This is a genomic window from Mesorhizobium sp. B3-1-8 (assembly GCF_006439495.1).
In the GTDB taxonomy this organism is placed as follows: Bacteria; Pseudomonadota; Alphaproteobacteria; order Rhizobiales; family Rhizobiaceae; genus Mesorhizobium.
This window is the reverse complement of record NZ_VFTK01000013.1, coordinates 54,730-163,626: the sequence shown is the minus strand read 5'-3', so window position 1 is coordinate 163,626 and position 108,897 is coordinate 54,730. Positions and strand designations below refer to the sequence as shown.

Sequence of the window (108,897 nt, the reverse complement as noted above, 5' to 3'; positions counted from 1 at the left end):
GACAGGAAGAACGACGTCGTCATGATGTCGAACTTCCAGCCCTGCTTGCGGCAGATCGCCAGCGCGCGCGGGATGTTGGGCTGTTCCATGTAGCCGAAGGTCAGCGTCACCCGCATGAACAGCTCGTTGACCGTCTCCATCTTGACTCGCTCGCTGTCCGGCACCACCGGTTGCGGCGCCGTCACCACCGAGAGGATGACGTTTTTCTCGTGCAGCACCTTGTAGTGCTTCAGGCTGTGCATCAGCGCCGTCGGAGCGCTCAGCGGATCGCTGGTCAGAAATACGGCGGTGCCCGAGACCAGCTGCGGTTTTTTCTTCAGCAGATTTGCCGCCAGGAAGTCGAGCGGGATCTCGTTGCGGCGCGTCTTGTCGAAAAGGTAGCGGGTTCCGCGGATCCAGGTCCACATGATCAGGCCCATAAGGCAGGCGACGGTGATCGACACCCAGCCGCCTTCGACGATCTTGACGACATTGGCCGAGAAGAAGCCGAGATCGATGACGCCGAACAGCATTGCCAGCGCCAAAGCAGCAGCAACCTGCCATTTCCACAGCCAGCGCATCACCACGAACAAAAGGATCGTCGTCATCAGCATCTCGCCCGTCACCGAAATGCCGTAGGCCGAGGCCAGCGCGCTCGAGCTGCCGAAACCGACGACCAGGAGCATCACGCCGAGCGCGACCAGGAGATTGACCCTGGGCATATAGATCTGGCCGCTCTGCATCTCGGAGGTGTGCTGCACCTCGATGCGCGGCAGAAGGTTGAGCTGCACGGCCTGTCTTGTCAGCGAGAAGGCGCCGGAAATGACGGCCTGGCTGGCGATGACGGTGGCCGCCGTCGCCAGGCCGACCATCGGCATCAGCGCCCATTCGGGCAGCATCTGGAAGAACGGGTTGGTGGGCTTGCCGCCATGCGAAAGCACGAAGGCGCCTTGCCCGAAGTAATTCAGCAGCAGGCAAGGGAAAACGATTGCGAACCAGGCCATCACGATCGGCTTGCGGCCGAAATGACCAAGGTCGACATAAAGCGCCTCGGCGCCGGTAACCGCCAGGAACACCGCGCCGACGGTGACGAAGGCGCCTGTCGGCGTGGTGGCCAGATAGTAGATCGCGTAATACGGGTTGATCGCCAGGAAGACGGATGGGTCGTCGACGATGTGATAGAGGCCGGCCGCGCCGATCGCTACGAACCATGTCGCCGTCACGGGTCCGAACACCGCCGCCACTTTGCCCGTGCCGAAGCGCTGCACGGAGAAAAGCACGGCCAGGATGACCAGCGTGATCGGGACCACATAGGCATCGAGCGCCGGCGTGACCACTTCCAGGCCTTCGACCGCGGACAGCACGGAGATCGCCGGCGTGATGATCGAATCGCCGAAGAACAGCGCCGCGCCGCAAAGGCCGATCACCAGGATGAGCTTGGAACCTGGTGGGTAGGCGCTGCGCGCCAGCGACATCAGCGACAGCGTGCCGCCCTCGCCCTTGTTGTCGGCCCTGAGCACAAAGGCGACATATTTGATCGTGACGATGATGGTGAGCGCCCAGACGATCAGCGAAAGCACGCCGAGCACGTCATGGCGGGCAACCGAGCTCGACGAAGCATGCAGCGCCTCGCGGAAGGCGTAGATTGGACTCGTGCCGATATCGCCATAGACGACGCCGAGCGCGCCAAGCATGAGAACCTTGGTGCTGTGCTGCCGCTCGGTTTCGGCATGGCCCGAACGTTCGAGGGATTCCGTCTCGCTGGTGTTGGCTAGCACCGTGAACCCCACTTCACCGGATTCGCCATGCTCCGGGGTCGCCGCATCGCGCGGGACACACAAAGACTGCCGAAACTACGCAAGGCGCCCTACCATCCGCAGGCCTTCAAGAACCGTCCGATCGTGCCGGCCATGCCATACTCCAGCGCATCGGCTGTCAACCCATGTCCGATCGATACTTCGGCCAATGCCGGAATACGCTTGGCCAATGCCGGCAGGTTCTTCACGGTCAGATCGTGGCCGGCGTTGACGCCAAGCCCGGCCGCGAATGCGGCGTCAGCGGTTTTTCCCAATCTTTCCAGCTCCTTGGCCGCCTTTGCGGAATCGGAATGGAAGCCGCCATAGGGACCGGTATAGAGTTCGATGCGGTCGGCGCCGGTATCGCGAGCCGCGTTCACCCCATCCGGATCGGCGTCGGAAAACAGCGACACGCGGAACCCGCCCTTCTTCAGCCGCTTGACGATCGGTGTGAGGAACGCCGCCTGGGCGGCGAAGTTCCAGCCATGGTCCGAGGTTGCCTGCGCCGGGTCGTCGGGCACCAGCGTCACCTGCTCGGGCTGATGCTTCTCGACAAGCGCCAGGAAGTCCTCGGTCGGATAGCCCTCTATGTTGAATTCCGCGCCAGGAAATTCGTCGTCGATCAGCGCCCTGATCTCCGGCAGGTCGGAATGCCTGGTGTGCCGCTCATCGGGCCTCGGATGCACCGTCAGCCCATGCGCGCCGGCGGCAAGTGCGATGCGGCCAAGTCCGGTCACGCTCGGCCATGGCAGGTCGCGGCGGTTGCGCAGCATGGCGACGGCGTTGAGGTTGACCGAAAGCTTGGCGGGCATGAACTGGGTCCAGTGGATCGGCGGGCATCTATAACGCCTTTAAGGGGAACAGATAGAGGGTTTCGGGTGTTCCAGGGGATAGATGGAGGCTAACACAAGGATTTGCCATTGAATTTCCTCGAAGCCGTGCCGGCGATCCGCCGCATCGAAACCAACCGCGACGCGCTTTTCGCCATCGACGTCGTCGGCGATGTCTCGCCGGCCGATGCGGAAAATCTGTTCGGCCTGCTGGAGGCCGCCTACGCGCTGCATCCGAGGATCGACGTGCTGGTCAGGCTGACCGACGAGGAAAGCGTGGACTGGGCCAATATCTCGCAGGACACGCTTCGCCAGGGCGTTGCCGACGCAATGCAACATGTCGTGCGCTGCGCGGCCATCGGCGAGCCGAGCTGGGCTTCTCTCGTCACGGGCATTTTCCCCAAGGCGCTGCCCTTCGAATTCAGGCGCTTCGATGTCGACGATGAGGAAGCCGCCTGGCAATGGCTTGGCGCGCGGCCGACATGACATTTACAGGCGTCAGCGCACCACCGTCAGCCGCTCGGCGGCGCGGGTGATGGCGGTATAGAGCCAGCGCTGCCGGGTCTCCTTGAAGGCCCAGCTCTCGTCGAACAGCACGACGTCGTTCCACTGCGAGCCCTGCGCCTTATGCACGGTCAGCGCGTAACCGTAGTCGAAATCGTCGAAACGCTTCTTCTGCTGCCAGGGAATCTCGGCATCCGGGTCCTCGAACGCCGCCTTGAGCAGCTTGATCTTGGCGACGCCGCGATCGGGATCGTCCTCCTCCGGCGAAACCAGAAGGTTGATGCCGGGCTTCACCGTCTCGCGCGATGAGGTCATCACCTTCCACAGCGAACCATTGAGCAATCCCTTGGCCGGATCGTTGCGCAGGCAGACCAGCTTGTCGCCCGCCTGCGGGAAGTCGGCGTTGAATCCCTTCAGTTCGCGCAGCCTTTGATTGTAGCGCCGGCGCGTGCGGTTGGTGCCGACCAGCACCTGGTCGGCCTTGAGCACCAGCTCTTGGTTGACGCCTTCCCTGCCGATCACCTGCGCCGTGCCGTAGTCGCCATGCATGAATTCCCGGCCCTCGCGCACGTCGAGCGCCAGCCGGATGATGGGATTGTCGCGCGCCTGGCGGTGGATCTCGGTCAACAGCACGTCCGGTTCGTGTTCGGTGAAGAATCCGCCGCCCGAGATCGGCGGCAGCTGCGCCGGATCGCCCAGCACCAGGATCGGCGTGCCAAAACTCTGCAGGTCGCGGCCGAGCTGCTCGTCGACCATCGAGCATTCGTCGATGACGACGAGCTTGGCGCGCGAAATCGGGCTTTGCCGGTTGAGCGAAAAGGTCGGCGACATCGATGTCTTGCCGGTCACCTCGTCCTCGACCGATTCCTCGCCCTTCGGCCTATAGATCAGCGAATGGATGGTGCGGGCGTTGGTCGCGCCCTTGGAACGCAGCACCTGCGCCGCCTTACCCGTGAAGGCGGCGAACTGCACCTGCCCGTCGACATGCTCGGCGAAATAGCGCGCCAGCGTCGTCTTGCCGGTGCCGGCATAGCCGAACAGGCGAAAGACCTGCGGCCGGCCCTCCTTGAGCCAGCGCCCGACCGCTTTCAAAGCCTCGTCCTGTTGGGGAGAAAATTCCATCAGCGCGAGAGACCGGATTCGCAAGCGAAAGACAAGACAGCCGCTCCATCACTCGTATCGCCGGTGATGGCCTCATTTGCCACACCCCGCCACGCTAGCAGGCGCAAACGAGAACGTAAAGGGAACAAGCCTGTTTGAGTTTGGCTTACCTTACAGATCCCGGATCGTTCTCCAGCAGGATCGGCTTGCCGTGCGGCGTGGCGTGGGCGGCGCGTTCCCAAGCGGCGGCGAGTTCGTCCACCTCGCCCTTGCCGGCGATCCCCTTTCGCGACAAAAGCTTCTCCAAGGCCGCCAGCCAATGCTCGTAATAGTCATGCCCGTCGCTCGCGGCGCCCGGCTGCTTCACCTCGGCGGACAAGGCCTCCGCCCACTCGCTCCACGAGAACAGGCCTCTTCCGTGTAGCGCGACAGTCAGCGCGAAGGCTTCAGCCTGCCACGGCTCGGCGAAGACCGGCTCGTCGAAACCCGCAGGCAATGCGCCGTCATGCCGGCTCAAGATAGCTCTCCCAGGCGTCGATCGAGACGCTCAGCGTCGGATCGGCGCCCTCGCCCCAGATTTCGACCCCGTCGAACACCACCGTATAGACCCATTGCGGGTTCTCGCCCTTGCCATGCGCATTGCTGTCGGGGAAGACGAAGCCACCGCGAACGGCATCGATCGTCCCGCTTTTGCCGCGCGCATAACGTGGGAGGCGCGTATGGCCGGTCGGGTTGAAATTCTTCGTCCGCACTTGGTCGCCCGCCTGGAACCGAGCCGGCGTGGCGACCGGCCGGTCGCACGGCCCGCCCTTGGCGAGCACGGCCGGCACATCCGCCGCCTTCAGCACCCGTTTCGGCGTCGCGGCCGGATCGACCGCCTTGCCGGCGGCAATGTCGCGCTCGGTAACGAAGCCGTGGCGTTTCAGGAGCGTTTCCAGCGCCTTGATCCAGATCTGGTAGTAGCTCGATGAGTAATAGTCGGCGGGATGCAGCGATTCCCGCGCATGCCGGCTCTCGTCGATGTTCCAGGCGCCCATGCCGCCTGCGGTGAGCGTGACGCCGAGCGCCCGCCTTTCCCATGCGGCGTGGAAATAAGGCTCGTCCGTTTCGGGCGCGACCGGTCCGAACCCCATCTGCCCACCAAGATCCTGCGGCCCGTTCATGCGGGTTCCTTCGCGACCGCCGTGCCGATCATCGCATCGCGGCTTACCAGCCCGGCGAGCTGTTCCTCGCTCCAGCCTTCCGTGTCCTTGGGCCGCATCGGCACCACGAGGTAGCGAAGCTCGGCCGTCGAATCCCAGACACGGATCTTCTTCTGCGCCGGCAGCGTCAGTCCGAACTCCTCCAGCACGCCGCGCGGATCGATCACCGCCCGCGAGCGGTAAGGCGGCGCCTTGTACCAGACCGGCGGCAGGCCGAGTACCGACCACGGATAGCAGGAGCAGAGCGTGCAGACGACGAGGTTATGCGTCTCATCGGTGTTGAACACGGCCTGCATGTGCTCGCCCTGGCGGCCGGTATAGGAGAGCGATCCGATCGCCGCGGTCGCGTCGCGCTTCAGCCAATCGGCGTAAGCCGGATCGCTCCAGGCCTTTGCCACCACCCGCGCGCCGTTGCGCGGACCGATCTTGGTCTCATAGGTGTCGACGATGACGTCGATGGCCGCGGGATCGATCAGGCCCTTTTGCGTCAGGATCGTCTCCAGCGCGCGCACGCGCGCCGCGAACGGATCGAGCTCGTTGTCGTGGTCATGATCATGGGCCATGTCACGAGGTTACGATTGCCCACACCGCGCCGCAAGCATGACGGCTTGGGCCAGAGCCGCCGCCTACTCGGCGGCGGTCTTTTGCGGGATATCGTCGTTGGTGTCGAACAGCGAGGCTTGCTCGCCGCTTTCCACCACATGCAGCGCCGGACTGCTCTTCTTCGAGAAGAAGCCGAGCAGCCAGCCGGAGAAATTCTCGAAATAGACGTAGATCACCGGCGTGACGAACAGCGTCAGCGCCTGCGAGGCGAGCAGGCCGCCGACCACCGCGACGCCGAGCGGCTGGCGAAGCTCGGCGCTGGCGCCGGTGCCGAGCGCGATCGGGAACGTGCCCATCAACGCGGCAAGCGTCGTCATCATGATCGGCCGGAAACGCATCAGGCAGGCCTTGTGGATGGACTCCTTCGCCGACATGCCTTGACGCCTCAGCTCCAGCGCGACGTCGACCATCATGATGCCGTTCTTCTTGACGATGCCGATCAGCATCAGGATGCCGATCACCGCGATCACCGACAGGTCCATGCCGGCGAAGCGCAGCGCCACCACCGCGCCAAGCACCGCCGACGGCAGGCCGGTGAGGATGGTGAGCGGGTGGATGAAGCTCTCATAGAGCATGCCGAGCACGATATAGATCGTCAGGATCGCGCCGCCGATCAGGAAGCCCTGGTTGGCAAGCGAATCCTGGAAGGTCTTGGCCGTACCGGCAAAGCTCGTCGAGATCTCCTTCGGCATGCCGATCTGTTCTTTGAGCTGCTCGATGCGGGTCACTGTGTCGCCGAGCGACACGCCCTGCGGCAGATTGTAGGAAACCGTCACCGCCGGAAGCTGGCCGAGCTGGTTGACCGTCAGCGCGCCGGCCGTGCGATCGACATGCGCGAAAGCGCCGAGAGGCACCAGGCTGCCGCTCGCCGTCCGCATCTGGATGGCGAGCATCCGCTCGGGCGACCATTCGATCTTGGGATCGAGCTCGGTGATCACCTCATAGCTGTCGGCAGAACCGAAGATCGTCGAAACCTGATCGGTGCCGAAGCCGCCATAGAGGGCCGAACGCAGCGTGTCGGTATCGATGCCGAGCTGGGCGGCCTTGTCGCGATCTATCACCAGCGATGCCTGCAATGCGTTGTTCTGCAGGTCGCTGGTGACGTCGGTGAAGGTCGTGTGGTCCGCGGCCATCGCGTCGTCCAGCTTCTGCGCCCAGATGTCGGTCTGGCCGGTATCCAGGCCCTGCACCACGAGCTGATAGGCGCTGGCCGACGACCGTGAGCCCAGCCTGAGATTCTGCACCGGCTGCATATAGGCTTCGATGCCAGCCACATTCGAAAGTTGCCGCCTCAGGTCGGACTGGACCTTCTCGATGTCGGGGCGCTGGCTCTTGTCCTTCAGCTGCACATAGAGCCGGCCCTGGTTGAGCGCGCTTTGGCTGCCGCCCACCGACCACGCGACATGCGTCACATAGGGAGAATGGGAGAATACATCGGCGACCTTGCCCTGCAGCTTGACCATGGCGTCGAAGGAGATGTCCTGGCGCGCAAGCGTGGTCACCGAGATCTGGCTGATATCCTCCTGCGGAAAGAAGCCCTTCGGCGAAACCTGGATCAGCCACACCGACGCTGCCGCCGTTGCGACGAAGACGAGGAACACCAGGAAGGTGTTTCGCAGGCAGAAGCCCAGTATCCGGTCGTAGCCCCGCGTGATGAAGTCCGGCTTGTGGCCGGGGGCATGCTTTTCGCGATCGGCCTTGCTCACCGACAGCAGGCGCGAGCAGAGCATTGGCGTCAGCGTCAGCGACACGAACATCGAGGCCAGGATGGCGACGGTCACCACGACGGCGAATTCGTTGAAGATGCGGCCGATGACGCCGCCCATCAGCAGCACCGGAATGAACACCGCCACCAGCGAGATCGAGATCGAGATGATGGTGAAGCCGATTTCGCGCGCGCCCTTCAGCGAGGCGTCGAAGGCCGACAACCCATCTTCTTCCATGTGGCGGAAGATGTTTTCCAGCATGACGATGGCGTCGTCGACGACAAGACCGACGGCAAGCGTCAATCCCATCAGCGAGATGTTGTCGATCGAGAAGCCGAACAGGAACATCGCGCCAAGCGTGGCGATCAGCGAGATCGGCACCGCCACGGCCGGAATGATCGTCGCCGTCACCCGCCGCAGGAACACGAAGATCACCATCACCACCAGGGCGATGGTCAGAAGCAGCGTGAACTGGACGTCGTCGACGGCTTGCCGGATCGAGGTCGAGCGGTCGTTGAGCAGCTTGATGCTGGCCGCCCCCGGCATCTGGTCCTGGAAGGACGGCAGCATCGCCTTGACCTTGTCGACCACCTCGACGGTGTTGGCGTCGGGCTGGCGCTGGACCGCGAGGATGATGGCGCGCGTGCCGTCATACCAGCTTGCCGTCGTTGTGGTCTCGACCGAGTCGACGACGCGCGTCACCTCGCCCAGCCGCACCGGGTGACCATTCTTGGTGGCGATGATCAGGTTGGAGAAGCCGGCGGCGTTGTCGAGCTGTGTGTTGGCGGTGATGGTCAGCTGCTGCTTGTTGTTCTGCAGGACGCCGAGCGGCGTGTTGCTGTTGGCCGAAGCGATCGCAGCCTGCAGCTGATCGATCGAGATGCCGCGCGCGGCCAGCGCGGTTGGATCGATCTGGATGCGCACGGCATATTTCTGCTGGCCGTAAATCGAGACCTGGGCCACACCGTCGATGGTCGACAGAGACGGTGAAATGACGTTTTCGGCGAAGGCGTCGAGATCGGTCAGCGGAACCGTGTCGCTGACCAGCGACATCAGAAGGATCGGCGCGTCGGCCGGATTGACCTTGCGATAGCTCGGCGGCGCCGTCATTTCCGGCGGCAGCGATTTTTGCGTGCGCGCGATCGCCGCCTGGACATCCGCGGCCGCCGCGTCGATGTCGCGGTTGAGCACGAACTGGATGGCGATCGAGGTCTGGCCAAGCGAATTGGTGGTCGAAATCGAATCGATGCCGGCGATCGTCGCGAATTGCTTGATCAGCGGCGTCGCCACCGATGTCGCCATCGTCTCCGGCGAGGCGCCGGGCAGGCTGGCCGAAACGTTGACCACGGGAAATTCGGCGCTGGGCAGCGCCGCCACCGGCAGGAACTTGTAGGCAAAGATGCCCCCCAGAATGAGGGCGAACGACATCAAGAGGGTGGCGACAGGCTTGCGGATACAGAATTCGGAGATCATTGGCTCGCCCCGCCGGCCTTGTCGGCCTCCGCGACCTTGGGCGATGCCTGATCAGTGGATCCGGCCACGGCTTTGCCTTCGTGCACCGCCGCGCCGTTCTTCAATCGCGTCTGGCCTTCGACGACGACCTTCTCGCCGCTCTTGAGACCATCGCTGATGGCGCTTTTCTGGCCCTCGGTCAGCGCCACCTGCACCGGCCGCATCTCGACGGTGTTGTCCGGCTTGACCACATAGACGAACGGCCCCTTCTGGCTGGGCTGCACCGCGACCGTCGGAACCGAGGTCATCTGCGGCATCGTGCCGGCCTCGAGCACCACGTTCACATATTGCCCGGGCCACAGCGAAAGATCCGGATTGGGTATGCTCGCCCGCGTGGCGATGGTGCCGGAGGCAGTATCGACGCTGGAATCGACGAAATCGAGCGTGCCCTTGCCGATCGGCGTGGGATCGCCGTCCTTGGTCAGCGTCACGTCGCCTTGCTGCGGGTCGGCGAGCGCCTTGTGCAACAAGGCCAGGTTGCTCTCGGGCAGTGTGAAGTTCACCTGCAGCGGGTCCATCTGCGTGATGGTGACGAGCGGCGTCGAGCTGCTCGAGTTGCCGTTGCTGGTGGTGACGAGATCGCCCACCGAGACGTTGACGGCGCCGAGCCGGCCCGCGATCGGCGCCGTAATCGTCGCGTAGCTCAATTGCACGGTGTCGGCATCGATGGTCGCCTTGTCGGCGTCGATGGTGGCGGCCGCGGCCTTCTGCGCCGCCAGCGCCTGATCGTAGGTCTGCTGCGTGCCGGCCTGCTTGGCGACGAGGTCCTTGGCGCGCTGTAGGTCGGCCTGGGCGCTCACCAGCATTGCCTGGTCCTTGGTGAGCGTCGCCTGGTCCTTGGCGAGTTGCGCCTTCAGCGCGCGGTCGTCGAGCGAGATGAGAAGATCACCGGCCTTGACCATCTGCCCGTCCTTGACCGCGATCGACACGATCTGGCTGGAAACACGGGCATTGATGCTGACCACCGCCGGCGACGAGACGAAGCCGATGGCATAGCGGCGTATCGGGAAATCGGCGGTCGTCGCGGTCGCCGAAACGATCGAGGCCGAACGCCCGCTGCCGCCTTTCGCATTATCCGATGCGCTGGCTGTCTTGTCACTGCCGGCCGTCTTGTCCGCTGCGGCAGCGCCAGCCTGCTTGCCCGAAATGAGCTCCTGGACCTTGGCCAACGTCGTGGGCGAAAAATAGAGCCCGGCGCCCGCCAGACAGGCGACCGCTACAACTGCAAAGGCGATTTTTCCGCGCATCGACAAAATAAGCCCTCTACCCGACACGCCGATCCCGGTGGTCCATCTTAGCTCGATTCACGGCCCTTTGCCGCGATTTTCGCCGAATAGATAGGACAAGGCTCTGGCGGAAAAGGGCCAAAACGCGGGATTACGAAGATTTAATGTGCAGTGCACAAATGTTGGGCAGCCGGCAAATGAGCAGGATCAGGCGCCCTCATCCGATCGAAAGTAGGCCGAAAATCAGGCCAAACATGCCCCTTCCGGGAACGGGGCGAGCGTATTCAATACAGGTGAGACGGGAAGCCATGGATCGGCATCACCTGAGTATCAACACATCTTTACTAGCGCAGCATCGGCCACAGCGTCGCCGCCAGCAGCACGCCCATGGCAATGTTGAACCATTTCAGCCGCACCGGATCCGACAGGAAGCCGCGCAGCGCCGTGCCAAAGCCGGCCCACACCGAAACGCTGGGCAGGTTGACGATGGTGAAGGCGATCGAGATCAGCGCCACCGAGACGAACGGGTGATCGGAATTGGTGTAGACGGCCATGGCGGTGATGGCCATCACCCATGCCTTGGGGTTGACCCACTGGAATGCAGCGGCGTCGATGAAGCGCATCGGCCGCCCTTCCGCCCCTTTTCCGTCGCTTATCGAGCGCGACATGGCGATCTTCCAGGCGAGGTAGAGCAGATAGGCGGCGCCCGCGATCTTCAGCGCCGTATGCAGCGCCGGAAACGCCGTCAGCACCGCGCCGAGCCCGAAGCCGACGGCCAAAAGCAGGACCAGAAAGCCGATGCTGATGCCCAGCATGTGCGGAACCGTTCTGGCGATACCGAAATTGACGCCGGAAGCGAGCAGCATGAGGTTGTTCGGCCCCGGCGTGATCGACGTCACGAAGGCGTAGACCAGCAGGGCAAGGAATGCGTCGAGCGACATGTTATCCTCCCCGATATGTCAGCCTTACTGTCCTTTTAGCACATGCGCAAAAGCCAGAAACAGGCAACCGCCGGGCCAAAGCTGAAAACAGGATGGTCGTCCTGTTCACATCCCCTGCGGGCCGCGGTTCATCGCCGCGACGCCGGTGCGGCAGATCTCGACCAGGCCGAGCGGCTTCATGATGGCGATGAACTGGTCGAGCTTGGACCCCTTGCCGGTGATCTCGAAGATGAAATGCTCGGTGTTGGCGTCGATGACCGAGGCGCGGAAAGCATCCGCAAGGCGAAGCGCCTCGACCCGGGCGTCGCCGGTGCCGGCGACCTTGACCAACGCGAGTTCGCGCTCCAGCGGCCGTTCCTGCCCAAGCTCATGCGAGCGCACGGTCAGGTCGACCACCCTGTGCACCGGCACGATGCGTTCGAGCTGGTGCTTGATCTGCTCCATCACATGCGGCGTGCCGCGCGTCACGATGGTGATGCGCGACAGATGCTTCTCATGCTCGGTCTCGGAAACGGTAAGGCTCTCGATGTTGTAGCCGCGGCCGGAAAACAGGCCGATGACGCGGGCAAGCACGCCCGGCTCGTTGTCGACCAGCACGGAAAGCGTGTGCGTTTCCGGCTTCTCGGTTTCCTTGGCGATGAAATAGGCGGAGCCGGTCGGTTGAAGGTGCTGTGCGTTCATAAGGTGAATCTCGATTTCAGACTTTTGAGCTAATTCTCTGTTTGCGCACGGCTTTCTCGCGACAGCCCCGCCTTTGTGGCTGCCTACACCAGTTCCCTGCCCTTGGCGTCGATGGCGTTGGCCACCGCCTCGTCGGTCGCCTCGTCCGGCAGGAGCATCTCGTTATGCGCCTTGCCCGACGGGATCATCGGGAAGCAGTTGGCCAAGGTCGCCACGCGGCAGTCGAACAGCACCGGCTTCTTCACCGAGATCATCTCCTTGATCGCGTCGTCGAGCTCGTCCGGCTTGTCGCAGCGTATGCCGTGGCCGCCATAGGCCTCCGCCAGCTTGACGAAGTCCGGCATCGCCTCGGTATAGGAATGCGACAGCCGGTTGCCGTGCAGGAGCTGCTGCCACTGCCGCACCATGCCCATATACTGGTTGTTCAGGATGAAGATCTTGATCGGCGCATTGTACTGCACCGCCGTGCTCATCTCCTGCATCGTCATCTGCACCGAGGCGTCGCCGGCGATATCGACGACCAGCGCATCCGGATGCGCGATCTGCACGCCGAGCGCCGCCGGCAGGCCGTAGCCCATCGTGCCCAGGCCGCCGGAGGTCATCCAGCGATTCGGCTTGTCGAAATGATAGTGCTGCGCCGCCCACATCTGGTGCTGGCCGACTTCGGTGGTGATGTAGGTGTCCTTGTCCTTGGTCAGCTCGTAGAGCCGCTGGATCGCGTATTGCGGCATGATGACGTCGTTGTTCATCTTGTAGGCGAGCGAGTCCCGCGCGCGCCATTTCGCGATCTGCTCCCACCATGGATAGAGCGCCTTCTTGTCGGTCTTGGCGGTTGCGCGCCACAGCCGCACCAGGTCCTCCAGCACCCGGCCGACGTCGCCGATGATCGGCACGTCGGTGTGAACGTTCTTGTTGATCGAGGACGGATCGATGTCGATGTGGATCTTCTTCGAGCTCGGCGAGAACGCGTTGAGACGGCCGGTGATGCGGTCGTCGAAGCGCGCGCCGATGCAGATCATCACGTCGCAGTCATGCATGGCCATGTTGGCTTCATAGGTGCCGTGCATGCCGAGCATGCCGACCCAGTTCTTGCCCGACGCCGGATAGGCGCCGAGCCCCATCAGCGTCGAGGTGATCGGGAAACCGGTGAGGTCGACCAGCTCGCGCAGCAAGTGGCTCGCTTCCGGACCGGAATTGATGACGCCGCCGCCCGAATAGATGATGGGCTTCTTGGCGGCTGCCATCAACTCGACGGCGGCCTTCACCTTCTCCAGGTCGCCCTGGACCTTGGGTTGATAGCTGGTGCGCGGCGCCGTCTGCGGCGGCACATAAATGCCCTTGGCGAACTGCACGTCCTTGGGAATGTCGACCACGACCGGGCCGGGACGGCCGGTGGTCGCGACATGGAAAGCCTCATGGATGGTGGCGGCGAGTTGGTTGACATCCTTCACCAGCCAGTTGTGCTTGGTGCAGGGCCGCGTGATGCCGACGGTGTCGCATTCCTGGAACGCGTCGGAGCCGATCAGCGATGTCGGCACCTGGCCGGTGAGGCAGACCAGCGGAATGGAATCCATCAGCGCGTCCTGCAGCGGCGTCACCGCGTTGGTGGCGCCGGGACCGGACGTCACCAGCATGACGCCCGCCTTGCCGGTCGAACGGGCATAGCCTTCGGCGGCATGGCCGGCGCCCTGCTCGTGCCGGACCAGGATGTGCTCGACATCGTCTTGTTGAAAAATTTCATCATAAATTGGGAGAACGGCGCCGCCCGGATAGCCGAAGACATGCTTGACGCCGTTGTCCTTCAGCGCTTGCACCACCATTTCGGCGCCTGTCATTTCGCGCCGCTCGTTCTGTCCGTTGCTCATCGGTCTGGTCCCGTACTGTCCGCCATCTGGCGATTTGCTGGTCGTTTAGTCGTGTTTCAGGCAATAAAAAAGGCCCCCGAGGGAGCCTGTGTGATGCGCATGGGAGGTTTTCGCCCGGCGGTTACACCGCCTTGCCCACACGCCTGCCTACGAGAATGAGTGCCGTTTTCATGGGCGCGGACAATAAAGGCGAAAACGCGGGCTCGTCAATGGGGTCCAGCGCGAATTCACCCGCCTGTGAGAACGACACGCCCGCGCGCTCTCACGGTACAGCTACCATAGTACAGTTGAGCGTGCTTCTCCGACGCACCACTATGGACTGGCAGAGGACGTGCGAGGAGGACGCATGGCTGGCGAGCGGGAGCGTATCCGCGAAATCGAACAGGTGCTGTCCGGCGCGCGATCGGCCCGCGACGACATCGTCGTTCAATCCTGGATGCGCTGCATCGACACGCATCGGCTCGGTCCGGCGCGGCCGATCGAAATCTACATTGTCATAACGGATTGATTTCATTGTAATTCTTGATGAACGTCACGATTGGCACGCCGCTTGCTGCTCATGACGGACTCTAGCAAGTGGAGGAGAACAAATGCTCGAGAGAACACCCACCACCAAGGCGCAGGCGCTGCTCGACAAGTTCGGCAAGGCATTGGAAGCCAGCGACATCGACAGTGCCGTCAACTGCTTCCAGGCCGATTGCTACTGGCGCGACCTCGTCACCTTCACCTGGAACCTGAAGACGATGGAAGGCCGCGACCAGATCCGCGACATGCTGCAGGCGACGCTGGCCAGCACCAAGCCGACCGGTTGGGCGGTGGCCAAGGGCGAGGAAGCGAACGAGGACGGCGGCGTCATCACCGCCTGGATCACTTTCGAGACCAGCGTGGCGCGCGGCTTTGGCCTCGTGCGGTTCAAGGGCGACCTGATCTGGACCCTGCTCACGACGATGGCGGAGTTGAAAGACCATGAGGAGAAGGCGGGCTTCACCCGCCCCCTCGGCGCCAAGCATGGCCACGGCAAGGACCGCAAGACGTGGCGTGAAGAGCGCGACGACGAGCTCGCCGAGCTCGGCCACTCCCGACAGCCCTATGCCGTCATCATCGGCGGCGGCCAGGGCGGAATTGCTCTTGGAGCTAGGCTGAAACAACTCGGCGTGCCGGCCATCATCATCGAGAAGAACGAACGCCCAGGCGATTCCTGGCGCAGGCGCTACAAGTCGCTCTGCCTGCACGACCCGGTCTGGTACGATCACCTGCCCTATATCGACTTTCCGAAGAACTGGCCGGTCTTCGCGCCGAAGGACAAGATCGGCGACTGGCTGGAGATGTACACCAAGGTGATGGAGCTCAACTATTGGAGCTCCACGACGGCGAAATCCGCCAAATACGACGACAAGGCCAAGGAATGGACGATCGTCGTCGAGCGCGACGGCAAGGAGATCACGCTCAAGCCCAAGCAGCTTGTGCTGGCGACCGGCATGTCGGGCAAGGCCAACTGGCCGAAATACAAGGGCCAGGACATCTTCAAGGGCGAGCAGCAGCATTCATCGAACCATCCCGGCCCGGACAAATACCGCGGCAAGAAGGTGGTGGTCATCGGCTCCAACAATTCGGCGCACGACATCTGCGCGGCGCTGTGGGAAGGCGGCGCCGACGTGACCATGGTGCAGCGGTCCTCCACGCACATCGTGAAATCCGACACGCTGATGGATATCGGCCTTGGCGCACTCTACTCCGAGCAGGCGGTCGAGAACGGCATGACGACGCGCAAGGCGGACATGATCTTCGCCTCGCTCCCCTACCGCATCCTGCACGAGTTCCAGATCCCGCTCTACGAGCAGATGAAGGAGCGCGACGCGAAGTTCTACGCGGACCTGGAAAAGGCCGGCTTCATGCTCGACTGGGGCGACGACGGCTCGGGCCTGTTCATGAAATACCTGCGACGCGGCTCCGGCTATTACATCGATGTCGGCGCCTGCGACCTCGTCATCGACGGGTCGATCAAGCTGAAGAGCGGACCGGGCGCCGCGGTGCAGGAACTCACCGAAACCGGCGTGAAATTCGTCGACGGCACGGAATTGCCGGCCGACCTGGTGATCTATGCGACCGGCTACGGCTCGATGAACGGCTGGGCCGCGGACCTCATCTCACAGGACGTCGCCGACAAGGTCGGCAAGGTCTGGGGTTTGGGTTCCAGCACCACCAAGGACCCCGGCCCTTGGGAAGGCGAGCAGCGCAACATGTGGAAGCCGACGCAGCAGCAAGCGCTGTGGTTCCACGGCGGCAACCTGCACCAGTCTCGGCACTATTCGCAGTATCTGTCCCTGCAGCTCAAAGCCAGGCAGGTCGGCTTGCCGACGCCTGTCTATGGGCTGCAGGAGGTCTATCACAAGGGATAGACGACTTCCGAACCTTTCCCAGCAAAGGCGTCGCCTTGGCGGCGTCTTTGCTGAACCGTCGACAACACTTTGCCTTCGGCCGGCCGCGATGCGGCTGCGCGCTCGGCTGGCTTGGCTTCCCTGCATTCATCCGGCTGATATGCCACCAATGCGTGTTCGCCGTCGAAGCAGAAACACATGGCTTTCTCCCCCAGACTTTCGCCTCTAAGCCGCCTTCTCCGCCGCGAACTTTTTCACGACGCGCTCGAGCAGCGGCACGTAATCGCGAAAGGCGCGCGTCTTCATATTGGCGACCTTGCCCCCCTCGTCCCAGATGCGTACCCGCACCGCTTCGTCGTGGAAGGGGTTGCTGCGAAACTCGGCCACTTCCTCGGCATTCATCGGCCCGCCCTGCAGCGACAGCGTATGCACCGAGGCCGCCGACAGCTTGCCGAAATAGGTCGGATCGGTGGCGCACAGATAGCGCTTGGCCGAGACATGCAGCCTGACGCACTCGACGATGACCGGCGGAAAGAAGGGCGCCAGCACCTCGCCGCCCGCCTCGTCATGGTGCTTGTCCTCGACGTCGTCGGGCGAATAGGTGCCGAACTCGCTGGTATAGTGGCCGATATCGTGCAGCAGCGCCGCAGCTACCAGTTCCTCCGGTGCGCCGTCCTGCTCGGCCAGCCACGCGCCCTGCAGCATATGTTCCGACATGGTGACAGGCTCGCCGAGATAGGATTCGGCGCCGCGACGCTCGAAGATATCGGCGATGAATTCGACGATGTTGCCCGTGTTCAATTCATTCGGGTTCATTCCGCCGCCTCCTTGAAACCATGCTCGATCGCCGCCAGCGTCGACAACAGGCCGTCCTTGTCGGCGTAGCAGCCCTGCAGCCAGCGCTTGCCGCTGCCGGAAAACGCCTTGCGCGCGTGCATGACGCGGGTGTTGTCGACGATGAAGGATTCTCCCGCCTCGAGCTTGAAGGTCACCTCGAAGGAAGGATCCTCGATCAGTTCGGCGAAACGGCGATAGGCCGCGTAGTATTTCTCCATCTCGGCGAAGGGCACGTCGACCGCCGGCGCCAGCGAGCGGTTGTTGAAGCGGATGCAGATGAGCTCGCCATCGGGTCCGAGCTCGATCATCGGTCGCTTGGACTGGAGCCGCACGCCCGATGAACCGGCATATTCGAAGCGTGCCGGGTAGGCAGAGAGCAGCCGGAAGCCGTCGGGGTTTTCCGCCTGAAGTGCCGCCGCCACTGCAAACCCGTCGACGACGCTGGATTCGCCGCCTTCGACCGTGTTCTCGATGCAGGCCAGGATCTGCAGCGTCGGCACCGGGTCGCGGTAGGGATTGTCGGTATGCGCCTGCAGGCCGAGATTGGTGTAGGCGAGATTGTTCGGATTGACCTCGGCGCGCACCTCGAACCAGCGCCCGTAATTGGTTTCCCTGATATAGCCGAAGAGGTCGGCCACCTTGCACAGCGCGCCGGATTCCGTCGGCAGACCGTCCATGACGGCAAAGCCGTAGCTGCGAACCGCGGCCAGCCATTGCCGCAGCACATCGCTGTCGCGGCTGGCGTCGGCATAGGCCGCACGCGGCACGGAGTTCTGCATCGTGGCTTTCGTCCAGCGCTCTGTGTCGCCTCCCGTCCAGCCGGGCTCGCGAACCTCCTGGCGATCATAGGCATGGCTGCGCAGCCAGCCGGCGGGAAAGCCGACGGTCTTGCCTTCGGGAGCGAACGTGACTTCGAGCAACTCGCCCTCGATCGAGGCTGAGCCGATCCGCGTCCCGGCCGGAATGTCGAGAATGGTGATCAGCCGTTGGCCGTTGCCGGCGCTGCGCGTCTTGTCGTCCAGCGCATTGTCGCGCAGCCACATGGCGTGGAAGCGGCTCACCGCTCCGTCATCCCAGCCAAGCTCGATCGTTCGTCCGTCGTCGCCCAGCGTTACCGTCGTCAACATATCCTGAAAGCTCCCATCCTCTAACCGCCACCGCAGGCACGGATTGCATGGTGGCTTCATCGAAGGCATAATTCAAATTATCGTTTTGTGGGTATTGGCACTAAATTTGCGATGGCTGGAAAAGCGTTCGACACGATGCCTCCGCTCGACTGGCTGCGCAGTTTCGAGGCCGCCGCCCGCCTGTCGAATTTCACCGCTGCGGCCGTCGAGCTCGGGCTCACCCAGGCCGCGGTCAGCCAGCACATCCGTTTCCTGGAAGAGCGGCTGAAGACGCGATTGTTCGCGCGCCTGGCGCGCGGCGTGGCGCTGTCGCCGGAAGGCGCGGCCTATCTCCCCCACATCCAGTCGGCATTCGCGACCATCGGCAACAGCACGAAAGAGCTGTTCGAGCCGCGCGCCGTGCAGACCGTCAGCATACGTGTTCCCATTTCCTTCGCCCTGCTGGTGCTGGTACCGGCTCTTCCCGACCTGGCAAAGGCGCTGCCGCGCGTCAGGCTCGATCTTGTGACCATCCATCGGCCGACCGACTACGACCAGCCGGGCTCGGCGCTCGACATACGCTTCGGCAACGGGTCCTTTCCCGGTCGCGAGGCCGACCGGCTGACCGTCGAGCGGCTCGTTCCGGTCGCGGCTCCGCCGCTCGCCCTCGGTGGCGATTGGACATTGTTGCCGCTGCTCCTGGTGGCAGGAGCGCGCGAAATGTGGGCGGAATGGTTTGCCGCCGCGGGGCTTGCCGGCCATTCCCGGCGCTCGCATCGCTTCGACAGTTTCGTCGCCGCCTTGGAAGCGGCCAAGACCGGCGCCGGAGCGCTGCTCGGCTCCCGGCCTTTGGTCGACGCCGCGCTCAGGGACGGTACTCTCGTCAGGCTTTCGGATTTCGAGCTTTCGAGCCCATCGGGCCATTTCCTGACAAGACCGTCATCGTCACGGCTGTCCGGCGCCGAGCAGGATTTTCGCCGCTGGCTTCTGTCGCGCATCGCCAGGATTTCAGGATAGCGCGTCGGCCGCTCTCCCTATCCGTTTCCAGTAGATAAGGGTGCCGGTCAGCCCGCCATGCGGCTTGAGCGCGAAATCGGGGATCTCACCGCACAAGGTGAAACCAAGTTTCTCATAAAGCCCGGCCGCGCCCTCTTCGCTCGCCGTGTCCAGCACCAGCAGCGTACGACCTTTCTCGACGGCCAATTTCTCCGCTGCCTGCATCAGCCCGGTCGCGACGCCTTTGCCGCGATGGTCCCGGCCGGTCATCAGCTTCGCGATCTCGGCGCGGTGCGGTTGATTGGATGGGAAATCGAGCAACAGGGTGACGGTGCCGGCAAGCGCCTCGCCCCGCCATGCGCCGAGCACCGCCCGTTCGCCGCGCGCGGCCCCGGCAAGCGACTTGCGCCAGAAGTCCCGTGCCGCTTCCAGCGACAGCGGATGCATGAAGCTCACCGATCCGCCGGTGGCGACCGTCTCGATCAAGAGAGCGGACAGTTGGGCTACGGTCGCCGCGTCGTGGATCAACGCCCGGATTTCAAGGGAGTTCATTCTGGTGCTCTCCAGAGGTCTCGGGAACGAGGTCATTCGAAATGGCTGGTTCGCTTGCGTCGGCGCGCCCGCCTGATTTCGGCGATACGGTCGGCGTCGTCCTCGCTGAGATGGCGCCCGCGCTCCAGGATCTCGAGCGTATATTCCTCATAGGTCAGCCCGAGCCGCTCGGCCCGTTCCAGCCGCATCAGCATGACGGCCTGGCTTGGCGCCTTCCAGGCCTTGTCGTGAGCGGCGCGCCAGGCGAGGAAGATATAGGCGTCGCCCTTGCCCCAGGGCGGGCCGTCATAGTCGTCGAGCGGCGGCCCGCCATTATGCGAGCGCTTTGGCCGGCGAGACATCGCAATCAGTCCCTGACCAGCGCCACGAGATACTCCGCCGCATCCGGTCCGGGAGCATGAAAGACACAATCCGAGGGCGCCCCCAGCGCCAGGCAGTCGCCGGGCTCGAGCCTGTGCACCAAATCGCCCTCGGTGAAGTCCAGCCTTCCGTCGATCAGCCATACCTGCTGCTTGATGAAGGTGTAGGATGCGGCGGGAAGGCTGACCTTGGCGCCCGCCGGCAGGCTGACCCTGATCAGTTCGAGCGGCATCCGCGATGCCGGCGACAGATGACGTCTGATGTAACCGGTTGCCGGGTCCTGCCAGACCGGCTGCTCGTCCTTGCGCGAAACGCCGCCGCCCTGCATCTCGGCTCGTGCGATCAGCGTCGACAGCGTTATGCCGAAGGCCGCCGCGATGCGCACTAGGAGCGCCGCGGTCGGACTGGTCGTACCGCGTTCGATGGCGCTCAGCATCGCCTTCGAAACGTCCGAGCGCTCGGCCAATTCGGCCAGCGACCAGCCCCTCACCGTCCTTTCGGAGCGTATTCGTCTGCCGATAGTGGCGCTGATGTCGTTCGATATACCATCCATTCGTCCAATATATCGGAATTCCGCACGCTGGGAAGAGGTTGTTCGATCGAATTGTCGCGGCTGGCTTAACGCTGCCTACACCATTCGACCTCACCTGACTTTAACCCCGATTGGATAGGGTTGCCGCTCCAGGGGAATGGGACCACGGCATTATGTTTGTTGAACGCGAAGCCTCCGTTGGCGAACCGACTTCGCAGGAGCGCCGCAACATCCAGCAGAACGACAAGCGGATTCTGGGCAATGTCGTGCAATGCGACGGCGCGCGCGCCACCATCAGCGCCCATGCGGAAGACACCGAAGGCGCGGTCACCGGCCTCTGGACCGTCGGCAAGATGATCTCCATCAATCTCGGTTCGACACGAACGGTCGGCCTTGTCTATGCCATCGGCAAATCGGACCTTGCCTGGAACCACGAAGGGCAGAACCCGATCGAGGTCAGCGTCGAACTGGTCGGCGAGGTACGCGACGGCGCCGAGCCCGGCGCCAAGCCGGTGTTCGACCGCGGCATCACCACTTATCCGCATATCGGCGCCATTGCCCACAGCATCCGCAGCCGCGACCTGCAGGCGGTCTACGATCTGGCCGGGCGCCATTCGGTGACCATCGGCACGCTGTCGCAGGATGAGTCGATCGATGCCCACATCGCCATCGACGACACGCTGGCGCGTCATTTCGCCATCGTCGGCACCACCGGCGTCGGCAAATCGACGGCGGTGTCGCTGCTGTTGCGCAAAACGATCGAGGCGCGTCCCGACCTGCGCGTGCTCATCCTCGACCCGCACAACGAGTTCGCCGGCTCACTGCCGGAATATTGCGTCAAGGTCGATTCCAAGACACTCGACCTGCCGTTCTGGATGTTCAGGCTGGAGGAATTCGCCGAAGTGCTGTTTCGCGGCCGCGAGACGGTGCCCGAGGAAGTGGATGTCCTGCGCGACCTGATCCCGGCCGCCAAGAACCTTTATCGCAACCCGAATTCCGGCACCTATGTCAGGCGCGGCAGCGACGCGCTGACGGCGGACACGCCGGTGCCCTACCGCATGGCCGATCTCATCAAGCAGATCGACGAGCGCATGGGCCTGCTCGAAAGCAAGAATGACCGCCCGATCTTGAAGTCGCTGAAAACGCGCATCGAGTCGGCGGCGGCCGACCCGCGCTACCGCTTCATGTTCAATTCGCGGCTGATCGAGGACACCATCCACGAAACGATCGGCAACATTTTCCGCGTCCCCAGCCATGGCCGCCCGGTCACCTGCTTCGAGATGGCGGGCATGCCTTCGGAAGTCGTCAATTCGGTCTGCTCGGTGCTGGCGCGCCTGGCCTTCGACCTGGCCTTGTGGAGCGAGGGCCGGCTGAGGCTGCTCCTGCTTTGCGAGGAAGCCCACCGCTATATGCCGGCCGATCCGCGTCTCGGCTTCGCGCCGACCCGCCACGCGCTGTCGCGTATCGCCAAGGAAGGCCGCAAATATGGCTGTTATCTCGGTGTCGTCACCCAGCGCCCGGGCGAGCTCGACCCGACCATCCTGTCGCAATGCTCTACCTTTTTCGCCATGCGCCTCGCAAACGAGCAGGACCAGGCGATCATCCGCTCGGCGATCGCCGACTCCTCGGCCTCGACGCTGGCTTTCCTGTCCTCGATGGGGCAACGCGAAGCCATCGCTTTCGGCGAAGGCGTGGCGACGACCATGCGGCTGAAATTCGAGAAGCTGCCGCAACAATTCATCCCCGGCACCGCGAAAGGCGAGCAGGTCGAGCCCTCCGTGGATGGCAGCGACGTCGATCTGGCCATGATCGTCGAGCGGCTTCGCAACGTGCCGAAGCCGCAGCAGTCCATGGCTTTCGCCGAGACCGTGGATTCGACCCGCCAGGCCGGCGACCCGGACTACAAGAAGCCGGCCACCGGCGCTTCCCGCGTCCAGCCCGACGACGACTTCGACACTCGCTACGGCCTGAAGCCCTCGACCTTCGGCATGCGCCAGCTCAACGACTGAGTTTCCGCTCTGCCTGAAGCCCCGCTTGAATGGGTAAATCTCGTCAGGAAATTCGTCAGGCTGAGTCGGCTGGAGCCGTTTTCGAGAACCGGAGCGGAGCGGACATTTGGGTCCGTGAGCACCGGAAGCGCAGAAAGCGCCTCCAGACGGCCAGCCTCACGAATTTGATGATGAGATTTTAGGCGCAGACGCGGTTGCGGCCTTGCTTCTTCGCCTCATAGAGCTGGCGGTCGGCGCGGCGGTAGAAATCCTCCGCGCTCTCCTTGTGGTCCCAGACGGCAAGGCCGACGCTGGTGGTGACCTTCAGCCGCACATTGCCCGACATGATCGACATGTTGGCGATCGCCTTGCGGATGCGTTCGGCGAACCTGGCGAGCAATTCGACATCCATATTGGGGGTGACGACGGCAAACTCCTCGCCGCCCAGCCGCGCCACCACATCGTGATAACGCGTCATGCCCCTCAGACACGCGGCGACGGCCCTCAACACCTCGTCGCCGACGTCATGGCCATGCGTGTCGTTGACCTGTTTGAAATGATCGAGATCGAGGATCATCAGTCCGACCGGCCTGTCGATGCGGCGAAACTCGTGGAGATATTCGCGCAGCGCATCATCGAAATAGCGACGGTTCTGCATTCCGGTAAGACCATCGGTGAGCGCCGCCTGCTCGAGCGTCTGCGAACGGGCGCTGAGCGAAACCGTCATGGCCCTGAGCTTGCCCTCTTCCCGCACCTGGCCGCGGATCAGCGGGTAGATGAAGAAGGTGCCGAAGAACAGCGCGGTCGCCAGCAGCGCCCCGGTGACGAACAGCAGTTTGTTGAGATAGACGATTTTGTCGACGCGCGATGCGGTATCGAGGTCGGCGGCGATGTCCTGCAATTGGCCATAGGCGTGGAAGGTCACCAGGCCTGCGGCCAGGATCACGAAAATAAAGACAAAAAATGCGGATTCCGCCTTATGGAAACGCATCTACTCCCCGCGGCACTACAAGCCTTGAGGTTATGGCATGGTGGACCTTACGGACAGTTAACCCGGACAACCTTGGCGAGAATTAGAGCCAGGGATTTTAAGGTGCTGATTGAAAAAGCTTTTCGTCAGTCCGGGAGCGCCGGTTCGTCGCCCGGCCGCAGCCTGCGCCACTCCGCGCCCAGCTGGTGTCTGAACCAGGTCGACTGGCGCTTGGCATACTGCCGGGTCGCGATCTTTGCGCGTTCGATCGCTTCGGGAAAACCCGACTGTCCGGCCATTGCCGCTTGCAGCTCGCGCACGCCAATCGCTTTCATCGCCGGCAGATCCGCGTCGAGGCCGAGCGCGATGAGCCGGCGCACTTCGTCGAGCGCGCCTTTGTCGAGCATCTGGTCGAAACGCGCCTCGATGCGCCGCACCAGTTGCTGCCGGTCCGGCTCGATGACCAGGAAACGCGCGCTGTCGCGATCGATCAGCGGCCGGCCGCGCGCCGCCTGCCATTCCAGGATCGAGCGCCCCGAAGCGTCGAGCACCTCGAGTGCCCGCACGATACGCTGGCCATCGGTCGGCCTGAGCTGCATGGCGACGGTCGAATCCTCACGCATCAGCAGGCGATGCAGCCTTTCGGCCCCTTGTTCCTTGAGCTCGTAGCGCCAGCGCTCGCGGACGGAGGCCGGAATATCCGGCATGTCCGAGATGCCTTCGGCCAGCGCGCGGAAATAGAGCCCGGTGCCGCCGACGAAAACGACCGGTCGGCCCGACAGCACGCCGTCTTCTATCAGCTTCGTGACGTCGCGCAGCCAGGCGCCAGTGGAATAGGCCGTGGAGGGATGGACATGGCCGTAAAGGAAATGCGGCGCGCGTGCCATTTCGGCGGCGCTCGGCCGCGCCGTCAGGACATCGAGCACCGAATAGCCCTGCATGGAATCGGTGTTGACGATGACGCCGCCGTCGCGTTCGGCGAGATCGAGCGCCAGCGCCGACTTGCCGCTGGCTGTCGGCCCGGCTATCAGGATCGCGTTCTTGACGCGGCCTTCGCCCGCCTGCCTGCCGGAATGTTCGATGCCGCTGATCGCCACTTTAGTATCCCGTCCAGAAGCCCGCGCCGTGCCGGCCTCGCTTGCGAATATGGCCTTGCGGGCCGCCGGCGCAAGCGCCGTTGATTGGCTGGCCGAGGACATCGCCTGCGATCTCGTTTTGCCGCGGACGCCGGATATCGGCGAAATGACCGCCAATCTGCGCGCCGCATTGGCTTCCGAGCCGGTCGATGTCATCGTCCAGCCCGCCGAAGGCAGGCGCAAGAAGATCCTGCTTGCCGATATGGATTCGACCATGATCGACCAGGAATGCATCGACGAGCTTGCCGACGAGATCGGCGTCAAGGATCATGTGGCGGCGATCACCGCGCGCTCGATGAATGGCGAGATCGCGTTTGAGCCCGCCTTGCGCGAACGCGTCGCCTTGCTGAAAGGCCTCGACACAGCCGTGGTCGACCGCATCATCGGCAACCGGCTGACGCTCGCGGCCGGCGGCCGCGCCCTGGTGCAAACGATGCGCGCCAACGGGGCTTGGACGGCGCTGGTCTCCGGCGGCTTCGACGTCTTCACCAGCCGCATCGCCGCCATGCTGGGTTTCCAGGAAAACCGGGCCAACCGACTGATCGAGAAAGACGGCACATTCACCGGCATGGTGGCCGAGCCGATCCTCGGCCGCGCCGCCAAGGCCGAAGCGCTGCTCGATATCGCGGCGCGGCTCGGACTGACGACCGAGGATGCCATCGCCGTCGGCGACGGCGCCAACGACCTCGATATGATCCGCCTTGCCGGCACCGGCGTCGCGCTCCACGCCAAGCCGGCGGTGGCGGAGCAGGCCCGGATCCGCATCGATCATGGCGATCTGACGGCGCTGCTCTATCTCCAGGGCTACCGCCGGGATGAATTCGTCTTGTGAGGTCTCCAATGACGCCGATACGCACCGAGCGTCTCATCCTGCGCAATTGGGAAGAGCGCGACCGCGCGCTTTTCCATCGCATCAACTCCGACGAGCGCGTGATGGAATTCTTCCCGTTCCGCCGCGACCGTGCCGCGGCGGATGCCAAGATGGACGAGGTCCGCGCCTGGATCGATGAGGATGGCTACGGCTTCGCCGCGGCCGAGATTGCCGCGACCGGCGAATGCATCGGCTTTGTCGGTTTGTCCGGAACGGAAGACATCGACGTGCTGGCGCCCGGCACCATCGAGATCGGCTGGCGGCTGGCACCCGAATTCTGGGGCAAGGGCTACGTCACCGAGGCGTCGGAAGCTTGGCTCGCCTATGGCTTCGGAACGCTTGGCGTCGGCGAAATCGTGTCGTTCGCGGTTGCTGACAATCATCGCTCCATCGCTGTCATGAAGCGGCTCGGCATGCGAGTCGATCCCGCCGCCGATTTCGACCATCCCGCCGTCCCCGATAGCCATCCGCATCTCAAGCGGCATGTCATGTACAGGCTGTCGCGCGAGGATTGGCAGGCACGGCGTATCTGATCAATGCCTCTCAGAAGGACGTTCGTCTCCGGACTGTGGCGGACCATCCGGGACCTGATCGAGAATCCTGGCAAAATCCGCGCCGGATGCATTGCCCGCCCGTCGGCGTAGGAAATCGGCCGCAGTCTCCATAGCACCGATCTTTTCTGCCACGGCCGAGGCGATCCACTGATTGAGCGAGACACCGTCCGCTTTTGCCAGGCGCGCCGCCGCTTCCTTGACCGAGAGGGGCAGCTTCAAAGGATATGTTGCCTTGCTCATGTTCGTGTTCCTTCCAGCAACTCGGCCGGGCTAGCAAGCCGGACTCAATCCATCCGGATCGTCACGAAGCGCAGTTCGCCGGTCTTCGAAGCCAGCATCAAGAGCGCGTTCTTGCGGCCTTGCTCCTTCAGCGCGCCGATCCGGTCCATCACGTCCTTCGGCGTGCCGACCGATTCCTGCGCGATCTCGGTGATCACCTCGCCAGGCTGGATGCCGCGCTCGGCCGCCGCCGAATTCTTGGCGACATCGGTGATGACCACGCCGGACACGTCGGCCGCGATGCCGAACTTCTGCCGCGTCTGGTCATTGAGCTCGCCGACCGTCATGCCGAGCACCGAAGCCGTCGATACCGGAGGCGTCGCCTTGTCGCCCTTGTCCTGGTCGGTGTTGCCGTTCTCGCCGCTGGCCAGCTTCTCACTGTCCTCGAGCCGTCCGAGCGTCACCTTGACGGTCTGCTCGACGCCCTTGCGCACGATGACGACGTCGACCGCCTTGCCGACCGGGCTTTCGGCCACGACACGCGGCAGGTCGCGCATTTCGTGGATGTCCTTGCCGTCGAACTTGATGATGACGTCGCCGGCCTGCACCGAACCGTTGTCGACCGGCCCGCCCTTGATGACGCCGGCCACCAGCGCACCCTTGGCGGTTGCCATGCCGAGGCTTTCGGCGATGTCGTCCGTCACCGGCTGGATGCGCACGCCGAGCCAGCCGCGCCGCGTCTCGCCATACTGGCGAAGCTGGTCGACGACGCCGGCGGCAAGCTGCGAGGGGATGGAGAAACCGATGCCGATCGACCCGCCCGACGGCGAGATGATCGCCGTGTTGATGCCGATGACTTCGCCCTCGGCGTCGAACAGCGGGCCGCCGGAATTGCCGCGGTTGATGGCGGCGTCGGTCTGGATGAAATCGTCATAGGGGCCGGAATTGATGTCGCGGTTGCGCGCCGAGACGATGCCGACCGTGACCGTGCCGCCCAGGCCGAACGGATTGCCGATCGCCATCACCCAGTCGCCGACGCGCATCTTGGTGGAATCGCCGAATTTCACCGCCGTCAGCTTGTGGCCCTTGGGGTCGACCTTCAGCACCGCGACATCGGTCTTGGTGTCGGTGCCGACCAGCGTCGCCTTCAGCGTGATGCCGTCGGAGAAATTGACCTCGATATCGTCGGCATCGGCGATGACATGGTTGTTGGTCACGACGATGCCCTGCTCGGCGTCGATGACGAAGCCGGAGCCGAGCGACTGCACTTTCTGCGCGGCACCGCCCTTGTCGCCGCCACGGTTCTTGAAGAAATCGTCGAAGAAGTCCTGGAACGGCGAGCCCTCTGGCAGCTGCGGCATCGGCACCGCGCCCGGCCCTTCCGTGCCTTTCACCGTTTGCGAAGTCGAGATGTTGACCACCGCGCCAAGCAGGCGCTCGGCCAGATCGGCGACCGAAGGCGGACCGTCGGAGGCGATCGTCGGCGTGACGAAGGACGGAACGGCAACGATGCCGACTGCGAATGCCGTGGCGCCGGCGAAGAAGGTGCGCCGCGCCGCGCGCAACAGGGTGTCGGATATCATCGTGGCCTCCCGGTGTTTCAGAAAAGGAACGACGCATCCGCAAAGGCGCCTGTCCGATTCATGTTGGCAAGAAATAAGGCACGTTTGCGGCTATAGCTATCGGCGGAAGATAAATCGTCAATCGCTTCGGCACCAAGGAATTTCATCAACCGCGGACCAGCCAGACGATGCCGACGCCGATGGCGATCGCCGCCAGCCCGCCGATCCGCAGCACATTTTCCGGCACCGACAGCACTTCAGTAGCGAGTTTCCGGGCCAAAGCCGGAAACCCTCCATAGACCAGCCCTTCGATCACGAGGACCAGGCCGATTGCCGCCAGAAAATCCTGCACCGCCCGCTACTGGGCGGTGCCAGGTTGCGTTGCAGGTGGTGTCGCAGGCGCGGCAGGTGCCGGCCCGGGCTTGCTGTCCGGATCGCGGAAGTAGCGGAAGAACTCGGATTCGGGCGAGAGCACCATCGTCGTTCCGGTGTTGTCCAACGCCGTGCCGTAGGCGTTCATCGAGCGATAGAAGTCGAAGAAGGCCGGATCGCGCTTGTAGGCGTCGGCGAAGGTCGCGCTGCGCTGCGCCTCGCCCTCGCCGCGCAGGATTTCCGATTCCTTCTGCGCCTCGGCGATGATCTCGACGACCTCGCGGTCGGCTCGCGCCCTGATGCGCTGCGCCGCCTCGTTGCCGCGAGCCCTCAGGCGCTCGGCTTCCGCCAGGCGCTCGGCCTTCATGCGGTCATAGGTCTGCTGCGAGACCTCCGCCGTCAGATCGGTCCGGCGGATGCGCACGTCCTCGATGTCGAGGCCGAGCGAGGTCGCGTCGGGACGAAGCTGATCGCGCACCTCGCGCATCATGTTGCCGCGCTCTTCCGAAAGAGCGGCTTCGAAGTCGCGCAGGCCGTAGACACGGCGCAGCGCCGCGTCGAGACGCGTCCTCAGGCGGGCTTCGGCCAGTTCGACCTGACCGGACACCGCCGCGCGGAAGGTGCGCGGATCCGAGATGCGGTAGGCGATGAAAGCATCGACCTCGTAGAACTTGCCGCCCGAGACCTGGACGCGGATGTTGTCGAGGTCGAAGCGCATCACCCGCTTCTCGACCATTTGCACGCTGTCGGCATCGAAGAAGGCGAACGGCGCCTTGAAGTAGATGCCGGGCTCGCTCTTGACGTCGATGATCTCGCCGAACCTGAGCACGATGGCTTGCTGGCCGGCATTGACCACGAACACCGACGAATAGAGCAGGAACAGAAGGACGGCCGCGATCACGGCGATGATGGGAAGACGGTTGGCCATCACTGGTTACCTCCCGTCGTGACGCCGCCCATAGGGGCCGGCGCCGGCTGTGCTTTCGGCTGCAATGCCGGCAGCGGCAGGTAAGGCAGCACGCCCTGACCGTTGCCCTGTTCGACGACGACCTTGTTCGAGTCCTTCAGGATCTTCTCCATGGTTTCGAGATAAAGGCGCTTGCGCGTGACGTCGGGCGCCTTGGCGTACTCGTTGTAGACGGAGATAAAGCGCTGCGCCTCGCCTTCCGCCTCCTGCACGACGCGGTTCTTGTAGGCGGCGGCGTCCTCGCGGACCTGCGCCGCCTGGCCGCGCGCCTGGCCGAGCTTCTGGTTGGAATACTGGTTGGCCTGCTCGACGAACTTGTCCTCGTCCTGCTCGGCGCGCTGCACCTCGTCGAACGCGTCGGCCACCTCACGCGGTGGTGCCGCGTCCTCGATCGAGACTGCGTTGACCTGGAGACCGGTCTTGTAGCCGTCGAGCGTGCCCTGGATGATCTCGCGCACCCCGGTTGCGATACCCTGGCGGTCGTCGCGGAAGATGTCCTGCGCCGGCCGCCGGCCGACGACTTCGCGCATGGCGCTCTCGGCGACCTGGGTCAGCATGCCGTCGGGATCGGAGACATCGAACAGATAGGCTTTGGGATCGGAGACTTGGTAGGCGACCGAGAACTGCACGTTGACGATGTTCTGGTCGCCCGAGAGCATCAGCCCGGAGCCGCTGCTCGAGCCGCCGCCGATGCTGACGAGCTGCTCGGAGATCTTGGCGGTCTCGACCGTTTCGATCGGCCACCAGTGGAAATGCAGGCCTGGCTGCGAAAGCTCGGTCTTCGGCTGGCCGAAGCGCAGTTCGACCGCAACTTCGTCGGGCTGCACGGTGTAGATCGCCTTGAAGGCCCACAGCACGATGAGGGCCAGCGCGATCAGCCCAAGCACGGCCGGGCTAGCGCCGCCGCCTCCCGGAAGCGCGCGCCGCAGCCTGTCCTGGCCGCGGCGGATGATATCCTCAAGATCGGGGGGCGAACCCTGCGGGCCGCTTGGCCCTTTCGGTCCCTGCCCCCAGGGCCCCTGATTGCCGCCGCCGCCCCATGGGCCGCCGCCACCGCTCTTGTCGTTCCAGGGCATGAATGTCCTTTCGCTCCGGTTCCCTCAGGCCTTGCGGCGCAATCCTAACGCATGACCCGGAAAACCCATATCGGTTTTCGAAAAGGAATCATGCGCCAAAATCAAAGTATTACGTCGGCCTCTTGCGCGTATGGTTGGACGCTGTACCGCTGCAACATCGTTCTTCTATAGGGACGCCTTGACCCGCTTTCAACGCGATGTGTCATCGTCTCCGTGCGATTTGGATCGGTAGCGACCCTTTGTCGTCGTCAACGATCGTCGCGTCGGCGCTCGTAAACCGTGTAACGCGTGGCGTGGCTGTCCTTCTCGCCGGCGGGAAAATCCTCGGCGCTGACGACTTGCCAGACATTTGGGTCGATCGGCGGGAAATGCGCGTCGCCATCGACGCTGGCCAGCACATGCGTCACATGCAGCCGGTCGGCGAGCGGCAAAGCCTGGGCGTAGATCTCGCCGCCACCGACCACGCAGATCTCCTGCGCGCCCGCCATGCAGCGGCCGCGCACCCCGGCCAGCGCGATCGCGTCATCCAGCGAGTGGGCCACCTCGATGCCCTCGGCCCGCCAGGTTTTGTCGCGCGTCACCACGATGTTGAGACGGCCGGGCAGCGGCCGGCCGATGCCTTCATAGGTCTTGCGGCCCATGATGATCGGCTTGCCCATCGTGTCGGCCTTGAACCGCTTGAGATCGGTGGAAAGCCGCCACGGCAGGCCGCCTTCGCGGCCGATCACGCCGTTTTCGGCGATGGCGACATAGATCGCGATGTCCATCAGCCGCCATTCCCGCCATTATCCGACGGCTCCAGCAGCAGGATGTCGATGTCGTGCTCGGGATAGAAATCCTTCGCGGTGATCTCGAACGTCGTCGGTCCGACCTTTTTGACATTGTCGCCGCAGAAGGAGACGAGGTTTTTGGGGCTGCCCTTGTCGATCGTCAGCTTGAAGTTACCGATATTGCCGGAGGCCCAATTACCCCCCGTGGTCAGGATGTAGGCGATGCGGCTCTCGTAATATTTCGGATAACCATCCGGATTTGCCTTGGCCGCCTTGCGCACCGCATTCTCGAATGCGCCGTCCATGCAATAGCGGGTCTTGTAGGCCGCATACTGGCCCTGGAACTGGCCGTCGGAGAAGAAACTGACCGAGGAAGTGCCGCCGACGCTGGGCTTATAGCGATGCGAAACATGGACTTCCTTGTTGGCCGGGAAGGTCGAGCGCCACCAATAGGTCGAGCGCAATTGCCAGAACGGCGCATAGGCGGTTTTCATGCCCGAGCCGTCATCGGCGGTATCCTCGATGACGATGCCACGGTTTTCCCAATCCTCGGCGACATCCTTGGGCAGCTTCGCCAGCGCCGCCTTGGCGGCGTCGCCGAACGGATAGAGCGGTACGTTCTGCGCCTTGAGGTCCGCGGTGATGTCGATGCCGAGCGCAAACGCCCTTTGCTCGAGCTGCGGCTTCGCGTCGACGCCGTCGATCGTCACCTCGAAGCCGAGGAAATTGTCGCTCTCTGCTTCCGGGATCGCCGGCATCTCGTTCGGATCGCCCTCGATGTCGGGCATCGGGAACGCGACGATGGAGCTGACATCCTTGTCGGTGTTGTTGCGGAACACATAGTCGACCGCCACCTTCTCCGGCGAGATGAAAAGATCCTCGCTCTGCATGGCGACGGCGTCGCTGCGCGACAGGATCAGGCCGCCGGTGCCGAGCTCGGCGACGGAATCATTGGCGAAGGCCGGAGCGGCCATGATTGCCAGCGCTGCGGTCAGTACGGTGCGTAACATGGACCCCTCCTCGACGGCGATACCGGGCGTCTTTTCATCTACCGTTTCAGTGCGCCGTTTCAAAGCCCTTCGTCATCGGGCATCGGGACTTCTGGACACCGCGCCATCGATCGGGCAGGAGAGCGCCATGCGCAAGCTTCTCGTCATCGGCATCGGCGCCGGCAATCCCGACCACATGACTGTACAGGCCATCAACGGCCTGAACCGCGCCGACGCGCTGTTCATTCCCGACAAGGGAACGAAGAAGAACGATCTTGCTGATTTGCGTCGGCAGATATGCGACCGCTTCGTCACCAATCCGAAATCGCGCCGGGTCGAGTTCGATGTACCGGTCCGGGCCGAACCGACATCGTCTTACCGGGCAACCGTCGACGACTGGCACGAGGCGATCGCCGAGATCTATGAGGCGTTGATCCGCGACGAGCTTGCCGACGACGGTTGCGGTGCGTTCCTGATCTGGGGCGATCCGTCGCTCTATGACAGCGCGCTGCGTATCCTCGAACGCGTTCGCCTCAGAGGCAATGTCGGTTTCGAGCTCGAAGTCATCCCCGGCATCACCGCGATCCAGGCGCTGGCCGCCGCCCACGCGACCGCGCTCAATCGCATCGGCGATTCGATCCTGGTCACCACCGGCCGGCGGCTGACCGAGGAAGGCCTGGCCGCCAATGCCGGCTCGACCGTGGTCATGCTCGACGGCAAATGCGCCTTCAACACGCTGGCGGACCGAGACGTCCTCATCCAGTGGGGCGCCTACCTCGGCACGCCGGACGAGATCGTCATTTCCGGCCGGCTGGGCGATGTCAGCGCCGAAATCGAAAGGGTTCGCGAGGAAGCCCGGCGAAAGAAGGGCTGGATCATGGACACCTACCTGCTGAGGAAGCCAGGGGATTAGGCAGTAGGCAGTAGGCAGTAGGCAGTAGGGAATAGGCAGTAAGATAATGGAGGCGATAGGGGCCTCGATTTCGAGCATCCAGGACACCATACCCCTACTGCCTACTGCCTACTGCCTACTGCCTACTGCCTACTGCCTACTGCCTACTGCCTACTGCCTACTGCCTTGCCTTATCCCGCATCGATCTCCGCCTGCAGGGCCTGCATATGGACTGCGGCGGCCGATGAAGCGGCTCGCTCTATGGCGCGAAACCGGCTGACGACCGCCAAACCCACCGACGTCAGTTGCGCGCCGCCGCCTTTGCGGCCGCCGGTCTGCGCCGCGACCAGCGGCTTGCCGAACACGCGGTTCATGTCTTCGACCAGATCCCAGGCATGCTTGTAGGACATCTCCATGCCGCGTGCCGCGGCCGAGATCGAGCCGAAGGCGGCGATCTGCTCCAGAAGTTCGATCTTGCCCGGGCCGATTCGGCCGTCGGGGTCGAGATTTATCCGCAGGCTGAGCGACGGCATTTCATCTCCTCGGCTTCCACGGCACGACAATAGTCTCTATGCGAAGCAAGCGCTATTCCAAATATACATAGCGACATGATCGAGATCCTCAAACGTCGGCTTCGGCCGGCAGGCCGGCGCCGGTGTTTGCGCGATCGAAGCTCACCGTTTTGATGACCGCGAAGACCTCGCTTCCCAGCTTGAGACCAAGCGCCTGCCGCGATTGTTCCGTGATCCGCGCGATCACAACCGCGCCGTGGCAATCGATGCCGATTTCGACCTCTGGCCCCTCGCCGGGCTTCATGCTGACGATTGTTCCCTCCAGGATATTGAGCGCGCTGAGTCCGGCGGGTTTCTCGATGGCGACCATCACGTCGCGGGCGCGGACGCGTATGCGAACCGAAGCACCGGCCGGCCGCGCCAGTTTCGGCACGCGGATCTCGCCGGCCTGCGAGGCAAGCACCGTCATGCCGAAAGCCTCGTCGTGGCGCAGGACCTTGGTATCGAGCACGGCACCACCCTCGCCGCGTTCCTCCGCCGGCAACAGGTCGAGCCGCCGCATGATCGCCTCTGTCGGGCCCGCGGCCGCAACCTTGCCCTGCGAAAGCACCATGACGTCGCTCGCCAGCCGCGCCACCTCGGCGACGGAATGGCTGACATAGACGATCGGGATCTTCGTCTCGTCGCGCAACCGCTCGATATAGGGAAGGATCTCGGCCTTGCGCGCCTCGTCGAGCGAGGCGAGCGGTTCGTCCATCAGAAGCATTTTCGGGCTGGTAAGCAGCGCGCGGCCGATCGCGATCCGCTGCCTTTCGCCGCCCGACAGTTTCGCCGGCCGCCGGTCGAGCAGGCGACCGATGCCGAGCAGGTCGACCACCGCATCCATCTTGGCGTAGCGCTCGGAAGCCGGCGTGAACCAGCGGCCGTAGCGCAGATTGCCGGCGACGCTCATATGCGGGAACAGCCGCGCGTCCTGGAACACCATGCCGATCCGCCGCTTGTGCATCGGCACGAAGATGCGCGCGGCGGTGTCGACCAGCACCTTGCCGTCGACCGAGATACGGCCTTTGTCCGGACGGATCAGGCCCGCGATCAGATTGATCAGCGTCGACTTGCCCGAACCGGACGGCCCGAACAGCGCCGTCAGCCGGCCGGCGCTCTCGAAACGCGCCTCCACGGCGAAATCGCCGAGGCGATGCTGGATATCGACGGAGAGCGTCATTCGATGTCCATTCGCCGGCCGACCCGCCGCGCCAACACTTCCGAAGCGACCAGCGCGACCATCGAGATGACGATCGAGATCAGCGTCAGCCTGAGCGCCCCTTCATCGCCGCCCGGCACCTGTGTGAAGGTGTAGATCGCCGAGGGCAGCGTCTGCGTTTCGTTGGGGATGTTGGAGACGAAGGTGATGGTGGCGCCGAATTCGCCCATCGCCTTGGCGAAGGAAAGGACCGCACCTGCGATCAGGCCGGGCAGGATCAGCGGCAGCGTGATGGTGGCGAACACCCAGAACGGATTGGCGCCGAGCGTGCCGGCCGCCGCCTCGATTCTGCGGTCGACAGCCTCGATCGAGAGCCGGATGGCCCGCACCATCAGCGGAAAGCCCATCACCCCGCAGGCCAATGCCGCGCCCGTCCAGCGGAACGAGAAGACGATGCCGAAATGCTCGGCAAGGAAGGCGCCGGCCGGGCCACGCCGGCCGAAGGTGAGCAAGAGCAGATAGCCGGTCACCACCGGCGGCAGGATCAGCGGCAGATGCACCAGCCCGTTGAGCAGGGTCTTGCCCCAGAAACGCCCCCGCGCGAGCAGGAGCGCGAGCAGGATGCCGGGCGGCAGGCTGGCGAGCATCGCCACCGTAGCCACCTTGATCGACAGCCGGACCGCATTCCATTCGTCGGGAGTGAGGTCCAACAGCCAATTCATAGCTATGTCTGCGAGGTCTTTCTCAGTTGCTCGGCGCGAGCACCGTAAAACCCTGCTCCTTGAAGAGCTCGGCGGCCTTGGCCGACTCGACGCATTTCAGGAAGGCAGCCGTATCCTTGTCCTTCGAATCCGCGGTCTGGGCAATCGGGTAGACGATCGGCGGATGCGAATCTTCCGGGAAGTTACCGACGACCTTGACGCCCTTTTCGGCATGCGCGTCGGTGGCATAGACGATGCCCAGCGCCGCCTCGCCCGTCGACACCAGCTTCAGCGCGGCGCGCACATTCTCGGCCTGCGCGACCTTGCCTTCGACCGACGACCAGACGCCCAGCGATTCCAGCGCCGCCTTGCCGTATTTGCCGGCGGGCACGGCCTTGAAATCGCCCATGGCAAGCTTGCCGTCGCCGATCAGCTTGGCAAGGTCAAAGCCCTTCTCGACCTTGGTCTCGACCGTGGAATCCTTCGGCGCCACCAGCACGATCTGGTTGCCGAGCAGCTTCACTTCGGTATCCGGCTTGGTCAGCTTCTTGTCGGAGAGATACTTCATCCAGTCGAGGTCGGCCGAGACGAAAACGTCGGCCGGCGCGCCGCCTTCGATCTGCTTGGCCAAGGCCGAGCTCGCCGCGTAGGAAATGGTGGCGGCTTCGCCGACTTCCGGCTCGCAGGCCTTGTCGACCGCGTCGAGCGCGTCCTTGAGGCTAGCCGCGGCAAATACGATCACCTTGTCGTCGGCATGGGCCGCCGGTACCGCCGCCATCAGCATTGTCGCCAGACCGCCAATAGCTGCCGCCTTCAACCCAAAACCCTTGCCCGTCATGGAATCTCTCCCTGGTTTCAAAATCCGTACAGCGCAAAGCCTCGCATCGATATATCCGCATGAACATAACAAGGGAAGGCTTTTCGCCTGCCATGATGTTGTGCGCCGGCGTGGTCTCGGCCTGCGATGAATGCGAAACGGAACGGCGAAGCTTTAAGGAGAGACGCATGAAGATCAGCGCCCGCAACATCCTCAAGGGTAAGGTCACCGAGATCGTCAAGGGAGCCACCACCTCGCATGTCAGGATCGACATCGGCGGCGGCGTCATCGTCACCGCCTCGATCACCAACGAAGAGGTCGCCGACCTCGCGCTCGAAAAAGGCAAGCAGGCCTATGCGGTGATCAAGGCCTCGGACGTCATGGTCGGCATCGACTGAGCCGAAGGCTGGCTCATACGGCGATCGGCGCCTTGATGCTCGCATCCGCGAAATAGTTCTCGAGCCGGAAATCCTCGAAGCGGAAGGCGAAGAGGTCTTTCACCTCCGGATTGATCCACATCGTTGGTAAGGCCTTGGGCGTGCGCAGCATCTGCTCCTGCGCCTGCTCGAAATGGTTCGAATAAAGATGCGCGTCGCCCAGTGTGTGGACGAAATCGCCGGGCTTCAGCCCGGTCACCTGCGCCACCATCATGGTGAGCAAGGCATAGGAAGCGATGTTGAATGGCACGCCGAGGAAGATATCGGCCGAGCGTTGGTAAAGCTGGCACGAGAGCCGGCCCTCTGAGACATAGAACTGGAACAGGCAGTGGCAGGGCGGCAGCGCCATCGCCTCGACTTCGGCCGGGTTCCAGGCCGAGACGATCAGCCGGCGCGAGTTAGGATTCTTGCGCATCTCCTTCAAAAGGCCCGCGATCTGGTCGATCTCGCCGCCATGCCCGTCCGGCCATGAGCGCCATTGCTTGCCGTAGACCGGTCCAAGATCGCCGTTCTCATCGGCCCATTCGTCCCAGATGGTGACGCCATGGTCGTTGAGATATTTGATGTTGGTGTCGCCGGCCAGGAACCACAAAAGCTCGTGGATGATCGACTTCAGATGCAGCTTCTTCGTGGTCGTGACCGGAAAGCCGCGCGAAAGGTCGAAGCGCATCTGGTAGCCGAATACCGAGCGCGTGCCTGTTCCGGTGCGGTCGCCGCGGTCGGCGCCGTTCTCCAGCACATGCTTCAAGAGGTCGAGATATTGGCGCATCGGCTCCGCCTCGATTCGGGTAACAGGCAATCATACCCGACCGACAGCCGATCGAACACCGCAAAGCAGGCTACGGATGTGGGTCGCGCCAAAAAACCAACGGCGCCGGCACGGGTTCGTGCCGGCCGCCGGATGGCAGTGCCTTACAGAGAGCCGAGTTTGCCGAGGTCCTTGGCAACCAGATAATAGAAGGTCACGCGGCTCTTGGTGTTGTCGGCGTGCATTGCCTTGCAGGTCTTCTCGATCGACGCATTCGCCTTTGCGGCATCCGCGATGCCGAGCTTCTTGCCGATCCAGTTCTCCCGCACGCGGTCGAGTTCCTTCGGGTCGGTGCAGGACACCAGCGAGGAATCGCGGTTCCTGAGCGCAATGCCCAGATGCTTGACGATCTTATCGACCGCGTCGGCGCTGGCGCCGGCGTCGTATTTCTTCACATCCGCAAGATAGTCGGCCATCAAACTTCCCCTCGTCGGCGCCACCGATCCGATCGGTGAGGGTTGTGGCGCGCTACGCAACCTGTGCGTTAGGTCAGAGACTCCTCACCGGCAGCGAGATTTGATTGAGTGGGCGCGCAAGTCAACCCTTGGCTGCGCAGTTTGGCATAACCGGATAAGCGCCGGTTTGGCCTTTCTTTTTCCGTTATCGATCCCTATATTCGTTTCGTCGGCTTGACCGACTATGGCGATAAACAGGCGATGAAATAAGCCGTTCGGACCCGGGGGCGGTACCCGGCGCCTCCACCAAAAACCGCTCTGGCTGACGGAGCGGCTTTTGCTGGGGGCGAAATAGGATCGACGAAGGTGTAAAGATCGTACTTTTGCCCGGCATTGTACCACCGTCATCGGGCTAAACTTATAGTTGCCAACGACAACTATGCGGAAGCTCGTCTCGCTGCTTAATGCGGCGCGAACGCTTCAAATCAAGCCCTAGCGGTTCGCACTTCTAGGCGGGGTTCGGAGGTACCTGGCAACAGAAACCTCCACCTTCCCCTCTTTTGCTTCTTCCCACCAACCGAACGGCCAAGGCTCGTCCGGCGCTTGATGCGCGGCGTACAGCCTTGCCGCCCATCCTCAATGGACAAGCGATGCGAAACGATTGCGGCCGATTCTTCGTGCTGACCGGCGGTCCAGGTTCCGGCAAGACCACCTTGATCGAAGCGCTGCGGGCCCAGGGCTTCGCGACGGCGCCTGAGGCCGGGCGCGGCATCATCCGCGACCAGATGGCCATCGGCGGCCCTGCCCTACCCTGGCAGGATCGCGCGCTCTTTGCCGAGCTGATGCTGTCGTGGGAGCTGCGCTCCTGGCAGGCCGCGCATGCCGAACCTCCTGGCCCGGTCTTCTTCGACCGCGGCGCGCCCGACACCATTGGCTATCTCAGACTCTGCGGCCTGCCGGTGCCGGACCACCTCACAAGCGCTGCGAGGAAATTCCGCTACGCGCGCCGCGTCTTCGTCGCGCCACTCTGGCCGGAGATCTTCACCCAGGACGAGGAGCGCAAGCAGACGCTCGACGAGGCCGAGCGCACATTCCGCTCGGTGACCGGCGTCTATGTGGAACTCGGTTACGAACTGGTGCCGTTGCCTCTCGCTCCGGTCGAGGAACGGTTGCGCTTCGTCATCGATCAGGCCGGCTTGCAACAGACATGAAAAAGGCCGGGCAAGCCCGGCCTTTTTCTGTCTTGTCTATGATTGCCTACTCCGCCGGCGCCTCGACCGCTTCGCGCTCGCGGCCGAGCGTCAGCTTGGCCAGCGTGAAGGAAATCACCGCGCAGAGCGTGATGCCCGCCACCATCGGCAGCGGCGTGCCGTCGAAGAAGATGCCGGCGACGCCCATCGCCAGTGCGCCGATGGCGAAATGCAGCGTGCCCATCAGCGCCGAGGCCGTGCCGGCGATCTCGCCATGCTCTTCCATCGCCAGCACCGAGGTTGTCGGGATGACGAGGCCAAGGAAGCCGTAGCCGACGAAGAGCAGCGCGGCCATCACGTCGAGCCGGTCGACACCCGAGGCCATGATGGCGAACAGCGCCACCATGACCGTGGCATAGCCGGTGACCGCCACCCAGACGACGCGCTTCAGCCCGAAGCGATCGGCCAGCATCCCGGTCAACTGCGACATGCCGATGAAGGCCACCGCGTTGATCGAGAAGAACACGCTGTAGACCGACGGCGACAGGCCGTAATGGTCGATCAGGATGAAGGACGAGCTCGACAGATAGACGAAGAAGCTCGCAATGCCGAAGCCCGCGATCGCCACAAGGCCGAGGAAGTTGCGGTCGCCCATCAGGTAGCGGTAGCCGGCAAGCGCCGTACCGAAGGACGAGCCGGCGCGCTCTTCGACCGGCCGCGTCTCCTTGAGCGAGGTGGCAAGCAGGATGGTGGCCAAAGCAGCGGCACCCGTCACCGTCCAGAACACGGCGCGCCAACCAAAACTCTCGATGATCTGGCTGCCGGTCAGCGGCGCCAGGATCGGCGACACCGAGAACACCAGCATCAGAAGCGACATCAGCTTGGCGGCCTCGTTGCCGGTGTGCAGGTCGCGCACGATGGCGCGCGGCACCGCCATGCCGGCGCTGGCGCCAAGACCCTGAAGGAAGCGGAAGGCGATCAGCCACTCGATGGTCGGCGCCATCGCCGAGCCGACGCCGCCGACCATGAACAGCGCAAGGCCGGCATAAAGCGGAGCCTTGCGGCCGACCATGTCGGAGATCGGTCCGACGACGATCTGCCCGAAGCCCATCGACAGGAAGAAGATCAGAAGGCTCATCTGCACGGCGGCTGTGCCGGCATGCAGATCCTGGCCGATCGAAGGCAGCGCGGGGAGATACATATCGATCGCAAACGGGCCGATCGCGGACAACAAGCCGAGCACGACCGCGATGCGGAGGAATTTTGGACTCATGATAAGGCTCTTTTCGGATCTGGTTGCCGCCGCGAATATCGGCGTCTGAACCCAGTACGTTCCATCCCGCGGAAATCCGACACCTGAGAGCGAATTCATTCGTCACTAGAGCGAACTTGTTCGTCTCGGTAGCGCAGACTTCCCGTTATTGTGTCCACAAATTTAGACAGGCTTGTCCAATTCGTCAATCACCGCTATATAGATTTTCATGAAGCACGGCATTTCTCCTGACACTTTCCCGCCACGCAGCCATGAGGCCAAGCGGGTGTCGGTGGTGGAGGCTGCTGCTTCGGTTTTTTGTCGGGAAGGCTATGCCGGCGCCAATATCGACCTGATCGCGGCCGAGGCCGGCGTTTCACGCCAGACCGTCTACAACCATCACGGCGATAAGGAAAAGCTCTTCGTCGCCGTCGTGCGCGACCTGACGGAGCGCTGTAATGCCGGCATCTTCGCCACCATCGCCACCTTTCCCGACCAGCCTACGGACCTGGAAGCCGACCTGGTCGCCTTTGCGGTGCGCATGAACCGCAACTGCATCTGCAACCGCGACGGCCGTTTCCTGCGCAAGCTGATCCAGGCCGAAGGCGAGCGCTATCCGGAATTGTTTGCCGAATGGCGCGAACAAGGCCCGGGCCGCACTTGGTCGGCGCTTGCCGCGCGCTTCGCCCGGCTTGCCTTCGCCGGTCACCTGTCGATCGGCGACCCCGACGTCGCGGCGCGTCAGTTCCTCGCCCTCGTCAACGCCGAGCTTCAGATCACTTTCATGCTGGGCGGCTTACCAACCGAGGAAGAGGTGCTGCGCTCCGCCGCCAACGGTGTGCGGACCTTTCTCGGCGCCTTCGCCAGGAAGAAATTGCCGGCCGGCAAACAGGCGGCGCTCGTTCACGCCTGAGCGATCAAATCGCCGACGCCCCTCTTGGCCTCACGGCTTTGCGCCTATATGCGGTTTACGCCGCGCTCAAGCTTGATTACAGCTATGCGGACGATTCAACGGAACCCGACCATCAGATGGCCGACGACCACATCCGCTACGACATTCTGGCCCAGGAGGCTCTGCGCGGCGTCATGCGCAAGGTCCTGGCCGAAGTCGCGCGCACTGGCCTTCCGGGCAATCATCATTTCTTCATCACCTTCCTGACCGGCGCGCCGGGCGTGCGCATCTCGTCCAGGCTGCGCGAGCGCTATCCGGAGCAGATGACCATCGTCATCCAGTTCCAGTATTGGGACCTGAAGGTGACGGATGCCGGCTTCGAGGTCGGACTTTCCTTCTCCGACGTGCCGGAGAAGCTCGAAATCCCCTTCTCGGCCGTGCGCGGCTTCTACGATCCGTCGGTCAATTTCGAGCTCGAATTCGACGTCAAGACGGAGAGCGCCGAAGACGAGGCCGCCGCTCCGGCGCCCGAGCCGGTCGCCGTCGTCCCCGAGAAGAAGCCGGAATCCAAAAAGAAGGCCGCCGAGGCCGAGAAGAAGCCGGCGGTCGCCGAGACCGGCGGCAAGGGCGCCGACGTCGTTTCGCTCGACGCGTTCCGCAAGAAGTAGCCAGCGCCATGGGCGAGGTCGTCAATCTCCGCCAGGCCCGCAAGCAGAAAGCGCGCATCGAGAAAGAACGCCAGTCCGGCGAGAACCGGGCGCTGCACGGCCGCTCGAAGACGGAGCGCGAGCGTGACCGGCTGGCATCGGAAAAGGCCGGGAAATTCGTGGCCGGCCATCGCCGGGAAAAACCCGACGACCCCGGCGAGCGCTGAGTCCCTGCAATGGCCGCGGTCGAAAAACGTTCGGTAACGATCCGCGGTCACCGCACCAGCTTTTCCCTGGAACAGCCTTTTTATGACGATCTCATCGCCATCGCCGGGCAACGCTCGCTGTCGCTCGCGGCCCTGGTCGCGGAGATCGACGAGACGCGCACCCGCGACGCCAACCTGTCGTCCGCGCTGAGGCTCTATGTGCTGGCCTGGGCGAAACGCGGCGGCGCGGCGCCGTGATGCCTAAGCCGGATCGCCCACGCTTTGCCCTGCCTTGCGCTTGGCGCCGAAGCTGAGCAGGGCCGACCGGTCGCGCTCCTCCGCCTGCTTTTTCGACCTTACCCGCATCATGTCTTTCCAGCCGATATAGCCGACAAGCCGTTCATCGTCGCGTGAGACGACCGGCAGATGCGAGACGTTGGCGAGCAGAAGCTTGTCGGAAAGCGCCTCCAGATATTCGTCCGGATAAGCCAGCGTGATCTTGCTGCCGGCGAGCAATTCGCCGAGCGTCGTGCTGCGATGCTTGCCGGCGCGCCGCCAGCGCAGGATCGCGGGCGGATCGATGACGCCGAGCACATGCCCCTCCCCGTTGACCACCGGGAAGCTCGGGTGCCGCGTGTCCGGCGCGGTCAGGAACGTTGCCGCGCCGTGCAGCGTCATCGTCGCCGGCACGCTCTCGACCTTCGTCGTCATCACTTCCTTGACCCTTGTCAAAGCGAAAGGGTCGACGCGGTATTCGCGCACGAGGTGATGCCCGCGTCGCGCCACTTTTTCGGTCAGGATCGAGCGCTTCATCAACAGCACGGTGACCGCGTGGGCGGTGGCGCAGGCCGCGATCAGCGGCACCAGGACATGCGTGTTGCCGGTGAGCTCGGTAGCGAAGAAAGTCGCGGTCAACGGCGCGCGCATGGTGCCGCCCATGGTCGCGGCCATCGCCAGCAGCGGCCAGAAGCCGGGGCTTGCCTCGGGCAGGATGCCCGAGAGCACCGCACCCATCGCTCCGCCCATGATGAGCAGCGGCGCCAGCACGCCGCCCGAGGTCCCGGACCCCAGAGCCACCGACCAGATGACGGCCTTCACCACCAGCAGCAGCAGCGCGGCGGTGGCGACGGTGCGGCCGTCGAGCATATTGGCGATGTTGTCGTAGCCGACGCCAAGCGCGTGCGGCTCGATCAGGCCGCCGATGCCGACCACCAGGCCGCCGATCATCGGCCACCACATCCAGTGTATCGGCAGCTTCAGGAAGGCGTCCTCGCAGGCATAGACCAGTTGCGTCAGCAGGCCCGAAAGCAGCCCGGCGGCAATGCCCACCAGCACCCAGCCGCCCAATCCTGCAATCGAGACCTCCATGCTGCCCGAGAACGGAAAGATCGGGCTCGGCAGGTGAAGCAAGCTGCGTTCGACTTCCGCGACGATCGCGGCGACGGCGACAGGGATGAAGCTGCGCGGCGTCCACTCGAACAGGAGCAATTCGACGGCGAGCATGATGGCGGCGATCGGCGTGCCGAAAACCGTCGTCATGCCGGCCGCCGCACCCGCCACCAGCAGCGTCTTGCGCTCATTGTCGCTGACCGGCAGCATCTGCGCGATCAGCGAGCCGATGGCGCCGCCGGTCATGATGATCGGGCCTTCGGCGCCGAACGGTCCGCCCGACCCGATCGAGATCGCCGAAGACAGCGGTTTCAGCACCGCGACCTTGGCGTCGAGCCGCGAGCGCCCGAGCAGGATCGCCTCGATGGCCTCGGGAATGCCGTGGCCGCGGATCTTCTCGCTGCCGAAGCGCGCCATCAGGCCGATGATCAGGGCGCCGATCACCGGGACGATCACAGCGGCATAGCCCAGCGGCGAGTCCTCGAGCTTGAGTTCGGCCAGCGAGAACTGGCCGAAATAGGCGATGTTGGTGGCAAGACGGATGAGCTGCATAAGTACGATGCCGGCGAAGAGCGCAGCGGTCGCCACCACGACGGCAATGGCCGCGATCAGCAGAACACGCGGATCGGTCGTGAAGTCGCGGAGATTGCCGTTGCCGGCGTGAGCAGGTTTCATCTTGGGAGCCTGAACTTTCTGGCGGCGAAGGCCGTCCGGTTTCAGGCGGCCTCATATCGTAATACGATATAAATCTGCAAGGCTGTTTTCAATCGCCGCACCGCGTCATTTTGGACAGGGATCGCGACGGCCAGTTGAGCTTTTGCGGGAAAAGACCATAAGTCGGGAAATGACGTCGCCGAAACCACGCCCCGCCATCAGCCAGGCCGACTACCAGCGGCTGTCGCAGTTCCGTTATCTGATCCGCCGCTTTCTCGAATTCAGCCAGGTCCAGGCCAATGAGGCGGGCCTCACGCCGCGCCAGCACCAGGCGCTGCTGGCGATCAAGGGATTTCCCGGCGGCGGACCGGTGACGGTGGGCGAGCTTGCCGAGCGGCTGCGTATCCGCCACCACAGCGCGGTGGAACTGGTGAACCGCCTTGCCGAGGCGGGCCTGGTGATACGCGATCAGGACAAGAGCGATCACCGCCGCGTCTTGCTGCAGCTGACCCCTTTGGCCGACGATCGCCTGGCCGACTTGTCGGCCGCGCATCTCGACGAGCTTTCGCGCATCGAGCCGATGCTGCGGCGCCTGCTCTCGCGCCAGGAACAGTCCTAGGCGCGGTGGCTAATTCGCTACGTGTGCGACGCGAAGCTCAACCGCCGTCGAGCGACTTCAGCAGATTGTCGATCGTGAACGGGTTGGCCTTCGGCTTCGCCGGCGCTGAAGTCGAACCATCATTGACGCCGGGCAGCGCCCCCTCGGCCTTTGGCGTTTGCGCGGCCGCCTTGCGTGCTGCTTCCAGCTTCGCCTGCTCGGCCTTCTTGCGCTCGGCCTGTGCCTTGGCCGCCTCGTCCGCGGCCCGCTGCTCGGCCTCGGCCTTCGCCTGTGCATCGGCCTTGGCCTTGGCGTCCGCTTCGGCCTGCGCCTTGGCGTCGGCTTCCGCCTTCACCCTGGCCTCTTCGTCGGCCTTGGCTTTTGCTTCAGCTTCAGCCTTTGCCTGCGCTTCAGCCTGTGCCTGTGCCTGCGCTTCCGCTTCGGCTTTCGCCCTGGCTTCCGCCTCGGCCTTCTGCCGCGCCTCTTCCTCTTGCCGGCGCAACTCTTCGGCCGCGTTGTCGCGCTCCGTCTGCAGCGAGGCGTAATAGCGCACCTCGCGCCGCAGCCGCTGCTTCTCCAGCAGCGCCGCCTGCATCGCCTCGACGCGCTGCTGTTCCTTCTCCAGCGCGCGCTGCGTCAGGAACTGCGCCAGAGGGCCGCTGTCGAACTGGGGCGCGGTCGCCCCGAGCGGACCGGCCAGGCTGAAATTGACGGCCGGTTCGGAGCCGACCAGCGCCTCGTCGCCGGGATGATAGGTCAGCGCCCCCTTTGCCGTGACGGTGCTCGTGTTGAGATCGGCCGTCACGTCGGCGGACAAGGTCGCGCCGGGATTGTCGAGGCTGATCGGCGGCACCCGCAACGTGCCGTTGGCGACGGTGAAGGCCACATCGGTATCAACGGCGGCGAAGCTGCCCTCCCCGGCGATCTGGGGCGCGAACTCCGCGGTCTTGGCCGTGTCGATGTCGCGTCCGATCGCGTCGGCCTTGGCGATCATGGCGGCAAAGCCTTCCGGATTGATGCCGTCCACTTTCAATCCCTTCAGCGCCGCCGTGCCGGATCCGGACAGGGCCGCAATCATGGCGTCGACGGATTTGCCGCTGGTCGACAGCGCCGTCGAAAGATCGCCGCTGCCGCCGATACCGGCGCCGGGCAGAACCGCGGAAAGATCGCTGCCGGCCAGCCTCATCTGGCCCGAGAACAGGCCGGTGCCCTCCGTGTTCTTCAGGTCGAACAGGCCGGTCAGGTCACCGCCGTAGAGCTTCGCCTTGAGGTCGGAGACGTGGATGCCTTCGCGGTCGAGCTTCAGCGAGAATGAAGCGTCATGCGCCGTGGCGAAGGGCCCGACGGCGAGCGCCGACGTGTTGAGATCGAGATCCGCGTTGAACGGCAGCGTCGACTTCTGGCTGAACGGCGTCGTCGGCCAGCCGCCCTTGGCGGGGGCGAAAGACTGGTCCCCGAACAGCGAGACCGCCAGCGGATCGAGGTCGAGCTCGTCGAGCACCAGCGCCCCGGCAAGATGCGGCAGCCCATCCTTGGCGTCGTCGATGTTGACGTCGCCGGAAACCGCCGCCTTGTTGATCGAACCGGTAAGACCGCTCAGCACCAGGAGCCCATTGCCGAAATCGGCATCGGCCGCCAGCGACGTTGCCGTCCCGGTTCCCATGCCGGGCAGGCCTACACCCGTCGTCATCAGCCACGGCTCGATATCGGCGGCATCGAGACTGACCTTGCCCTTGGCGGTCGGGCCTTGCGCCGTCGAGGCGACTGTTCCGTCGAAGCCTGCCCTGAAATCATCGGCCGTCAGGTTGAAGCTGGTCGCGAGACCGCCAGCAACCGAGCCCTTCGCCGAGACGTCGGTGTTGGCGTGGCCGAGCATGCCGAGCGGCAGCGCAGGCAGGCCGTAAAGCGCAAGCAGCGTGGTGGCGTTGTCGTTGCGGGCGTTGAAGGTGATCGACACCGGCGCCTCGGAGAGCTTGTCCACGGTCCCCTTGCCGGAAAGCGACGCCGAGAAGGCCGAGCCGCCGGCCTTGCCCTGGGCCGAGAGCGCCAAGCCCGTGGTGCCGTCGCCATTGTCGGCGGCACTGGTCAAGAGATCGATGCGCGCGTCCTGGAACAGTTCGGGATAGGCCGCCGCGCGGCTGGCCAGGCCTTTGAGCACGCCATTGTCGGGATAGTGCTGTGCGGCGACATCGATCAGCGGCTTGAGGTCCACCGCCACCACGGAAGCGTTGAGCTTGCCGGTCGGGCTCTGCGGGAAATCCTTGACCCGGCCCGTGGCGCTGATCGAGGCGCCAGCCAGGCCGCCGATCGAAAGCCGATCGATCTCGAGCAGGCCCTCGCGCAGCCGCAGCGCCGTGTCGACGGTGTCGGCGCTGAGCCCGGCAGCGCTGACTGGACCCGCCTTGATCTGGAAATCGAGATCGCGATCCGAAAACCGGTTGGCGCCCTTGTCGCTGATGAAGATCGAGGCGAAGGCGGCGAGCCCGTCCAGGTCCATCTCGCCGCCCGTCAGCCGCATCAGCACCGACGGCCTGGCGCCATCCTGCTGGCTGGAATCGATGCTGCCCGCAAACTTCGCCTTGCCGAGGATGAGCTCGAGATCGCTGAAGGACTGCCGGCTCTCGCTGAGATCGACCTTGGCCTTGAAGCCTGCCGCGGGCAGCCGGCGGATCGCCTCGTCGACATCCTTCGATAGCCAGGCGGCAAAGCCGGACGGCTGCCCGACGGCGAGCAGCAACGAGCCGGTGAAGCCGAAGTGGTCTTCCACGCTCAACATGCCGTCGGCTTCGAGCGTCGTGCGGCCCGGCAGCGTCGCGGCGAGCGACTTGACCGACCAGCCCCCTTCGACCGGCTCGGCCGACAGCCGCACGTCGCGCACCGTCGTGTCGCCCGCCACCACCGCCGGCAGCCTGACCTCGACCGTGCCCGGTATGGTCGGCTTCGGCATGTGCTGCAGCGTCCGCTCGAATGCCGCGATGCGCTGGTCGAGCGTGAAGCCGGCGCCAGCGGTCCCGCCGCCGACGGCCTCGTCGAACTGCACCTGCGCGCCGCTGGCCTCGACCGAGAAATGCGGCTTCAGGCCGAGATCGACCGATGCCTTGCCGTCGGCGGTATAGGGATTGTCGAGCGGGCCGGTCTCGAAGCGGAACTCGTCGAAATTGAGCTTCTGGTGGTCGAGCGCGAACTTGCCGTTCAGCCGGAAGCCTGGGTCGGGCTTGCTGGTGCTGATCTTGACCGGCTGGCCCTCGTTGCCGCGCAGCTCGGCCGAATTCCTGTCGTCACCCGAAATCTTGAACTGGCCGGAATAGACCGCGGCGCCCTTGACGATGCCGGCATTGCCGTCGGTTTCGATGATCAGCGGATAGGCATCGGGATCCGCTTTCAACCTGAGCCGCATCTGGCCGTCCGGCTCCACCTTGCCGGTCGAAGCCGAGACGTCGGCGCGCAGGCCGTCGAAGCGCAGCGTTCCATCCATGCGCCATGGGCCGGTGAGCGCCTTGGCCGAAATGGTCGAGTTGATCTCCGAGATCAGATGGCTGCGTCCACCGGCGGCGTGGCGCAATTCGATCTGCCCTTCGGTTACCGACAGCTTCTCGATCGCGATCTGGCCTGGGTCGAAGGGCGTCGAGGGCCGGAGTGTCCAGTCGACGGTGCCGTCGCCGGCGACATTGATGGTGGCTTTCGGATGCACCAGCCGCATGTCGAAGATCAGCACCTCGCCGCGCAGGAATGGCGCGAGCTCGGCATCCATGGAGAAGGTCTCGACCGTCATCGCCGGCTGGCCTTCCGGCCCCCCCGCGACCTCGACATTGGAGAAGGTCACCGACGGAAACGGCAACAGCCGCGCCGTCGCGTCGCCCTTCACCGTCACCTTGCGGCCGAGGATGGCGCTCGCCTCGCGCTCGAAATCGCCCCGGTAACCCGTCCAGTCGATGAAATACGGCACCACCAGCGCCGCGCACAGCACCAGCACGAACAGGCCACCGAAGATCACGAACAGGCGGGCGAGCATCTGTTTCCCGGGTTGAAAGTCAGCCGCACTCTACCTGCATCCGCGTGTCGATAAAGAGGCAATTCAGCGTGCGACAGCCGCCAATGTCTCCAGTTGCGTGACCGCTCGCGGTCGCGATATCTCTTTTGCAAATCCCTGCCCTTCCGGCCGCGTCCTTGGCCGCCATGAATCTGAACCCAACATGGAGCGTCCCCGATGTCAGGCAAGAACTGGGATAGAGTGCCGATCGACGCGCAGAGCGTCGACGCGCCGCTGTCGCAAGCCGCGATTTTCCTGGTCGTCACGGTCGGCGGCGACAAGGCGGCGCTTTCGGCCGTCGCTTCAGTGCTGGGCGAGCTCGACGACCTCGTCAAGAATGTCGGCTTCCGCGACCTGTCGGGCCGGCTGTCCTGCATCGCCGGCATCGGCGCAGGGCTCTGGAACCGACTGTCGCCCAACCGCCGGCCGCGCGAGCTGAAACCCTTCGCGCCGATCGAGGGTTCGGCGCATTCGGCGCCCTCGACCCCCGGCGATCTGCTCTTCCACATCCGCGCCGAGCGGCCCGACATGTGCTTCGAGTTCGAGCGCATCCTGCTGAACAGTCTTGGCGCCAGCGTGACCGTCGCCGACGAGGTGTCCGGCTTTCGCTATTTCGACGCGCGCGATCTTCTGGGCTTCGTCGACGGCACAGCCAATCCGACCGGCCTCGACCTGCCCGCCTCCGCTTTGGTCGGCGACGAGGACGGCGACTTTGGCGGCGGCAGCTATGTCGTCGTGCAGAAATACCTGCACGACATGGCCGCCTGGGGCAAAACGCCGACGCATGTCCAGGAAGAAATCATCGGCCGCACCAAGATCGACAACATCGAGATCGATGACGACGACAAGCCGCGCAAGTCGCACAAGTCGCTGGCTACCATCGAGGACGACGCCGGCAACGAATACGACATCCTGCGCGACAACATGCCGTTCGGCCGCCCCGGCCAGAACGAGTTCGGCACCTATTTCATCGGTTATACGCGCTATCTGTGGGTGATCGAAAAAATGCTGCAGCGCATGTATGTCGGCGAACCGCCAGGCGCTTACGACCGGCTGCTCGACTTCTCGACGCCGCATACCGGCACGACCTTCTTCGCGCCGACGCGGCCCATGCTGCAGAAGCTGGTCGAGGGCGTTCAGGAATAGCCTCGGGTCGGCGGTTACCCCGCCGCCGGCAATATCTTTCCGGGATTCATGATGTTGAGCGGATCGAGCGCCTGCTTTATCGTGCGCATGACATCGACGCCATGGCCGAGTTCGTGGCGCAGGAAGCCGACCTTGCCCTGGCCGATGCCGTGCTCGCCGGTGCAGGTGCCTTCCATGGCGATCGCGCGCATGTTGAGCCGGGCGACGAATTTCTCGGCGAGCGCGATCTCTTCAGGATTGTCGACATCCATCAGCACCAGCACATGGAAATTGCCGTCGCCGGCATGGCCGACGATCGGCGCGACAAGCCCCATCTCGGCAATGTCGGCCTCGGTTTCCGTGACGCATTCGGCAAGCCGCGAGATCGGCACGCAGACGTCGGTCGACAGCCCCTTGGCGCCGGGGCGCAGCGTCAGCGACGACCAGTAGGCGTCGTGCCGCGCCTTCCAGAGTTTTGTCCGCTCCTCCGCGACGCTGGTCCACAGGAACGGCCCCCCGCCATTCTCCTCGGCGATCATGCCAAACATCTCGGCCTGCTCGGCAACACCGGCGTCGCTGCCATGGAACTCGACGAACAGGCACGGGCTCTCCGGATAGTCGAGCTTGGAATAGTTCTTCATCGCCCGCATCTGCAGCGCGTTGACCAGTTCGATGCGCGCCACCGGGATGCCCATCTGGATCGTCGCGATCACCGTGTTGCAGGCCGCCTCCAGGCTTGGAAACGGGCAGACGCCGCCTGAGATCGCCTGCGGAATGCCCTGCAGCCTCAGCGTCAGCGAGGTGATGACGCCGAGCGTGCCTTCCGAACCGACCAAAAGCCGCGTCAGGTCGTAGCCGGCCGAGCTCTTCTTCGCCCGCTTGCCGGTCGTCACCGTCTCGCCGTCGGCCATGACGGCGGTCAGCGACAGCACGTTTTCGCGCATGGTGCCGTAGCGCACCGCGTTGGTGCCGGAAGCCCTCGTTGCCGCCATGCCGCCCAGCGACGCGTTGGCGCCGGGATCGATCGGGAAGAACAGGCCGGTGTCGCGCAGGTGCCTGTTGAGGTCCTCGCGCGTCACCCCGGGCTCGACGCTGCAGTCGAGATCCTGCGGATTGACGGCCAGGATCCGGTTCATGCGCGAGGTGTCGATGGAAATGCCGCCGCCCGGCGCGTTGGTGTGGCCCTCGAGCGAGGAGCCGACGCCGAAGGCGATGACCGGCACGCGGTGGGCGGCGCAGGCGCGTACGATCTCCTGCACGTCCGCGGCTGTCTCGACGAAAGCGACGCCGTCGGGCGCCTGGGTCGGGATATAGGTGGTGGTGTGCGCGTGCTGGCCGCGAATCGCCTCGCCGGTCTGGAAGCGCTCGCCGAAGCGCTGCTTGAGGATGCCGAGCACCGCGGCGATGCCTTCCTCGTTGCGTTCGACGGGGTTGAGGTCGCTCAAAGCCATGAATTCCTCCGCGAATGGACCAGCGGCCACCCTTGTTATGCAGCTATGGATGATGCCTAAAGCAATTCCGGGAAAAGTGTGAAGCGGTTTTCCGTCCGGAATTGCGCCACATGAACAGAACCTCACCAACCACGCTCTGTCCAGCGACGATCAAGGAAACCATATGACGATCCCCGCGCCCATCATTTCCCGCCCATTGGCGATCGAGAAGGACTGGATCGACTATAACGGCCATCTCAACATGGCCTTTTACAACGTGCTGTTCGATCGCGGCACCGACGAAGCGTTCGCAATGATGGGAGTGGACTCGAGCTATACCAAGGAGCGCCGCCTCAGCGTCTACACCGCGGAAGTCCATGTCTGCTACGTACGCGAGTTGCATCTCCACGACACGGTCAAGGTATCGTTCCAGCTCATCGATCATGACGACAAGCGGTTGAGAACCTATCAGGAAATCCGCCATGTCGACGGCTGGCTTGCCGCCACGTCCGAAACGCTGTCGCTGCATGTCGACATGGAAGGACCGAAGGTCGCCCCCTTCCCCGCCGACGTGATGGCCAAGTTGGAGGCCGTGCGCGCCGCCCATGCGGCGCTGCCGATGCCCGAGCGCGCCGGCCGCTCGATCGGCATCAAGCGCAAGGGCGCTTGAAAACCCGCGCGCCCGCGTTAACCTTACCAAGGTTTTAACGTGAACAAGTCGGTTGAGTCCGTTGAACGACTCACCGGTGCGTTCGAAAACCGCCCTACCGGGTTTACGCGCGGGCGGCTGGCGGAATGCGGTGCGAGGACAGTGCATGAAAACCGACATCAAGGTCGAAGTGGAACGGTTGGCGGCCGATCCACGCATCACCGACTATGATTTCTGGCGATCGCTGAAGAACGTCAACAACGAGATCTTCCACATCGCCAACAACAACGAACCTATCCCGTTCGACATGATCCGCTGGCGCGCGATTCTGAAGCAGGCGCGCATGAAGCGCGGCCACGCTTGATCCATGGTCGCTGCCCTGCCCAGTCATCTCTGCCCAGTCATAGCTGCTTGAACCCGCCCAGCGGCGAGCGCGGCTCGACCGGCGACGACTGGATGATGGCGGTGTTGGTCATCGCATAGGGAATGATCCGGTCGATCACCCGCTCGAGCTCGCTCACAGAGCCGACATGGGCAAGCGCGATGAAGCAGTCCTCGCCGGTGACCCGGTCGCATTGCGCGATTTCCGGCAGCTCGCGGATGATGTCCGCTACCACCGAAAGCTGTCCCGGCACGGGCCTTATTCTCAGCCATGCCGACAGCTTCATGCCGAGAGCGGCCGGATTGATCCTGACCGTATAGGCCTCGATCACGCCGTTCTCCTGCAGCTTGCGGATGCGCTCCGCCACGCTCGGCGCCGACAGCCCGACCGCGCGCGCCAGTTCCGCCGTGCTGATGCGCGCGTCCTTTTCCAGCAGACGCAGGACCTTCAGATCGATCGCGTCAATGTCGACATTTTCACTTCGAAGGTTTTTCAAACCAAATCTCTTCCATCAGAAAGCCAAACTAGCACTCAGCCGTTCATTGCGCATATATTCCGTGAATTTTGCCTGCGATAATGCTCCTATGAAAGCTCAAACGCAAATTCCGGCTGCAAAGCAGGCCAGCGGTGATATCGATGCCCGCGCCGCCCTCGCCGGCCCCACCACACTTGCTGGAATGGCCAACGCGTTGCCGCCGCATGTCTGGTTCTGCGTCAGCGCCGTGTTCCATTATCTAGGCCCGGCCTTCGCGGTGCTGCTTTTCGCTCAGGTCGGCGTCCTCGGCATGGCTTGGCTACGCATCGCCACCGCCGCCGTCATCTTCGCCCCGCTGACAAGGCCCTGGCGCGTCTTCGCCCGCGCGGATCGCGCTCAGCGGCAGCTGCTGCTGGCCTTCGGCATCTGCCTGGCGGTGATGAACTGCTCGTTCTATCTGGCGCTCGACCGCCTGCCGATCTCGCTGGTGGCGGCGATCGAATTCGTCGGCACGATCGCGGTCGCGTTGGTCGGCCTGCGCAGCCCGCGCAACTTTGCTGCGCTCGCCATTGCCGTTGTCGGCACCTTGCTGCTCATCGACGTGAAATGGTCCAGCGATCCGGTCGGCTTGTTCTGGGCCTTTTTGAATGGTGCGCTCTTCGTCGGCTACATCGTGATCGGTCACCGCGTCGCCCAGGCAGGCATCGGCATCGCCGGCCTCGGCACCGCCATGGCAGTCGCTTTCCTCATCGTGTTGCCCATCGGCTTTCGCGAGGCGCTGCCTGCCTTCTCGTCGCCGCAACTCCTCGTCGCCGCGATCGGCGTCGGCGTCTGCTCCTCGGTCATCCCCTACATCTGCGACCAGTTCGCCATGGCGCGGTTGCCGCGCGCGAGCTTCGCATTGATGCTCTCGCTCCTGCCGCTCACGGCAACGCTGATCGGCGTCGTCGTGCTGCGCCAGGTGCCCAGCGTCACCGACTGCATCGGCATTGCGCTGGTCATCGCCGGCGTCGCCTTCCACAAGCCGGCGGCAAACGCCTAGTGGCACTGCGCAGGGATTTTGACCGGTCGGCTCTGTTTGCGTTGTCGGCAGGCGACATGCCTCGGAGATTGGCCGAAACGCCCATCACGATCGTCATTCTAGGGCGGAGCAGGAGCGAAGCGACGCGGCGCAGACCATAGAATGACGAGGTTGGGCGGCTTCAACCAATCCCTGGCGCCGTTTCCGTGAGACAGTGAAACGCCCTGGTTCCCCGACACAGGGATTTTGAAAGGTTGCCATTTGTCACTCTTCCTGGAAATTGCTCTGGACCGCTCGGCTAGGCCAGCTTCTCCTTCAGGAAAGCGATCGTCCTCCCCCAGGCGAGATCGGCGGCTTTCTTGTCGTAGCGCGCGGCCGAGGTGTCGTTGTTGAAGGCGTGATTGGCGCCGTCATAGACATAGACGGTGTATTCGACATGCGCGGCGTCGAGCGCCTTCTTGTAGGCGTCGATGCCGGCATTGGTCCTGCTGTCCAGCCCGGCATAATGCAGAAGCAAGGGCGCCTTGATCTTCGCGGCGTCCTCGGCCTTGGGCTGCATGCCGTAATAGGCGACGCCGGCGCCGAGGTCCGGCGCATGGACGGCAAGTTGGTTGACCGCGCCGCCGCCCCAGCAGAAGCCGACCGCCCCGACCTTGCCGTTGCCGTCCTTGAGGCCCTTGAGGTAGGCGATCGTCGCCACGCCGTCGGCCGCGACCTGGGCAGCGTCGAGCTTGGTGAACATGTCGCGCGCTTTGTCCTCGTCGGACGGCGTACCGCCGAGCGGCGACAGAAAGTCCGGCGCCAACGCGACGAACCCTTCCAGCGCCACGCGCCGGGCGACGTCGCGGATATGCGCGTTGAGACCCCTGTTCTCATGGATGACGATGACGGTGCCGAGCTTGCCCGACTGATCCGCCGGCTTGACCAGATAGGCTTTCATCTCGCCGCTTGAGCCGGGATAGGTGATGTCCTCGCCCTGAACGCGGCTGTCGTCCTCGGCGACGATCGCGGCCTGGGCGGAATTGGCCGCCAGCATCGGCGCGATCGCAGCCGCCGCGGCGCCCGAGCCCGCCAGCTTGGTCAACTGCTCCATGAAGCGGCGGCGGTCGAGCGTCAGATGCGTGTATTCGTCATAGGCATCGATCATCGCCTGACTGATGACAGGCTGAGTGATGACGGGCTTGGCAACGGGTTCGGTCATGGCTGTCCTCGACGATTGGCGGGTGATCCGCAACATAGGGTCGAGAATTGCACGGTCCAGTCACGCCCGGGTGATGATCCCTTGGGGAATCTTAGTAGAGCCGCTGCGCCGACAAGCAGCTTGATTCATCACATTTTGGTCATTTCCGAAAGTCTTGATGGTGCTGTCACATTAGGACACGAAGTTGGCCGAGCCGCCTCGCCGATACGAATGACGAAAAGGGGAATGCCATGAACGCCCAGGACATCATCAACACCGTTTCCTCGAAGGCCGGCCTCGACGAGCCGACCACCGAGAAGGTTGTCGGCACCATCTTTTCCGTGCTGGAGCACGAAGCGGACGGCACCAGCGTTTCGTCCTTCTTCGACCAGATACCCGGCGCCGGTGCGCTGGCGCAGAGATACGACGTGATGGCCGCCGGCGCGACGGCCAATTCGGGCGGCGGACTTCTGTCGTCGCTGCAGGGCGCGCTTGGCGGCGTGCTCGGCGAAAAAGCCGGTGCGCTGATCAACGGCGTCGCCGTGCTGAAGGCGTCCGGCCTCGACATGGCGCAGATCCGGCAGGCCGGCGAAACCTTGATCAAGCAGGCCGAAGCCGCCGCCGGCCCGGACCTGACCAACCAGGTGCTGGACCAGGTGCCGAGCCTGAGGGGCCATCTCGGGCTTTGAAGCGTTCCGAACAGGTCTTGAGCGGCTCGGCCATTCGACGGCGGGGCCGATCCGCTTTCTGACGACCGAAGGCGTCCCACCAGCGAAGCCGCCTAGTCCGCCTCATGGGGAACAAGATAGTTCGTAGTTTTTGTGCCTCGGGTGATTGTTAGGGCGGAATATCCAGGCGGCAGCGAATCGGTGAACGTGGCGTCAACCTCCCTGCACTGGCCAATAATTTCGCCGACAGGGGACTTGGCCAAACGATCCGCCAAGGCCGCTCTGCATTTATCGACGGAGTAGATTTGACGCGCGATTTCGAGCGGCCGACAAGCCCACTCCGGACTGCACGAAAGCAAAACCATTATCGCTGACGCCTCCGGTCCCATTTAGCATTTTCCTGAGCACTCATCCGACGTGACAAAGGACAGTGCGATCAGGTCATCAACGTCGATGCCGCCGCGACCATTGTCCAAAATGTGGGCGACCTTCTGAAATGCGACCATATCATCCACGCTGACGTTGGCCGTCCGCATCCTCTCATGCAGACCCGCCACCTTGGTTTCCAGGGATCTGGAAGTTTCGATCATGGTTTGCCTCCGTTAGTATGTGTGCCAGACGTCAATTTGGTCTTGCAGTCATCGCAGCTGAAGATGCTTACCGCCTTGACCCATGAACCGGTTTTGATGGTCGGCGAGTGGCGGCTAGGGCGCTCGTAACGGATGCTCACGTCTCGCAACTCATTGGAAATCGACACCGTCCACCTCTTGCCCGCCCCTCAACGGATGCCCGCCATCCTGCTGGGGTGACGGGCATCCATAAACTGGCGATGAAGGGACTCATGGCCGCCAGTCGGGGACACAATGAGATAGCGGGCTATATGTTTCGTCCTTGGGACCAATGCTTGTGATGTGCGACTTCAGTCGGAACCGATAGCCGACTGGGGACTTGCGCCGGGAACGAACCAACCGACCCTCCGTTGACCGACTGCCGGAAGCTCCCGCGACGGCGGTTGAGCACGAAGCAGAGGCTCCAGCGCTGGCGGGTTACGCGCTGGAGCCGTCTTAAAAGGTTGGAGCGAGAAAATGGAAGACTATCGGAACAGTGTCCTGGAGGCTCGTTGGCTTCTCGCCGTACCCGTGTCGCTTCTCCTGACCGTCCTGCTGGCGGGCTTCCTGCTTTCGTAGCAGACCGGCCTCACCCGCACCTATTTCGGCAGCGTATAGGCCATCACGTAATCGCCCGGTTTGGTGCCGACCGAGCCGTGACCGCCGGCAACGATGACGACGAACTGGCGGCCGTCGGCCACCGTATAGGTCATCGGCGTCGACTGGCCGCCGGCCGGCAGCCTCGCCTGCCAGAGCTGCCTGCCTGTGGTGAGATCATAGGCGCGCAGATAATCGTCGACCGCGGCGCCCAGGAAAGCGACGCCGCCCGCCGTGATCATCGGTCCGCCTATGCCTGGAACGCCGACCTTGAAGGGCAAGGGCAGCGGCGTCATGTCGTAGACGGTGCCGTTGCGGTGCTTGTAGGCGATGTTTCCAGTCTTGAGGTCGACGCCGGCGACATAGCCCCAGGGCGGCGCCTGGCAGGGAATGCTGAGCGGCGACAGGAACGGTCCCATCACCACCGCGTAAGGCGCGCCTTCGTTGCGGTTCAGCCCCTGCTCGCTGCCCTTGGTGTTGTCGCCCGGCGCCGGCACGTCCGCGCGCGGAATGAGCTTCGAGGTGAAGGCGAGGTAGGTCGGCATGCCGAACATCACCTGCCGCACCGGATCGACCGCGACGCCGCCCCAGTTGAAGACGCCGAAATTGCCGGGATAGATCAGCGAGCCCTGCAGCGAGGGCGGCGTGTAGCGTCCCTCATAGCGCAGCTTCTTCAACTCGATCCGGCACGCCAGCTGGTCAAACATGGTGATACCCCACATGTCGGCGCCGGTCAGCGGCTTCGGATTGAATGAAAGGTCCGACGCTGGCTGCGTCGGCGAGGCATGATCGCCCTCGATCGCGCCGCCGGGCGCGGGCACTTCCTTAACTGGAATGATCGGCTCGCCCGTGCGCCGGTCGAGCACGTAGAGATCGCCCTGCTTGGTCGGCCCGACCAGCGCCGGCACCACGCCGTTCGCCGTGGTGATGTCGACCAGCGACGGCTGTGCCGGCACGTCCATGTCCCACAGATCGTGATGCACGGTCTGCCGCACCCAGCGCAATTGTCCGGTGTTGAGGTCGAGCGCGGTGATCGAGGACGAGAATTTCTCGACATTGGCGCTGCGGCCCATGCCGAGCTGGTCCGGCGTCTGGTTGCCGAGCGGCACGTAGAGCAGCCCGAGCTTCTCGTCGGCGCTCGCGGTCGACCACATGTTGGGAGAGTTGTGGGTGTAGGTTTGCCCGGCGGGCAGCGGCGTCGTCACATCCGGATTGCCGGAATCCCAGTTCCACAGCAGCGCGCCGGTATCGACGTCGAAGGCGCGGATGACACCGGACGGCTCCTCGGTCGAGTAATTGTCGTTGACCGCGCCGCCGACGATGATCTTTCCGGCGACGATCAGCGGCGCCGACGTCGAATAGTAATAGCCCGACTTCGGATAGGGCATGTTGGCCATCAGGTTCAACGTGCCCCCCTCGGCGAAGGACGGACACACCTGCCCGTTGGCGGCGTCCAGCGCGATCAGCCTCGCGTCGGAAGTCGGCAGATAGATGCGCGCGGCGCAAGGCTGGCCGGCGGCGATCTTGGCGTCGGCATAATAGGACACGCCGCGGCATGTCTGGTGCTGGCGGTCGGGGTCGAGCTTGATCTTCGGGTCGTAGCGCCACTTCTCCTTGCCGCTCGCGGCATCGATGGCGATGGCGAAATTATGCGGCGTGCAGATGAACAGCGCGTCGCCGATCTTCAGCGGCGTCACCTGGTAGGTCGTCTCGCCGATATCGTCGGGGCCTTTCACGTCGCCGGTTCGATAGGTCCAGGCCGGCCGCAATTTCGCGACATTGTCAGGCGTGATCTGGTCGAGCGGCGAATAGCGCTGGCCGAAGGGCGTGCGGCCGTAGAAGCGCCACTCGCCGGCCGGCATGTCGCCGCCGAGATTGGCCGCCGCCGCCACCTTCTCGGTGCCCAGCGTGCCGCCGATATCCTTGGGGTCGGCGGTCATCGAATAACCGGCGACCGCGAGCGAGGCGAGCACGGCCAGGATCAGCGGCGCGCGTCCGTCCGGCCCCCGCAGGCCTCGCCTTGCCCATGGCGTCAGCAGCCACAGGGCGATGAGCACGATGACACCGCCGCGCGGACCGAGCTGCCACCAGTCGAAGCCGATTTCCCAGACCGCCCAGCACAAAGTGGCGAGCACGAACAGCGCGTAGAGCCAGAGCGAGGCCGACCTGCGCCTGAACAACAGCCAGGCGGCGATCAGGAAGACCAGGCCGGCGATCAGGTAGTACCAGCTGCCGCCCAGCACCGCGAGCCAGATGCCGCCGCCGCCGAGAATGAGACCGATGAGGAAAAGGACGAGGGAGGTGATGGTGGTGGCCACGAAAGACTCCCGCAGTTATGCGCAGCAGAAAGATCCTCGCTACAAACCTGGAACCAGTATGCTTCCGATTCTCTTCTGCAGCGGCAGTTTCGGTTGGCCCGTGCGCCGTGTCAATTCATGGCGCCGGTCCTCCCACTGCGCAGTCGGCGTTTCGATCCCGCTGGCCGGTGCGTGAGCGAGTGCGCATGCCGGACGGTCTTTCGGAAATCCGTCGGCCGGTGCTATGTCTTGTCGATGGACAGCGTTGCCACAATGCTCCGACGCGCCCGCGACGCCTATGAGAAGCGGGCTTGGGCGGACGCGCTGGGGTTGTTGCGGGCCGCGGACGAAGTCACCGCTTTGGGAACAGACGATCTGGAGCGCATGTTCTGGTCGGCTGGAATGCTTGATCGCGATCCCGATATCGTTGCCGCAGCCGAACGCCTGGTCAAAGCGCACAGCGATGCGGGCCGTGACGATAGAGCGGCATATTGGGCCTGCTTCCATGGCTCCCGGCTTCTGGCATTGGGCGAGCATGGCCGCGCAACCGCATGGCTGCAGCGAGCGCAGCGCCTTGTGGAGAGCTTTGGTCGCGAATGCTCGACACAAGGCTATCTGGCTTTGCTGGCGGCACAGAAAGATCTCAGGGCAGGCAGTGATGAAACATCCGCTGCACATGCAAGGCAGGCGCTTGCGATAGGCGAGCGCTGTCGCGATATCGACCTGGTCGCTTTCGCCAGATGCGTTCTCGGTCGCGCCCTGGTACGGCAAGGGCGCGTCGAGGAAGGCATCGCCTCTCTGGATGAAGCCATGTTGCCCGTCATCGGAGGCGAGCTCTCGCCGGTAGTCACCGGGCTGGTCTATTGCAATCTCATCGCCGAGTGCCGCCAGGTCTATGCGCTCGATCGCTCCCGCGAATGGACGGATGCGCTGTCGGCCTGGTGCGGAGCGCAGCCGCAACTGGTTCAATTCAACGGTGCCTGCATGCTGCACCGGGCAGAGATCATGGAAATGAACGGCAATTGGCCGGAGGCGATCGCGGAGTCGCGCCGTGCGGCATCTTCTCCTGTTGCCAAGGCGGCTCGCGACAACACGATCGCGGGCGCCGCCTATCAAGAAGCCGAAATCCACCGCCTGCGCGGCGAATTCGCCGCCGCCGAGGAGATGTACCGGAATGCCAGCCGGCTAGGACTCGAGCCGCAGCCGGGCATGGCCTTGCTGCGCCTGATGCAAGGTCGCACGGAGCAGGCGGCCGCGACCCTGCGCCGTGTGCTCGCCACCACCGAAGCACCGCTCAGCCGTGCCCGCCTGCTTCCGGCGATGATCGAAATTGCAATCGCCGCCGGGGCGATCGAGGAGGCCCGCAACGCCTGCCGTGAGCTGGAAGCGACCGCCAGCCGGTTCGCGACCGAGATACTGGGTGCGATCGCATCTCAGGCAAGAGGCGAAATCGAAATGCACGACGGCAACGCCGCGGCTGCGCTCGGTCACTTCCGCGCGGCGCTCGCGATCTGGCAACGTGCCGGCGCTCCCTATCTGGAGGCGCGGCTGCGCGTGCTGGCCGGCCAGGCCTGCCGTACGCTCGCGGACGAGGATGGCGCGGGACTCGAATTCGACGCCGCGCGTTCGGTTTTTGTGGAACTCGGCGCCGCGCCTGATCTCGATCGCCTTAACGCATTGGCCAGGCCCGTCACCTCATCGGCGCACGGCCTGACGCGGCGCGAGATAGAGGTGCTGACCCATATCACCACCGGCAAGACAAACAGGACGATAGCGGTCGAACTTGGCCTCAGCGAAAAGACCGTCGACCGTCACGTTTCCAACATCTTCGACAAGCTCGCGGTCAACTCGCGCGCCGCAGCGACCGCCTACGCCTTCCAGCACGGCCTGCTCTAACGCATATCGTCCAAATTGCGCAGCGTTTTGGGGCAACGACAAGTATCGAAACAAAGACTTGGAGCGTCGCCCGAATCCGTTCGTCGCGGCGCGCTTTAGGCACTGCTAGCCCCATGGGGAGAAATCCCCATCATCTTTCCTTTGCCGCATGGGGCCTATCCCCGAAGCGTGTCGACGGGCTGGTTCGCTACTCTTCTCCCATGGCTCACCAAGCCGATGGAGACAGAGATGAACGGACGAACGGAAGTGATTTCAATTCAACAGGCAAATCCGCAAGGCACGGGCGCAATCGGCATAGCGGAGACGAAGGCGCGTGCCGGCGCGCTGCTCGAACTCGGGACAGCCTTCATGAAACTTCAGGCTGACACCGCGCAGACGCAGCTGGGCGACGCGAACATCGACAGCGAGCCGCGCCCCGCGCCGCGAGAGGAGCATTTCGACGTCGTCATCGTCGGCGCAGGCCAGAGCGGCCTTTCCGTCGGTTACTATCTGGCCCGCAAGGGGATAAAGTTCGTCATCCTGGAAGCTCGCCAGCGCGTCGGGGATATTTGGCGCGCGCGATGGGATTCGCTGCGCCTTTTCACGCCGGCGCGCTTCGACGGACTGGCGGGCATGCGTTTCCCGGCCCCGGCCCATTCCTTCCCGACCAAGGATGAAATGGCCGATTATCTGGAAGCCTATGCCGAGAAATTCGCCTTGCCGGTACGCACGGGCGCCAAGGTTGACGAGGTTAATCGCCACGGCGGGCGTTATGTCGTCACCGCCGGCGCGAGCCGTTTCACCGCCGATCATGTCGTCATTGCCGCCGCGAGCTACCAGAAGCCGAAGCTTCCGGATTTCGCCGCGCTGCTTGATCCCGCGATACGGCAATTCCACTCATCCGCCTACCAAAACCCGTCGCAGCTCAGGCCGGGCGGGGTACTTCTGGTCGGGGCCAGCAATTCAGGTGCGGAGATTGCCATGGACCTGGCCGGCACGCACCGCGTCTGGCTGGCCGGCCGGCATCCAGGCCACATTCCCGTGGCCTACAACGGCACCATCGCTCTCCGTGTGGTGATACCGTTCGTTTTCCGCGTCCTTCTCCACCGTCTGCTTTCCGTGGATACGCCGATCGGGCGCAGGGTAAGACCAGCACATCTCGTCCATGGCCTTCCGCTGATCCGGGTAAAGCCGCAACACATGGACGCGGCCGGGATAAACCGGGTTGCGCGCGTCGCCACCGTCAAGGACGGTAAGCCGGTGCTCGAGACCGGCGAGGCTCTCGAGGTCGAGAACGTAATCTGGTGCACCGGCTTCCGGCCCGGACTGGATTGGATCAAGCTGCCGATTTTTGATGAAAGCGGCCGGCCGGGGCAATATCGCGGGTCCGTTACCGGCGAACCTGGGCTCTATGTCTGCGGCCTGCCATTCCAGCACTCCCCCTCCTCGACAATGATCCACGGCGCGGAAAGGGACGCCGGCTACGTGGCGGATGCGATAAGCGAGCTGATGCGGATCGCCAAAAACTAGAACAAAACGTAGACAGTTCTGGTCTTTCGCTGCCGAATCACTACATTCGGGGGCGATGTCGGGCTTTTCCGAGGACATGCCTTTTTTCGATGAACCGAATGCGCGGCCGGCAGCGGCTCCATCCGGCATAGCCGCGCGCGCCATGGCGGCGCGCAGCGGCCAGACCGGCGCGCCCGATTATCTGAAGGGCCTCAACCCGGAGCAGCGCCTCGCCGTCGAGACGACCGAGGGCCCTGTTCTGGTGCTGGCCGGCGCGGGCACCGGCAAGACGCGGGTGCTCACCACCCGCATCGCGCACATCCTTGCCACCGGCAGGGCCTTTCCCTCGCAGATCCTGGCCGTCACCTTCACCAACAAGGCCGCGCGCGAGATGAAGCAGCGCATCGGCCACCTGATCGGCGAAGGCAATGTCGAGGGCATGCCGTGGCTCGGCACCTTCCACTCGATCGGCGTGAAGCTGCTTCGCCGCCACGCCGAGCTTGCCGGGCTGAAATCGGATTTCACCATCCTCGACACCGACGACGTGGTGCGGCTGATCAAGCAACTGATCCAGGCCGAAGGGCTGGACGACAAGCGTTGGCCGGCCAAGACCTTCGCCCAGATGCTCGACAACTGGAAGAACAAGGGTCTCGGACCCGACGAAATCGCGGAAGGCGATGCGCGCAGTTTCGGCAACGGCAAGGGCCGCCAACTCTACAAGGCCTATCAGGAACGGCTGCAGACGCTGAATTCCTGCGACTTCGGCGACCTGCTCTATCACCCGATCCGCATCTTCCGCGCCTATCCGGACGTGCTGAAGGAATACCACCGCAGGTTCAAATACATACTCGTCGACGAGTACCAGGACACCAACACCGCGCAATATATGTGGTTGCGCCTGTTGGCGCAAAGACCTCAGTCAGGGCGCGCGCCATCGGCCGAAGGCCGCAAGCCCGACCGGGCGCCGGCCGGTCAGGCCGCCCACGCGGAGGCCAGCGAGCGGAGCGAGCGCGCGGCCGTGAGCGAGAACAAAGTCAACATCTGCTGCGTCGGCGACGACGACCAGTCGATTTATGGCTGGCGCGGCGCCGAGGTCGACAACATCCTGCGCTTCGACAAGGATTTTCCGGGCGCCACCATCATCCGGCTGGAGCGCAACTACCGGTCCACCGCGCATATTCTGGGCGCGGCCTCGCATCTCATCGCCCATAATGAAGGCCGCTTCGGCAAGACGCTGTTCACCGACCGCGACGACCCCGAGGACGACAAGGTGCATGTCCACGCCGCCTGGGATTCGGAGGAAGAGGCGCGCGCCATCGGCGACACCATCGAGACCTATCAGCGGCAAAAGCACAACCTCAACGACATGGCGATCCTGGTGCGCGCCTCGTTCCAGATGCGCGCCTTCGAAGACCGTTTCATCACGCTGGGCTTGAACTACCGCGTCATCGGCGGCCCGCGCTTCTACGAGCGCTTGGAAATCCGCGACGCACTTGCCTTCTTCCGCGTCGTCGCCAACGGCGGCGACGACCTCGCCTTCGAGCGCATCGTCAACGTGCCGAAGCGCGGGCTGGGCGAAGCCACCATCCGCCAGATCCATGACACGGCGCGCGCCATGCGCGTCCCGATGCTGGAGGCTGCCGCGACGCTCGCCGAAAGCGACGAGCTGAAGCCGAAGCCGCGCGCGGCGCTGCGCGAGGTCGCAGCCAATTTCGAGCGCTGGCAGAAGGCGCTGGAAACCACCCCGCACACCGAGCTCGCCGAGACCATCCTGGAGGAAAGCGGCTACACCGACATGTGGAAGAACGACCGTTCGGCGGATTCGCCCGGACGGCTGGAAAACCTCAAGGAGCTGATCCGCTCCATGGAGGAATATGAATCGCTGCGTTCCTTCCTCGAGCATGTCGCGCTGGTGATGGAGGCCGAGCAGGGCGAGTCGCAAGATGCGGTCTCGATCATGACGCTGCATTCGGCCAAGGGCCTCGAATTCGAGACCGTCTTCCTGCCCGGCTGGGAGGAAGGCCTGTTCCCGCATCAGCGCGCGCTGGATGAAGGCGGACGCTCCGGCCTCGAGGAAGAGCGCCGGCTTGCCTATGTCGGCCTGACGCGCGCTAAGAAGAACCTGCACATCTGGTTCGTCTCCAACCGCCAGATCCACGGCCTGTGGCAATCGACGATCCCGTCGCGCTTTGTCGACGAATTGCCCGAAACCCATATCGATATCGCCGACAGCGGCAACAGCTATGGCGGCTACGGCAATCCCTATGGCGGCGGCGCCTTCGCTTCCGGGCGCGGTGGCGGTCGGCAGAATCCCTACGGCGCCTCGCGCTTCGACAATATCGGCGCCAAGGACCAAGGCAGCTTCTCCAACACCTATGCCACGCCCGGCTGGCAGCGCGCGCAGGCGAACCGCACCGAGGCGACCGACCGCAACTGGGGCACCCGCTCCGGCCATCAGGTGGAACGCATCGGCTATGGCGAGACAGACTCCGGCTACGGCGCCGGCCGCACCTCGGTGAAAGGCCGCACCATCGAGGGCGAGCTGGTCGCCAAATCCGTCGCCGACACGCCATCCGCCTTCAATGTCGGCGACCGCGTCTTCCACCAGAAATTCGGCAACGGCAACATCGCGGCCATCGACGGCAACAAGCTCACCATCGACTTCGACAAGGCCGGCCAGAAACGCGTGCTGGACGGGTTTGTCGCGCCGGTGTGACCGGCCTTCCTACCGATACCGCGCCTGGTTCCACTTATGGCCGAGCAGCGACAGGATGATGATTAGCCCGTTGAAGAACTGGACGTAGAAGCCGCTCAAGCCCGCCGCCACCACGCCGGTCTGGATGAACGACACGGTGACCGCGCCGATCGCGCCGCCAACCACAGTGCCGATGCCGCCCCAGGTCGGCGTGCCGCCGACGAACACCGAGGCGAGCACCGGCAACAGATAGCCGTCGCCCGCCGTCGGCCACCAGGTGAAGTTGATCATCACCGAAAACGTGCCGGCGATCGCAGCGCCGATCCCGACGAAAACGAACACTTTCACCCGAACCCATTTGACGTCGATGCCCATCTGCCTGGCGCTGTCGGGATTGTCGCCGACCACCTTGACCTGCGCGCCGAAGCGATGGCGGTTGTAGAGCAGCGCCGAAAACACAACGAAGGCGATGGCCCAGAATATCTGCACAGGGATGCCCCAGACCTGGCTGGAGAAGATCCTGTAGGCCGAGCTGTCGGCAAGGCCGGTCAGCGCCATCGACTTGCCCTCGTTGATGATCTGGATCAGCCCGCGCAGCAGGAAATTCATGCCGAGCGTGGCGATCAGCGACGACAGCCCGCCATAGACGACCAGCGATCCGACCAGGAAGCCGAGCAGCGTGCCGGTGACGAGCGCCGCCGCGATGCCGAGGAACGGGTCGTAGCCGGCCTGCACGACCAGCGCGAAGACCCAGGAGGCGAAGCCCATCGTCGCCGGGAACGACAGGTCGATCTCCCCGCAGGTGACGACGAAGACCAGCGGCACCACCACGAACAGCGCCACCGGGAGCGTCGTCAGCACCGAGCTGTAAAGGTACCAGGTGGAGAACACGGTCGGGTTGGCGATGATGAACACCGCCATCATGACGACGAAGACGGCGAGCGTGCCGAGCGATGCACGGTTATCGAGGACGAAGCCGCGCAGCCAGTGATCGGAGGGATGGTTCCATTCCTTGCCAACCGCCGCGCCGCGCGCGCTTGCAAGGGGCTTCTGCAGATCGGGTTCCATGGCCTTGCTCATCGCGCTCCGTGCTCCGCTTCGCCGGCTTCCTGCAGTCCGGGCAGCCCGCCCGGATGCGCGACGTCTTCCATGAAATTGATGAGGTCGTCGGCCGACTTGACGTCGCTACGGTCAGCGCTGAGCGCCACCTTGCCGCGGTCGAGCACGACGAAACGGTCGGCGATATCGAAGACATGGTGGATGTTGTGGCCGATGAACAGGATCGAGCGGCCGCTCGCCCGCACCTGGCGCACGAAGTGGAAGACCTTGGCGGTCTCGGTCAGCGACAGCGCCGTCGTCGGCTCGTCGAGGATGATCAGCTCCGCCTGCTTGTAGATGGCGCGCGCGATCGCCACGCCCTGGCGCTCGCCGCCGGAAAGCTGGCCGACGATCGACTGCGGCGTGAACACTTTCGAGGTGAAGCCGATCTCGCGCATCAGCCGGCTCGCTTCCTCGATCTCCTTGTTGACCTTCAGCCAGCCCATGAAGCTGGTGAGCTCGCGGCCCATGAAGATGTTGCGCACGATCGTCTGCTGCACGGCCAAAGCCCGGTCCTGGAACACCGTCTCGATGCCGGCGTCGCGCGAGCGCGCCGCGCTCCATCCGCTGACCGGCTTGCCGCGCACCAGGATCTCGCCGCTGGTCGGCTTGACCACGCCGGACAGGATCTTGATCAGCGTCGACTTGCCGGCGCCATTGTCGCCGATCAGGCCGACCACCTCGCCGCGGTCGACGCTGAGATTGACGCCGCCCAGCGCATAGACCTGGCCATAGGATTTCTTGATGTCGCGCAGTTCGATGATGCGTTCGCCCATGCGATCCTCGCTTGAATTGTCCATCTGCCGGCCTTTGCGCCGGCGATCCGGCCGGCCGGGCCTAATCCCGGCCGGCGGCTTGGGAGGTCAACGCAGCGCCTGCTTGGCGAGCTCGGCGACGATCTCATAATTCTGCGGCGTGACGAAACCCGCGCCGGTATCGACATTCATCGGCGCCAGTCCCAGCACGACCTGCTGGCAAAGGCTGAGGATAGGCAGGTAACCTTGCAGGAACGGCTGCTGGTCGGCCGTCAGCTGCACCCAGCCGCCCTTGAAGGCTTCGACGATCTGCGGGCTGGTGTCGAAGCCGAAATTGAAGATGTCGCCTGGCTTTCGCCCCGCCGCCTGCATGTAGGTGGCGACATTGCCGAGCATCTGTCCGCCGGGATAGCCGACCGCCTTGACGTCGGGATGGTTGAGAAGTGCTGCCGTGATCACCGGAATGGCGAGATTGGGATCGGAAGCCCATTCGCCGCTCGGCGGCGAGGAGAGCTGGATCACCTCGACGCCCGCCTCCTTCAAGGCAGCTACCGTGCCGCGTTCGCGGGCACCGCGGTTTTCATTCTCGAACGGCCCGATCATGATTGCCTTGTCGCCGGCTTTCAGCTTGCCAAGCTTGAACGCCTCGGCGCCGAGCGCGCGGCCCTGCTGCTCCTGCTGCGCGCCGACATAGCCGCCGCCGAACGCTTCCACCACCTTCGGCACCGGCACGTTCTGGTACATCATCTTGATGCCGTCCTTATGCGCCTGCTCGGCCAGCGGCATGATCGCGGCATCGCCCGGATGGCCCATCATGGCGATGCCCTGCGGCTTGACAGCGACCGCCTCGCGCAATTGCTGCACCATTTTCTCGACGTCCCATTGCGAGAAGATGTAGTCGACCTTCGGCCCGAGATCGGCGGCCGCCTGCTTGGCGCCATTGTAGACGATGGTGCCGAAGGCGTCGCCCTCGGCGCCGCCGACGAAGAAGCGGATGTGCACGTCCTTGCACCATTGCGCGTCCAGCGCCTGTGCCGGCAAAGTGGAGATTGAGGCGCAGAGCGCCGTGGCGGCCGCCACGACGGTCGAGCGCAGAACAGTCCTTCTGGTCGTCATGCTCATGCACGTTCCTCCCTTTTGATCCCTCGCATCGGAGGGTTTTCGACAATCGCTCGGCGCGGCGCGCCGCAGTGCCGGCCGGCTCCTCCCGCCGACCAATCCTGACATCAAATTTGGCCTCAAGCCGGATTGGGCAGGTAGCTGGACCCTCCCCTGCATTGCTTCAGATAGTCGAGCGCGCGCGCCTGGCCGGTGATTTCGAGGTCGCCGCGATAGACCGGATCGTGCCAGCCCTCGATGTCGATGGCGCCCTTGTAACCGGCAAGACGCAACTCGCTGATCACCCGCGCCCAGTCGCTGTCGCCAAAACCCGGCGTACGCATCTGCACGAACGGCAGCCGGCCGAACACGCCGTGCTCGCGGATGACGTCCCAGCGCACGGTGGCGTCCTTGCCGTGGACGTGGAAGATGCGCGGCGCCCATTTGCGGATCTGCGGGATCGGGTCGATCAGATAGACGAGCTGATGGCACGGCTCCCATTCGAGGCCGAGATTGTCGTTGGGCAACTCGTTGAACATCAGCTCCCAGGCGTCCGGGTTATGCGCGATATTCCAGTCGCCGCTCGCCCAATTGCCGTCCATCGCGCAATTCTCGAAGGCGATGCGCACGCCCTTGTCGGCGGCGCGTTTCGCCAACGGCCCCCAGACCTCGCGAAAACGCGGGAGGCTGTCGGTCAGCTTCTTGCCGCGGATGCGGCCGGTGAAGCCGCTGACCATGGATGTCCCGAACAGATGCGCATTGTCGATGACGGTCTCCCAGGCCGCGAGCACGCCGCGATCGACCTCGCCGCCTTCCAGCGGGTTGCCGAACACGCCGATCGACGACACGGTAACGTCGGCATCGCCGATCGCTTCGCGGATTTCGCCCGCCAGGCGCTTCAGGTCCTTGCCGCCCAGCGTCTGCCAGAAGAAAGGCTGGATGCTCTCGAAGCCGAGCGGCAGGATCTGCCCGACATAGGCGCCCGGGTCGTCGAGATTGGCCCGCACCATGGTGCCGATCCTGATGTCGAGAAGCGGATTTGCCATCATTGTGCTTCCTTGACGATTGCCACGCGCCGCCCACTCTCCGCGCTCTCGATCGCGCCGAAGACCATGGCCAGGCTTTTGATGTTGTCGGCGCCGCGCGTCTCCGGCTCGGCGCCGGTCTCGATCGCGTGCATGAAATCCTTGATGATGCCGAGATGGCCGTCGACGCGGTCGGTCGGATCGAGCGGCGGTACTTCGATCGGCTGGGTCTTGTCGATGATACCGTCGCGGCCAGACGCAACCACCTCCGCCTTGAGCCCGTCATGGCCGTCCCACAGCACGCTGCCGCGCTCGGCGACGATGCGCCAGCTGCCTTCCCAGCTGGTGCGGAAGCCGTCCGCGCACCAGGAGCCGGCATAGGTGAACACCTTGCCGCCGCCGAGATCGAAGACGGCGCTCGCCGATGAGCCCTGCCGGTACCAGGAATTGGCCGGCTCCCATTCCTGGCAGTAGACGCTGGCCGGTTCGCCGGCGACCATGTAGCGCGCGGCGTCGAAAGTGTGGATCGCCATGTCGAGCAGCAGCACGTGGCGCATCTCCTCGCGAAAGCCGCCGAAATGCGGCGCGACGAAGAAATCGGCGTGGATGCTGGTCGGCGCGCCGATGGCGCCGGAGTCTAGGAAGCGCCTGATGCGCCTGACATTGGCGACATAGCGGCGGTTCTGGACGACGGCATGGACGCGCCTGGCCTTGCGCGCCGCCTTGATGATGGCGCGCGCATTGTCCGGGCTGTCGGCCAGCGGCTTTTCGGTGAGCAAATGGCAATGATGGGCGAAGGCCGAAAGCGCGACTTCGCGGCGGGCAGCCGGGACCACGACATCGAATACGGCGTCGGGCTTGGTCTCATCGAGAACGGCGTCGAGGCTTGTGCTGACCACTGCATTGGAGAGCCCGTATTCGCGCGCCGTCGCTTGCGCCCGTTCGGCATCGAGATCGACAAGGCCGGCAATGGCGAGCCCGTCGATCCGCCTTGCGGCATCGAGCCAGTGCTTGCTCATGGCTCCGCACCCGACCAGGACGACCTTCATCATCCAGCACTCCTCCTCGGCTCGGCCCCTCCAGGCCGAGTGTCACGGCATCCGCGGCATCAACCGTAAACGTTTTTCCGTAAACGTTTACGAGAACACACCCGATGGCGTAGAATGTCAATCGGCTGCTTGTCGAAAATTGTCCCGAAGCCTTGGCCTGAGCGGCAGCCGGTGCTAGCCAAGGCAGGGGGAGAACCGTCCTTGGCGTCCAGCATCCACGACCTTGCGCGTCACCTGAACATTTCGATCGGCACCGTGTCGCGGGCGCTGAACGGCCGCGCCGACGTCAATGCCGACACCCGCCGGCGCGTGCTGGAAGCCGCCAAGCTGCTGAACTACGCGCCCAACCAGTCCGGCCGCAGCTTGCGGCAAGGCGCCACCCATTCCGTCGCCTTCATGCTGCAGCCGCATCCCGGTGACCAGCAATATGGCGAGCCGTTCTTCATCCCGTTCCTGACCGGCCTGCAGGCGCGGCTGGCCGAAAGCGGGCTCGACCTGATCGTGGTGATGGGCGCGCCTGGTGACTACCAGCAGGAGCGCCTGCGCCGCGTCGTCGAGACCCGCCGCGCCGACGCGGTGGTGCTGGCCTGGACCCGGCGCGAGGACGAACGCATCGACTATCTGACCGAGCGAGGCTTTCCCTTCGCAACGCTCGGCCGCAGCCGCTCGGGCGGCAAGTCCTACCCTTCGCTCGATCTCGATTTCGAGAAGGCGGGCAGCGACGCGGTCGACCGGCTGGTCGCGCGCGGCCATCGTCGCATCGCCGCCATCCGCCCGGCGCTCAACCTCAATTTCGGATATCTCTTCCTCGACGGCTATCGCAAGGCGCTGAAGCGGCACGGCATCGAGGTCGATCCCGGCCTGATCGCCGACGGCTTCATCAACGAGGCCGGCGGCTACCAAGTGACGCCGCGCGTCATGCTCTCCAAGGACCGACCGACGGCAATCATCTTCAACAACGACGCCATGGCGCTCGGCGGCTGCAAGGCACTGGCCGAGATGGGCATCCGGCCGGGCCACGACATCGCCGTGACCGTCATCGTCGACACGCCGCTCTGCCGCTATTTCTCGCCGACTCTGACAGCCTTCCGTCCATCGCTTGAGCCGATGGGCCGGAGACTGGCCGAGATGCTGCTCGCCTCGCTTCCCGCCTTCGCCGCCCCCGAAGGCACACGCATCATCCGCGAGGTTTGGCCGCTGGAGCTGGTCGTTCGGGAGAGCGATTGAGCGGAAGCGCTTTCCTTCTCCCCCTGTGGAAGAAGGAAAGAACCTCCGCCTGTCACGCAACCATCACGTTCACGTCCTAGACCGCTTGGCGGCCAGGGCTGGCCGCATCGTCGATGCCGCGCCTTTTTGAGCCACTGGCCGCTCTGCTCGTCAAAAGGGGATATCGATGAAACACCTTAACCGAACCGTCGCGCTCGGCGCGGCGCTTGCCCTGTTCACCGCCCTCACCCCGGCGCTCGCCGATGGCGTCGCCTATGTCAACAAGGGGCTGGTCGGCATCGGCCGCATCCCGGCCAGCCAGAAGGACAAGTTCGGCGAGACCTTCGGTTCAGGGTCCGGCATGGCGATCGACACCAAGTCCTGGGCGCGTGACGGCGCCGGCTACAAGGGCTCGCTCTGGCTGCTGCCGGACCGCGGTTACAATGTCGTCGGCACCACCGATTATCGCCCGCGCCTCAACACCATCTCGATCGAGCTGGCCCCGACTGCCCCCGGCGCGGCGCCCGCCGCCGGACAGGAACAGTCTGGCGTGAAAGCGACGCTCGCCGACACGATGCTGTTGACCGACGACAAGGGCGCCGACGCCACCGGCCTCGATCCGTTGAACGGCGTGCGCGAAGCCGCCAGCGACATGCCGATCCTGCCGCAGGCCGACAACGGCAAGCTGGCGTTGGATAACGAAGCGATCACACGGCTGGCGGACGGCACGATGTTCATCTCCGACGAATATGGCCCCAACATCTACCGTTTTTCGGCCGACGGCCACCTGATGTCGGCGACGCAACCGCCCGCGGCCCTTGTGCCGATGCGCCACGGCAAGCCGAATTTCGCCTCCGACAACCCTGGCCCGGGCGCCGCCGAGCCCGATCCGAAGGACCCGGAGACCGGCCGCCAGAACAACCAGGGGCTCGAAGGCATGTCGATGACGCCCGACGGCAAGTTCCTGATCGCCGTGCTGCAGTCGGCGGCCCGCCAGGACGGCGGCGATTCCGGCTCGACCCGCCAGAACACCCGCGCGCTGGTCTATGATGCTTCCGACCTCGCCCACCTCAAGCTGGCGCACGAATATGTCGTGCCGCTGCCGGTGTTCAAGGATCCCAAAGGCAAGACCAAGGTGGCCGCGCAGAGCGAGATCGTCGCGCTCTCCGACAAGAGCTTCCTGATGCTGGCGCGCGACTCGGGCAACGGCCAGGGTCTCAAGGGCGACGAGTCGCTCTATCGCAAGATCGAGATCGTCGACCTTTCCGCCGCCACCGATATCGCCAACGGTCCGTTCGACGCGGCCGACAAGCCGGTCGCGCCGAAGGGCGTGCTCGACCCGTCGGTGACGCCGGCCAAGCTTACCTCGTTCATCGACATCAACGACAAGGGCGAGCTCGGCCGCTTCGGCCTGCACAATGGCGCTCCGAACGACAAGGACAACCTTTCGGAGAAGTGGGAGGCGATGTCGCTGGTCTCCGTGCTCGATCCAAAGCTGCCCGACGACTATTTCCTGTTCGTCGCCAACGACAACGACTTCCTCACTCAGGACGGCTTCCAGGTCGGCGCTTCGTACAAGGCCGAGGATGGAGCCGACGTCGACACCACCTTCCTCGTCTATCAGGTGACGCTCCCCGGCCTGTCTGGGAACACTGTCGCCGGCCAGTAGGCGCTGACGGGCGATTGCCCGTCATCCCACTGATCCTGAAAAGGATGCATGACCATCAGGCCTGCGATACCATCGCGGGCCTGATTCATTTTCGGTGCTGCCATGGATGACAAGAAGCCCACCCGCCGGCGGACCGGCGACCTGACCAGCGGCCCCATTCCGCGCACGCTGCTTCTGTTCGCCCTGCCGGTGCTGGGCTCCAACGTGCTGCAGTCGCTGAACGGCTCGATCAATGCCGTCTGGGTGGGGCGCTTCCTTGGCGAGGCGGCGCTGACGGCGACATCCAACGCCAATCTGGTGCTGTTCCTGATCCTTGGCACGGTGTTCGGTATCGGCATGGCGGCGACCATTCTGGTCGCGCAGTCCGTCGGCGCCCGCGATCTGCCGGAAGCCAAGCGCATCGTCGGCACCAGCGCCACCTTCTTCTTCCTGGTTTCCGTGGTGTTCGCGGTCTGCGGCTGGGTCTGGGTCGACGCCATCCTCACCGGGCTCGGCACGCCGGCGGATGCCTTGCCGCTGGCGCGCGCCTACCTGCGCATCATCTTTGTCGCCGTGCCGATGATGAACCTTTTGTCCTTCGTCATGACCGTGCTGCGCGGCGCCGGCGATTCGCGCACGCCGTTTGTCTTCATGGCGCTGGCGGTCGTGCTCGACGTCGTGCTCAATCCCCTGCTGATCCGCGGCATCGGCCCCTTCCCCGAGCTCGGCATCGCCGGCTCGGCGACTTCCACGCTCATAGGCCAGACGGTCAGCGTGATCGCCATCCTGATCGTGCTCTATGCCCGCAAACACCCGCTGCGGTTGGCGGGCGCCGATCTCGCCTTGCTCAGGCCCGACCCGGCGCTGCTGCGCATCGTCGTCTTCAAGGGCATTCCGATGGGCCTGCAGATGATCGTCATCTCGGCCGCGGCATTGACCGTGATGGGCATCGTCAATTCCTATGGCTCGCAGGTCGCTGCCGCCTACGGCATCGCAGCCCAACTCTGGACCTATATCCAGATGCCGGCTCTGGCGATCGGCGCCGCCGTCTCCTCGATGGCGGCGCAGAATGTCGGCGCCGGGCGCTGGGACCGCATCGGCAAGGTCGCGGCGTCCGGCGTCGGCTTCAACCTGGTGCTGACCGGCGCGCTGGTGGCGCTGCTTTTCGTCTTCGACCGCGCGGTGCTCAGCCTCTTCCTCAGCAACGACAGCGCCGCGATCGACATCGCCGCCCACATCAACAGGATAGCGTCCTGGTCGTTCATCCTGTTCGGCATCACGATCGTGCTGTTCGCCACGGTGCGCGCCACCGGCGCCGTCATGCCGCCGCTCATCATCCTGATCATTTCGGTGTTGATCATTCGCACCGGCTTTGCCTATTCCATGCGCAGCGTCATCGGCCAGGAGGCGCTGTGGTGGAGCTTTCCGGCGGGCTCGATCGCTTCGCTGGTGCTGGCCGCCGCCTATTATCGCTTCGGCCGCTGGCGCACGATGCATATGATCGAGGATCGGCCGGCGGCGGGCGAGCCGCCCGACACCGGCCTTGGCGTGCCGCGCCAACGCGCGCAGCTCCTGCCGGAGACCGAATAGCCAAGACCTACCGTGCGTATCTGACGCCAAAGCCGAGCGCGACCAGCGAGAAGACGATGATCATGCCGGCAAAGGCCAGGCTTGCCACGGTGGCGCTCGCCAGGCTGGACAGGATGCCGATGCCGATCACCGGCAGCGCGTTGCCGCAGAAGCAGCAGATGAAGAAGGCCGACACCACCTCGGCGCGGCGGTCGGCCGGCGCGATCTGATTGACCACTTGCAGGCCGCCGCGATAGCCAAGCGCCGCCGCCACGCCGCAGACCGCCGTCGCGGCGATCATGAGCGCCATCGAGGCGTAGACCTGCGCCGCCACGATCAGCGCCACGGCGGGGATCATCAGCGCCAGCGCCGCGAGCATGGTGGAGCGGCTGGAGAACCAGGCGGTGCCGACGATGGTGATGGCCGCCACGCTCGACAGCTCGAAGAAAAGCCCGCCGGCTTCGGCATGATTGGTCACGTGCAGCTGCTGCGCGAGAATGCTCGGCGCCAGCGCGGCATAGAAGCCGACCAGCGCCATGGCGCCGAAACCGGTCACCGCCGGCGCCACGAACTGCGCGCGGATATCGTCAGGCACCGAAAGCCGCGGCCGCAGCGGGACGTCGGAGAACCGTCCAGGCCTGGAGACGGTTTCCCGCGTGCGCCAGATCAGCAGGGTGACGAGCCCAAGCAGGACGAGATAGACGGCAAATGTCAGCCTGAGCGGCCATGGCGCGAATTGGGCGAGCACCCCCGCCACGAGCGCGCCGGCCCCGAGGCCGACAAAGTTGGTGCTGGTGGCGATGACGGCGGCGCGCGACTTGTCCTTGCCTTCGATCAGTTCGGCCAGCCACGCGGTGCCGGCGCCTGCGCCGACGCCGATGCCGAGCCCGCTCAGGATGCGGGCGATGTCGAGCCAGGCGAGGTCTTCGGCGAAGAGGAACGACAACGCGCTGACCACCGCAACAGCCATCGCGGCAAGTGCGGCGGGGCGGCGGCCGACGGCATCCGAGAGACGGCCGAAAAACAGCAGCGCCGCCAGATTGCCGACCACATAGACGGCATAGACCAGCGTCAGCGTGATCTGCGAAAAGCCGAATTCCTGCTTGTAGATCACGTAGAGCGGGGTCAGCGCGGTGCTGCCGGCAAAGAGCGCGGCGATCATGGCGGCGACGGCGGCCTTTGCGGCGGCCCCGTCAAGTTCATTCTCACGCGTCATGGTTTGAGCGTCGCTGGCCATCGGCACCTCCGGCGTTGCAAGCCCAACGCCTATGCAATGACGGCTGTTCCGGTTGCCGAACGCCCTCCTGACAATTCTGGCAGGATGGTCAGGCGCAAAATCCTCTCGTAACGTCCGTCAGCCACCGAGGGAGGAATCATGGGCAAGGGACGGGTCGAGGCATTTACCGATGGCGTCGTCGCCATCATCATCACCATCATGGTGCTGGACCTGAAAGTGCCGCACGGCGAGGATTTTTCAACACTTCTGCCGCAGTGGCCGATCTTCTTCTGCTACGTGCTCTCCTTCATCAATGTCGGCATCTACTGGAACAACCTGCACAACATGTTCCACACCGTGCAGCGCGTCGACGGACGCGTGCTATGGGCCAATCTCAACCTTCTGTTCTGGCTGTCGCTGATCCCGGTGACCACGGCGTTCATGGGAGAGAACCATTTCGCGGCTGCGCCGGTCGCCGTTTATGGCATCGACCTCGCGCTCTGCGCCGTCGCCTACACCATCCTGGTCATCAAACTTCGCCATCTGCATGGCGCCGACACGACCTTCGCCAAGGCCGTCGGCCACGACAAAAAAGGCAAGATCTCGCTGGCGCTCTATATCGTTGCCGTGCTGCTAAGCTTCTTCAACCAGTGGATCAGCGTGGCGATCTATGTGCTGGTGGCGACCGTCTGGTTCGCGCCGGACAAGCGCTTCGAGCGGTTGGTGGAGAAATAACGGCTATTTCCGCATCACTTTCAGCTTTTCCGCCACAGAGGCGGCAAGATCGGCATAGCGTTCCTCCAGCCTTTCTGCCGCCTTGATGATCGGGAAGTCATGGCCGAACTTCTCCAGCGCCAGCCGCAGCTTTTCGGCGAAATCCGCCTGCTTCTCCAGCGCCGCGAACAGCGTTTTCACCTGCGCCTCGCTGATGTCGGGATTGGCGAGCATCTTCGGCACCTCGCGACCCATCTGATCGCCGTTGACGGTTTGCTCTTTCAGGATTCCGATCCAGTCGGTCAAATGCCGAACTCCTTTTTGGGACACCATGCGCGGCGGGCGCCGCCATGGTCAACCCGTTGCGGCCATCGCCGTCAACCCGTTGCGGCCATCGCCGTCAACCCGTTGCGGCTGTTGCCGTCAACCCGTTGCGGCTGTTGTTGCGGTCACATGCGGGACGAACCGGGCTTGCCTCGGCGACGTCCGGCGTTAAGTTCGGCCCGACCCTCATAAGGATGGAAACCATGACCAGCGACGCCCAGATCCAGATCGCCCTGCCCGCTTTCGCTTCCGGCAACGTCGCCGTCATCACTGGCGGCGCCAGCGGCATCGGCCTTGCCGCCGCAAAACGGTTCGCGGCGATGGGCATGAAGGTGGTGCTGGCCGATATCGGCGGCGTGCGCCTCGATCAGGCAAGAGAGGCGGTCGCGGCGATCGCCGGCGACGACGCCGTGCTCCCAATCCCCACCGACGTCTCCAGGGCGGAGGAGGTAGACCGGTTGGCGGATCTCGCCAACGGCGCCTTCGGCGCGGTGTCGGTGCTGATGAACAATGCCGGCGTCGGCAACAATCCGGGCAAGCCCTGGGAGAACCGCGACGCCTGGAAGCGGCTGCTCGACATCAATTTCTGGGGTGTCGTGCATGGCGTCGAGGCCTTCGCGCCGCGCATGCTCGCGGCGGGCAGGCCGGGCACGATCATCAACACCGGATCGAAGCAAGGCATCACCACGCCACCCGGCAACCTCGCCTACAACGTCTCCAAGGCCGGCGTGAAGACTTTTACCGAAGGGCTGGCGCACGCGCTGCGCAACGAGCCGGGAGCCAAGATGTCGGCGCATCTGCTGATCCCCGGCTTCACCTATACCGGCCTGACCGAAGGCGCGACGGAAAAGCCCGCCGGCGCCTGGACTGGCGAGCAGGTGATCGACTTCATGCTGGCATCGCTGATGGACGGCGACTTCTACATCCTGTGCCCAGACAACGAGGTGGCGCGGCCGACGGATGAAAAGCGCATGGCCTGGGCGATCGGCGACATCATCGAGAACCGCCCTGCTCTGTCGCGCTGGCATCCCGATCACAAGGACGCCTTCGCGGCCTTCATGGGCCGCTAAGCAATTCCAGGAAAAGTGCGTAGCGGTTTTCCGTCCGGAATTGCGCAAAAGCAAATATCTAGAGCGGTTCGATGTTTCTGCGAAACGCTCGAGCCGACCAGGCTCAGGCGGCTGCTTTCTTCTTGGAACCAGCCTTGCCCGCCACAGCCTTCTTCGCCGCCATCTCGGCAATCTTGCGGTCGTGCCGCTTGGCCGCCGCTTCGCATTTGTCGCGGATCTCCTCGACCTCCGATTCCGTCAGATGCTCGATGCCGATGAAGTGGTTTTGGGCGCGGCCGACCCGGATCAGCTCGTCGAGCTTGGCCTGGATCGCCGCGCCGTCGCGGTTCTGCGTGTTCTGGATCAGGAACACCATCAGGAAGGTGACGATGGTGGTGCCGGTGTTGATGACCAGTTGCCAGGTGTCCGAAAAGCCGAACAGCGGGCCGGTTGCCGCCCAGACCACCACGATCAACACGCAGACGGCGAAAGTCGGCGGCATGCCGGCGAGATGTGCCACCCAATTGGCAACCCTTGTGAATAGTTTCTCTATCATCTGGATCCCACAACAGGCCGCATCGGCGCGGCGCTCACAGGAAACAGACAGCCGCGGCTTCCGGTTCCAAGTCGTTGGATTTTCTCGCATGCGCGCGTCCACAATCGGCTGCACGCGAAAGGCGCGAACAGGGGAAAACACACCTTATTTGTTTGTTTGCGATAGTGCTGGTGCAGGCCGAAAGCCTGTTCCTTCCGCTTCACGGCGGTTTACCTCCAGCCCCTTCCGCTGCGCCACCCCCGCATGGCGGAAGGGGCAACTATTCCCGAGAGCGAAGCGTAATATCCAAGTAGCGCCCCTCAGCGCCCTCTGGCGCTCCGCCGCTGGTTCGCCTTTAGAGGGTGCCGTCTTCCCAACGATCGAGAAAGGCCTCGATCGGCACGGCCTGCATGTCGGGGATTGCGCTCGCCAATTTCTCGGGCGTCCAGTCCCACCAGGCGAGCGCCTCGATGCGCGCCGCGACGGCGGCCGCGAACCGCCGGCGCAGCGGCTTGGCCGGAACGCCGGCGACGATCGTGTAAGGCGCGACGTCATGCGTCACCACGGCATTGGCGCCGATGACGGCGCCGTTGCCGATCGCGACGCCCGGCATGATGACCGCGCCGTGACCGATCCAGACATCATGGCCGATGCTCACCGATTTTGCCTGGCGCCGCGCGCGGAATTCGGTGTCGACGCCCAGCCAGCGGAAATATTCGTTGGGCCGGTAGCTGATCTTGTGCTGCGTCAGCCGCTCGATCGGATGCTCGAGCGCGTTGATGCGGCTGTTGGCGGCGATCGAGCAGAACTTGCCGATCGTCGTGTAGATCGCCTCGGAATGGCGTTCGAAATAGGAAAAGTCGCCGACGCTCACTTCGCGCAGGATCACCCGCTCGCCGATCGAGGCATAGCGGCCGAGCTTGCACGCCTTCAACTCCGCGGTCGGATGGATGCGCGGCTCGGGATCCTTGAGGACGAGGTTTTCAGGGCGGTCCATGACGCGGCTTTACGCCGGCAGGGACGCTCCCGCAAGCGCGGCCTGTCCTCGGCGAGGCCTATCGGGACGCTATTGCGGCTTGCCCTTGGTCCAGACCACGTTCTGGCCGTAAAGCGGCACGGTCGTGACCGACATCTTCGCCGAGCCGTTCTGCACCTGGCGCGAATGCGACAGATAGATCAGCGTCTCGTTCTTCTTGTCGTAGATGCGGTTCACCACCTGCTTCTTCCAGATCAGGCTGAGGCCCTGCTTGAACACCTCTTCGCCGCCCTCGCTCATGTCGATGTCGCCGATGGTGATCGGCCCGGTCTGGCGGCAGGAGATCGAGGAATCGGAAGGATCCTCGAACCAGTTGCCCTTATGCAGCCGGTCGATGATGCTGCGGTCGAAATAGGCGACATGGCAGGTGACGCCGTCGACCTTCGGGTCCTTGATCGCGTCGATCATGATGTCGTTGCCGATCCAGTCGACGCCGACTTTACCCACTTCGTCAGCCATGGCCGCGCTGGCGCTCAGGGCAAGACAGGCGGCGAACAAGCCGATCAATTTTCGCAAGGAGGCCTCCTCGGTTCGGTTTTTGCCGATGTCAGGTGGGGCAGGATCGTGGCGTTTACAAGCCGATCGGCCTGTCCGGCCGCTTGCGGCAACGCGACATCTTTGCGCGCCCGGCGCCGACCCGCTAAGACTGTCGCCGAACCTGGCTTCCAGCCAAAGCAATGGACATTCACTGATGATGCGTTCAATCCTGGTCGGCATTCTCGTCCTGATGGCGGCGGGTATCGGCTGGCTGACATTCGACTGGTACCGGGGCCATTATGGCGGCGAGCCCTTTGGCGCGCCCTTCACGCTGGTCGACCAGAAAGGCGCGCCGATCACCGAAGCGGCGTTCAGAGGGCACCCGAGCGTCGTGTTCTTCGGCTTCACCCATTGCCCGGAAGTCTGCCCGACGACCCTGTTCGAGCTGGCCGGCTGGCTGAAGACGATGGGCGACAGCGGCAAGAACCTCAACGCCTATTTCGTCACCGTCGATCCGGAGCGTGACACGCCGCAGACGATGAACACCTATGTCAGCAACTTCTCCGACCGCATCACCGGCATCACCGGCGATCCGGACAAGGTGCATGCCATGGCCAAGGCCTTCGGCATCTACTGGAAGAAGGTCGACACAGGCGACGGCGACTACACGATGGACCATACGGCTTCGGTGCTGCTGCTCAATGCCAAGGGCGATTTCGCCGGCACCATCGCCTATGGCGAGAGCGCCGACACTGCTGTCGCCAAGCTGAAGCGGCTGGCAGCGGGCGGGCAAACATGATGAGCCAGACCCGGCTCCATCTCACTGCCAACAAGGTCGAGGCCGACCGTATCTTCGCGGCGCTCGACGCCGCTTTCGAGGATGACGGCCTGCCGATCGCCGTGCTGGAGCTCGACGAGGAAAAAGACATCCACGAAGTGTCGCTCTATGCCGATGGCGACGTCGATCCCGTCGAAGCGCGGGTCAAGGATCTCCTCGCCGGTCTCGGACTGCCGAAGCCCGTCGCGCGCGAGGTCCTTCCCGACGTGGACTGGGTGTCGCGCTCGCTGGAAGGCTTGAAGCCGGTGTGCGCCGGCCGCTTCCTGGTCCACGGCTCGCACGACCGCGCCAAGCGCCACGCCGGCGACCTCGCCATCGAGATCGAGGCCGGCCTTGCCTTCGGCACCGGCCATCACGGCACCACCGCCGGCTGCCTAGAAATGCTGGAGCAGGTGGTGCTGCGCGAGCGGCCGCGCAACGCGCTCGACCTTGGCACCGGCAGCGCGGTGCTCGCCATCGCGCTCGCCAAGCTCGCGCATATCCCGGTGCTGGCGACCGACATCGATCCGGTCGCCATCCGCGTCGCCGCCGCCAATGCCCGCCTCAACCATGTCAAGGCGCTGGTCGAGACGGTGACGGCGCCCGGCTTCCACAATCCGATCTTCGCCAGGCGCGCGCCTTTCGACCTCATCGTCGCAAACATCCTGGCCCGGCCGCTGATGCGGCTGGCGCCGGAGATGGCCAAGCATATCAGGCTCGGCGGTTCGCTCGTGCTCTCCGGCATCCTCGACCGGCAGCGCGACGCGGTGATCTCGGCCTATGTCGGCCAAGCCTTCCGCCACGTCCGCACGCTACATCGCGAGGGCTGGGTGACCATCCACCTCAAGCGCTGAGCCTGGCAAAATCCAGCCTGTCTGGCCCTGCCGAAATCGATTCCGGTTTGAGGGTCTATGCGCTACGCTCTCGGCTCGCATTCGAGGGAGACGCCAAAAATGTTCCAGACCTTTGATTCCGCTGGCGATCCGGCCGTCGGCAAGCCGCGCGTGGCGCTGCTGCGGCGATGGCTGTCCGAGAATGGCCTCGACGGCTTCATGGTCCCCCGCGCCGACGAGCATCAGGGCGAATATGTCGCCGACCGCTCGGCGCGGCTGAAATGGCTGACCGGTTTTTCCGGTTCGGCCGGTGTCGCCATAATCCTGCGCGACCGCGCCTTCATCTTCGTCGACGGCCGCTACACGCTGCAGGTGCGCAACGAGGTCGACCTTTCGATCTTCACCATCGAGAGCCTAATCGACAATCCGCCGGCCGCCTGGATCAAGGACAATCTCGGCAAGGGCGCAAGGCTCGGCTTCGACCCCTGGCTGCACACGATCGGCGAGATCAAGGCGCTCAAGGCATCGGCCGAGCAGTCCGGCGCCACTTTGGTGCCGCTCGACAAGAATCCCATCGACATCATCTGGAAGGACCAGCCGGAGCCGCCGCGCGCGCCTATCGAAATCCATCCGCAAAACCTCGCCGGCGAGCTCGCCAAGGACAAGCTGGCTCGGCTGGCGGGCGCGATCGGAAAGGACGGCGCCACCCACGCAGTGCTGACCGATCCCTCTTCGATAGCCTGGGCCTTCAACATCCGTGGCGGCGACGTGCCGCATACGCCGCTGGCACTCGGCTTCGCAATCCTGGCCGCCGACGGCAAGCATCAGATCTTCATGGACCAGCGTAAATTCCCGCGCCAGGTCGCGGCCTACCTCACGCAGTTGGCTGACCTGCACGATCCAGGCGAATTCGAAGCCGCAATCATCGAGCTCGCCAAGGGCGGCGCGAAAATCGCGCTCGATGCTGTGCTGGCGGCGGACAAGCTGAGGATGCTGGTCGAGGACAATGGCGGCACCGTCGTGTTGGCCGCCGACCCGGCGCGCATACCGCGTGCCACCAAGAACCAGGCCGAGATCGCCGGCAGCCGCGCCGCGCATCGCCGCGACGGCGCCGCGGTCGCCAAGCTGCTCTGCTGGCTGGATCGCCAGAAGCCCGGCTCGCTGGACGAAATCGCCGTCGTCACCAAGCTCGAGGAAGTGCGCCGCCAGACCGGCGAGGAAACGCAGATGCCGCTGCGCGACGTCTCCTTCGACACGATTTCCGGCGCCGGCCCGAACGGCGCGATCATGCATTACCGCGTCTCGCGCGCCACCAGCCGCAAGCTTGAAAGCGGCGAGCTGTTCCTGCTCGATTCCGGCGGCCAGTACCAGGACGGCACCACCGACATCACCCGCACCGTGCCGATCGGCCAGCCGACCGAGGAAATGCGTGAACGCTTCACCCTCGTGCTGAAGGGCATGATCGGCATCTCGACGCTGCGTTTCCCTGCCGGCACCCGCGGCTCGGAGATCGACGCCGTCGCCCGCGTGGCGCTGTGGAAGCATGGCTGCGATTTCGCCCACGGCACCGGCCACGGCGTCGGCTCCTACCTTGCCGTGCATGAAGGGCCGCAGCGCATCGCCCGCACCGGCACCGAAAAACTGCTGGCCGGCATGATGCTGTCCAACGAGCCGGGCTATTACAAGGAAGGCGCCTACGGCATCCGCATCGAGAACCTGATCCTGGTCACGCCTGCGGAGCAGATCGAAGGCGGCGACATCGCCATGCACGGCTTCGAGACGCTGACCCTGGCGCCGATCGACAAGCGGCTCATCCGCAGCGACCTGCTGCATCGGGACGAGCTGCAATGGCTCGACCGGTATCACGCCTGGGTTCTGGCCGAGATCGGCCCGATGGTCGACGGCGAAACGCTGGCCTGGCTGGAAAAAGCCACCGCCCCGCTGCCGCACGACGCGAAGATTTGAGGCAAGCTTCTTTCTCCCGTTCACGGGGAGAAATGCCCGGTCCACCCTCCGTAGCTGCAGCGCAGCTGCTGCGGAGGACGGGCAGGCAGTGAGGGCAGCGCCAACCATTCAGGATGGAAAGCTAACCCATAAACTGGCGCGCGATAATCAACACCGCCGCGCCGGCCAAAAACATCGCCATCAGTCCGCCGCGCAGCGATACCAGCACGGTGACGATCAGCGCCGCCCATTCGGCCGGTCCGGCATGCAGCAGTTCCGGCGCGACGAGCGTCGTCAGCACCGCCGCCGGAACGGCGTTGAGCCCGGCCTCGACGCGCGGATGGATGGTCTCGAAGCGCGAGATGACGAGATGGCCGCCGACACGCGTGAGATAGGTGGCGACGGCGCCGGCGAGGATGATCCAGAAGGTCGTGCTCATGGCCGCTTGCCCACGCCGCTGTGGTGTGGCGGCAGGATCACCGCCAGGAGGACGCCGGCGACCGCGCCGATCGAGACATGCCAGGGCGAGCCGACGGTTCTGTAGGCGATGATCGAGGCGACGGCGCTGGCGGCGACGACGGGTGCCCACAGCGGCCGCTTGCGGAAGCCAAGCACCAGGCCGAGGAAATAGATCGGCAGCAGGAAATCGATGCCCAGCGCATGCGTATCCGGGATCATCTTGCCGAACACAGCACCCAAGCCGCTTTCGATCACCCAGAACACGTAGACCGGCAGGCCGAGACCCAGATACCAGACGAAACCGACAGGACGGCCGGACTCGGCCCTTGCCTCCGCGATGGCATATTGCGGGTCGGTCAGGATGAAGTAGCCGAGCGCCTGCTGCAGCACGGGCCAATGCGCGATACGCCTGCCGATGCCGGCCGAATAGAGCACATGGCGGAAATTCACCGCGAAGATCGACAGCACGATCAGCCATGGCGCGACATGCTGGCCGAACAATTCGATGCCGACCATCTGGCTGGCGCCGCCATAGATCATGGCGCTCATCAAAAAGGCTTCGAGCACGGAGAAACCATTGTCGACGGCGATCGCGCCGAACAGGATCGCGAACGGCGCCGAGGCGACGACGACCGGCATGCTCAATCGCACGCCGTCCCAGAAATCGCCGCCGGTCCTGCCTCCGGAGATTGCTTCCGCCGCCATCAGCCGCTCCTTAAGCATGTCGCCCAGAAGTGCGCAGCGGTTCTGGGACAACGACATGCATCAACCAAAGACTTAACGCGCGTCACCTGAATCCGCTCAACGAGACGCGCTTTAAGAGCGGCCTCATTTAGGGAGCGTCGCTTTCAATGTCACACCAATTCGCCTGACCCAATGATCAGCGGAACTGATCGCTGGCGTTGCAAAGCGTTGGAAGTTCTCCACGCCTCAGCTGCCGAAATAGCGCTGCCATTCGAAGTCCCTGATGTGCGACGCCTGCCAAGGGATTTTTTGTCCGCCCCTATTGTCGAACGATCGCGCCCTGGCGCAGAGATAGTATCGGGCCTTGCAGCAAAAACCGAGGGGAAATGAATGGTCGTCTTTGATTTCACCGGCAGGCATGCGGTCGTCACCGGAGCGGGCGGCGGCATGGGCGAAGCGATCGCGCTGGCGCTGCTCGATGCCAGCGCCTCCGTCACCGCCATCGATAGCAAGCCACGCCCAGCCTCGCTTGCCGCCTATGACGACAGGTTGACCTTCGCGCAGGGTGATTTGACCGACGCCGCTTTCGTCGAACAGGTCATCGGCACCGCCGGCCGCGAGCGCGGCGGCATCGACTATCTCGCCAATGTCGCCGGTGTGCTGTGGTTCGGCCGCGACAAGTCTGCGCTCGATATGGACCTCGATGTCTGGGACCAGGTCTTCAACATCAATTTGAAATCCTTCGTGCACACCGCACGCGCCGTCGTTCCTTACATGCGTTCCGGCGGCCGCGGCGGCGCCATGGTGCATTTCTCCACCATCCAGTGGTATCGCGGCGACCCGAACCCGCAGGACGCCTATCAGGCGTCGAAGGCCGGCGTGTGCGCGCTGTCCAAGTCGCTCGCCATGCAGCTTGCCGGCGACGGCATCCGCTCCAACGCGATCTGCCCCGGCATGGCGCTGACGCCGCTGCAGGCGCGCTGGGACACCGAGGAGAAGCGCGCCGCCGTGGCGAGCTATGCGCCGCTCGGCCGCATCGGCACGCCGCGGGACATGGCGAACGCGGCGCTGTTCCTGTTCTCGGATGCCGCGAGCTACATCACGGGCATCGAACTCGCCGTCGACGGCGGCCTGCTGATGCGGATGTAAACCCTGGCGGCCGCCGGACGACGGCGTCAGGCCGCCACGGCCGTGCCCTGGATCGCCCTGCCCCAGTCGAGCAGCGGCCTGGCGCCAAGCGTGAAATCAACGAGATCGTCGACCAGCGCCGGCGAGTGGATCGTCGACGGATCGATGTCGTGCCGGACGACGAAATGCCGGTTGCGCACCGCCTGGGCGAGATCCTCGTCGCCGACATCCTCGAAACCGCGCGGCGCGCGCTTCAGGCGGTCTTCCGGATCGAGTGCCAGGCCGGCCTTCTCGAGCGACGAGACCATGCCGCGGAACGCGGCCGGCTTGGTCACGATCGCCTTGCGCATCGCCTGCAGCAGTTCGGGCGCCGGCTGCCACCAGGCCACACCGGCAAAGCAGCGCTCCAGCCCGATATGCACATAGAAGACCCCTTGCGACATCTTGCTGCCGTCGGGCGAGAGGATCGCCGACAGGTGCCGGTTGTAGGGCCGCTTGTCCTTTGCGAAGCGCACGTCGCGATTGATGCGGAAGAGCGATTTCTTGCGGTCGCCGCGCAAGCCGAGCTTGGCCGCCTCGAATCGCTCGCTGAGCGTCTCGACCAAATCGCAGAACGGCCCGTGCAGCTCGCTGTCGAACAGGTCGCGGTTTTCCTGGAACCACTCGCGGCTCTGGTGGAAGTCGAGCGCCTTGAGGAACGGAATGGCCTTCTGCCCAAAACCCTTGAACGCGCCAGTCATCAGCCGGCCCTGCCGATGCGCTGCAGCCAGGTATCCTCGTCGATCACCTCGATGCCGAGGTCGCTTGCAACCTTCAGCTTCGAGCCGGCGCCCGGACCCGCCACCACCAGGTCGGTCTTGGCGGAAACCGAGCCCGCGACCTTGGCGCCGAGCCGCTCCGCCATCGCCTTGGCTTCGGATCGCGTCATCTTTTCCAGCGAGCCGGTGAACACCACCGTCTTGCCGGAGACTTCGCTGCCGGCCGAGATTTCCATGACGTAGGGTTTCGGATGAACCTGCGCGAGCAAGGCATCCAGCACATCGTCATTGCGCTCATTGCCGAAGAAGTCGCGCAACGCGTTGATCACCGTGTCGCCGATGCCGTTGATCGACGGGAAGATGGTGTGCGGGTCTTCCGCCTTCGCCGTCTCCTTGCCGACGCGGATCAATTCCTCGATGGTCGAGAACTGGCGGGCAAGCACGGCCGCGGTTGTCTCGCCGATATGGCGGATGCCGAGCGCGAAGATGAAGCGGTCGAGCTGCGGTTCGCGGCGCGCGTCGATGGCCGAAAACAGCTTGTCGAGACCTTCATAGTTGCGCTCCTCGACGCTGCGCACATTCTTACGTGCCTTGCCCGAGGCTTCCTCGCGCAGCCGAGCCTGCTCCTCGCGCCGCTCGGCCAGCGCCTTGGTGACGGCCGGGCGGCGATCCTTCAGCGTGAAGATGTCGGCGGCCGTCTTCACCAGCCCCGAATTGAAGAAGAGGTCGATGTTTTCCGCGCCCAAGCCCTCGATATCGAGCGCGCCGCGCGACACGAAGTGGCGCAGCCTCTCCACGGCCTGCGCGGCGCAGATCAGCTCGCCGGTGCAGCGCCGCCGCGAATCCTCCTTGCCCGTCTTCTCGTTGATCTCGCGCGTCGCCGGCGAGCCGCAGACCGGGCAGGTATGCGGGAATTCATAAGGCACCGCGCCGGCCGGCCGCTTGTCGATGACGACGCTGACGATCTGCGGGATGACGTCGCCTGCCCGCTGGATGACCACCGTGTCGCCGATGCGCACGTCGATACCGTCGCGGATCGGCTGGCCGTTGCTGTCGAAACCCTTGATGTAGTCTTCGTTGTGCAGCGTGACGTTCTCGACCACCACGCCGCCGACTGTGACCGGCGCCAGCCGCGCCACCGGCGCCAGCGTGCCGGTACGGCCGACCTGGATGTCGATCTTCTCGACCGTCGTCATCGCCTGCTCGGCCGGGAATTTGTGGGCGACCGCCCAGCGCGGCTCGCCGGTGACGAAACCCCAGCGGCGTTGCAGCTCCAACTGGTCGACCTTGTAGACGACGCCATCGATGTCGTAGCCCAACGAGGAGCGCTGCTCCTCGATGCGATGGTAGTGCGCGATGAGTTCGTCGATCGACTTCGCCCGCACCATCAGCGGGCTGACCTTGAACCCCCACTCGGCGAATTTCTGCACCGAATCGTACTGGGTGGGAGCCGGATCCGTCGTCGTATAGCCCCAGGCATAGGCGAAGAATTTCAGATTGCGGCTGGCGGTGACCGACGGGTCCTTCTGGCGCAGCGATCCGGCCGCGGTGTTGCGCGGATTGACGTAATCCTGGCCGCCGACGGCCGCCGAACGCTGCTTCAGCGCCTCGAATTCGGCATAGGTCATGTAGACTTCGCCACGGATTTCGATTGTCTCCGGCCAGCCCGACCCCTTCAGCGTCTTCGGGATATCGGCAATCGTCTTCAGATTGGACGTGATGTCCTCGCCGACGGCGCCGTCGCCGCGCGTCGCGCCCTGCACGAACACGCCGTTCTCGTAACGCAGCGAAGCCGACAGCCCGTCGATCTTCGGCTCGGCGGTAAAGGCGATATCGAGGTCCTTGTCGCGGTCGAAGAAACGCCGGCCGCGCTCGATGAAATCGGCAACGTCCTGGTCGGTGTAGGCCTTGGCGAGGCTGAGCATCGGCACCGCGTGCCGCACCTTGGTAAAGCCCTCCGCGGGCGCGGCGCCAACCCGCAGCGACGGCGAATCCTCACGTATCAAGCCAGGAAAATGCTCTTCAAGAGCGAGGTTGCGCCGCCGCAGCGTGTCATATTCGGCATCGGTGATCGTCGGTGCATCCTCGGCATGATAGCGCCGGTCATGCTCGGCGATCTCCGCCGCCAGCCGCTTCAGCTCCTCCGCGGCCTCGCCTTCGGTCAGCGATTCGACTGGTTTTTCCGACATGCATTGATCCCTGGACTGTGGCGCGCCACTATAAATCAGGATTCGCTGCGAGGGAGTCGGGTTGCGAAGAAATCGTTGCTGAACAGCGGGATGCAGCCATCTGCTGACTCAGCCTGCCAGCGTCCAGAAATCTTAAGCCGCCGCGGTATTCTCGCGCAACAACCGCTCCGCCGCGGCGCGGGCCTCGTCGGTGATGGTGGCGCCGGCCAGCATGCGCGCGATTTCTTCCTGGCGCGCGGCGCGGTCCATTTCGACAATACCGGTGGCCACACGCTCCTTGCCGCCGGATTTCGAGATCAGGAAATGCGTCGCGGCGCGTGCCGCGACCTGCGGCGCATGCGTGACCGAAAGCACCTGCACCCGCTTCGACAACCGCGCCAGCCGCTGGCCGATGGCGTCGGCCACCGCGCCGCCGACGCCGGTATCGATCTCGTCGAACACCAGGGTCGGCGCCGAGCCGCGATCGGCGAGCGCCACCTTCAGTGCCAGCAGGAAGCGCGAGAGCTCGCCGCCCGAGGCGACCTTCATCATCGGCCCCGGCCGTGTGCCTGGATTGGTCCGCACCCAGAATTCGACCTGGTCGATGCCTTCTTCCATGCGGCTTTCGGCATCGCTTCCCATCTCGACGATGAACTCGGCCCGCTCGAGCTTGAGCGCCGGCAGTTCCGCCATCACCGCCTTGGTCAGTCCCCCAGCCGCCGCATGGCGCAGCGACGAAAGCTGCGCCGCGGAAATATCGTAGGCCTCGCGCGCCGCGGCGGCCTGCTTGGCCAGCGCGTGCAGCCGTTCCTCGCCGGCATCGAGATCGGCAAGATCGGCCACCATCGTGTCGCGCAGTTGCGCCAGATCGTCGACCGCGACACTGTGCTTGCGAGAGGCGGCGCGCAGCGCAAACAGACGCTCTTCCGCCTTCTCCAGACGCTGCGGATCATATTCGGTGGCACGAAGCGCTGCTTCCACGCCAGACTGCGCGGCGTCGAGCGAGATCATCGCTTCATCGAGCGATTTGACCACATCGTCGAGCAGGCCGGGCGCTTCGCTGGACTTGCGCTGCAGCCGCCGCAACAGGCTGGCGAGCTGCGGCAAGGGCGAGGACGGCCCCGACAGCACATCCTGCGCATCATGGATTTCGGTGGCGATCTTTTCGACGCGCATCATCGTCGCGCGCAATTCCGCAAGCTCCGTTTCCTCGCCTGGCTGCGGGTCCAGCTTTGCGAGCTCGGCGACGGAAGCGCGCAGATAATCGGCCTCGCGCGCCGCCGCCTCGACCTTGGCACGATGCCGCGAAAGCTCCTGCTCGCAGTTTCGCCAGTACCGCCAGGCTTCGCCCGTGCCGCGCACGGCGCCCAGATGGCCGCCGAAACTGTCCAGCAATTCGCGATGTGCGCCGGGATCGACCAGCGCCCGCTCGTCATGCTGGCCGTGGATCTCGACCAGCGCGCGGCCGACATCGCGCATCAGGGTGACGCCGGAGGGCTGGTCGTTGACGAAGACGCGGGTGCGGCCATCGGCCGTCTGCACGCGGCGCAGGATGATGTCACCATCGTCCTCGATATCGTTCCCGGCGAGCAACGCGCGTGCCGGATGGTTGCGCGGCACGTCGAACACGGCGATGACCTGGCCTTGCGCGGCGCCATGGCGGACGAGCGAGGCATCGCCGCGGGCGCCAAGCGCCAGCGACAACGCATCGAGCAGGATGGATTTGCCGGCGCCGGTTTCGCCGGTCAGCACCGAAAGCCCAGGCAGGAAGTCGATGTCCAGCTTCTCGATCAGGACGATATCGCGGATCGACAGTCTGGACAGCATCGCAAGCTTCAGGCGCCGGTGATCAGCTTCCCGGCCTTGGAAATCCACGACCCGGCATTTTCGCGCGGTTCAAGCCCGTTGCTCTGCAGGAGCTTGTAGGAATCCTTGTACCACGAGCTGTCCGGATAATTGTGGCCGAGCACCGCCGCGGCCGTCTGCGCTTCCGAGGTCAGGCCCATCGCATAGTAGGACTCGGTCAGGCGCGCGAGCGCCTCCTCGACATGGCGGGTGTTGGAATAGTTTTCGACCACGGTGCGGAACCGCTTCACCGCGGCGATGTATTCGCGACGCTCGAGATAGTAGCGGCCGATCTGCATCTCCTTGCCGGCGAGCTGGTCGTTGGCGAAGCGGATCTTGTCCTTGGCGTCGCCGACATATTCCGAGTTCGGCCAGCGCGTCACCAGATCCTGCATGGTCTGGATGGTCTGGCGCGCTTCCTTCTGGTCCTGGGTGACGTCCTTGATCTGCCGATAGTAGCAGAGGCCGATGATGTACTGCGCGTAAGCCGCGTCGTCGGTCGAGGGATAGAGGGTCAGGTAGCGCTTGGCCGAACCGATCGCCTCGTCATAATTACCGGCGCGGTAGTCGGCGAAAGCGCCCATCACCATCGATTTGCGGGCGAATTCGGAATAGGGATGCTGGCGGTCGACCGCGTCGAACTTCTTGCTCGCCTCGTCGAGGCGGCCGGCATTCATGTTGGCCAGGCCCTGGTTGTAGAGAACGTCGGCCGGCTCGGTCTGGTCGACATAGGTCGCCAGGTTGACATCCTTCTCGGAGGACATGCAGGCCGACAGCACGAGCGCGGGAGCAATCACCGACAGCGCCAGCAAAACACGCCGACGCGGCGTTGCCGATTGACCAACTCGCGAAAAAAACATGTTTGGATTCCGCCCCTTCGGCGTCGTTTCGGTCCGGCCGAAGCCATAAACCATTATCCCCTTGCCCGGCAACGCTATGTCCGGCCAATCGCACATTTTTGTGGCAAGCCCACGCTATGGCGAAAGCCGCGCGTTTTGACACCCCTGTGATGCAGCCATGCAACACAAGCCTGACCACAAAGCCAGAAAACGGTTAAAAATCAGATCACCCAGGGTGCGTAGACCGGCCGGCTGACGGCGATCATCTCGGCGACGCGGCCGCGCTCGCGGCGCCTCGTTTCGACGATCTCGAAGGCCGTGTGGTCGGAAAGCAGCCGGCGTAGCGCCGAGGCGTTCATCCGGTGGCCGCCGCGATAGGAGCGGAAGCAGCCGATGAAGCGCGCGCCGGCCAGCGCCAGGTCGCCCATAGCATCGAGCGTCTTGTGGCGGGCGAATTCGTTGGGATAGCGCAGCCCGCCGACATTGATGACGCGGTTGTCGTCGCCGATGACCAGCGAGTTTTCCAGCGAGGAGCCAAGCGCGTAGCCGGCGGCCCAAAGCCGCTCGACGTCCTTCATGAAGCCGAAGGTCCGCGCCCGCGCGATGTCGCGGCGGAAGATGTCGGGATTGATGTCGGAAGCGAATTGCTGGCGGCCGATCGCCGGGCTCTCGAAATCGATCTCGACCTCGAATCGCGTGCCGTCATAGGGGCGGAACTCCGCCCAGGACGCACCGGCTTCCACCCGCACCGGCTTGACGACGCGGATGTAGCGACGCTTCACCGCCAGCGTCTCGATACCGGCCTGGTCGATGGCTTCGACGAAGGCCATGGCACTGCCATCGAGGATAGGGACTTCCGAACCGTCGATCTCGATGATGAGGTTGTCGATGCCGAGACCGAACACGGTGGCCATCAGATGCTCGACGGTGCCGATATGCTCGCCGGCCGGATCGCCAAGCATGGTGCAGAGATCCGTGGCGCCGACTTCGGCGACCAGGGCGCGGAACTCTCGGGCTTCGCCGCCGTTCGAAAGATGGAAGACAATGCCCGTGTCGGCGTCGGCCGGCAGGAAATGAACGGTGACGGTTTTGCCGCTATGAACGCCGATGCCAGCCAGCGTCGCGCGCGATTTCACTGTCGTCTGATAGTCGTGCAAGAGTAACCCCATACGCCCAAAATGCCTGCGTCCGCTCCATCGGCCTTGGGTATCTTGCAGCCAGTTGGATGTCTGGCGCTCGCACAAAGGCGGCAAAATAGTCAAGAGCATGCGGCTCTGTATGATCGGCAGGCAGGGCTACTCCCCGAATCCCGGCAAACCGACTTTAGTCCGTGGCGAAGATAATGGCCCGCTTTGGAGACTCCAAATCACGGTTTCTTTCCCCGTGTAACTACGGGACTGTGTCAGAAGCAGCTCATAAGCCGCTGTTTTCAATGAATTTTATAAAAGCAACAGGCAGACGATACCTCGTCTGCCTGTTAACAACCGTTATATATCGTTAACGATCGGCGGCCCGTATCGACGATCGGCGGTCCGCCGTATTGTCAGTTGGCCTGGCGGCGCAGGAAAGCCGGGATTTCCAGCTGGTCGTCTTCCTGGACAGTGCGGGCCTGCGGTGTCAGCCGGCCCTGATCGTCGAGCTGGCCGCGACGCGGCGCGTAGAGCTGCGGATCCTGGCTGGCGAGACGGCGCATCTCGGGCGCGGCCTGCCGCAGCTTCGGCTCGCGCGGCTGCGCCGGCTGGAGCCGGGCCGGCTCTTCCTCGCGGCGGGTCAGGCCGTTGGTCAGCCGCTTGATCAGCCCCATCGGACCGCTGTTCTCATGGTCCGCCGGCCGGGTCTTGGCTTCGACTTCAGCCCTTACCACCGGCGGAAAGTCCTCCACGCGCGGCATGCGCTGCGGGGCAGCGGCCATCGGCTGCGGCATCTCGCGCTGCGGCGCGGGCTGCTGCATGACCTGCTGCGGCACCACCGGCTGCGGCTGCGGCTGGGCCGGCGGGGCCTGGAAGATCTTGCTCTGCGGCCGGAAGTCGTCGACCGGCGCGGGGCGCGGCTGCGCCATGGCGGCAGCGTTCGCCTCGGCAAGCTGGATCGCCTCGGCGACCGGATCGGCCGCGCGCGGCTCGTAGGCCTGCGGCTGAACCGGCGCGGGGCGGATTTCGGCAACCGGAGCCGCCGCCGGGCGGGCGGCCGGCTTCTGCGGCGCGCGGATCGAGATCGGCGCAGCCGCGATTTCGGCCGCCGACTTGTCGATGCCGGTGGCGACGACCGACACGCGGATCACGCCTTCCAGCTCTTCGTCGAAGGTGGCGCCCAGGATGATGTTGGCGTCCTGGTCGACCTCCTCGCGGATGCGGGTCGCTGCCTCGTCGACTTCGAACAGGGTGAGGTCGCGGCCGCCAGTGATCGAGATCAGCAGGCCCTTGGCACCCTTCATCGAGGTTTCGTCGAGCAGCGGGTTGGCGATCGCGGCTTCCGCCGCCGCCATCGCGCGGCCCTCGCCCGAAGCCTCGCCCGTGCCCATCATCGCCTTGCCCATCTCGCGCATCACCGAACGGACGTCGGCGAAGTCGAGATTGATCAGGCCTTCCTTGACCATCAGGTCGGTGATGCAGGCGACGCCCGAATAGAGCACCTGGTCGGCCATGGCGAAGGCATCGGCGAAGGTGGTCTTGTCATTGGCCAGCCGGAACAGGTTCTGGTTGGGGATGACGATCAGGGTGTCGACGCATTTCTGCAGTTCCTCGATGCCCATGTCGGCCGTCTTCATGCGGCGCTGGCCTTCGAAATGGAACGGCTTGGTGACGACGCCAACGGTGAGGATGCCCTTCTCGCGCGCCGCGCGGGCAACGACCGGAGCAGCGCCCGTGCCGGTGCCGCCGCCCATGCCGGCGGTGACGAAGCACATATGGGTGTTGGAGAGATGATCGATGATCTCGTCGATGCACTCTTCCGCCGCCGCGCGGCCGACTTCCGGCTGCGAGCCGGCGCCGAGGCCTTCGGTGACATGCGCGCCGAGCTGGATCAGCCGCTCGGCCTTCGACATGGTCAACGCCTGCGCGTCGGTGTTGGCCACCACGAACTCGACGCCGCGCAGGCCGGCTGTGATCATGTTGTTCACGGCATTGCCGCCGCCGCCGCCGACACCGAACACGGTGATACGGGGCTTAAGCTCGGTGATGTCCGGCTTCTGCAGATTGATGGTCATTGTCTCCGTCCTTTGCCTTTCCCGCCGCCTCGCCGCTGCGGCCGCCTATGGGGCTGTCCCCGTCAAATTAAAAACTGTCTCTCAACCACTGACTCATGCGATGCAGTTTTCCGCCCGTCCCGGTCATCCTGAAACCGGAAAGTCCTTTCGCCGAATGGCTCTCGAAGCTCGCCATCTGCGGATAGATCATCAGTCCGACCGGGGTCGAGAACGCCGGTCCCTTGGCCGCCTCAGGCAGGCCCGCGACGCCGAGCGGCCGGCCGATGCGCACATTGCGCCCGAGGATGCGGCGCGCCGCTTCCGGCAGGCCGGCGAGCTGGCTGGCGCCACCGGTGAGCACGACGCGCTTGCCGACGGCATTGCCGTAGCCGGACTTGTTCAGCCGGTCGCGCAAAAGCTCCAGTGTCTCGTCGATGCGGGCGCGGATGATGCGCGTCATCACCGAGCGCGGAATCTGCAGCGGCACATCGCCTTCCTCGCCGATCGGCTGGATCGAGACGAGGTCGCGGTCGTCGGCGCTGCCGGGCAGCGCCGAGCCATGCATGACCTTCAGCCGCTCCGCGGCATCGAGCGAGGTCGACAGGCCCTTGGCCATGTCGAGCGTCACATGGTTGCCGCCGATGGCGATGGCGTCGCCGTGGACGAACTTGCCTTCCGAGAACACCGAGATGGTCGTCGTGCCGCCGCCCATATCGATGCAGGCGGCGCCCATTTCGAGCTCGTCGTCGACCAGCGAGGCAAGTCCGCTGGCATAGGGCGTCGCCACCATGCGCTCGACCGACAGGTGCGAGCGGTTGATGCAAAGCTCGAGGTTGCGCATCGGCGCGGCATCGCCAGTCAAGACATGCATGTCGACGCCAAGCGCATCGCCCACCATGCCGCGCGGGTCGCGTATGCCGCGCTCGCCATCGAGCGAGAAACCGACGGGCAGCGAATGGATCACCTCGCGCTCGGCCCGCAGCGCCTGCTTGGCACCGGCGGCGAGCACCCGCTTGATGTCGACTTCCTCGACCTGATGACCACCGAGATTGATCGTCGCCGAAAAGACTTCGCTCTTCAGCCGGCCGGCCGTCATGTTGACGATGAGGGAATCGACCGTGAGCCCGGCCATGCGCTCGGCCGCATCGACGGCAAGCCGGATGGCATGCTCGGCGCGATCGAGATCCACCACCACGCCGGACTTAACGCCTTGCGACTTCTGGTGGCCGATGCCGATCACCTGGATGCGATGCGAACGCCCACGCAGAAGCTTGCCGTCCTCGTTCGGCTTGAGCTTCGCCACGACACAGCAAACCTTGCTGGACCCGACATCGAGCACCGTGAGCGTGCCCGACCGGCGCGAAGAAGCGTCACCGCTGCCGCCAAGCCAGCTCATATCTTTCTCTCCACCTTGCGCTTGGCCAGGTTCTTCGGCTTTTCGCTGAGCGCGGCTTCGCGCTGCGTCGCCGCTTCCGGCGAAAGCTCCACGACCAGCCTGTCGGGGAGCCTCATGTCGACGGCGGCGATGTCGCGGGTCAGCAACCCGTTGTCATGGTCGAGCTTGACGAGCTCGGCGATCGCCTGGTCCTCGTCGTCTTCCGGCAGCTTGATCGTGATGCCGTTCTCAAGCCTCAGGTCCCAGCGGCGCTCGCCGACACGGATGTAACCTTTGACCCGCGCCGCCAGCGCGGGGTAGCGCTCGATCTTGGCGAGAAAGGCCGGCGCCATCGCCGGCGCGCCCGTGCCGATAATCAGCGGGAGCAGCGCCTGCTTGCCACCCGAGAACGGCGCGATCATCTCGCCCGACCGTTCGATGACAGAAACCGAGGTGCCCTGCTGCCAGAGCGCGAAGGGCCGGCGCTCCTCGATGCGCACTTCCAGCGTATGCGGGTAGATCTTGCGCACAGCAGCACCCTCGACCCATGGCAGCGTCGCGATGCGCTCGCGCGCAGCCTCGGCATCGAAGCCGATCAGCGAGGTCCAGCCGTCGAGGCCCAGCCGGTCCAGCACATCGATCTCGGACGTCTGGCGATTGCCGACCACCTTGATCTGGTCGACGGCAAAACCGGTACGGGCCGTGATGCCCTGCACGATGCTGTCGGTGTAGCCGCCAAGATAGGCGCCATAGGCGCTGCTGGATGCGATCAACGCGGCGGAAAGGATCGCCGCCGAAAAGCGCGGCGCCTCATACTCGCCGCCGCACAGGCGCGCCAGGACGCGCATCGGCCGGCGGAGCTGACGCGGCAATACGAAACGGTCGAATGACAGCGACATGCCGAACAGCGCGAAACCAGCCGCGCCACCGCCATTACCCTGTCCCCACCTCAACGCAGACACGAAGCGTCCTCCACCATCCAACTCAACAAATCGCCGAACGAGTGCCCCGCTTGCGCGGCGATTTCAGGCACCAGAGACGTCGGCGTCATGCCCGGCTGAGTGTTGACCTCGAGCCAGACAACCTCGCCGTTTTCGGAGTGACGGTCGTCGTAACGGAAGTCCGATCGGGAAACGCCCCGGCAACCAATGGCAAGATGAGCCTTGAGCGCCAGTGTCTGTATTTTTTGGTAAATATTCGGTGAAATTTTAGCAGGGATTTCGTGTTTTGATCCGCCGGGAACATATTTTGAATCGTAGTCGTAGAAGGAATGCCCGGTCGGAATGATCTCGCAGACGCCGAGCGCCACGTCGCCCATCACCGCGCAGGTCAATTCGCGCCCATGGATGTAGCGCTCGACCATGACGGTCTCGCCATATTGCCACTCGGTCGAACCGATCACCTGAGGCGGATGCGACTGCCCCTCATGCACGATGACCACGCCGAAGCTCGATCCCTCATTGACCGGCTTGACCACATAAGGCGGCCTCATCGGATGCTTGTTCTGGACAGCGAAGCGATTGACCACCTTGGATTCCGCGACCGGAATGCCGGACGCCTTGGCAATCTTCTTGGCCAGTTCCTTGTTCATGGCCAGCGCCGAAGGGAGCACGCCCGAATGGGTGTAGGGAATTCCGAGAAATTCGAGAATTCCCTGAATGGTGCCGTCCTCGCCGAACGGACCATGCAGCGCATTGAAGGCGACGTCGGGTTTGAGCTCGGCAAGCACAGACCCGACATCGCGCGAAACATCGACACGGGTGACCTGATAGCCTTCATTCTCGAGCGCATCCGCACACGCCTTCCCCGAGGACAGAGACACGGGCCGCTCCGAGGAGAATCCACCCAGGAGGACAGCCAAATGCTTGTTCTTCATTCCCGTCATCCCCTCTCACGCCGGGTCTGCACCGATATTCCCGCACAGTATTTCCAAACATTGAGTCCGAGTCTTCCGGCAGGTTGCCCCCCAGACGGAAAACGCGGATTCACGCGTCGAACGACTCAAATCAGGAAACGCTTTAGGGCAGAGAATCAGAGAGTTGATTCGCTGGCAAGTGCCTATGATTCCGAGAGATTCACTTTCCGCGAAAACAGCCGCAAAAAGTGAATTGTGAGTCATTAAGGCAACGGTTTGCGGCCATTTCAGACTGCTGGAAGTTCAAGTATCACATGAACTTCAGCCCAAGCTAAAGGAGCTGCCCGAGGAACTCCTGCACCGCATGGCCGGGGCGGAAATTGCCGAGGCGCTTGATCTCCCAGTGCAGCCGGATGCCGGAGTTCTCGAGCACCCGCGCCCGCACCGTCTCGCCGAGATATTCGAGGTCGTAGCCGGTGGCCGTGCCGGTGTTGATCATGAAGTTGCAATGCATCGGCGACATCTGCGCGCCGCCGATCATCAGCCCGCGGCAGCCCGCCTTGTCGATTTCCTTCCAGGCCGAGGTGCCTTCCGGATTCTTGAAGGTCGAGCCGCCGGTTTTCTCGCGGATCGGCTGCACCGTCTCGCGGTGGTTCTGCACGGCATCCATCGCGGTCTTGATCGCGGCCTTGTCTTCCGGAAACCCTTCGAAAATAGCCGAGGTGAAGATCAGGCCGGAAGGCGCGGATGAGTGGCGATAGGCATAGCCCATATCGTCAGTGAGCAGCGTATGGAGATTGCCCTTGCGGTCCAGCGCCCTCACCTCGACGACCCGCTCGCGGGTCTCGACGCCGTTGGCGCCGGCGTTCATCCTGAGCGCGCCGCCAATGGCGCCGGGGATGCCGTGGTAGAAATGGAAGCCGCCGATACCGGCCTCGTGGGCAACCGCTGCGAGGCGCTTGTCGGGCGTAGCAGCGCCCGCCTTGATGCCGATCGACGAAACAACTTCGGCCTCACCAAAACCCTTGGCCGAGAGCCTGATGACGAAGCCCGAAATGCCGCCGTCGCGCACCAGAAGGTTCGAGCCGACGCCGACCACCGTGACTGGCACCTCTTCCGGCACCGCGCTCAGGAAGGCCGCCAGGTCTTCCTCGTCAGCCGGCTGGAACAGCGCCTCGGCCAAGCCGCCGGCCCGGAACCAGGTGATCTTGTCCATCTCCGCGTTCGGCGTGATACGGCCGCGCAGGCCGGAAAGCTTGTCGCCGAGCTTGTCGATCAGGTCCTGGCCACGCATCATGAGGGCGTCCCACCCAGTTCCTTGGGCAGCGCATAGGCCCATTGCGTGATGTTGCCGGCCCCGAGGAAGACGACCAAGTCGCCGGGCTTGGCAAGCTCGCGAATGACTGGCGCGATCGCCGCCGCGCCATCGATATAGCGCGCGTCGCGATGGCCGCCCGAGCGGATGCGCGACACCAGCGCGTCGGAGGTCACGCCTTCGATGGGCTCTTCGCCTGCCGCATAGACCGGCGCCACCATCACCGTGTCGGCGTCGTTGAAGCAGACGGAGAACTCATCGAAGAGATCGTGCAGGCGGGTGAAGCGATGCGGCTGCGCGATGGCGATCACACGCCCCTTGGTCGCGCTGCGCGCGGCCTTCAGCACCGCCGCGATCTCGACCGGATGGTGACCGTAATCGTCGAACACCTCGACGCCGTTCCACGAACCGGTATGGGTGAAGCGCCGCTTGACGCCGGCGAAGGACGACAGGCCCTTCTTGATCGCCTCGGCCGAGAGACCAAGTTCATGCGCCACCGCGATCGCCGCCGTCGCGTTGGAGACGTTGTGCTGGCCCGGCATCGGCAGATGCAGGTCCTTTATCGAAGTCGTGCCCCGCCCCTTGCGATCGCGGATCACGACATCGAATTCGGAGATCGCGCCCTGCATCCGGTGGTTGGTGAAGCGCACATCGGCCTGCGCGTTCTCGCCATAGGTGATGACGCGCCGGTCCTCGATGCGGCCGACCAGCGCCTGCACTTCCGGATGGTCGGTGCACATCACGCCGAAGCCGTAGAACGGGACGTTCTCGACGAACTGGCGGAAGGCCTCGCGCACCTTGTCGAAGCTGCCATAGTGGTCGAGATGCTCGGGATCGATGTTGGTGACGACGGCAATGTCGGCCGGCAGCTTCAGGAAGGTGCCGTCGCTCTCGTCGGCTTCGACCACCATCCACTCACCATCGCCCATGCGCGCATTGGTGCCGTAGGCGTTGATGATGCCGCCATTGATGACGGTCGGGTCGAGCCCGCCGGCCTCGAGCAGCGTCGCCACCATGGAGGTGGTCGTCGTCTTGCCATGCGTGCCGCCGATGGCAACGGCCTGACGGAAGCGCATCAGTTCGGCCAGCATCTCGGCTCGGCGGACGATCGGCAGCAACTTTTCGCGCGCGGCTTTCAGCTCCGGGTTGGATTTCTTGATAGCGGTCGAAACGACCACGACTTCGGCGTCGCCGAGATTCTCGGCCTTGTGGCCGACGAAGCATTCGATGCCCTTGTCGCGCAGCCGCTGCACATTGGCGCCGTCGGTCTGGTCGGACCCTTGCACCTTGTAGCCGAGATTGTGCAGCACCTCGGCGATGCCGCTCATGCCGATGCCGCCGATGCCGATGAAATGCACAAGGCCGATCGTCTGCGGCATCTTCATGCGCGTGTCCTCCTGTAGTCCGAAACCGTTTTGCCGGACGCAATAGCCTCTGTCAGATCGGCGAGCAACTGCGCCGCGTTCGGTTTCCCGGCCGAGCGGGCAGCGGCGGCCATGGTCGCCAGCCGGTTCGGAGCCTTCATCAGCCCACCGACCAACTCGGCGATCCGCTCGGCCGACAGCGTCGATTGCGGGTGGAGTTCGGCCCCGCCGGCGGCGGCAAGGGCCGCGGCATTCGCCGCCTGGTCGTGATCGAGCGCGTGCGGATAAGGCACCAGCAGCGCCGGCCGGCCGATGACGGCGATTTCCGAAACCGTCGAGGCGCCGGAGCGCGACATCACCAGATGCGCCGCCCCCATGCGCGCCGCCATGTCGGTGAAGAAGGGCGAAACCTGGACGTCGACGCCGAGTTCGGCATAGGCGGCCTTCACCCGCGCCACATCCTCGGCGCGCGCCTGCTGGGTAATCGCCAGCCGCTTGCGCTGGTCTTGCGGCAAAAGCGCGATCGCTGCTGGAACCGCATCGGAAAAGAACTGCGCGCCCTGGCTGCCGCCGAACACCAGGAAACGGAACGGCTCGCCCTCGTTCGGTACCACGTAAGGCGTCTTCGCCGCCTCGAGGACCTGCGGCCTGACCGGATTGCCGGTGGTCACCGTCTTTGCGCCGTCAGCGCTGGCGCCCTCCGGCAGGAAGCCGCCGGCAATCGCATCGACGCGGCTGGCAAGCGCCTTGTTGGCGCGGCCCATGACAGCGTTCTGCTCATGGATCAGCGTCGGCACTCTTCGCCTTGTCGCCGCATAGAGCGGCGGCAGCGTCGGATAGCCGCCGAAGCCGACGACCGCCTCCGGCTTGATCCTGGCGATGATCCTTCCCGCTTCGCGCACGCCCTGCCAGATTTTCCAGAAGGTCGAGATCACGGCGACCGGATTCCTCGATCCCAGCGTCGCCGAGGCGATCGCGTGGATGTCGGCGGCGGGAAACTGGCCGGAATAACGCTCGGCGCGACGGTCGGTGGCGAGATGCACCTTCCAGCCGCGTTCGATCAGCTCATGCGCCAGCGCCTCGGCCGGAAACAGATGTCCGCCCGTTCCGCCGGCTGCAAGCAGGATCACACCCTTTGCCATCCTGCCTCATTCCGCCGGCATTGCGCGCTGCGAGAGGACGAAGCCCATCTGCTTGCGCTTTTCCGGACGCTTGCGCGTCAATGCGAGCACCATGCCCATCGAGACGGCGATGGCGATCTGCGAGGACCCGCCATAGGAAATGAAGGGCAGCGTCATGCCCTTGGCCGGCATCAGCTGCAGGTTCACGCACATGTTGATGGCCGATTGCAGGCCGAAGACGGTGACGAGGCCGCCAACCGCGTAGCGGGTGAAATCGTCTTGCTCTTTGAGCGCGATGCTCAGTCCCCGCAGCACGATGAAGGCGAAGATCGACATGATGAAGAAGCACATGATCAGCCCGAACTCCTCGCCCGCGACCGAGAAGACGAAGTCGGTATGAGCATCCGGAACAATGCGCTTGACGGTTCCTTCGCCCGGCCCAACGCCGAACCAACTGCCGTTGATGAGTGCCTCGCGGCCCATGTCGACCTGGAAGGTATCGCCTTCGCCGGTCAGAAACTTGTCAATGCGCAAGGCGACGTGCGGGAACACCGAATAGGCCGCGAACAGGCCGCTCGCCCCAATGACGCCGAGGACCATGATCCACAGCCACGGCAGGCCGGCCATGAAGAACATGACACCCCATGTGCCGGTCACCAGCATGGTCTGGCCGAGGTCGGGCTGAGCGACCAGCAGAGAGACCACCAGCACAAGCAGCAGGAGGGCGAACAGGTTGCCGGGAATATCGGGTTGGCGCTTATGCTCGGCAAAGAGCCAGGCGCAGATGACGACGAAGGCCGGCTTCAGGAACTCGGATGGCTGAATGGAAAGCCCGGCAAGCGACACCCAGCGCCGCGCCCCCTTCACCTCGACGCCGACGTAGAGCACCGCCACCATCAGCACCAGCATGATGCAGAGCATCACCAGCGACATGCGCCTTATCTGCCGCGCCTCCAGGAAGGAGACCGCAAGCATGACGATCAGCGCGGGGATGGTGAAGATGACCTGTCTGGTGGCGAAGTGAAAGCTGTCGAGGCCGATACGCTCGGCCACAGCGGGGCTCGCCGCGAAGGACAAGATAATGCCAAGCCCCATCAGCGACAGGAACGCGGCCAGGAACCAGCGATCGATCGTCCACCACCAGGTTGCGACAGGACTTTTGTCGAGACGGCTTTGCATCAACGTGGCCCTCCGATGGGTTTCACACCATCTATAGCAGTCGCAGCTTGCCTGAAGGCTTCGCCGCGAACTTCGAAATTCTTGAACTGGTCGAAACTGGCGCAGGCCGGCGAAAGTAGCACCACGGCCTCGCCGCCGGTGTCCTTTGCCGCGTCGGCGGCGGCATGCTCCACCGCCGCCGCCAGCGTTCCGGATATCTCGTAAGGCACCGTCTCGCCGAGCGTCGCCGCAAAGGCGGGCGCCGCCTCGCCGATCAGATAGGCCTTGGCGATGCGCGGGAAGAAGCCGCGCAGCGGCTCGATGCCGCCTTCCTTGGGCAGGCCGCCGGCGATCCAGTAGATACGGTTGGCGAAGCTCGATAGCGCGGGCGCTGCAGCATCGGCATTGGTCGCCTTGGAATCGTTGACGAACAGCACATGGTCCTTGCGGCCGACCTGCTCCATGCGGTGCGCCAGCCCGGGGAAGCTTTCGAGCCCGGCCTGGATCTCGCCGAGATCAAGCCCGACCTTCAGGCAGGCGACAACGGCGGCCAGCGCATTCTGCGCATTGTGCTGGCCGCGCAGCGAGCCGATGCCTTCGAGGAAGGCGACGCGGCTGTAGCGGCCATGCGCGGCTTCCATCAGATTGGTGCCGTCTGCGAAATAGCCGTCGGTCAGTGGCAGGCGCTTGGAAATGCGGATCACCTGCCGGCCGGCGCGCTCCAGGCGGTCGGCGATCTGGGCGCACCAGGAATCGTCGACGCCGATGATCGCGGTGTCTGAGCCGGCGACCAGCCTTTCCTTGATTGAGGCGTAATGCGCCATCGTGCCATGCCGGTCGAGATGGTCCGGCGTCAGGTTGAGCAGGATGCCGGCGGTCGGATTGATCGAGGGCGCGAGATCGATCTGGTAGGACGAGCACTCGACCACATAATGCCGTGTCGGCTCGGGCGGATCGAGCGTCATGATGGCACGGCCGATATTGCCGCCCATCTGCGTGTCGCGGCCCGCCGATTTCAGGATATGCGCCGTCAGTGCCGTCGTCGTGGACTTGCCGTTGGTGCCGGTGATCGCGACGAAAGATGCTGCCGGCGCGCGGCTGATGCGCTCGCGGCAGAACAGCTCGATATCGCCGATGACCTCGACGCCGGCGCCGCGCGCGAGCTCCACCGTCCAATGCGGCTTGGGATGCGTCAGCGGTACCCCTGGCGACAAAACGAAGGCGGCGAAGTGCTGCCAGTCGGCGGCGTGCAGATCGCCGGTCGCAATCCCCGCAGCCGCCGCCTTGGCGACGCTGTCCGGATTGTCGTCCCACGCCAGCACCTCGGCGCCCCCCGCGATCAGCGCATGCGCGGTGGCGATCCCCGAGCCGCCAAGCCCGAAGAGCGAAACGCGTTTGCCTGAAAAGGAAAAGGCGGGGACCAAGCGGTGTCCTATCTCAGCTTGAGGGTGGAGAGGCCGACCAGCGCCAGGATGACGGCAATGATCCAGAAGCGGATCACCACCTGGCTTTCGGTCCAGCCGAGCTTTTCGAAATGGTGATGGATCGGCGCCATCAGGAAAACGCGCTTGCCGGTCATCTTGAAGTAGCCGACCTGGATGATGACCGACAGGATCTCGACCACGAACAGGCCGCCGACGATGACCAGCACGATCTCGTGCTTGGTGGCGACCGCGATGGTGCCGATCAGCCCGCCCATCGCCAGCGAGCCGGTGTCGCCCATGAAGATCGCGGCCGGCGGCGCGTTGAACCAGAGGAAGCCAAGGCCCGCGCCGATCACCGCGCCGAGCACGACGGCGAGCTCGCCGGTGCCGGGAACGAAGTGGATCTGAAGATATTCGGCGAAGACCGCGTTGCCCGAAAGATAGGCGATGACGCCGAAGGACGCCGCCGCGATCATGATCGGCACGATCGCCAGACCGTCGAGGCCGTCGGTCAGGTTCACCGCATTGCCGGCGCCGACGATGACGAAGCAGGAGAACGGGATGAAGAACCAGCCGAGGTTGATGAGGAATTCCTTGGCGAAGGGGAAGGTCAGCGACGACGAGAACGGCGCCTGGCCGTTGTGCATGATCACCCACGCGGCGATTGCCGCGACGATGAACTCGATCGCCAGCCTTGCTTTGCCGGAGAAGCCCAGATGCGACTGCTTGGTGACCTTGAGATAGTCGTCGTAAAAGCCGATCGAGCCGAAGCCGACGGTGACCAGCAGCACCACCCAGACATAGATGCTGGACAAGTTAGCCCATAGGAGCGACGAACCGATGATGCCGGACAGGATCATCAGCCCGCCCATGGTCGGCGTTCCGGCCTTCTTGAAATGGGTCTGCGGGCCATCGGCGCGGATCGGTTGGCCCTTGCCTTGCCGCAGGCGCAGCGAATTGATGATCGTCGGCCCGAAGATGAAGACGATCAGCGCCGACGTGATCAGCGCGCCGCCGGTGCGAAAAGTGATGTAGCGGAAGACGTTGAAGAACGAGATTTTGTCCGCGAAATCGACGAGCAATGTGAACATGGTTTTTTCCGTCCCCCGGAGCCCGACCTAGGTCGGCTTAATGTTTGTGGCTTCCGCCGGAAATTTGCCGAGCAATGCCTCGACCAGCTTTGAAAACCCGATGCCTTTCGACGATTTGATCATCACCACGTCGCCGGGCCTGAGCGCGGAGATCACGATCGGCTTCAGCTCTTCCGCTTCCGATCGATACTCGGTTGCGATGTCTGACGGCAGGACGTCGGCCAGCGCCTGCATTTCCGGCCCGCCGAGAAAGACGTTGCGCGTGCCCGTGCCGACGATCAGCCCGGCAAGCGCCGCGTGGAGCTTGGCCGAATGGCTGCCGAGCTCCAGCATGTCTCCGAGCACCGCGATGCGCCGGCCCTCGCCCGAGACAGGCGTAGCGTTGAGCAGCGCCATGGCCGCCGCCATCGACGCCGGATTGGCGTTGTAGCTTTCGTCGATCAGCGTGATCGGCCCGTTGGGATGATGCAGGACATGGCGCCGGCCCCGCCCGCGCTCGGCCGAAAGATCCGCAAGCGCAGCCGCGACCTTGTCGAGGTCTGCACCGACCAGTTGCGCGGCGCCGAGCACCGCCAGCACGTTCTGCACGATATGGCGGCCGGGCGCCCCGACACGAGCCGTCAGGTCTTTCTTGCCGATCTTGACGGCGATGTCGGAATGGTCGGCATGAAGCTCGCAGCCGACAAGGCGGAACGCCGAGCGGACATTTTCGCCGAAGCCGAAGACATGCTCGACGCCCGCCTCTTTCGCCATTTTGCCGAGCAGGTTCCAGCGTGGATCGTCGCGGTTGAGCAGCGCGGCGCCACCTGGCTCGATCCCCTCGAAAATCTCGGCCTTGGCCATGGCAATCTCGTCGAGATTCTTGAAGAAGCCGAGATGAGCGGCGGCAATGATCGTCACGATGGCGACATGCGGCCTGACCATCTTTACCAGCGGCCGGATCTCGCCCGGATGGTTCATGCCGATCTCGAAGACAGCATAGTCGCAGTCCTGCGGCATGCGCGCCAGCGTCAGCGGCACGCCCCAATGGTTGTTGAATGACTGCGCCGAAGCATGCACCTTGCCGACCCCCGACAGCACGTGGCGCAGCGCTTCCTTGGTGGTCGTCTTGCCGGCCGAGCCCGTGACCGCGATGATCCTGGCCTTCGAGCGGGCTCGGGCGGCCACACCGAGCTTCTCGAGAGCCGCAAGCACGTCCTGCACGACGATCATCGGCGCCGTCAGCCGACCGAGCGAGGGCAGCTTGCCCTCGGCGACGACCAGCACGGCCGCTCCGGCCTTGACCGCCGCGGTCGCGAAATCATGGCCGTCCATCGCTTCGCCCTTGATGGCGAAGAAGGCATTTCCCGGCTCCAGGCTGCGGCTGTCGATCGAAATGCCGGTGATGCCTTCCGGCAGCGAGCCGATCGGCCTGCCGCCTATGGCTTCGACCAGCGCTTCCGACGTCCACAGTAAACTCATGCGACGCGCTCCTTGAGCGCCTCGCGCACTTCCTCATGGTCGGAGAAGTGGAAGGTTTCGGTGCCGACGGTCTGGCCTTCCTCATGCCCCTTGCCGGCGACGATGAGCGTGTCGCCGGCGCGAAGCATCGCAACCGCCTCGTGGATTGCCTTGCGGCGATCGCCGATCTCGATGGCGCCCGGCGCCGCTGCGAGGATCGCCCCGCGGATCGTTTCGGGCACTTCCGTGCGCGGATTGTCGTCGGTGACGATGACGATATCGGCGAGCCGCGTCGCGATCTCGCCCATGATCGGCCTTTTTCCCCGATCGCGGTCGCCGCCGCAGCCGAACACCACGACGACGCGACCCGTGGTGAAAGGCCGGACCGAGGTCAGCACATTCTCCAGCGCATCGGGCTTGTGCGCGTAGTCGACATAGACGGGGGCCCCGGCGGCGGTGGTGCCGACGAGGTCGAGCCGGCCCGGCGCGCCCTGCAATTTTTCCAGTGCCGCCAGGGCTTTGCTTGCCGGCGTTCCGGTCGAGATGGCGAGGCCGGCCGAGACCAGCGCGTTGGCGATCTGGAAATCGCCGGCCAAAGGCAGGTCGACCTCGTGCAGCACGCCATCCGCCACGACCTCGGCGCGCTGGCGATGGCGCTCATGCTCGACCCGCTTGAGTGTCAGGAAATCGCCATGACGACCGACGGTCAACACCTTCAGGCCCGCCGCCTTTGCGGCCTTGATCGTGGGCTCCGACCACGGGTCGTCGGCAAAGACGATCGCGGGGGCGGCCTTCGGCAGCAACGTGTCGAACAGGCGCAGCTTGGCGCGGTGATAATCCTCGACCGTCGGATGATAATCCATGTGGTCGCGGCCGAGATTGGTGAAAGCGCCGGCCGCCAGCTTCACGCCGTCGAGGCGGCGCTGGTCGAGACCGTGGCTCGAGGCTTCCATCGAGGCGTGGGTAACGCCGGCATCCGCCAGTTCCTTGAGCAGTCGGTGCAGCGCCACCGGATCGGGCGTCGTCAGTGAGCCATATTCGTTGCGGCCGGGCGCAACGACACCGGTCGTGCCGATCGAAGCGGCGGCAAAACCCGCCTGCTCCCAAATCTGGCGGGTGAAGGCCGCGACGGATGTCTTGCCGGCAGTGCCGGTGACGGCAACCATGGTCTGCGGCTGGCGCCCGAAGAAGCGCGCCGCGCTGAGCGCCAGCGCCAGGCGCGGATCATCGACGGCGAGAACCGGAACCGACAGGCCGGAGACGGTCGTGCCCCGGCCGGTGACGATCGCCGCGGCGCCTCGGGCCGCGGCATCAGCCGCATAGGTCGAGCCGTCGGCCTTGCTGCCGGCAAGGGCGAAGAAGACGACGCCGGTCTTGACCGAGCGGGAATCGGAGGAAAGTCCGGTCACCTCCAGATCGCGGGAAGCTGTTCCCTCGACAGGCAGGATGCCGGCTAGATCTTTTAGATGCATTGAGTCCCGTTCACCGCAACAAAATAGCGCGCAGTTGCCGGCGCGCCCCAAGAATCACTGATAGGAAACCAGCGTTGCACCATTTTCATGGCTGAAATCTGGCTTCACGCCAAGCATGGCCGCTGAGCGCCTGATGATGTTGCCGGCCATAACCCCCGCATTGTTGGCGGCAACGTCCGTCATCCCGGGCTTTTCCGGATGCGGGGCGTCGGCGATCGTGAACACCAGAAATTGCGGATCGTCCATCGGGAAGGCGGCGACGAAGGTGTTGAAATTCAAGTCCTTGGAGTAGCGGCCGTTGATGACCTTCTCGGCCGTTCCGGTCTTGCCGCCAACGCGGTAGCCGGGGACCCTGGCATTTCTGGCCGAGCCCTTCTCGGCGTTGAGCGTATAGAGGTAGCGCATGCCTTCGACCGTCTTGTCGCTGACCACTTTCTTGGCCACCGCCATTGCATCCTGCTCGCTGCGCACCAGAAATGTCGGCTCGATCAGATAGCCCTGCATCAGCGCC

102 protein-coding genes and 1 other RNA gene (1 of these 103 only partly in view) are annotated in these 108,897 nt (G+C 64.3%); 33 read left to right on the top strand and 70 right to left on the bottom strand.

The annotated features are described in order from the left end of the window. Both FJ424_RS14735 and FJ424_RS14730 read right to left on the bottom strand, forming a co-directional pair. Window positions 1-1,673: potassium transporter Kup (locus tag FJ424_RS14735; protein ID WP_246677243.1), on the bottom strand; the 1,673-nt coding region annotated here is incomplete at its 3' end. A 173-nt stretch (window positions 1,674-1,846) separates the two neighbouring features. Further along, the gene (locus tag FJ424_RS14730) at window positions 1,847-2,587 is read right to left on the bottom strand and encodes a pyridoxine 5'-phosphate synthase (protein WP_140655186.1); all 741 of its coding nucleotides are present in this window, start codon (window positions 2,585-2,587) and stop codon (window positions 1,847-1,849) included. A 108-nt stretch (window positions 2,588-2,695) separates the two neighbouring features. Here FJ424_RS14730 and FJ424_RS14725 point away from each other — a divergent pair, with 108 nt between their 5' ends. Further along, a complete protein-coding gene (locus tag FJ424_RS14725) occupies window positions 2,696-3,091 on the top strand; it encodes an STAS/SEC14 domain-containing protein (RefSeq protein ID WP_140655184.1) in 396 nt (131 codons plus the stop codon). A gap of 12 nt (window positions 3,092-3,103) precedes the next feature. Here FJ424_RS14725 and FJ424_RS14720 read toward each other — a convergent pair whose 3' ends face one another. The 9 genes from FJ424_RS14720 to FJ424_RS14680 all read right to left on the bottom strand — a co-directional run bounded on the left by FJ424_RS14720 (window position 3,104) and on the right by FJ424_RS14680 (window position 13,946). Next, window positions 3,104-4,231, bottom strand: a complete 1,128-nt coding sequence (locus FJ424_RS14720) for an ATP-dependent RecD-like DNA helicase (protein ID WP_140655181.1) — start codon at window positions 4,229-4,231, stop codon at window positions 3,104-3,106. A 145-nt stretch (window positions 4,232-4,376) separates the two neighbouring features. Further along, a complete protein-coding gene (locus FJ424_RS14715; RefSeq protein WP_140655178.1) occupies window positions 4,377-4,727 on the bottom strand; it encodes a nitrile hydratase accessory protein in 351 nt (116 codons plus the stop codon). After that, complete coding sequence (gene nthB / locus FJ424_RS14710; RefSeq protein WP_140655175.1) at window positions 4,714-5,373, bottom strand: nitrile hydratase subunit beta; 660 nt, start codon at window positions 5,371-5,373, stop codon at window positions 4,714-4,716. Before nthB ends, FJ424_RS14715 begins: the two co-directional genes overlap by 14 nt. Beyond that, window positions 5,370-5,975 carry a nitrile hydratase subunit alpha gene (gene nthA, locus FJ424_RS14705; protein ID WP_140655172.1) on the bottom strand — a complete coding sequence of 202 codons (606 nt, stop codon included), beginning with the start codon at window positions 5,973-5,975 and terminating at the stop codon, window positions 5,370-5,372. The genes nthB and nthA overlap by 4 nt, the downstream gene beginning before the upstream one ends. Window positions 5,976-6,038: 63 nt before the next feature. Continuing rightward, the gene (locus FJ424_RS14700) at window positions 6,039-9,194 is read right to left on the bottom strand and encodes an efflux RND transporter permease subunit (RefSeq protein ID WP_140655169.1); all 3,156 of its coding nucleotides are present in this window, start codon (window positions 9,192-9,194) and stop codon (window positions 6,039-6,041) included. Beyond that, window positions 9,191-10,480, bottom strand: a complete 1,290-nt coding sequence (locus FJ424_RS14695; protein ID WP_140655167.1) for an efflux RND transporter periplasmic adaptor subunit — start codon at window positions 10,478-10,480, stop codon at window positions 9,191-9,193. The genes FJ424_RS14700 and FJ424_RS14695 overlap by 4 nt, the downstream gene beginning before the upstream one ends. A gap of 323 nt (window positions 10,481-10,803) precedes the next feature. After that, window positions 10,804-11,400, bottom strand: coding sequence for a LysE family translocator (locus tag FJ424_RS14690; RefSeq protein WP_140655164.1), 597 nt, complete (start codon window positions 11,398-11,400; stop codon window positions 10,804-10,806). A gap of 105 nt (window positions 11,401-11,505) precedes the next feature. Continuing rightward, entirely contained in the window at window positions 11,506-12,081 is a 576-nt protein-coding gene (ilvN, locus tag FJ424_RS14685) for an acetolactate synthase small subunit (RefSeq protein WP_027169049.1), read from the bottom strand. An 83-nt stretch (window positions 12,082-12,164) separates the two neighbouring features. Continuing rightward, complete coding sequence (locus FJ424_RS14680; RefSeq protein ID WP_140655161.1) at window positions 12,165-13,946, bottom strand: acetolactate synthase 3 large subunit; 1,782 nt, start codon at window positions 13,944-13,946, stop codon at window positions 12,165-12,167. A gap of 346 nt (window positions 13,947-14,292) precedes the next feature. Between FJ424_RS14680 and FJ424_RS33610 the strand changes: the two genes are divergently transcribed. After that, window positions 14,293-14,454, top strand: coding sequence for a hypothetical protein (locus FJ424_RS33610; RefSeq protein ID WP_181182081.1), 162 nt, complete (start codon window positions 14,293-14,295; stop codon window positions 14,452-14,454). A gap of 82 nt (window positions 14,455-14,536) precedes the next feature. Next, window positions 14,537-16,345: an NAD(P)/FAD-dependent oxidoreductase gene (locus FJ424_RS14675; protein ID WP_140655159.1), complete on the top strand. Its 1,809-nt coding sequence runs from the start codon at window positions 14,537-14,539 to the stop codon at window positions 16,343-16,345. Here the strand turns inward: FJ424_RS14675 and FJ424_RS14670 are convergent. The 3 genes from FJ424_RS14670 to FJ424_RS14660 are packed head-to-tail and all read right to left on the bottom strand — an operon-like array spanning window position 16,333 to window position 18,288. Continuing rightward, window positions 16,333-16,524, bottom strand: coding sequence for a hypothetical protein (locus tag FJ424_RS14670; protein WP_140655156.1), 192 nt, complete (start codon window positions 16,522-16,524; stop codon window positions 16,333-16,335). The genes FJ424_RS14675 and FJ424_RS14670 overlap by 13 nt on opposite strands. Before the next feature lie 25 nt (window positions 16,525-16,549). Beyond that, on the bottom strand, window positions 16,550-17,140 hold the full coding sequence (locus FJ424_RS14665; protein ID WP_140655153.1) for an HD domain-containing protein: 591 nt from the start codon (window positions 17,138-17,140) through the stop codon (window positions 16,550-16,552). Then, window positions 17,137-18,288, bottom strand: coding sequence for a gamma-butyrobetaine dioxygenase (locus FJ424_RS14660; RefSeq protein WP_140655150.1), 1,152 nt, complete (start codon window positions 18,286-18,288; stop codon window positions 17,137-17,139). Before FJ424_RS14660 ends, FJ424_RS14665 begins: the two co-directional genes overlap by 4 nt. 111 nt (window positions 18,289-18,399) lie before the next feature. On the opposite strand from FJ424_RS14660, the gene FJ424_RS14655 reads away from it, so the two are divergent. Then, entirely contained in the window at window positions 18,400-19,284 is an 885-nt protein-coding gene (locus FJ424_RS14655) for a LysR family transcriptional regulator (protein ID WP_246677240.1), read from the top strand. On the opposite strand, the gene FJ424_RS14650 is transcribed toward FJ424_RS14655, so the two are convergent. The 3 genes from FJ424_RS14650 to FJ424_RS14640 are packed head-to-tail and all read right to left on the bottom strand — an operon-like array spanning window position 19,276 to window position 20,728. Then, the gene (locus tag FJ424_RS14650; RefSeq protein ID WP_140655147.1) at window positions 19,276-19,815 is read right to left on the bottom strand and encodes a GNAT family N-acetyltransferase; all 540 of its coding nucleotides are present in this window, start codon (window positions 19,813-19,815) and stop codon (window positions 19,276-19,278) included. The two genes, FJ424_RS14655 and FJ424_RS14650, sit on opposite strands and share 9 nt — an antisense overlap. A gap of 32 nt (window positions 19,816-19,847) precedes the next feature. Then, a complete protein-coding gene (locus FJ424_RS14645; protein ID WP_140655144.1) occupies window positions 19,848-20,156 on the bottom strand; it encodes a hypothetical protein in 309 nt (102 codons plus the stop codon). A gap of 5 nt (window positions 20,157-20,161) precedes the next feature. Beyond that, a complete protein-coding gene (locus tag FJ424_RS14640; RefSeq protein WP_140655142.1) occupies window positions 20,162-20,728 on the bottom strand; it encodes an XRE family transcriptional regulator in 567 nt (188 codons plus the stop codon). A gap of 152 nt (window positions 20,729-20,880) precedes the next feature. Here FJ424_RS14640 and FJ424_RS14635 point away from each other — a divergent pair, with 152 nt between their 5' ends. Further along, window positions 20,881-22,716 carry an ATP-binding protein gene (locus FJ424_RS14635; RefSeq protein ID WP_140655139.1) on the top strand — a complete coding sequence of 612 codons (1,836 nt, stop codon included), beginning with the start codon at window positions 20,881-20,883 and terminating at the stop codon, window positions 22,714-22,716. Between the two features lie 178 nt (window positions 22,717-22,894). Here the strand turns inward: FJ424_RS14635 and FJ424_RS14630 are convergent, their stop codons facing one another. Together FJ424_RS14630 and miaA are read right to left on the bottom strand one after the other, a co-directional pair. Beyond that, window positions 22,895-23,686 carry a GGDEF domain-containing protein gene (locus tag FJ424_RS14630; RefSeq protein WP_140655136.1) on the bottom strand — a complete coding sequence of 264 codons (792 nt, stop codon included), beginning with the start codon at window positions 23,684-23,686 and terminating at the stop codon, window positions 22,895-22,897. Between the two features lie 125 nt (window positions 23,687-23,811). After that, window positions 23,812-24,756, bottom strand: coding sequence for a tRNA (adenosine(37)-N6)-dimethylallyltransferase MiaA (gene miaA / locus FJ424_RS14625; protein ID WP_140655285.1), 945 nt, complete (start codon window positions 24,754-24,756; stop codon window positions 23,812-23,814). Between miaA and serB the strand changes: the two genes are divergently transcribed. Both serB and FJ424_RS14615 read left to right on the top strand, forming a co-directional pair. Next, window positions 24,746-25,633 (top strand): phosphoserine phosphatase SerB, encoded by an 888-nt coding sequence (serB, locus tag FJ424_RS14620; protein ID WP_140655132.1) that lies wholly within the window; start codon window positions 24,746-24,748, stop codon window positions 25,631-25,633. The two genes, miaA and serB, sit on opposite strands and share 11 nt — an antisense overlap. Window positions 25,634-25,641: 8 nt before the next feature. Further along, window positions 25,642-26,205 carry a GNAT family N-acetyltransferase gene (locus FJ424_RS14615; RefSeq protein ID WP_140655129.1) on the top strand — a complete coding sequence of 188 codons (564 nt, stop codon included), beginning with the start codon at window positions 25,642-25,644 and terminating at the stop codon, window positions 26,203-26,205. On the opposite strand, the gene FJ424_RS14610 is transcribed toward FJ424_RS14615, so the two are convergent. The 7 genes from FJ424_RS14610 to FJ424_RS14580 form a co-directional block, all read right to left on the bottom strand. Beyond that, entirely contained in the window at window positions 26,206-26,466 is a 261-nt protein-coding gene (locus FJ424_RS14610; RefSeq protein ID WP_140655126.1) for a pilus assembly protein HicB, read from the bottom strand. Between the two features lie 44 nt (window positions 26,467-26,510). After that, window positions 26,511-28,028 (bottom strand): DegQ family serine endoprotease, encoded by a 1,518-nt coding sequence (locus FJ424_RS14605; RefSeq protein WP_140644191.1) that lies wholly within the window; start codon window positions 28,026-28,028, stop codon window positions 26,511-26,513. A gap of 145 nt (window positions 28,029-28,173) precedes the next feature. After that, the gene (locus FJ424_RS14600; protein ID WP_140644189.1) at window positions 28,174-28,359 is read right to left on the bottom strand and encodes a DUF2065 domain-containing protein; all 186 of its coding nucleotides are present in this window, start codon (window positions 28,357-28,359) and stop codon (window positions 28,174-28,176) included. 6 nt (window positions 28,360-28,365) lie between these two features. Beyond that, window positions 28,366-29,307, bottom strand: a complete 942-nt coding sequence (locus FJ424_RS14595; protein ID WP_140655123.1) for a protease modulator HflC — start codon at window positions 29,305-29,307, stop codon at window positions 28,366-28,368. After that, window positions 29,307-30,422 carry an FtsH protease activity modulator HflK gene (hflK, locus tag FJ424_RS14590; protein WP_140644185.1) on the bottom strand — a complete coding sequence of 372 codons (1,116 nt, stop codon included), beginning with the start codon at window positions 30,420-30,422 and terminating at the stop codon, window positions 29,307-29,309. The genes FJ424_RS14595 and hflK overlap by 1 nt, the downstream gene beginning before the upstream one ends. 248 nt (window positions 30,423-30,670) lie before the next feature. Beyond that, the gene (locus FJ424_RS14585) at window positions 30,671-31,189 is read right to left on the bottom strand and encodes a dihydrofolate reductase (protein ID WP_140655120.1); all 519 of its coding nucleotides are present in this window, start codon (window positions 31,187-31,189) and stop codon (window positions 30,671-30,673) included. Next, the gene (locus FJ424_RS14580; protein WP_140655117.1) at window positions 31,189-32,202 is read right to left on the bottom strand and encodes a DUF4424 domain-containing protein; all 1,014 of its coding nucleotides are present in this window, start codon (window positions 32,200-32,202) and stop codon (window positions 31,189-31,191) included. Before FJ424_RS14580 ends, FJ424_RS14585 begins: the two co-directional genes overlap by 1 nt. A 127-nt stretch (window positions 32,203-32,329) precedes the next feature. Here FJ424_RS14580 and cobF point away from each other — a divergent pair, with 127 nt between their 5' ends. Then, window positions 32,330-33,094 (top strand): precorrin-6A synthase (deacetylating), encoded by a 765-nt coding sequence (gene cobF / locus FJ424_RS14575; RefSeq protein WP_140655114.1) that lies wholly within the window; start codon window positions 32,330-32,332, stop codon window positions 33,092-33,094. Between the two features lie 170 nt (window positions 33,095-33,264). Here the strand turns inward: cobF and FJ424_RS14565 are convergent, their stop codons facing one another. From FJ424_RS14565 to modA, 4 genes are all read right to left on the bottom strand, one after another. Then, window positions 33,265-33,606 (bottom strand): winged helix-turn-helix domain-containing protein, encoded by a 342-nt coding sequence (locus FJ424_RS14565; protein WP_040982165.1) that lies wholly within the window; start codon window positions 33,604-33,606, stop codon window positions 33,265-33,267. An 88-nt stretch (window positions 33,607-33,694) separates the two neighbouring features. Further along, complete coding sequence (modC, locus tag FJ424_RS14560; RefSeq protein WP_140655111.1) at window positions 33,695-34,807, bottom strand: molybdenum ABC transporter ATP-binding protein; 1,113 nt, start codon at window positions 34,805-34,807, stop codon at window positions 33,695-33,697. Continuing rightward, complete coding sequence (modB, locus tag FJ424_RS14555; protein WP_140655107.1) at window positions 34,804-35,508, bottom strand: molybdate ABC transporter permease subunit; 705 nt, start codon at window positions 35,506-35,508, stop codon at window positions 34,804-34,806. The genes modC and modB overlap by 4 nt, the downstream gene beginning before the upstream one ends. 22 nt (window positions 35,509-35,530) lie before the next feature. Then, a complete protein-coding gene (gene modA, locus FJ424_RS14550; protein WP_140655103.1) occupies window positions 35,531-36,325 on the bottom strand; it encodes a molybdate ABC transporter substrate-binding protein in 795 nt (264 codons plus the stop codon). A 167-nt stretch (window positions 36,326-36,492) separates the two neighbouring features. Here modA and FJ424_RS14545 point away from each other — a divergent pair, with 167 nt between their 5' ends. Beyond that, window positions 36,493-36,702 carry a molybdopterin-binding protein gene (locus FJ424_RS14545; RefSeq protein ID WP_140655100.1) on the top strand — a complete coding sequence of 70 codons (210 nt, stop codon included), beginning with the start codon at window positions 36,493-36,495 and terminating at the stop codon, window positions 36,700-36,702. A gap of 13 nt (window positions 36,703-36,715) precedes the next feature. On the opposite strand, the gene FJ424_RS14540 is transcribed toward FJ424_RS14545, so the two are convergent. Together FJ424_RS14540 and FJ424_RS14535 are read right to left on the bottom strand one after the other, a co-directional pair. Then, window positions 36,716-37,510 (bottom strand): thymidylate synthase, encoded by a 795-nt coding sequence (locus tag FJ424_RS14540; protein WP_140655097.1) that lies wholly within the window; start codon window positions 37,508-37,510, stop codon window positions 36,716-36,718. Between the two features lie 143 nt (window positions 37,511-37,653). Further along, a complete protein-coding gene (locus tag FJ424_RS14535) occupies window positions 37,654-37,965 on the bottom strand; it encodes a DUF2853 family protein (RefSeq protein WP_140644165.1) in 312 nt (103 codons plus the stop codon). Window positions 37,966-38,133: 168 nt separating this feature from the next. Between FJ424_RS14535 and ssrA the strand changes: the two genes are divergently transcribed. Both ssrA and FJ424_RS14525 read left to right on the top strand, forming a co-directional pair. Continuing rightward, window positions 38,134-38,494: a transfer-messenger RNA gene (gene ssrA, locus FJ424_RS14530) on the top strand. Window positions 38,495-38,594: 100 nt separating this feature from the next. Then, complete coding sequence (locus FJ424_RS14525) at window positions 38,595-39,155, top strand: AAA family ATPase (RefSeq protein WP_140655094.1); 561 nt, start codon at window positions 38,595-38,597, stop codon at window positions 39,153-39,155. Between the two features lie 46 nt (window positions 39,156-39,201). Here the strand turns inward: FJ424_RS14525 and FJ424_RS14520 are convergent, their stop codons facing one another. Then, window positions 39,202-40,407 (bottom strand): multidrug effflux MFS transporter, encoded by a 1,206-nt coding sequence (locus FJ424_RS14520; RefSeq protein ID WP_140655092.1) that lies wholly within the window; start codon window positions 40,405-40,407, stop codon window positions 39,202-39,204. 208 nt (window positions 40,408-40,615) lie between these two features. Between FJ424_RS14520 and FJ424_RS14515 the strand changes: the two genes are divergently transcribed. The 4 genes from FJ424_RS14515 to FJ424_RS14500 all read left to right on the top strand — a co-directional run bounded on the left by FJ424_RS14515 (window position 40,616) and on the right by FJ424_RS14500 (window position 42,389). Next, the gene (locus FJ424_RS14515) at window positions 40,616-41,299 is read left to right on the top strand and encodes a TetR/AcrR family transcriptional regulator (RefSeq protein ID WP_140644159.1); all 684 of its coding nucleotides are present in this window, start codon (window positions 40,616-40,618) and stop codon (window positions 41,297-41,299) included. 116 nt (window positions 41,300-41,415) lie between these two features. Further along, window positions 41,416-41,946 carry an SspB family protein gene (locus FJ424_RS14510; protein WP_140644157.1) on the top strand — a complete coding sequence of 177 codons (531 nt, stop codon included), beginning with the start codon at window positions 41,416-41,418 and terminating at the stop codon, window positions 41,944-41,946. An 8-nt stretch (window positions 41,947-41,954) separates the two neighbouring features. Next, a complete protein-coding gene (locus tag FJ424_RS14505; protein ID WP_140655089.1) occupies window positions 41,955-42,152 on the top strand; it encodes a DUF4169 family protein in 198 nt (65 codons plus the stop codon). Window positions 42,153-42,161: 9 nt separating this feature from the next. Then, window positions 42,162-42,389: a ribbon-helix-helix domain-containing protein gene (locus FJ424_RS14500; RefSeq protein ID WP_140655086.1), complete on the top strand. Its 228-nt coding sequence runs from the start codon at window positions 42,162-42,164 to the stop codon at window positions 42,387-42,389. A gap of 3 nt (window positions 42,390-42,392) precedes the next feature. On the opposite strand, the gene FJ424_RS14495 is transcribed toward FJ424_RS14500, so the two are convergent. Then, complete coding sequence (locus FJ424_RS14495) at window positions 42,393-44,195, bottom strand: chloride channel protein (RefSeq protein ID WP_140655083.1); 1,803 nt, start codon at window positions 44,193-44,195, stop codon at window positions 42,393-42,395. A 169-nt stretch (window positions 44,196-44,364) separates the two neighbouring features. Between FJ424_RS14495 and FJ424_RS14490 the strand changes: the two genes are divergently transcribed. Beyond that, a complete protein-coding gene (locus FJ424_RS14490) occupies window positions 44,365-44,793 on the top strand; it encodes a helix-turn-helix domain-containing protein (protein ID WP_140655080.1) in 429 nt (142 codons plus the stop codon). A gap of 37 nt (window positions 44,794-44,830) precedes the next feature. Here the strand turns inward: FJ424_RS14490 and FJ424_RS14485 are convergent, their stop codons facing one another. Continuing rightward, entirely contained in the window at window positions 44,831-48,784 is a 3,954-nt protein-coding gene (locus FJ424_RS14485; RefSeq protein WP_140655077.1) for an AsmA family protein, read from the bottom strand. A gap of 195 nt (window positions 48,785-48,979) precedes the next feature. Between FJ424_RS14485 and FJ424_RS14480 the strand changes: the two genes are divergently transcribed. Beyond that, window positions 48,980-49,948: a Dyp-type peroxidase gene (locus tag FJ424_RS14480; protein ID WP_140655074.1), complete on the top strand. Its 969-nt coding sequence runs from the start codon at window positions 48,980-48,982 to the stop codon at window positions 49,946-49,948. Window positions 49,949-49,962: 14 nt separating this feature from the next. Here FJ424_RS14480 and FJ424_RS14475 read toward each other — a convergent pair whose 3' ends face one another. Further along, the gene (locus FJ424_RS14475; RefSeq protein WP_140655071.1) at window positions 49,963-51,378 is read right to left on the bottom strand and encodes an FAD-linked oxidase C-terminal domain-containing protein; all 1,416 of its coding nucleotides are present in this window, start codon (window positions 51,376-51,378) and stop codon (window positions 49,963-49,965) included. Window positions 51,379-51,541: 163 nt separating this feature from the next. Here FJ424_RS14475 and FJ424_RS14470 point away from each other — a divergent pair, with 163 nt between their 5' ends. Continuing rightward, the gene (locus tag FJ424_RS14470; protein ID WP_140655068.1) at window positions 51,542-52,027 is read left to right on the top strand and encodes a thioesterase family protein; all 486 of its coding nucleotides are present in this window, start codon (window positions 51,542-51,544) and stop codon (window positions 52,025-52,027) included. A 145-nt stretch (window positions 52,028-52,172) separates the two neighbouring features. Then, complete coding sequence (locus FJ424_RS14465) at window positions 52,173-52,370, top strand: hypothetical protein (protein WP_027168755.1); 198 nt, start codon at window positions 52,173-52,175, stop codon at window positions 52,368-52,370. 37 nt (window positions 52,371-52,407) lie between these two features. On the opposite strand, the gene FJ424_RS14460 is transcribed toward FJ424_RS14465, so the two are convergent. Beyond that, window positions 52,408-52,884: an Lrp/AsnC family transcriptional regulator gene (locus tag FJ424_RS14460; RefSeq protein ID WP_140655065.1), complete on the bottom strand. Its 477-nt coding sequence runs from the start codon at window positions 52,882-52,884 to the stop codon at window positions 52,408-52,410. Window positions 52,885-53,065: 181 nt separating this feature from the next. Here FJ424_RS14460 and FJ424_RS14455 point away from each other — a divergent pair, with 181 nt between their 5' ends. Then, window positions 53,066-53,905, top strand: a complete 840-nt coding sequence (locus FJ424_RS14455; RefSeq protein WP_246677241.1) for a DMT family transporter — start codon at window positions 53,066-53,068, stop codon at window positions 53,903-53,905. Between the two features lie 277 nt (window positions 53,906-54,182). Here the strand turns inward: FJ424_RS14455 and FJ424_RS14450 are convergent, their stop codons facing one another. Next, a complete protein-coding gene (locus FJ424_RS14450) occupies window positions 54,183-55,085 on the bottom strand; it encodes a dienelactone hydrolase family protein (protein ID WP_140655059.1) in 903 nt (300 codons plus the stop codon). Between the two features lie 230 nt (window positions 55,086-55,315). Here FJ424_RS14450 and FJ424_RS14445 point away from each other — a divergent pair, with 230 nt between their 5' ends. After that, window positions 55,316-55,753 (top strand): hypothetical protein, encoded by a 438-nt coding sequence (locus tag FJ424_RS14445; RefSeq protein WP_140655056.1) that lies wholly within the window; start codon window positions 55,316-55,318, stop codon window positions 55,751-55,753. A 368-nt stretch (window positions 55,754-56,121) separates the two neighbouring features. On the opposite strand, the gene FJ424_RS14435 is transcribed toward FJ424_RS14445, so the two are convergent. Together FJ424_RS14435 and FJ424_RS14430 are read right to left on the bottom strand one after the other, a co-directional pair. Further along, window positions 56,122-56,322 carry a hypothetical protein gene (locus tag FJ424_RS14435; protein ID WP_140655050.1) on the bottom strand — a complete coding sequence of 67 codons (201 nt, stop codon included), beginning with the start codon at window positions 56,320-56,322 and terminating at the stop codon, window positions 56,122-56,124. 617 nt (window positions 56,323-56,939) lie between these two features. Further along, complete coding sequence (locus FJ424_RS14430) at window positions 56,940-59,255, bottom strand: glucose/quinate/shikimate family membrane-bound PQQ-dependent dehydrogenase (protein ID WP_140655047.1); 2,316 nt, start codon at window positions 59,253-59,255, stop codon at window positions 56,940-56,942. A gap of 234 nt (window positions 59,256-59,489) precedes the next feature. On the opposite strand from FJ424_RS14430, the gene FJ424_RS14425 reads away from it, so the two are divergent. The 3 genes from FJ424_RS14425 to FJ424_RS14415 all read left to right on the top strand — a co-directional run bounded on the left by FJ424_RS14425 (window position 59,490) and on the right by FJ424_RS14415 (window position 65,334). Further along, window positions 59,490-61,130, top strand: a complete 1,641-nt coding sequence (locus FJ424_RS14425) for a helix-turn-helix transcriptional regulator (protein ID WP_140655282.1) — start codon at window positions 59,490-59,492, stop codon at window positions 61,128-61,130. A 168-nt stretch (window positions 61,131-61,298) separates the two neighbouring features. Continuing rightward, window positions 61,299-62,639: an FAD-dependent oxidoreductase gene (locus tag FJ424_RS14420; protein WP_246677239.1), complete on the top strand. Its 1,341-nt coding sequence runs from the start codon at window positions 61,299-61,301 to the stop codon at window positions 62,637-62,639. A 55-nt stretch (window positions 62,640-62,694) separates the two neighbouring features. Beyond that, on the top strand, window positions 62,695-65,334 hold the full coding sequence (locus FJ424_RS14415; protein WP_140655044.1) for a UvrD-helicase domain-containing protein: 2,640 nt from the start codon (window positions 62,695-62,697) through the stop codon (window positions 65,332-65,334). 9 nt (window positions 65,335-65,343) lie between these two features. On the opposite strand, the gene FJ424_RS14410 is transcribed toward FJ424_RS14415, so the two are convergent. From FJ424_RS14410 to FJ424_RS14390, 5 genes are all read right to left on the bottom strand, one after another. Next, window positions 65,344-66,393: an ABC transporter permease gene (locus FJ424_RS14410; protein WP_140644119.1), complete on the bottom strand. Its 1,050-nt coding sequence runs from the start codon at window positions 66,391-66,393 to the stop codon at window positions 65,344-65,346. Next, on the bottom strand, window positions 66,390-67,187 hold the full coding sequence (locus FJ424_RS14405; RefSeq protein ID WP_140644117.1) for an ATP-binding cassette domain-containing protein: 798 nt from the start codon (window positions 67,185-67,187) through the stop codon (window positions 66,390-66,392). The genes FJ424_RS14410 and FJ424_RS14405 overlap by 4 nt, the downstream gene beginning before the upstream one ends. A gap of 87 nt (window positions 67,188-67,274) precedes the next feature. Beyond that, window positions 67,275-68,288: a substrate-binding domain-containing protein gene (locus FJ424_RS14400; protein WP_140644115.1), complete on the bottom strand. Its 1,014-nt coding sequence runs from the start codon at window positions 68,286-68,288 to the stop codon at window positions 67,275-67,277. A gap of 116 nt (window positions 68,289-68,404) precedes the next feature. Then, window positions 68,405-69,313, bottom strand: a complete 909-nt coding sequence (locus FJ424_RS14395; RefSeq protein WP_140655041.1) for a sugar phosphate isomerase/epimerase — start codon at window positions 69,311-69,313, stop codon at window positions 68,405-68,407. Next, on the bottom strand, window positions 69,310-70,341 hold the full coding sequence (locus tag FJ424_RS14390; RefSeq protein ID WP_140655039.1) for a Gfo/Idh/MocA family oxidoreductase: 1,032 nt from the start codon (window positions 70,339-70,341) through the stop codon (window positions 69,310-69,312). The genes FJ424_RS14395 and FJ424_RS14390 overlap by 4 nt, the downstream gene beginning before the upstream one ends. A gap of 198 nt (window positions 70,342-70,539) precedes the next feature. On the opposite strand from FJ424_RS14390, the gene FJ424_RS14385 reads away from it, so the two are divergent. From FJ424_RS14385 to FJ424_RS14375, 3 genes are all read left to right on the top strand, one after another. After that, window positions 70,540-71,565 (top strand): LacI family DNA-binding transcriptional regulator, encoded by a 1,026-nt coding sequence (locus FJ424_RS14385; RefSeq protein ID WP_140655036.1) that lies wholly within the window; start codon window positions 70,540-70,542, stop codon window positions 71,563-71,565. Window positions 71,566-71,731: 166 nt separating this feature from the next. Continuing rightward, complete coding sequence (locus tag FJ424_RS14380; protein WP_140655033.1) at window positions 71,732-73,213, top strand: esterase-like activity of phytase family protein; 1,482 nt, start codon at window positions 71,732-71,734, stop codon at window positions 73,211-73,213. Window positions 73,214-73,315: 102 nt separating this feature from the next. Then, entirely contained in the window at window positions 73,316-74,782 is a 1,467-nt protein-coding gene (locus FJ424_RS14375; protein ID WP_140655030.1) for an MATE family efflux transporter, read from the top strand. A 7-nt stretch (window positions 74,783-74,789) separates the two neighbouring features. On the opposite strand, the gene FJ424_RS14370 is transcribed toward FJ424_RS14375, so the two are convergent. Next, a complete protein-coding gene (locus FJ424_RS14370) occupies window positions 74,790-75,998 on the bottom strand; it encodes an MFS transporter (protein WP_140655028.1) in 1,209 nt (402 codons plus the stop codon). 138 nt (window positions 75,999-76,136) lie between these two features. On the opposite strand from FJ424_RS14370, the gene FJ424_RS14365 reads away from it, so the two are divergent. Continuing rightward, window positions 76,137-76,712: a TMEM175 family protein gene (locus tag FJ424_RS14365; protein ID WP_140644099.1), complete on the top strand. Its 576-nt coding sequence runs from the start codon at window positions 76,137-76,139 to the stop codon at window positions 76,710-76,712. Window positions 76,713-76,715: 3 nt separating this feature from the next. On the opposite strand, the gene FJ424_RS14360 is transcribed toward FJ424_RS14365, so the two are convergent. Continuing rightward, entirely contained in the window at window positions 76,716-76,997 is a 282-nt protein-coding gene (locus FJ424_RS14360; RefSeq protein ID WP_140644096.1) for a hypothetical protein, read from the bottom strand. A gap of 221 nt (window positions 76,998-77,218) precedes the next feature. On the opposite strand from FJ424_RS14360, the gene FJ424_RS14355 reads away from it, so the two are divergent. After that, window positions 77,219-78,085, top strand: coding sequence for an SDR family NAD(P)-dependent oxidoreductase (locus tag FJ424_RS14355; protein WP_140660005.1), 867 nt, complete (start codon window positions 77,219-77,221; stop codon window positions 78,083-78,085). A 103-nt stretch (window positions 78,086-78,188) separates the two neighbouring features. On the opposite strand, the gene FJ424_RS14350 is transcribed toward FJ424_RS14355, so the two are convergent. From FJ424_RS14350 to FJ424_RS14340, 3 genes are all read right to left on the bottom strand, one after another. Further along, entirely contained in the window at window positions 78,189-78,620 is a 432-nt protein-coding gene (locus tag FJ424_RS14350; protein ID WP_181183375.1) for a low affinity iron permease family protein, read from the bottom strand. Window positions 78,621-78,954: 334 nt separating this feature from the next. Further along, a complete protein-coding gene (locus FJ424_RS14345; RefSeq protein WP_140657407.1) occupies window positions 78,955-79,596 on the bottom strand; it encodes a DapH/DapD/GlmU-related protein in 642 nt (213 codons plus the stop codon). A 69-nt stretch (window positions 79,597-79,665) separates the two neighbouring features. Continuing rightward, window positions 79,666-80,094, bottom strand: a complete 429-nt coding sequence (locus tag FJ424_RS14340) for a CreA family protein (RefSeq protein ID WP_140644341.1) — start codon at window positions 80,092-80,094, stop codon at window positions 79,666-79,668. Between the two features lie 232 nt (window positions 80,095-80,326). Between FJ424_RS14340 and FJ424_RS14335 the strand changes: the two genes are divergently transcribed. The 3 genes from FJ424_RS14335 (at window position 80,327) to FJ424_RS14325 (ending at window position 83,727) form a co-directional block, all read left to right on the top strand. Then, entirely contained in the window at window positions 80,327-80,911 is a 585-nt protein-coding gene (locus tag FJ424_RS14335; RefSeq protein ID WP_140644089.1) for an SCO family protein, read from the top strand. Further along, window positions 80,911-81,783, top strand: coding sequence for a 50S ribosomal protein L11 methyltransferase (locus FJ424_RS14330; protein ID WP_140657543.1), 873 nt, complete (start codon window positions 80,911-80,913; stop codon window positions 81,781-81,783). The genes FJ424_RS14335 and FJ424_RS14330 overlap by 1 nt, the downstream gene beginning before the upstream one ends. 99 nt (window positions 81,784-81,882) lie before the next feature. Next, window positions 81,883-83,727: an aminopeptidase P family protein gene (locus FJ424_RS14325; RefSeq protein WP_140657409.1), complete on the top strand. Its 1,845-nt coding sequence runs from the start codon at window positions 81,883-81,885 to the stop codon at window positions 83,725-83,727. A 121-nt stretch (window positions 83,728-83,848) separates the two neighbouring features. Here the strand turns inward: FJ424_RS14325 and FJ424_RS14320 are convergent, their stop codons facing one another. Together FJ424_RS14320 and FJ424_RS14315 are read right to left on the bottom strand one after the other, a co-directional pair. Next, window positions 83,849-84,145 (bottom strand): AzlD family protein, encoded by a 297-nt coding sequence (locus FJ424_RS14320; protein ID WP_140644085.1) that lies wholly within the window; start codon window positions 84,143-84,145, stop codon window positions 83,849-83,851. After that, window positions 84,142-84,870: an AzlC family ABC transporter permease gene (locus FJ424_RS14315; protein WP_140644082.1), complete on the bottom strand. Its 729-nt coding sequence runs from the start codon at window positions 84,868-84,870 to the stop codon at window positions 84,142-84,144. Before FJ424_RS14315 ends, FJ424_RS14320 begins: the two co-directional genes overlap by 4 nt. A gap of 369 nt (window positions 84,871-85,239) precedes the next feature. On the opposite strand from FJ424_RS14315, the gene FJ424_RS14310 reads away from it, so the two are divergent. Further along, window positions 85,240-85,998 carry an SDR family NAD(P)-dependent oxidoreductase gene (locus FJ424_RS14310; RefSeq protein ID WP_140657411.1) on the top strand — a complete coding sequence of 253 codons (759 nt, stop codon included), beginning with the start codon at window positions 85,240-85,242 and terminating at the stop codon, window positions 85,996-85,998. Between the two features lie 26 nt (window positions 85,999-86,024). Here the strand turns inward: FJ424_RS14310 and FJ424_RS14305 are convergent, their stop codons facing one another. The 18 genes from FJ424_RS14305 to FJ424_RS14220 form a co-directional block, all read right to left on the bottom strand. Then, window positions 86,025-86,717 (bottom strand): TIGR02453 family protein, encoded by a 693-nt coding sequence (locus FJ424_RS14305; protein ID WP_140657413.1) that lies wholly within the window; start codon window positions 86,715-86,717, stop codon window positions 86,025-86,027. Beyond that, window positions 86,717-88,924, bottom strand: a complete 2,208-nt coding sequence (gene ligA, locus FJ424_RS14300) for an NAD-dependent DNA ligase LigA (RefSeq protein WP_140657415.1) — start codon at window positions 88,922-88,924, stop codon at window positions 86,717-86,719. Before ligA ends, FJ424_RS14305 begins: the two co-directional genes overlap by 1 nt. 132 nt (window positions 88,925-89,056) lie before the next feature. After that, entirely contained in the window at window positions 89,057-90,730 is a 1,674-nt protein-coding gene (recN, locus tag FJ424_RS14295) for a DNA repair protein RecN (protein WP_140657417.1), read from the bottom strand. A gap of 8 nt (window positions 90,731-90,738) precedes the next feature. Then, the gene (locus tag FJ424_RS14290) at window positions 90,739-91,608 is read right to left on the bottom strand and encodes an outer membrane protein assembly factor BamD (RefSeq protein WP_140657419.1); all 870 of its coding nucleotides are present in this window, start codon (window positions 91,606-91,608) and stop codon (window positions 90,739-90,741) included. Window positions 91,609-91,808: 200 nt separating this feature from the next. Continuing rightward, window positions 91,809-92,756 (bottom strand): UDP-3-O-acyl-N-acetylglucosamine deacetylase, encoded by a 948-nt coding sequence (gene lpxC / locus FJ424_RS14285; protein ID WP_140657421.1) that lies wholly within the window; start codon window positions 92,754-92,756, stop codon window positions 91,809-91,811. Window positions 92,757-93,130: 374 nt separating this feature from the next. Continuing rightward, window positions 93,131-94,792, bottom strand: coding sequence for a cell division protein FtsZ (gene ftsZ, locus FJ424_RS14280; protein WP_140657423.1), 1,662 nt, complete (start codon window positions 94,790-94,792; stop codon window positions 93,131-93,133). A gap of 67 nt (window positions 94,793-94,859) precedes the next feature. Beyond that, window positions 94,860-96,167 (bottom strand): cell division protein FtsA, encoded by a 1,308-nt coding sequence (gene ftsA, locus FJ424_RS14275; RefSeq protein ID WP_140657425.1) that lies wholly within the window; start codon window positions 96,165-96,167, stop codon window positions 94,860-94,862. Beyond that, on the bottom strand, window positions 96,164-97,108 hold the full coding sequence (locus FJ424_RS14270) for a cell division protein FtsQ/DivIB (RefSeq protein WP_140657427.1): 945 nt from the start codon (window positions 97,106-97,108) through the stop codon (window positions 96,164-96,166). Before FJ424_RS14270 ends, ftsA begins: the two co-directional genes overlap by 4 nt. Beyond that, window positions 97,096-98,022, bottom strand: coding sequence for a D-alanine--D-alanine ligase (locus FJ424_RS14265; RefSeq protein WP_140657429.1), 927 nt, complete (start codon window positions 98,020-98,022; stop codon window positions 97,096-97,098). The genes FJ424_RS14270 and FJ424_RS14265 overlap by 13 nt, the downstream gene beginning before the upstream one ends. A 310-nt stretch (window positions 98,023-98,332) precedes the next feature. Further along, entirely contained in the window at window positions 98,333-99,298 is a 966-nt protein-coding gene (murB, locus tag FJ424_RS14260; RefSeq protein ID WP_140657431.1) for a UDP-N-acetylmuramate dehydrogenase, read from the bottom strand. Continuing rightward, entirely contained in the window at window positions 99,295-100,701 is a 1,407-nt protein-coding gene (murC, locus tag FJ424_RS14255) for a UDP-N-acetylmuramate--L-alanine ligase (protein WP_140657433.1), read from the bottom strand. The genes murB and murC overlap by 4 nt, the downstream gene beginning before the upstream one ends. Next, window positions 100,698-101,822, bottom strand: coding sequence for an undecaprenyldiphospho-muramoylpentapeptide beta-N-acetylglucosaminyltransferase (gene murG / locus FJ424_RS14250; RefSeq protein WP_140657435.1), 1,125 nt, complete (start codon window positions 101,820-101,822; stop codon window positions 100,698-100,700). Before murG ends, murC begins: the two co-directional genes overlap by 4 nt. Before the next feature lie 6 nt (window positions 101,823-101,828). Then, window positions 101,829-102,980: a putative lipid II flippase FtsW gene (ftsW, locus tag FJ424_RS14245; protein WP_140657437.1), complete on the bottom strand. Its 1,152-nt coding sequence runs from the start codon at window positions 102,978-102,980 to the stop codon at window positions 101,829-101,831. Next, the gene (gene murD, locus FJ424_RS14240; RefSeq protein ID WP_140657439.1) at window positions 102,980-104,383 is read right to left on the bottom strand and encodes a UDP-N-acetylmuramoyl-L-alanine--D-glutamate ligase; all 1,404 of its coding nucleotides are present in this window, start codon (window positions 104,381-104,383) and stop codon (window positions 102,980-102,982) included. Before murD ends, ftsW begins: the two co-directional genes overlap by 1 nt. Window positions 104,384-104,391: 8 nt before the next feature. Beyond that, window positions 104,392-105,474 carry a phospho-N-acetylmuramoyl-pentapeptide-transferase gene (mraY, locus tag FJ424_RS14235; protein WP_140644041.1) on the bottom strand — a complete coding sequence of 361 codons (1,083 nt, stop codon included), beginning with the start codon at window positions 105,472-105,474 and terminating at the stop codon, window positions 104,392-104,394. Window positions 105,475-105,501: 27 nt separating this feature from the next. Next, window positions 105,502-106,935, bottom strand: a complete 1,434-nt coding sequence (locus FJ424_RS14230; RefSeq protein WP_140657440.1) for a UDP-N-acetylmuramoylalanyl-D-glutamyl-2,6-diaminopimelate--D-alanyl-D-alanine ligase — start codon at window positions 106,933-106,935, stop codon at window positions 105,502-105,504. Then, window positions 106,932-108,386, bottom strand: a complete 1,455-nt coding sequence (locus FJ424_RS14225) for a UDP-N-acetylmuramoyl-L-alanyl-D-glutamate--2,6-diaminopimelate ligase (RefSeq protein WP_140657441.1) — start codon at window positions 108,384-108,386, stop codon at window positions 106,932-106,934. The genes FJ424_RS14230 and FJ424_RS14225 overlap by 4 nt, the downstream gene beginning before the upstream one ends. A gap of 54 nt (window positions 108,387-108,440) precedes the next feature. After that, window positions 108,441-108,897 carry the final stretch of a penicillin-binding protein 2 gene (locus tag FJ424_RS14220; protein WP_140657443.1) on the bottom strand. The gene runs 1,268 nt beyond the window's last position, so the window shows 457 of its 1,725 coding nt (coding positions 1,269-1,725); the start codon falls outside the window, past its right edge; the stop codon is at window positions 108,441-108,443.

Coding starts and splice junctions, on each gene's coding strand:
- FJ424_RS14730 (WP_140655186.1), bottom strand. CDS start 2,587: ATGCCCGCCAAGCTTTCGGTCAACCTCAACGCCGTCGCCATGCTGCGC.
- FJ424_RS14720 (WP_140655181.1), bottom strand. CDS start 4,231: ATGGAATTTTCTCCCCAACAGGACGAGGCTTTGAAAGCGGTCGGGCGC.
- nthB (WP_140655175.1), bottom strand. CDS start 5,373: ATGAACGGGCCGCAGGATCTTGGTGGGCAGATGGGGTTCGGACCGGTC.
- nthA (WP_140655172.1), bottom strand. CDS start 5,975: ATGGCCCATGATCATGACCACGACAACGAGCTCGATCCGTTCGCGGCG.
- FJ424_RS14700 (WP_140655169.1), bottom strand. CDS start 9,194: ATGATCTCCGAATTCTGTATCCGCAAGCCTGTCGCCACCCTCTTGATG.
- FJ424_RS14695 (WP_140655167.1), bottom strand. CDS start 10,480: ATGCGCGGAAAAATCGCCTTTGCAGTTGTAGCGGTCGCCTGTCTGGCG.
- FJ424_RS14690 (WP_140655164.1), bottom strand. CDS start 11,400: ATGTCGCTCGACGCATTCCTTGCCCTGCTGGTCTACGCCTTCGTGACG.
- ilvN (WP_027169049.1), bottom strand. CDS start 12,081: ATGAACGCACAGCACCTTCAACCGACCGGCTCCGCCTATTTCATCGCC.
- FJ424_RS14680 (WP_140655161.1), bottom strand. CDS start 13,946: ATGAGCAACGGACAGAACGAGCGGCGCGAAATGACAGGCGCCGAAATG.
- FJ424_RS33610 (WP_181182081.1), top strand. CDS start 14,293: ATGGCTGGCGAGCGGGAGCGTATCCGCGAAATCGAACAGGTGCTGTCC.
- FJ424_RS14675 (WP_140655159.1), top strand. CDS start 14,537: ATGCTCGAGAGAACACCCACCACCAAGGCGCAGGCGCTGCTCGACAAG.
- FJ424_RS14670 (WP_140655156.1), bottom strand. CDS start 16,524: ATGTGTTTCTGCTTCGACGGCGAACACGCATTGGTGGCATATCAGCCG.
- FJ424_RS14665 (WP_140655153.1), bottom strand. CDS start 17,140: ATGAACCCGAATGAATTGAACACGGGCAACATCGTCGAATTCATCGCC.
- FJ424_RS14660 (WP_140655150.1), bottom strand. CDS start 18,288: ATGTTGACGACGGTAACGCTGGGCGACGACGGACGAACGATCGAGCTT.
- FJ424_RS14655 (WP_246677240.1), top strand. CDS start 18,400: ATGGCTGGAAAAGCGTTCGACACGATGCCTCCGCTCGACTGGCTGCGC.
- FJ424_RS14650 (WP_140655147.1), bottom strand. CDS start 19,815: ATGAACTCCCTTGAAATCCGGGCGTTGATCCACGACGCGGCGACCGTA.
- FJ424_RS14645 (WP_140655144.1), bottom strand. CDS start 20,156: ATGTCTCGCCGGCCAAAGCGCTCGCATAATGGCGGGCCGCCGCTCGAC.
- FJ424_RS14640 (WP_140655142.1), bottom strand. CDS start 20,728: ATGGATGGTATATCGAACGACATCAGCGCCACTATCGGCAGACGAATA.
- FJ424_RS14635 (WP_140655139.1), top strand. CDS start 20,881: ATGTTTGTTGAACGCGAAGCCTCCGTTGGCGAACCGACTTCGCAGGAG.
- FJ424_RS14630 (WP_140655136.1), bottom strand. CDS start 23,686: ATGCGTTTCCATAAGGCGGAATCCGCATTTTTTGTCTTTATTTTCGTG.
- serB (WP_140655132.1), top strand. CDS start 24,746: ATGCCGCTGATCGCCACTTTAGTATCCCGTCCAGAAGCCCGCGCCGTG.
- FJ424_RS14615 (WP_140655129.1), top strand. CDS start 25,642: ATGACGCCGATACGCACCGAGCGTCTCATCCTGCGCAATTGGGAAGAG.
- FJ424_RS14610 (WP_140655126.1), bottom strand. CDS start 26,466: ATGAGCAAGGCAACATATCCTTTGAAGCTGCCCCTCTCGGTCAAGGAA.
- FJ424_RS14605 (WP_140644191.1), bottom strand. CDS start 28,028: ATGATATCCGACACCCTGTTGCGCGCGGCGCGGCGCACCTTCTTCGCC.
- FJ424_RS14595 (WP_140655123.1), bottom strand. CDS start 29,307: ATGGCCAACCGTCTTCCCATCATCGCCGTGATCGCGGCCGTCCTTCTG.
- hflK (WP_140644185.1), bottom strand. CDS start 30,422: ATGCCCTGGAACGACAAGAGCGGTGGCGGCGGCCCATGGGGCGGCGGC.
- FJ424_RS14585 (WP_140655120.1), bottom strand. CDS start 31,189: ATGGACATCGCGATCTATGTCGCCATCGCCGAAAACGGCGTGATCGGC.
- FJ424_RS14580 (WP_140655117.1), bottom strand. CDS start 32,202: ATGTTACGCACCGTACTGACCGCAGCGCTGGCAATCATGGCCGCTCCG.
- cobF (WP_140655114.1), top strand. CDS start 32,330: ATGCGCAAGCTTCTCGTCATCGGCATCGGCGCCGGCAATCCCGACCAC.
- FJ424_RS14565 (WP_040982165.1), bottom strand. CDS start 33,606: ATGCCGTCGCTCAGCCTGCGGATAAATCTCGACCCCGACGGCCGAATC.
- modC (WP_140655111.1), bottom strand. CDS start 34,807: ATGACGCTCTCCGTCGATATCCAGCATCGCCTCGGCGATTTCGCCGTG.
- modB (WP_140655107.1), bottom strand. CDS start 35,508: ATGAATTGGCTGTTGGACCTCACTCCCGACGAATGGAATGCGGTCCGG.
- modA (WP_140655103.1), bottom strand. CDS start 36,325: ATGACGGGCAAGGGTTTTGGGTTGAAGGCGGCAGCTATTGGCGGTCTG.
- FJ424_RS14545 (WP_140655100.1), top strand. CDS start 36,493: ATGAAGATCAGCGCCCGCAACATCCTCAAGGGTAAGGTCACCGAGATC.
- FJ424_RS14540 (WP_140655097.1), bottom strand. CDS start 37,510: ATGCGCCAATATCTCGACCTCTTGAAGCATGTGCTGGAGAACGGCGCC.
- FJ424_RS14535 (WP_140644165.1), bottom strand. CDS start 37,965: ATGGCCGACTATCTTGCGGATGTGAAGAAATACGACGCCGGCGCCAGC.
- FJ424_RS14525 (WP_140655094.1), top strand. CDS start 38,595: ATGCGAAACGATTGCGGCCGATTCTTCGTGCTGACCGGCGGTCCAGGT.
- FJ424_RS14520 (WP_140655092.1), bottom strand. CDS start 40,407: ATGAGTCCAAAATTCCTCCGCATCGCGGTCGTGCTCGGCTTGTTGTCC.
- FJ424_RS14515 (WP_140644159.1), top strand. CDS start 40,616: ATGAAGCACGGCATTTCTCCTGACACTTTCCCGCCACGCAGCCATGAG.
- FJ424_RS14510 (WP_140644157.1), top strand. CDS start 41,416: ATGGCCGACGACCACATCCGCTACGACATTCTGGCCCAGGAGGCTCTG.
- FJ424_RS14505 (WP_140655089.1), top strand. CDS start 41,955: ATGGGCGAGGTCGTCAATCTCCGCCAGGCCCGCAAGCAGAAAGCGCGC.
- FJ424_RS14500 (WP_140655086.1), top strand. CDS start 42,162: ATGGCCGCGGTCGAAAAACGTTCGGTAACGATCCGCGGTCACCGCACC.
- FJ424_RS14495 (WP_140655083.1), bottom strand. CDS start 44,195: ATGAAACCTGCTCACGCCGGCAACGGCAATCTCCGCGACTTCACGACC.
- FJ424_RS14490 (WP_140655080.1), top strand. CDS start 44,365: ATGACGTCGCCGAAACCACGCCCCGCCATCAGCCAGGCCGACTACCAG.
- FJ424_RS14485 (WP_140655077.1), bottom strand. CDS start 48,784: ATGCTCGCCCGCCTGTTCGTGATCTTCGGTGGCCTGTTCGTGCTGGTG.
- FJ424_RS14480 (WP_140655074.1), top strand. CDS start 48,980: ATGTCAGGCAAGAACTGGGATAGAGTGCCGATCGACGCGCAGAGCGTC.
- FJ424_RS14475 (WP_140655071.1), bottom strand. CDS start 51,378: ATGGCTTTGAGCGACCTCAACCCCGTCGAACGCAACGAGGAAGGCATC.
- FJ424_RS14470 (WP_140655068.1), top strand. CDS start 51,542: ATGACGATCCCCGCGCCCATCATTTCCCGCCCATTGGCGATCGAGAAG.
- FJ424_RS14465 (WP_027168755.1), top strand. CDS start 52,173: ATGAAAACCGACATCAAGGTCGAAGTGGAACGGTTGGCGGCCGATCCA.
- FJ424_RS14455 (WP_246677241.1), top strand. CDS start 53,066: ATGGCCAACGCGTTGCCGCCGCATGTCTGGTTCTGCGTCAGCGCCGTG.
- FJ424_RS14450 (WP_140655059.1), bottom strand. CDS start 55,085: ATGACCGAACCCGTTGCCAAGCCCGTCATCACTCAGCCTGTCATCAGT.
- FJ424_RS14445 (WP_140655056.1), top strand. CDS start 55,316: ATGAACGCCCAGGACATCATCAACACCGTTTCCTCGAAGGCCGGCCTC.
- FJ424_RS14435 (WP_140655050.1), bottom strand. CDS start 56,322: ATGATCGAAACTTCCAGATCCCTGGAAACCAAGGTGGCGGGTCTGCAT.
- FJ424_RS14425 (WP_140655282.1), top strand. CDS start 59,490: ATGGACAGCGTTGCCACAATGCTCCGACGCGCCCGCGACGCCTATGAG.
- FJ424_RS14415 (WP_140655044.1), top strand. CDS start 62,695: ATGTCGGGCTTTTCCGAGGACATGCCTTTTTTCGATGAACCGAATGCG.
- FJ424_RS14410 (WP_140644119.1), bottom strand. CDS start 66,393: ATGAGCAAGGCCATGGAACCCGATCTGCAGAAGCCCCTTGCAAGCGCG.
- FJ424_RS14405 (WP_140644117.1), bottom strand. CDS start 67,187: ATGGGCGAACGCATCATCGAACTGCGCGACATCAAGAAATCCTATGGC.
- FJ424_RS14400 (WP_140644115.1), bottom strand. CDS start 68,288: ATGAGCATGACGACCAGAAGGACTGTTCTGCGCTCGACCGTCGTGGCG.
- FJ424_RS14395 (WP_140655041.1), bottom strand. CDS start 69,313: ATGATGGCAAATCCGCTTCTCGACATCAGGATCGGCACCATGGTGCGG.
- FJ424_RS14390 (WP_140655039.1), bottom strand. CDS start 70,341: ATGATGAAGGTCGTCCTGGTCGGGTGCGGAGCCATGAGCAAGCACTGG.
- FJ424_RS14380 (WP_140655033.1), top strand. CDS start 71,732: ATGAAACACCTTAACCGAACCGTCGCGCTCGGCGCGGCGCTTGCCCTG.
- FJ424_RS14375 (WP_140655030.1), top strand. CDS start 73,316: ATGGATGACAAGAAGCCCACCCGCCGGCGGACCGGCGACCTGACCAGC.
- FJ424_RS14370 (WP_140655028.1), bottom strand. CDS start 75,998: ATGGCCAGCGACGCTCAAACCATGACGCGTGAGAATGAACTTGACGGG.
- FJ424_RS14365 (WP_140644099.1), top strand. CDS start 76,137: ATGGGCAAGGGACGGGTCGAGGCATTTACCGATGGCGTCGTCGCCATC.
- FJ424_RS14355 (WP_140660005.1), top strand. CDS start 77,219: ATGACCAGCGACGCCCAGATCCAGATCGCCCTGCCCGCTTTCGCTTCC.
- FJ424_RS14350 (WP_181183375.1), bottom strand. CDS start 78,620: ATGATAGAGAAACTATTCACAAGGGTTGCCAATTGGGTGGCACATCTC.
- FJ424_RS14345 (WP_140657407.1), bottom strand. CDS start 79,596: ATGGACCGCCCTGAAAACCTCGTCCTCAAGGATCCCGAGCCGCGCATC.
- FJ424_RS14340 (WP_140644341.1), bottom strand. CDS start 80,094: ATGGCTGACGAAGTGGGTAAAGTCGGCGTCGACTGGATCGGCAACGAC.
- FJ424_RS14335 (WP_140644089.1), top strand. CDS start 80,327: ATGATGCGTTCAATCCTGGTCGGCATTCTCGTCCTGATGGCGGCGGGT.
- FJ424_RS14330 (WP_140657543.1), top strand. CDS start 80,911: ATGAGCCAGACCCGGCTCCATCTCACTGCCAACAAGGTCGAGGCCGAC.
- FJ424_RS14325 (WP_140657409.1), top strand. CDS start 81,883: ATGTTCCAGACCTTTGATTCCGCTGGCGATCCGGCCGTCGGCAAGCCG.
- FJ424_RS14320 (WP_140644085.1), bottom strand. CDS start 84,145: ATGAGCACGACCTTCTGGATCATCCTCGCCGGCGCCGTCGCCACCTAT.
- FJ424_RS14315 (WP_140644082.1), bottom strand. CDS start 84,870: ATGGCGGCGGAAGCAATCTCCGGAGGCAGGACCGGCGGCGATTTCTGG.
- FJ424_RS14310 (WP_140657411.1), top strand. CDS start 85,240: ATGGTCGTCTTTGATTTCACCGGCAGGCATGCGGTCGTCACCGGAGCG.
- FJ424_RS14305 (WP_140657413.1), bottom strand. CDS start 86,717: ATGACTGGCGCGTTCAAGGGTTTTGGGCAGAAGGCCATTCCGTTCCTC.
- ligA (WP_140657415.1), bottom strand. CDS start 88,924: ATGTCGGAAAAACCAGTCGAATCGCTGACCGAAGGCGAGGCCGCGGAG.
- recN (WP_140657417.1), bottom strand. CDS start 90,730: ATGCTGTCCAGACTGTCGATCCGCGATATCGTCCTGATCGAGAAGCTG.
- FJ424_RS14290 (WP_140657419.1), bottom strand. CDS start 91,608: ATGTTTTTTTCGCGAGTTGGTCAATCGGCAACGCCGCGTCGGCGTGTT.
- lpxC (WP_140657421.1), bottom strand. CDS start 92,756: ATGGGGTTACTCTTGCACGACTATCAGACGACAGTGAAATCGCGCGCG.
- ftsZ (WP_140657423.1), bottom strand. CDS start 94,792: ATGACCATCAATCTGCAGAAGCCGGACATCACCGAGCTTAAGCCCCGT.
- ftsA (WP_140657425.1), bottom strand. CDS start 96,167: ATGAGCTGGCTTGGCGGCAGCGGTGACGCTTCTTCGCGCCGGTCGGGC.
- FJ424_RS14265 (WP_140657429.1), bottom strand. CDS start 98,022: ATGAAGAACAAGCATTTGGCTGTCCTCCTGGGTGGATTCTCCTCGGAG.
- murB (WP_140657431.1), bottom strand. CDS start 99,298: ATGATGCGTGGCCAGGACCTGATCGACAAGCTCGGCGACAAGCTTTCC.
- murC (WP_140657433.1), bottom strand. CDS start 100,701: ATGAAGATGCCGCAGACGATCGGCCTTGTGCATTTCATCGGCATCGGC.
- murG (WP_140657435.1), bottom strand. CDS start 101,822: ATGGCAAAGGGTGTGATCCTGCTTGCAGCCGGCGGAACGGGCGGACAT.
- ftsW (WP_140657437.1), bottom strand. CDS start 102,980: ATGCAAAGCCGTCTCGACAAAAGTCCTGTCGCAACCTGGTGGTGGACG.
- mraY (WP_140644041.1), bottom strand. CDS start 105,474: ATGTTCACATTGCTCGTCGATTTCGCGGACAAAATCTCGTTCTTCAAC.
- FJ424_RS14230 (WP_140657440.1), bottom strand. CDS start 106,935: ATGAGTTTACTGTGGACGTCGGAAGCGCTGGTCGAAGCCATAGGCGGC.
- FJ424_RS14225 (WP_140657441.1), bottom strand. CDS start 108,386: ATGCATCTAAAAGATCTAGCCGGCATCCTGCCTGTCGAGGGAACAGCT.